Annotated in this window: 94 protein-coding genes and 1 pseudogene (1 of these 95 running past the window's edge); 49 read left to right on the top strand and 46 right to left on the bottom strand. The window is 37.7% G+C overall.

What is annotated here, in order from left to right:
• A protein-coding gene (locus ESZ48_RS11510; protein ID WP_129017638.1) for a mechanosensitive ion channel family protein crosses the window boundary here: on the bottom strand, positions 1-79 show its 5' end (the start). Its footprint begins 1,028 nt before the window's first position; 79 of the gene's 1,107 nt are visible here — the first part of the coding sequence; the start codon lies at positions 77-79; its stop codon lies beyond the left edge, outside the window.
• Positions 80-404: 325 nt separating this feature from the next.
• On the opposite strand from ESZ48_RS11510, the gene atpD reads away from it, so the two are divergent.
• From atpD to ESZ48_RS11465, 9 genes are all read left to right on the top strand, one after another.
• Positions 405-1,814 carry a F0F1 ATP synthase subunit beta gene (atpD, locus tag ESZ48_RS11505; protein WP_129017637.1) on the top strand — a complete coding sequence of 470 codons (1,410 nt, stop codon included), beginning with the start codon at positions 405-407 and terminating at the stop codon, positions 1,812-1,814.
• A gap of 3 nt (positions 1,815-1,817) precedes the next feature.
• Entirely contained in the window at positions 1,818-2,219 is a 402-nt protein-coding gene (locus ESZ48_RS11500) for a F0F1 ATP synthase subunit epsilon (RefSeq protein ID WP_129017636.1), read from the top strand.
• A gap of 2 nt (positions 2,220-2,221) precedes the next feature.
• Positions 2,222-2,545 (top strand): AtpZ/AtpI family protein, encoded by a 324-nt coding sequence (locus ESZ48_RS11495; protein WP_223266431.1) that lies wholly within the window; start codon positions 2,222-2,224, stop codon positions 2,543-2,545.
• The gene (locus tag ESZ48_RS11490; RefSeq protein ID WP_129017634.1) at positions 2,538-2,852 is read left to right on the top strand and encodes an ATP synthase subunit I; all 315 of its coding nucleotides are present in this window, start codon (positions 2,538-2,540) and stop codon (positions 2,850-2,852) included. Before ESZ48_RS11495 ends, ESZ48_RS11490 begins: the two co-directional genes overlap by 8 nt.
• On the top strand, positions 2,842-3,531 hold the full coding sequence (locus ESZ48_RS11485; RefSeq protein ID WP_129017633.1) for a F0F1 ATP synthase subunit A: 690 nt from the start codon (positions 2,842-2,844) through the stop codon (positions 3,529-3,531). The genes ESZ48_RS11490 and ESZ48_RS11485 overlap by 11 nt, the downstream gene beginning before the upstream one ends.
• Positions 3,532-3,719: 188 nt before the next feature.
• Entirely contained in the window at positions 3,720-3,986 is a 267-nt protein-coding gene (locus tag ESZ48_RS11480; RefSeq protein WP_129017632.1) for a F0F1 ATP synthase subunit C, read from the top strand.
• A gap of 7 nt (positions 3,987-3,993) precedes the next feature.
• On the top strand, positions 3,994-4,764 hold the full coding sequence (locus ESZ48_RS11475; protein ID WP_129017631.1) for a F0F1 ATP synthase subunit delta: 771 nt from the start codon (positions 3,994-3,996) through the stop codon (positions 4,762-4,764).
• The gene (locus tag ESZ48_RS11470) at positions 4,751-6,289 is read left to right on the top strand and encodes an alternate F1F0 ATPase, F1 subunit alpha (RefSeq protein ID WP_129017630.1); all 1,539 of its coding nucleotides are present in this window, start codon (positions 4,751-4,753) and stop codon (positions 6,287-6,289) included. Before ESZ48_RS11475 ends, ESZ48_RS11470 begins: the two co-directional genes overlap by 14 nt.
• On the top strand, positions 6,282-7,163 hold the full coding sequence (locus ESZ48_RS11465) for a F0F1 ATP synthase subunit gamma (protein WP_129017629.1): 882 nt from the start codon (positions 6,282-6,284) through the stop codon (positions 7,161-7,163). The genes ESZ48_RS11470 and ESZ48_RS11465 overlap by 8 nt, the downstream gene beginning before the upstream one ends.
• Positions 7,164-7,642: 479 nt before the next feature.
• On the opposite strand, the gene ESZ48_RS11460 is transcribed toward ESZ48_RS11465, so the two are convergent.
• On the bottom strand, positions 7,643-7,945 hold the full coding sequence (locus ESZ48_RS11460; protein WP_129017628.1) for a hypothetical protein: 303 nt from the start codon (positions 7,943-7,945) through the stop codon (positions 7,643-7,645).
• A gap of 395 nt (positions 7,946-8,340) precedes the next feature.
• Positions 8,341-9,201 (bottom strand): universal stress protein, encoded by an 861-nt coding sequence (locus tag ESZ48_RS11455; RefSeq protein WP_129017627.1) that lies wholly within the window; start codon positions 9,199-9,201, stop codon positions 8,341-8,343.
• Positions 9,202-9,791: 590 nt separating this feature from the next.
• Between ESZ48_RS11455 and ESZ48_RS11450 the strand changes: the two genes are divergently transcribed.
• The 3 genes from ESZ48_RS11450 (at position 9,792) to ESZ48_RS11440 (ending at position 13,161) form a co-directional block, all read left to right on the top strand.
• Complete coding sequence (locus tag ESZ48_RS11450; RefSeq protein WP_223266430.1) at positions 9,792-10,865, top strand: saccharopine dehydrogenase family protein; 1,074 nt, start codon at positions 9,792-9,794, stop codon at positions 10,863-10,865.
• A gap of 52 nt (positions 10,866-10,917) precedes the next feature.
• On the top strand, positions 10,918-11,682 hold the full coding sequence (locus tag ESZ48_RS11445) for an exodeoxyribonuclease III (protein ID WP_129017626.1): 765 nt from the start codon (positions 10,918-10,920) through the stop codon (positions 11,680-11,682).
• Positions 11,683-12,000: 318 nt separating this feature from the next.
• Complete coding sequence (locus tag ESZ48_RS11440; protein ID WP_129017625.1) at positions 12,001-13,161, top strand: RtcB family protein; 1,161 nt, start codon at positions 12,001-12,003, stop codon at positions 13,159-13,161.
• A gap of 90 nt (positions 13,162-13,251) precedes the next feature.
• Here ESZ48_RS11440 and ESZ48_RS11435 read toward each other — a convergent pair whose 3' ends face one another.
• Together ESZ48_RS11435 and ESZ48_RS11430 are read right to left on the bottom strand one after the other, a co-directional pair.
• Positions 13,252-13,638, bottom strand: a complete 387-nt coding sequence (locus tag ESZ48_RS11435; protein ID WP_223266429.1) for a DUF2784 domain-containing protein — start codon at positions 13,636-13,638, stop codon at positions 13,252-13,254.
• 462 nt (positions 13,639-14,100) lie between these two features.
• Positions 14,101-14,307, bottom strand: coding sequence for a dodecin family protein (locus tag ESZ48_RS11430; protein WP_129017624.1), 207 nt, complete (start codon positions 14,305-14,307; stop codon positions 14,101-14,103).
• 349 nt (positions 14,308-14,656) lie between these two features.
• On the opposite strand from ESZ48_RS11430, the gene ESZ48_RS11425 reads away from it, so the two are divergent.
• Positions 14,657-23,347, top strand: coding sequence for a GH36-type glycosyl hydrolase domain-containing protein (locus tag ESZ48_RS11425; RefSeq protein ID WP_129017623.1), 8,691 nt, complete (start codon positions 14,657-14,659; stop codon positions 23,345-23,347).
• 257 nt (positions 23,348-23,604) lie between these two features.
• The gene (locus tag ESZ48_RS11420; protein WP_223266428.1) at positions 23,605-23,826 is read left to right on the top strand and encodes a YtxH domain-containing protein; all 222 of its coding nucleotides are present in this window, start codon (positions 23,605-23,607) and stop codon (positions 23,824-23,826) included.
• A gap of 54 nt (positions 23,827-23,880) precedes the next feature.
• Here the strand turns inward: ESZ48_RS11420 and ESZ48_RS11415 are convergent, their stop codons facing one another.
• The 5 genes from ESZ48_RS11415 to ESZ48_RS11395 form a co-directional block, all read right to left on the bottom strand.
• Positions 23,881-24,951 (bottom strand): response regulator, encoded by a 1,071-nt coding sequence (locus tag ESZ48_RS11415; RefSeq protein WP_129017621.1) that lies wholly within the window; start codon positions 24,949-24,951, stop codon positions 23,881-23,883.
• 2 nt (positions 24,952-24,953) lie between these two features.
• Positions 24,954-26,531 (bottom strand): sensor histidine kinase, encoded by a 1,578-nt coding sequence (locus tag ESZ48_RS11410; protein ID WP_129017620.1) that lies wholly within the window; start codon positions 26,529-26,531, stop codon positions 24,954-24,956.
• Positions 26,532-26,918: 387 nt separating this feature from the next.
• Positions 26,919-27,968, bottom strand: a complete 1,050-nt coding sequence (locus tag ESZ48_RS11405; RefSeq protein WP_129017619.1) for a DNA cytosine methyltransferase — start codon at positions 27,966-27,968, stop codon at positions 26,919-26,921.
• 3 nt (positions 27,969-27,971) lie between these two features.
• Positions 27,972-28,292 carry a helix-turn-helix domain-containing protein gene (locus ESZ48_RS11400; RefSeq protein WP_190246248.1) on the bottom strand — a complete coding sequence of 107 codons (321 nt, stop codon included), beginning with the start codon at positions 28,290-28,292 and terminating at the stop codon, positions 27,972-27,974.
• A gap of 129 nt (positions 28,293-28,421) precedes the next feature.
• Positions 28,422-29,756 carry a phospholipase D-like domain-containing protein gene (locus tag ESZ48_RS11395; protein WP_129017617.1) on the bottom strand — a complete coding sequence of 445 codons (1,335 nt, stop codon included), beginning with the start codon at positions 29,754-29,756 and terminating at the stop codon, positions 28,422-28,424.
• Positions 29,757-30,202: 446 nt separating this feature from the next.
• Here ESZ48_RS11395 and ESZ48_RS19320 point away from each other — a divergent pair, with 446 nt between their 5' ends.
• From ESZ48_RS19320 to ESZ48_RS19315, 7 genes are all read left to right on the top strand, one after another.
• Positions 30,203-30,340 carry a hypothetical protein gene (locus tag ESZ48_RS19320; RefSeq protein WP_190246247.1) on the top strand — a complete coding sequence of 46 codons (138 nt, stop codon included), beginning with the start codon at positions 30,203-30,205 and terminating at the stop codon, positions 30,338-30,340.
• A gap of 6 nt (positions 30,341-30,346) precedes the next feature.
• Positions 30,347-30,598 (top strand): hypothetical protein, encoded by a 252-nt coding sequence (locus tag ESZ48_RS11390; RefSeq protein ID WP_129017616.1) that lies wholly within the window; start codon positions 30,347-30,349, stop codon positions 30,596-30,598.
• Between the two features lie 348 nt (positions 30,599-30,946).
• Complete coding sequence (gene ku, locus ESZ48_RS11385; RefSeq protein ID WP_129017615.1) at positions 30,947-31,720, top strand: non-homologous end joining protein Ku; 774 nt, start codon at positions 30,947-30,949, stop codon at positions 31,718-31,720.
• A gap of 1 nt (position 31,721) precedes the next feature.
• Positions 31,722-34,145, top strand: coding sequence for a DNA ligase D (gene ligD / locus ESZ48_RS11380; RefSeq protein WP_129017614.1), 2,424 nt, complete (start codon positions 31,722-31,724; stop codon positions 34,143-34,145).
• A 423-nt stretch (positions 34,146-34,568) separates the two neighbouring features.
• Positions 34,569-35,513: a helix-turn-helix transcriptional regulator gene (locus ESZ48_RS11375; RefSeq protein WP_129017613.1), complete on the top strand. Its 945-nt coding sequence runs from the start codon at positions 34,569-34,571 to the stop codon at positions 35,511-35,513.
• A 195-nt stretch (positions 35,514-35,708) separates the two neighbouring features.
• Positions 35,709-35,978 carry a hypothetical protein gene (locus tag ESZ48_RS11370; protein WP_129017612.1) on the top strand — a complete coding sequence of 90 codons (270 nt, stop codon included), beginning with the start codon at positions 35,709-35,711 and terminating at the stop codon, positions 35,976-35,978.
• 45 nt (positions 35,979-36,023) lie between these two features.
• Positions 36,024-36,194, top strand: a complete 171-nt coding sequence (locus ESZ48_RS19315; RefSeq protein WP_190246246.1) for a hypothetical protein — start codon at positions 36,024-36,026, stop codon at positions 36,192-36,194.
• 86 nt (positions 36,195-36,280) lie between these two features.
• Here the strand turns inward: ESZ48_RS19315 and ESZ48_RS11365 are convergent, their stop codons facing one another.
• Positions 36,281-36,769 (bottom strand): YciE/YciF ferroxidase family protein, encoded by a 489-nt coding sequence (locus ESZ48_RS11365; RefSeq protein WP_129017611.1) that lies wholly within the window; start codon positions 36,767-36,769, stop codon positions 36,281-36,283.
• 317 nt (positions 36,770-37,086) lie between these two features.
• Between ESZ48_RS11365 and ESZ48_RS11360 the strand changes: the two genes are divergently transcribed.
• Positions 37,087-38,556 (top strand): glycoside hydrolase family 130 protein, encoded by a 1,470-nt coding sequence (locus ESZ48_RS11360; protein WP_129017610.1) that lies wholly within the window; start codon positions 37,087-37,089, stop codon positions 38,554-38,556.
• 11 nt (positions 38,557-38,567) lie between these two features.
• Here ESZ48_RS11360 and ESZ48_RS11355 read toward each other — a convergent pair whose 3' ends face one another.
• Positions 38,568-40,871 carry a glycosyltransferase gene (locus tag ESZ48_RS11355; RefSeq protein WP_129017609.1) on the bottom strand — a complete coding sequence of 768 codons (2,304 nt, stop codon included), beginning with the start codon at positions 40,869-40,871 and terminating at the stop codon, positions 38,568-38,570.
• Positions 40,872-41,253: 382 nt separating this feature from the next.
• On the opposite strand from ESZ48_RS11355, the gene ESZ48_RS11350 reads away from it, so the two are divergent.
• Positions 41,254-41,817, top strand: coding sequence for a DUF6642 family protein (locus tag ESZ48_RS11350; protein WP_129017608.1), 564 nt, complete (start codon positions 41,254-41,256; stop codon positions 41,815-41,817).
• A gap of 235 nt (positions 41,818-42,052) precedes the next feature.
• Positions 42,053-44,191, top strand: coding sequence for a catalase (locus ESZ48_RS11345; RefSeq protein WP_129017607.1), 2,139 nt, complete (start codon positions 42,053-42,055; stop codon positions 44,189-44,191).
• Positions 44,192-44,354: 163 nt separating this feature from the next.
• Here the strand turns inward: ESZ48_RS11345 and ESZ48_RS11340 are convergent, their stop codons facing one another.
• Entirely contained in the window at positions 44,355-44,957 is a 603-nt protein-coding gene (locus tag ESZ48_RS11340) for an alpha-ketoglutarate-dependent dioxygenase AlkB family protein (RefSeq protein ID WP_129017606.1), read from the bottom strand.
• A gap of 206 nt (positions 44,958-45,163) precedes the next feature.
• Positions 45,164-45,325, bottom strand: coding sequence for a DUF1328 family protein (locus tag ESZ48_RS11335; protein WP_129017605.1), 162 nt, complete (start codon positions 45,323-45,325; stop codon positions 45,164-45,166).
• Between the two features lie 234 nt (positions 45,326-45,559).
• Here ESZ48_RS11335 and ESZ48_RS11330 point away from each other — a divergent pair, with 234 nt between their 5' ends.
• On the top strand, positions 45,560-46,006 hold the full coding sequence (locus ESZ48_RS11330) for a hypothetical protein (protein ID WP_129017604.1): 447 nt from the start codon (positions 45,560-45,562) through the stop codon (positions 46,004-46,006).
• 216 nt (positions 46,007-46,222) lie between these two features.
• On the opposite strand, the gene ESZ48_RS11325 is transcribed toward ESZ48_RS11330, so the two are convergent.
• Entirely contained in the window at positions 46,223-47,788 is a 1,566-nt protein-coding gene (locus ESZ48_RS11325) for a M20/M25/M40 family metallo-hydrolase (RefSeq protein ID WP_129017603.1), read from the bottom strand.
• A 580-nt stretch (positions 47,789-48,368) separates the two neighbouring features.
• Between ESZ48_RS11325 and ESZ48_RS11320 the strand changes: the two genes are divergently transcribed.
• Positions 48,369-49,589: a M24 family metallopeptidase gene (locus tag ESZ48_RS11320; RefSeq protein WP_129017602.1), complete on the top strand. Its 1,221-nt coding sequence runs from the start codon at positions 48,369-48,371 to the stop codon at positions 49,587-49,589.
• Positions 49,590-49,760: 171 nt separating this feature from the next.
• On the opposite strand, the gene ESZ48_RS11315 is transcribed toward ESZ48_RS11320, so the two are convergent.
• Entirely contained in the window at positions 49,761-50,675 is a 915-nt protein-coding gene (locus ESZ48_RS11315; protein WP_317127990.1) for an AraC family transcriptional regulator, read from the bottom strand.
• Between the two features lie 276 nt (positions 50,676-50,951).
• On the opposite strand from ESZ48_RS11315, the gene ESZ48_RS11310 reads away from it, so the two are divergent.
• On the top strand, positions 50,952-53,960 hold the full coding sequence (locus ESZ48_RS11310) for a hypothetical protein (RefSeq protein ID WP_129017601.1): 3,009 nt from the start codon (positions 50,952-50,954) through the stop codon (positions 53,958-53,960).
• A gap of 183 nt (positions 53,961-54,143) precedes the next feature.
• Here the strand turns inward: ESZ48_RS11310 and ESZ48_RS11305 are convergent, their stop codons facing one another.
• The 3 genes from ESZ48_RS11305 to ESZ48_RS11295 all read right to left on the bottom strand — a co-directional run bounded on the left by ESZ48_RS11305 (position 54,144) and on the right by ESZ48_RS11295 (position 55,774).
• Positions 54,144-54,581 carry a hypothetical protein gene (locus tag ESZ48_RS11305; RefSeq protein WP_129017600.1) on the bottom strand — a complete coding sequence of 146 codons (438 nt, stop codon included), beginning with the start codon at positions 54,579-54,581 and terminating at the stop codon, positions 54,144-54,146.
• Between the two features lie 25 nt (positions 54,582-54,606).
• Positions 54,607-55,038: an FAD/NAD(P)-binding protein gene (locus ESZ48_RS11300; protein ID WP_129017599.1), complete on the bottom strand. Its 432-nt coding sequence runs from the start codon at positions 55,036-55,038 to the stop codon at positions 54,607-54,609.
• A 286-nt stretch (positions 55,039-55,324) separates the two neighbouring features.
• A complete protein-coding gene (locus ESZ48_RS11295; protein WP_129017598.1) occupies positions 55,325-55,774 on the bottom strand; it encodes a ferritin-like domain-containing protein in 450 nt (149 codons plus the stop codon).
• 398 nt (positions 55,775-56,172) lie between these two features.
• On the opposite strand from ESZ48_RS11295, the gene ESZ48_RS11290 reads away from it, so the two are divergent.
• The 3 genes and pseudogenes from ESZ48_RS11290 to ESZ48_RS11280 all read left to right on the top strand — a co-directional run bounded on the left by ESZ48_RS11290 (position 56,173) and on the right by ESZ48_RS11280 (position 57,446).
• Positions 56,173-56,898 (top strand): sterol desaturase family protein, encoded by a 726-nt coding sequence (locus tag ESZ48_RS11290; protein ID WP_129017597.1) that lies wholly within the window; start codon positions 56,173-56,175, stop codon positions 56,896-56,898.
• A 40-nt stretch (positions 56,899-56,938) separates the two neighbouring features.
• Positions 56,939-57,339 (top strand): annotated as a pseudogene (locus ESZ48_RS11285) (SDR family NAD(P)-dependent oxidoreductase); the annotation flags it as partial.
• Complete coding sequence (locus ESZ48_RS11280) at positions 57,336-57,446, top strand: hypothetical protein (RefSeq protein ID WP_129017596.1); 111 nt, start codon at positions 57,336-57,338, stop codon at positions 57,444-57,446. The pseudogene ESZ48_RS11285 and the gene ESZ48_RS11280, both read left to right, overlap by 4 nt.
• 69 nt (positions 57,447-57,515) lie before the next feature.
• Here the strand turns inward: ESZ48_RS11280 and ESZ48_RS11270 are convergent, their stop codons facing one another.
• Positions 57,516-57,680 (bottom strand): Lacal_2735 family protein, encoded by a 165-nt coding sequence (locus ESZ48_RS11270; protein ID WP_129017595.1) that lies wholly within the window; start codon positions 57,678-57,680, stop codon positions 57,516-57,518.
• A 100-nt stretch (positions 57,681-57,780) separates the two neighbouring features.
• On the opposite strand from ESZ48_RS11270, the gene ESZ48_RS19310 reads away from it, so the two are divergent.
• Positions 57,781-57,954, top strand: a complete 174-nt coding sequence (locus ESZ48_RS19310; RefSeq protein ID WP_190246245.1) for a hypothetical protein — start codon at positions 57,781-57,783, stop codon at positions 57,952-57,954.
• A gap of 32 nt (positions 57,955-57,986) precedes the next feature.
• Here the strand turns inward: ESZ48_RS19310 and ESZ48_RS11265 are convergent, their stop codons facing one another.
• Positions 57,987-59,003: a PTS transporter subunit IIC gene (locus ESZ48_RS11265; protein ID WP_129017594.1), complete on the bottom strand. Its 1,017-nt coding sequence runs from the start codon at positions 59,001-59,003 to the stop codon at positions 57,987-57,989.
• Between the two features lie 483 nt (positions 59,004-59,486).
• On the opposite strand from ESZ48_RS11265, the gene ESZ48_RS11260 reads away from it, so the two are divergent.
• The 3 genes from ESZ48_RS11260 to ESZ48_RS19305 are packed head-to-tail and all read left to right on the top strand — an operon-like array spanning position 59,487 to position 63,507.
• Entirely contained in the window at positions 59,487-62,750 is a 3,264-nt protein-coding gene (locus ESZ48_RS11260) for an Eco57I restriction-modification methylase domain-containing protein (RefSeq protein ID WP_129017593.1), read from the top strand.
• A gap of 2 nt (positions 62,751-62,752) precedes the next feature.
• A complete protein-coding gene (locus ESZ48_RS11255; protein WP_129017592.1) occupies positions 62,753-63,337 on the top strand; it encodes a hypothetical protein in 585 nt (194 codons plus the stop codon).
• A 20-nt stretch (positions 63,338-63,357) separates the two neighbouring features.
• Complete coding sequence (locus tag ESZ48_RS19305; protein ID WP_190246244.1) at positions 63,358-63,507, top strand: hypothetical protein; 150 nt, start codon at positions 63,358-63,360, stop codon at positions 63,505-63,507.
• Positions 63,508-64,496: 989 nt separating this feature from the next.
• On the opposite strand, the gene ESZ48_RS11250 is transcribed toward ESZ48_RS19305, so the two are convergent.
• The 7 genes from ESZ48_RS11250 to ESZ48_RS11220 form a co-directional block, all read right to left on the bottom strand.
• Complete coding sequence (locus tag ESZ48_RS11250) at positions 64,497-64,751, bottom strand: hypothetical protein (protein ID WP_129017591.1); 255 nt, start codon at positions 64,749-64,751, stop codon at positions 64,497-64,499.
• The gene (locus tag ESZ48_RS19590; protein ID WP_129017590.1) at positions 64,726-65,151 is read right to left on the bottom strand and encodes a DUF5675 family protein; all 426 of its coding nucleotides are present in this window, start codon (positions 65,149-65,151) and stop codon (positions 64,726-64,728) included. The genes ESZ48_RS11250 and ESZ48_RS19590 overlap by 26 nt, the downstream gene beginning before the upstream one ends.
• Positions 65,152-65,154: 3 nt before the next feature.
• A complete protein-coding gene (locus tag ESZ48_RS11240) occupies positions 65,155-65,910 on the bottom strand; it encodes a hypothetical protein (protein ID WP_129017589.1) in 756 nt (251 codons plus the stop codon).
• A gap of 163 nt (positions 65,911-66,073) precedes the next feature.
• Complete coding sequence (locus ESZ48_RS19800; RefSeq protein WP_394345727.1) at positions 66,074-66,280, bottom strand: hypothetical protein; 207 nt, start codon at positions 66,278-66,280, stop codon at positions 66,074-66,076.
• Between the two features lie 491 nt (positions 66,281-66,771).
• Complete coding sequence (locus ESZ48_RS11230; RefSeq protein WP_129017588.1) at positions 66,772-67,035, bottom strand: hypothetical protein; 264 nt, start codon at positions 67,033-67,035, stop codon at positions 66,772-66,774.
• Between the two features lie 1,135 nt (positions 67,036-68,170).
• On the bottom strand, positions 68,171-69,265 hold the full coding sequence (locus tag ESZ48_RS11225) for a HigA family addiction module antitoxin (protein WP_129017587.1): 1,095 nt from the start codon (positions 69,263-69,265) through the stop codon (positions 68,171-68,173).
• Positions 69,266-69,290: 25 nt separating this feature from the next.
• A complete protein-coding gene (locus ESZ48_RS11220) occupies positions 69,291-69,611 on the bottom strand; it encodes a type II toxin-antitoxin system RelE/ParE family toxin (protein ID WP_129017586.1) in 321 nt (106 codons plus the stop codon).
• Between the two features lie 619 nt (positions 69,612-70,230).
• Between ESZ48_RS11220 and ESZ48_RS19855 the strand changes: the two genes are divergently transcribed.
• On the top strand, positions 70,231-70,437 hold the full coding sequence (locus ESZ48_RS19855) for a hypothetical protein (protein ID WP_449404160.1): 207 nt from the start codon (positions 70,231-70,233) through the stop codon (positions 70,435-70,437).
• A gap of 55 nt (positions 70,438-70,492) precedes the next feature.
• Here ESZ48_RS19855 and ESZ48_RS11210 read toward each other — a convergent pair whose 3' ends face one another.
• Positions 70,493-70,960, bottom strand: a complete 468-nt coding sequence (locus tag ESZ48_RS11210; protein ID WP_129017585.1) for a hypothetical protein — start codon at positions 70,958-70,960, stop codon at positions 70,493-70,495.
• A 770-nt stretch (positions 70,961-71,730) separates the two neighbouring features.
• Between ESZ48_RS11210 and ltrA the strand changes: the two genes are divergently transcribed.
• Positions 71,731-73,047, top strand: a complete 1,317-nt coding sequence (gene ltrA, locus ESZ48_RS11205) for a group II intron reverse transcriptase/maturase (RefSeq protein WP_129017584.1) — start codon at positions 71,731-71,733, stop codon at positions 73,045-73,047.
• Between the two features lie 55 nt (positions 73,048-73,102).
• On the opposite strand, the gene ESZ48_RS11200 is transcribed toward ltrA, so the two are convergent.
• From ESZ48_RS11200 to ESZ48_RS11175, 6 genes are all read right to left on the bottom strand, one after another.
• Entirely contained in the window at positions 73,103-74,524 is a 1,422-nt protein-coding gene (locus ESZ48_RS11200) for a hypothetical protein (RefSeq protein WP_129017583.1), read from the bottom strand.
• 256 nt (positions 74,525-74,780) lie between these two features.
• Complete coding sequence (locus ESZ48_RS11195; RefSeq protein ID WP_190246243.1) at positions 74,781-76,067, bottom strand: Eco57I restriction-modification methylase domain-containing protein; 1,287 nt, start codon at positions 76,065-76,067, stop codon at positions 74,781-74,783.
• Positions 76,068-76,213: 146 nt separating this feature from the next.
• The gene (locus ESZ48_RS11190; protein WP_129017581.1) at positions 76,214-78,409 is read right to left on the bottom strand and encodes a type IIG restriction enzyme/methyltransferase; all 2,196 of its coding nucleotides are present in this window, start codon (positions 78,407-78,409) and stop codon (positions 76,214-76,216) included.
• A 274-nt stretch (positions 78,410-78,683) separates the two neighbouring features.
• The gene (locus ESZ48_RS11185) at positions 78,684-81,050 is read right to left on the bottom strand and encodes a TonB-dependent receptor (protein ID WP_129017580.1); all 2,367 of its coding nucleotides are present in this window, start codon (positions 81,048-81,050) and stop codon (positions 78,684-78,686) included.
• A 32-nt stretch (positions 81,051-81,082) separates the two neighbouring features.
• Positions 81,083-81,484, bottom strand: coding sequence for a transmembrane 220 family protein (locus tag ESZ48_RS11180; protein ID WP_129017579.1), 402 nt, complete (start codon positions 81,482-81,484; stop codon positions 81,083-81,085).
• 151 nt (positions 81,485-81,635) lie between these two features.
• Positions 81,636-83,138 (bottom strand): PQQ-dependent sugar dehydrogenase, encoded by a 1,503-nt coding sequence (locus tag ESZ48_RS11175; protein ID WP_223266427.1) that lies wholly within the window; start codon positions 83,136-83,138, stop codon positions 81,636-81,638.
• A 1,397-nt stretch (positions 83,139-84,535) separates the two neighbouring features.
• Between ESZ48_RS11175 and ESZ48_RS11170 the strand changes: the two genes are divergently transcribed.
• The 9 genes from ESZ48_RS11170 to ESZ48_RS11130 all read left to right on the top strand — a co-directional run bounded on the left by ESZ48_RS11170 (position 84,536) and on the right by ESZ48_RS11130 (position 94,359).
• Complete coding sequence (locus ESZ48_RS11170; RefSeq protein WP_129017577.1) at positions 84,536-87,100, top strand: PAS domain-containing protein; 2,565 nt, start codon at positions 84,536-84,538, stop codon at positions 87,098-87,100.
• A 12-nt stretch (positions 87,101-87,112) separates the two neighbouring features.
• Positions 87,113-87,520, top strand: coding sequence for a response regulator (locus ESZ48_RS11165; protein WP_129017576.1), 408 nt, complete (start codon positions 87,113-87,115; stop codon positions 87,518-87,520).
• A gap of 507 nt (positions 87,521-88,027) precedes the next feature.
• On the top strand, positions 88,028-88,552 hold the full coding sequence (locus ESZ48_RS11160) for a GAF domain-containing protein (protein ID WP_129017575.1): 525 nt from the start codon (positions 88,028-88,030) through the stop codon (positions 88,550-88,552).
• Between the two features lie 294 nt (positions 88,553-88,846).
• Positions 88,847-90,016 (top strand): transposase, encoded by a 1,170-nt coding sequence (locus ESZ48_RS11155; RefSeq protein ID WP_129017574.1) that lies wholly within the window; start codon positions 88,847-88,849, stop codon positions 90,014-90,016.
• The gene (locus ESZ48_RS19585; protein WP_317127989.1) at positions 89,898-90,407 is read left to right on the top strand and encodes a transposase; all 510 of its coding nucleotides are present in this window, start codon (positions 89,898-89,900) and stop codon (positions 90,405-90,407) included. The genes ESZ48_RS11155 and ESZ48_RS19585 overlap by 119 nt, the downstream gene beginning before the upstream one ends.
• 222 nt (positions 90,408-90,629) lie before the next feature.
• Positions 90,630-92,183 (top strand): IS21 family transposase, encoded by a 1,554-nt coding sequence (gene istA, locus ESZ48_RS11145; RefSeq protein ID WP_129017572.1) that lies wholly within the window; start codon positions 90,630-90,632, stop codon positions 92,181-92,183.
• A 26-nt stretch (positions 92,184-92,209) separates the two neighbouring features.
• Complete coding sequence (gene istB, locus ESZ48_RS11140; protein WP_129017571.1) at positions 92,210-92,947, top strand: IS21-like element helper ATPase IstB; 738 nt, start codon at positions 92,210-92,212, stop codon at positions 92,945-92,947.
• A 541-nt stretch (positions 92,948-93,488) separates the two neighbouring features.
• Positions 93,489-93,776 carry a helix-turn-helix domain-containing protein gene (locus ESZ48_RS19580; RefSeq protein ID WP_223266425.1) on the top strand — a complete coding sequence of 96 codons (288 nt, stop codon included), beginning with the start codon at positions 93,489-93,491 and terminating at the stop codon, positions 93,774-93,776.
• Positions 93,777-93,840: 64 nt separating this feature from the next.
• A complete protein-coding gene (locus ESZ48_RS11130) occupies positions 93,841-94,359 on the top strand; it encodes a PIN domain-containing protein (protein WP_129017570.1) in 519 nt (172 codons plus the stop codon).
• A 232-nt stretch (positions 94,360-94,591) separates the two neighbouring features.
• On the opposite strand, the gene ESZ48_RS11125 is transcribed toward ESZ48_RS11130, so the two are convergent.
• The 5 genes from ESZ48_RS11125 to ESZ48_RS19795 all read right to left on the bottom strand — a co-directional run bounded on the left by ESZ48_RS11125 (position 94,592) and on the right by ESZ48_RS19795 (position 101,422).
• Positions 94,592-96,376, bottom strand: coding sequence for a hypothetical protein (locus ESZ48_RS11125; RefSeq protein ID WP_129017569.1), 1,785 nt, complete (start codon positions 96,374-96,376; stop codon positions 94,592-94,594).
• A gap of 486 nt (positions 96,377-96,862) precedes the next feature.
• On the bottom strand, positions 96,863-98,164 hold the full coding sequence (locus ESZ48_RS11120; RefSeq protein ID WP_129017568.1) for a protein kinase domain-containing protein: 1,302 nt from the start codon (positions 98,162-98,164) through the stop codon (positions 96,863-96,865).
• Positions 98,154-98,816, bottom strand: coding sequence for a metallophosphoesterase (locus tag ESZ48_RS11115; protein WP_129017567.1), 663 nt, complete (start codon positions 98,814-98,816; stop codon positions 98,154-98,156). The genes ESZ48_RS11120 and ESZ48_RS11115 overlap by 11 nt, the downstream gene beginning before the upstream one ends.
• A 338-nt stretch (positions 98,817-99,154) precedes the next feature.
• Complete coding sequence (locus ESZ48_RS11105) at positions 99,155-100,927, bottom strand: DUF6119 family protein (protein ID WP_129017566.1); 1,773 nt, start codon at positions 100,925-100,927, stop codon at positions 99,155-99,157.
• Positions 100,928-101,197: 270 nt separating this feature from the next.
• Positions 101,198-101,422 (bottom strand): helix-turn-helix domain-containing protein, encoded by a 225-nt coding sequence (locus ESZ48_RS19795; RefSeq protein WP_190246242.1) that lies wholly within the window; start codon positions 101,420-101,422, stop codon positions 101,198-101,200.
• A 781-nt stretch (positions 101,423-102,203) separates the two neighbouring features.
• On the opposite strand from ESZ48_RS19795, the gene ESZ48_RS11095 reads away from it, so the two are divergent.
• The 3 genes from ESZ48_RS11095 (at position 102,204) to ESZ48_RS11085 (ending at position 108,941) form a co-directional block, all read left to right on the top strand.
• On the top strand, positions 102,204-105,206 hold the full coding sequence (locus ESZ48_RS11095) for a SusC/RagA family TonB-linked outer membrane protein (RefSeq protein ID WP_129017565.1): 3,003 nt from the start codon (positions 102,204-102,206) through the stop codon (positions 105,204-105,206).
• 12 nt (positions 105,207-105,218) lie between these two features.
• Positions 105,219-106,652 carry a RagB/SusD family nutrient uptake outer membrane protein gene (locus ESZ48_RS11090; RefSeq protein ID WP_129017564.1) on the top strand — a complete coding sequence of 478 codons (1,434 nt, stop codon included), beginning with the start codon at positions 105,219-105,221 and terminating at the stop codon, positions 106,650-106,652.
• A gap of 108 nt (positions 106,653-106,760) precedes the next feature.
• Positions 106,761-108,941, top strand: coding sequence for a zinc-dependent metalloprotease (locus ESZ48_RS11085; RefSeq protein ID WP_190246241.1), 2,181 nt, complete (start codon positions 106,761-106,763; stop codon positions 108,939-108,941).
• 109 nt (positions 108,942-109,050) lie between these two features.
• On the opposite strand, the gene ESZ48_RS11080 is transcribed toward ESZ48_RS11085, so the two are convergent.
• The 6 genes from ESZ48_RS11080 to ESZ48_RS11060 all read right to left on the bottom strand — a co-directional run bounded on the left by ESZ48_RS11080 (position 109,051) and on the right by ESZ48_RS11060 (position 114,064).
• Positions 109,051-109,299, bottom strand: a complete 249-nt coding sequence (locus ESZ48_RS11080; protein ID WP_129017562.1) for a DUF6520 family protein — start codon at positions 109,297-109,299, stop codon at positions 109,051-109,053.
• Between the two features lie 71 nt (positions 109,300-109,370).
• Entirely contained in the window at positions 109,371-109,820 is a 450-nt protein-coding gene (locus ESZ48_RS11075; protein ID WP_129017561.1) for a MauE/DoxX family redox-associated membrane protein, read from the bottom strand.
• A gap of 98 nt (positions 109,821-109,918) precedes the next feature.
• Positions 109,919-110,596 carry a response regulator gene (locus ESZ48_RS11070; RefSeq protein WP_129017560.1) on the bottom strand — a complete coding sequence of 226 codons (678 nt, stop codon included), beginning with the start codon at positions 110,594-110,596 and terminating at the stop codon, positions 109,919-109,921.
• The gene (locus ESZ48_RS11065; protein ID WP_129017559.1) at positions 110,577-112,583 is read right to left on the bottom strand and encodes a tetratricopeptide repeat-containing sensor histidine kinase; all 2,007 of its coding nucleotides are present in this window, start codon (positions 112,581-112,583) and stop codon (positions 110,577-110,579) included. Before ESZ48_RS11065 ends, ESZ48_RS11070 begins: the two co-directional genes overlap by 20 nt.
• Positions 112,584-112,824: 241 nt before the next feature.
• The gene (locus ESZ48_RS19295) at positions 112,825-112,977 is read right to left on the bottom strand and encodes a hypothetical protein (RefSeq protein WP_190246240.1); all 153 of its coding nucleotides are present in this window, start codon (positions 112,975-112,977) and stop codon (positions 112,825-112,827) included.
• A 403-nt stretch (positions 112,978-113,380) separates the two neighbouring features.
• Positions 113,381-114,064 (bottom strand): LytTR family DNA-binding domain-containing protein, encoded by a 684-nt coding sequence (locus ESZ48_RS11060; RefSeq protein ID WP_129017558.1) that lies wholly within the window; start codon positions 114,062-114,064, stop codon positions 113,381-113,383.
• A gap of 158 nt (positions 114,065-114,222) precedes the next feature.
• Between ESZ48_RS11060 and ESZ48_RS11055 the strand changes: the two genes are divergently transcribed.
• On the top strand, positions 114,223-115,047 hold the full coding sequence (locus ESZ48_RS11055) for an RteC domain-containing protein (RefSeq protein ID WP_129017557.1): 825 nt from the start codon (positions 114,223-114,225) through the stop codon (positions 115,045-115,047).
• Positions 115,048-115,343 lie beyond the last annotated feature (296 nt).

The following is a 115,343-nucleotide window of genomic DNA, read 5'->3' as shown; positions in this document are numbered from 1 at the left end:
AATAAAGCAACACCACGGATGCTATAACAATTGTGGCGTAAATTATATCTGATTGATAGGTTTCTAAAAATTTGTTCATAATAACAATTTGGTTTTTTGAAATCGTAAAGAGTTACGTTATTTCCAACAGTAAGTTTTAATACTAGAGGTTCTTGATTTCCTTCACTTCAGTTATCGATTCATCCGAAGTTTCGGTTCTTATCTTGGATCCATCAAAATTAAACCTTGACGAAATGGTATGACATGATATAGGTCATTTCATGCGGATTTAAAGTTCGATATATTTACATTCTGTAAAATTTGAATGGAAAATAAAGATAAGATCTTTTTGGACAGCTTATCACACTGTTATAGAAAGCTGATCACTTATAATTTTGATCATTTTATTAAATTTTAGAAACCTAATGCAAGATAAAATCACTTCTCAAAACAAAAGTATAGGCCACGTTGTTGCTGTGCGCGGTAGCGTGGTGGATATAAAATTTGAGAAAAACCTGCCTTCCATTAACATGGTTGTAAAAACCGGAAAGGATCTGGAGATTATTCTTGAGGTGCATATGCAACTCGATGATCAACATATTCGATGCATCGCGTTGAACCCAACCCAGGGCTTGGAAAGAGGTATGAATGCCGTTTCTACCTATGCACCATTGAAAGTGCCGGTTGGTCCAGAAACCTTGGGGCATATGTTTGATGTTTTCGGGAATACGCTTGACGATTTCGAATTGCCACCAAACATGGAACGGCGCAGCATTCACAATCAGCCGCCACCATTGACCGAACGCTCCACTACGTCAGAAGTTTTTGAAACCGGTATAAAGGCGATTGACGTTTTATTGCCTTTGGAGCGAGGAGGAAAAGCAGGTTTGTTTGGCGGTGCTGGGGTTGGGAAAACTGTTCTGTTGACCGAGCTGATCCACAATATGGTGAAAAACCATCAGGGCGTTAGTATGTTTTGTGGCATTGGTGAGCGGAGTCGGGAAGGTCTGGAACTTTACCAAGAAATGAAAGAAGCGGGTGTATTAGAGGATATGGTCATGATTTTCGGACAAATGAACGAACTGCCTGGAGCCCGTTTTCGCGTGGGACATGCGGCACTGACCATGGCGGAATATTTTAGGGACGACGAACATAAAGATGTGTTATTGTTGATAGACAATGTGTTCAGGTTCATCCAGGCCGGGATGGAAGTCTCCGGATTGTTGGGGCAGATGCCCAGCCGATTGGGATATCAACCAACAATGAGTACCGAACTTTCGCAATTGGAAGAACGGATTGCAAATACAAAAACTGGCGCTATTACGTCCATTCAGGCCGTATATGTACCGGCAGATGATTTGACAGATCCAGCTGCCGTGCATACCTTTTCCCATTTATCTGCCACGATAACCTTGTCCCGAAAAAGAGCGAGTGAGGGGATGTACCCGGCCATCGATTTGTTGCAGTCGGGTTCAAAAATGGCGACGCCGCACATTATTGGGGAACGGCATTACAACATCGCACAAAAAATAAGGCAGACCTTGGCGGAGTATGAAGAACTTAAAGATATTATCGCGATGTTAGGTTTGGAGCAGCTCTCATTAAACGATCAAAAAACAGTGAACCGTTCCCGTCGACTAGAGCGATTTTTGACGCAACCTTTTTTTACAACAGAACAATTTACCCAATACAAAGGAAAAAACGTGAGTTTGAAAGATGCCTTGGATGGATGTGAACGCATCTTAAATGATGAATTTAATGACTATCCTGAAAGTGATTTTTATATGATTGGGACTATAGATGAAGTAAAAAAGAAAGAACCAACTAACGTTTAGATAATGGAAACTAATTTAATGCAACTTAAGATTCTACTGCCCTATGGCGTTTTTGCGGATATAAAAAACGTGAAACGGATTGTGGCGGAAACTACCGATGGCTCTTATGGCATTTTACCTCGCAGACTTGATTGCACAGCCGCGTTGGTGACGGGGATTTTAGTTTATGAAACAGAAGATGAAGGAGAAAAATATATTGCCGTGAATGATGGTATTTTGATAAAAGCAGGAGCACAGGTGTCCATATCCGTGAGGCATGCCATTGGAAATGCGCCTCTCGGAAAGTTGAGGGCTATGGTTGAAAAAGAAATGGTAGAACTGGATGAACTGGAAATAAATGCCCGTAATGTGATGGCAAAATTAGAAACTGGCTTTTTACGTAATTTTCAAAACTTGAGAAGATAATTGTGAAAGAGGAAAAATCAAATAAGAACAGCTCTTTTGAGAAAGTAGTCGGCGACAAGGAAGAACGAAAACTTCAGGCACAACGCGAAACTAAAAGCGTATGGTCCGGATTGGGTTTGTTTGGAATGATCGGTTGGTCTATTGCAGTGCCCACAATTTTGGGTGCAGCCTTGGGAATTTGGCTCGATAAAACCTCCAAAGAAGATTTCTCTTGGACCCTCAGTCTCTTGGTTGCGGGATTGATGTTGGGATGTTTGATTGCGTGGAATTGGATTCAAAAAGAAAATAAGGAAATTCATAAAAAAAACGAAGATGGAAATGAATGACATATTAAGCCTACTTCCAGCGGTATTGGCTGGGATGTTATTGGGGGTTATATTTTTCGGGGGACTTTGGCTCACCGTGAATAAAGGATTGGGCTCAAAAAGGGCGACCCTGATATTTTTCGGTAGTTTGATATTAAGAATGGCGATTATCTTGACCGGATTTTATTTTGTGGGCGGGGATAGTTGGCAAAAACTGCTGGCCTGTCTCGTGGGCTTTTTAATAGCTAGAATTGTGATTACAAACATCACAAAAAAACTCAAGCAGGCAAATCCAGTATTCATAAAAGAAGTAAGCGATGAGAATTAGTCCGGATCAAATGATTTTTTGGGAGTACGGGTTTATTAATATCAACCTCACTATCGTTACCACATGGGCATTGATGCTTCTGCTAGGTCTAGGTGCGTGGCTGATCACCCGAAATTTAAAATCGGAAATTAAGACCTCCCGCTGGCAGAATGTTTTGGAGATGTTGGTCATTATGATCCGCGATCAAATAAAAGAAGTGGGATTGAAAAAACCTGAAAAATACATCGGCTTTATCGGCACTTTATTTCTTTTTATTGCCGTTTCAAATCTGTTGACCATAGTGCCGTGGTATGAGGCGCCAACGGGTTCACTTTCTACCACAGCGGCACTGGCGATATCCGTATTTATTGCGGTTCCCGTTTTTGGAATTGCCGGTGGCGGACTCAAAGGGTACTTACGTTCTTATTTACAGCCGAATTTTATTATGCTCCCGTTCAATATCATCAGTGAGATTTCGCGAACGCTGGCATTGGCGGTCAGATTGTTTGGAAACATCATGAGTGGCGGTTTGATCGCTACAGTTTTAATTTCTATAGTGCCTTTTTTCTTTCCGATGATCATGAGCGCATTAGGCTTGTTGACGGGAATGATACAGGCTTATATCTTTGCGATTTTGGCAACGGTGTATATTGCGGCGGCTACGCAGGAGGAGAAGGAGATAGAGGGGAGTGGGGATTAGTGTGAGTGGTGAGAAGTGGGAGAGGGTAGAGAAAGTGTTTTTCTAACTATGAGTCACAAAAACTTTGAACTTTAACCAGAACAAAATTGAAATTGAATTTGAAGATGAAAGCGAAGTTGGGCCACGGATAAACAACAAACAAGAAACGTTAAACGAGAAACTTTAAACAAGAAACAAAATTTTTAAACATGGACAACGTAACAATTATCGCAGTGGCATCAATTATCACTGCAGGAATTACAACAGGAATTGGCAGTATGATGCCTGCATTAGGAGAGGGAAGAGCGGTTGCAAAAGCATTGGAATCTATCGCGCAACAACCCGATGCCGCACCAACAATTACCAGAACATTATTTGTGGGTTTGGCAATGATTGAATCGACAGCTATTTATTGTTTTGTGCTTTCGATGATCCTCATTTTTGCGAATCCGTTTTGGAATCATTTTATAGCATAATCATTTTATGGAAATCAACTGGTTTACAGTAATAGCACAAATAGTCAATTTTCTCATTTTAGTCTGGCTCTTAAAACGGTTTTTATACAAACCGGTATTGGATGCTATTGATGCGAGGGAAAATAAGATTGCTGCTCAACTTGAGGACGCTGCCACAAAAAAAGCAGAAGCCAAGAAAGATCAAGATCTGTTCCGTCAAAAGAATGAAGCTTTTGATAAAGAACGTGTCGCAAAAATGAATAAAGTCCACGAACAGATTGATTCTGAAAAGCAACGTCTATTGGAAGAGGTGAGAAAGGAATCTACGGTGCTGCGTTCAAAATTCGAGGAGTCGCTCAAGCAGCAAGAACAAGAAATAGTTGATCGGCTTAAGAGAAAAACCAAGGATGCCGTTTTTGAAATTGCAAGAAAAACGCTTTCTGATCTTGCGGATGTCAGTCTGGAGCAACAAGTGGTGACTGTATTTATTGAGAAAATAAGGAATTTGGATGGGGCGGCTAAAACAAAATTTATGGACGCACTCAAAGATAACGAAGGTTCCATTACCATAAAAAGTGTGTTCTATTTATCGGATAGTTCGAAACAGGAACTCGAAAAAGCAATGGAAAAAATCACCGAAAAACAGAATGATTTTCGATATGAATTGGAACCGGAATTGGTGAGTGGCATTAAGATAGAGACGGCAAGTTACCAATTGTCATGGACTATTGATTCCTATCTCGAAGCCTTAAAAAAGGAGAGTATCATCACAAAGGAGAAAGAAAATGCGATCGACTGATTTAGACCAAATATTAGAGGATACCTTTCTGGAGATAAGCGACAGTAAGCAAAACTATGATCCCACGATTCAATTTCGTGAAATGGGGATTGTAAAAAATATTTCTGCGGGAATTGCCACTGTAACTGGTTTACCGGGAACAGGTTTTGAGGAACTATTGGAGTTTCCCAACAATTTATACGGCATGGCTTTTAATCTCGATGAAGATGAAATAGGCGTGGTGCTTTTGGGCAGAAACGATCAGCTCCAAGCAGGTGATCCTGTTTTAAGAACCCATCGGGTTGCCGATATTCCTGTGGGCGAAGGTCTTATCGGGAGGGTCGTCGATTCACTCGGAAATCCGATGGACGATAAAGGTCCCATTTCATTTCAACACCGCTATCCTATTGAACGGCCTGCGCCACCTATTATGAGTCGCGAAGCCGTCAATGCGCCTTTACAAACCGGAATTAAAGTCATTGATGCGATCATTCCTATTGGACGTGGACAACGTGAATTGATCCTTGGAGATCGACAAACGGGCAAAACCTCTATTGCCATTGATACCATTCTCAATCAGCACGATAAAAATGTGTTGTGTATCTACTGTGCTATTGGGCAACGTACTGCAGCGGTTGCCACAGTGATTTCTGAACTTCAGGAGAAAGGCGCCATGGATTATACCGTGGTCGTATTTTCTGAAGGAAACAGTTCGCCTGGACTTCAATATTTAACACCTTATGCGGCTACAAGTATTGCAGAATATTTTATGGAGCAGGGACGTGATGTTTTAATTGTTTATGACGATCTGACCAAGCATGCGCGTGCGTATCGCGAATTGTCACTTTTACTGCGTCGACCACCTGGAAGGGAAGCATTTCCCGGCGATATTTTTTATATCCATTCCAGACTTCTGGAACGATCAACCCATCTTAATGCATCCAATGGTGGCGGATCTTTGACGGCTTTGCCCATTATTGAAACGCAAGCTCAGGATATCTCGGCCTATATCCCCACAAACATTATTTCAATTACTGATGGTCAGATTTATCTCTCGCCAAAATTGTTCGAATTGGGTTTGCTTCCAGCAGTAGATATCGGAAAATCGGTGTCTCGGGTAGGCGGTAAGGCACAGTTGGGAGCCTATCGGAAAATTGCTGGGAATTTGAAACTTGCCTATGCCCAATCTGAAGAATTGGAAACGTTTTCGCGTTTTGGAACCCGTTTGGATGCCGATACCCAAAAAATGATTGAGCGAGGAAAAAGAATTCGGATGATTTTTAAACAACCTGAAATGGAACCTGTTTCGGTACCAGAGCAACTCTTGGTGTTGATGGCGCTGATCCATGGTATTTTTGACAGTGTACCTCTTGATAAAATCACGACCGCTGAAAACCTGATTAAAAAGAAATCGTCCCAAATACCTGATGCCCTGTTGCGACGCATCTTTGCTTCAGAGTCTTTGAACGAGGCCGATGAAGCTACTATCGTATCATTGGCAAAGGATGCAATTGCCAACCTTCCTGAACTCCAGAATCATGAGTGATACTCTAATCAATCTCCAAAGAAGACAGCAGAGTGCTGGTGATATGGCATCGGTGGTTAGAACGATGAAGGCTATGGCCACGTCCAATATCACCCAATACGAGATGTCAGTACAATCTTTACAGGATTATTACCGCACCATTTCCCTTGGGATCCACGCCTGTTTTAAAAAGGAAAGGATTTCGTTGATAGCGGATCATCACGACAAGAAAAACTCAAAATCGGTGGCCATCATCTTTGGATCAGACCAAGGATTGGTGGGACGGTTCAACGATACTATAAGTTCCTATGCACAAGATATCATCAAAGAACTTCCCGGCCAGACAGAAATTTGGGTCGTTGGCGAAAGAGTGTATGCCTTGCTTTTGGATGGAAAATTCTCACCTACAAAACGTTTTACTGTCCCAAATTCTGTGACTGCGATCACTCCTTTGGTCAACCAGATTTTAATTAAAAGTGAAGCCTACCGACAGAAAGATCAGTTTTACAGCTTTTATATTTTTCACAATACGCCAACGGAAGGCGCCAATTACCGACCAGAAAGCCAACAGTTGTTTCCGCCAGATAAGAAATGGGAAGAGGACATAACAGCCATGGAATGGCCGTCCCACAATGTTCCACAAGTTATTGGAGGCACTGAAAACACCTTACGTACGCTGATTAGGGAATATCTCTTTGTGTCCTTGTACAAGGCCAGTGCAGAATCTTTGGCCGCCGAAAACGCCAGCAGACTCGAAGCCATGGAGCGTGCAGAAAAAAACATTGATGAGATGCTGGAGGATCTGAAACGCGGCTACAACCGTTTGAGACAAAGCACTATCGATGAAGAGCTTTTTGATGTGATTGCAGGATTTGAAGCACTGAAAGAAAAATGATGTAAGGTAAGCTGTTTTTGATCTTTGCTATATTATGATTGTTGTTTCATTAGTAACAAGGAGTGTTCAATTAAAACTTCAATTATTTGACCATATCTTTGATAGTATTAAATGATAGTATCAAAGTTGAAGCCTGATTATAACAGAGCAGACTATATGACGAGTCAATTTATCGCCTAAAATAACTGAGCACAGCAAAATATTAACCATTGCTTGGTCGCTACTTATTTTAAAAGTCATTGCGGGTTTTTCAACGTAATGTGGTTCTTTTAATGCTTCGTGCCAAGACGCGAAGTCGTTTACACTTAAAGCTATGCTCATCCATTCATACCGAATTATAAACAAAATAGAAAGGCCTTTGAAATTTCAAAGGCCTTTCCCATTTATAAGAATTACTAAAGATTATACTAATCCTTAAACGTAATCAAGCTTCGTATCTCGCTTTTATTAGGTTAGAGAATACGAAATGATCACTAATTCTATTTGTTTAATTCTGTACTACGTTCAACCGTTCCAGCTGGTCGTTCTTTTAGCCATGCTGCTAAAGCTTCGCGTTCGTTTTGAACTTCTATTTTTTGAGCTTCCAATCTTCTGTTTGCATCCCAAATATAATAATTGATTTGCTCGCGGATAATGGCATCCAATTTTTGCTCTTGCTGGTCTTGGTAAATTCTGAGGTTCTTTTGATTTTCTGCTGAGTCTAACCTTTTAAAATCTTCTTGAGCAGATACGCCCATAAATGAAAAAGTTGCAATTGATAGACTAATAAAAATATGTTTCACAATAAATAATTTTTGAGGTTAATAATTTTTAGAACACCGCGATCACATAAATATCTCGGTTTCTATTTTGATTTTTCAAGTATGTAAAATCTTGAAAATCAATTTAAAGAATTAGAACACTTTAATGTTCCAATCTGTTTTCAATATACTTGATATTTAGGACGTTAACAATGATCTGGGTCAGTTGGAGTGTTTCGTCAACAATATAATGTCATGATAAACCTTTGGAAAGTGACTGTAGAAGTCAGGTTTTGAATGGCCCGCTTGTGCAGCTAAGTAGGAAGAATGAAAAGTAAAATAAACACTGAATAGAACAGCTTTGAGTGAGCGCAATACTCTTTTTCACTTAGCTTTAAATGAATGCCATTTTATTCAGTGTTTAAGTTGTTATAGTTTTATAGATGGAATTTGCCATAATTTTTGGCGTTAAAACTCATTAAAGGAATTTTACCGTACGACTTCATTTTTTTCAATAGATTTCTGTAAAAGAGATCTGAGGTATAACTTGTGCTTTCACGCTCAAGCATCCCAATCATGTCGGCATCGGTTTTCTCGGAATATGTTATGAGTTCCGTGAAAATATCTTCGGAATGTAATACATCTAATTCTACGTTGGCATATTTCATATGTTTACCAATGGTTTCCATTCTTTGTGTCTTTTCTATATCACATATGGTTTTTTCCATCGTGCAAATATGCACTATTTTGATTTTTGCTTCAAGAGGCTTGGCAATGGATGCTAATTTACTAAGCGCGTCGAGATCCTCTTGTTGAAAATCTGTGGCATAAACAATGGTTTTGATCGGATGATATTCTTTATCTTCTGGAATGGTTAAAACTGGATATGGGGCTTTTTCAATCAGAGTTCTAGCCGTACTGCCCATTATCAATCGTTGTAATTTACTTTTGCTATTCATGCCAGTTACGATGAATAAAGACTGGATTTGCTCGGCTTTGGATACAATTCCTTCTACCGCCGATTTATCCTGAATGGCTTCAACTGCAACATTCAAGGTGTCTGTATCACCTCCTAAATGTTTTTTGCAAAAACCTTCAAGTTTGTCATTATGCATCTCAAAAGTTTCTTTTTCACGATTTGGGAATGGTATTCTTGCTCTAGTTTGCATCATTGATGGGCTTTCAAATACGTGAACTACCCATAATTTGGCATTTAGGCTCAAACTCATGTGATGCGCATATTTTAGGGCAGCGACGGAGCTTTCAGAATAATCGGTGGCGTATAAAATTGACTTCATTTTAGCTATAGTTTTTATTAAAGAACAAATTTAAGAAACGAATTATCAAAATAAAATGACATAGATCATCTTGAGTATTAATTCTTTAAATAACCGTAATCATTTGAAAGATATGATTTTCATAGGACCTTTTGATTTGAGAGTAATGGTAAAAATTGGACAGGTTTTGAAGATTTTAAAATTTGTGTTTAAATGAAATTGCACATGCACTACTTTATGCCTCAAGACTTATAAAGAAGTCTTTGATTCCATGCTTAGCTAGGATCATAATGAGTTTTACGAGTGTTATTTTCTAAAAATTCAATGTATAAAATTTTCATATTCTCATTTTTTACTAGTAATTTCCATGTTTCTTATCAGTAATGTTCGGTAAAAAACGAAATGTTAACAAAACCATTTCAAGCGAGGGTTGCTGAGGGATTTTTTAAATGGCAGCTTTGGAGAGTGATTGGTCAATTTTAATTTAAACAATAGGTGTTTGTCATTTAGTTAGGATCAAGTCTTTATTCCAAAAGTGAAGCGAACTGATTCTCTATTTAAGAATACATTGAAAAAATAGACTTTGGTCTCTCAAATTATAAAAGATAAATATGATTGATAAAATTGGTGTTCTCGGCTTGGGAAAAGTCGGTAGTCTTGTGGCTACCTTATTAAGTTCAAAGTATGAAGTAGAAGGTATGGATCAGTCCGAACCTGATGATGCGTTCCCTTTTAAAATAATAAAGGGAGATGTTTCCAAAGACGAAACCATTCGCAACTTTCTTAAAAACAAGCAAGCTGTAGTGTCCTGTTTGCCTTTTTTTCTCAATATAAAAATAGCTCAGACGGCAGCTGATATGGGCGTGCATTACTTCGATTTGACCGAAGATGTACCCACACTCCATGCGATTCAAAAAATGTCTAAAGACAGCAAAGCCGTTTTGGCGCCCCAATGTGGATTGGCACCTGGATTTATCGGAATCCTCGGAGCGGGATTATATTCGCAGTTTTCTGAAATCCGATCGGTGAAGTTGAGGGTAGGCGCACTGCCTCTGCATCCTATGGGTCAATTGGGTTATAGTTTTACCTGGAGTGCGGAAGGTGTCATCAATGAATACCTCAATGATGCTGAAGTGTTTCACAATAGCCAGCGTAAAATGGTAAGTTCCCTCGATGATGTAGAATCGATCAATATTAACGGACGTCAATACGAGGCTTTTTCAACTTCAGGCGGATTGGGAACCATGTGTGAGACTTTAGAAGGAAAAGTGGATATGCTCAACTATAAAACCATGAGGTATCCGGGACATCGGGACGCTATGAAATTGATTCTTTACGATTTACAGTTGAAAAATGATCGGAAACTGGCAAAAGAAATTTTGAACAACGCCTTGCCGCTGGTTGATGAAGATATCGTCTTGGTTTATGCCGCAGTGGAAGGAAAGATAGATGGCAATTTGAGAAGAAAGGAATTTAGCGAATCCTACCGCAGAATTACTTTAGATGGTAAAGATTGGCGTGCCATAAGTTGGACTACTGCCTGTAGTATTTCGACTGTGGTTGACTTGGTTTCCGAAGGCAAATTAAAAAACAAAGGGTTTATTAAGCAGGAAGAAATTCCGTTGGATATGTTCTTGGAATCGGATTTTGGATCGATGTATAAAACCTATAAAGACCCTAAATAAATCAGAAAAACGCTATAAATGCGCTTTCAGATCTTTACAAAAATAAAAAACAATGAAAATAATCTCTTGGAACATTAATGGCATCCGAGCCATAACACAAAAGGATTTTTTTGAGGACTTCTCGAAAATGAATCCAGATATCATTTGTCTTCAAGAAACAAAAGCGCAAGATGGCGAAGTGGAAAAAGCCTTGTCCCAATTGAGCGCGTATCATCATTACTATAATTCTGCCATTAGAAAGGGCTATTCGGGAGTGGCCATGCTTTCCAAAATAAAACCAATAGCAGTGACCTATGATATGGGGATCGAAGAACATGATCAAGAAGGGCGCGTCATAAGCGCGGAATTTGAGACGTTCTATTTGGTCAACGTCTATGTGCCCAATTCTGGACAAGAGTTGGTCAGGTTGGATTACCGACAGCAATGGGATATCGATTTTCGGAATTATCTATCGAACTTAAAAGAATCAAAACCGGTGATTCTCTGTGGCGATTTAAACGTTGCCCATCAAGCTATCGACCTTAAAAACGATAAAGCCAATTACAATAAAACTGCGGGATACACCCAAATTGAAATCGATGGCATGGACCATCTTCTTGACGCTGGATTTGTAGATTCGTGGAGACATTTTCATCCAGATACAGTAGCTTATACCTATTGGAGTTACCGATTTAAAGCTCGGGAACGCAATACGGGATGGCGACTGGATTATTTTTTGGTCAGTAACTCCTTATTGGATAAAGTCAAAAATATTGAAATATTATCCGAATACTACGGTTCAGACCATTGTCCAGTTCAATTGGAACTTAATATCTAAGTGTTCAACTATGATATGATTAGAAAGAGCATCTAGTTAAAAGTTACCAAACTTCAATTTTCACAAAAAAAATCCCGATAAGCAACAGGAATTGGACTGCAACTAATAAGCTAATTTATTTCCCCTAGAAATAATCGAATATCAATGGACCGCTAATGTTCATTCTTTTTTTTATTAATATGAATTTAACCGATGCCGTGATGAAATTTCAGGATTTGGAATAATCTTCTGGCTGATCTTAGTCATTGGAAAATTTGAATTAAAGTTTTAAATTGATAGGACATTCTTATTATACAAACCTTAGAACACAAAAAAGATATGAAAGCGGTTATTACAACAGAAAAAATACCTATTAAATTATGGTTGGAAGAAGATCAGATTGAAGCGGGTGCTTTGGACCAAGCCCGCGATCTTGCAAATCTGCCCTTTGCCTTTAAGCATATTGCCATCATGCCCGATACCCATTTAGGTTACGGGATGCCCATAGGTGCCATCTTGGCCACCAAAGGTGCTGTGGTTCCAAATGCTGTTGGGGTGGATATTGGGTGTGGGATGTGTTCGTTACGAACAAATTTAACCGACCTCGAAACACCTGAATTGAAGGAGATCATGACTATTGTAAGAAAAACCGTGCCAGTGGGTTTCAATCGACATGAGGGCCGCCAAGATGAATCTTGGATGCCTGAGAAAAAAGGGAATTTGCCCATTGTCGAACAAGAATATGATAGTGCCCTTCATCAGATTGGTACTTTGGGTGGCGGGAATCACTTTATCGAAATTCAAAAAGGGTCTGATGGCTACATTTGGATCATGATCCATTCCGGGTCTAGAAACATCGGTTTTACCGTGGCCAACCATTATAACAAGATCGCTATGGAGAAAAACAAAGCTCTTGACCAACAGGTTCCAAAAGACTTGTCATTTATTCCAGAAGATTCTGAATATTTCGATCTGTATTGGAATGAAATGAACTATTGCATCGATTTTGCATTGGCCAATCGAAAACTGATGATGGAACGCACAAAACTAGCGTTTGAGGAAATAATCCCTGAGGTTGAGTTTTCGCATTTCATTAATAAACCCCACAATTTTGCTGCTTTGGAAGAACATTTCGGAGAGCAGGTTATCGTCCATCGTAAAGGAGCAACTCGCGCTCGAAAAGACGAATGGGGGATGATTCCAGGTTCACAAGGCACCCATTCCTTTCTGGTAAAGGGGAAAGGAAATGCCAATTCGTTCGAATCCTGTTCTCATGGCGCTGGTAGATTAATGAGTAGGGCAGCGGCGCGTCGGAACCTTGACCTAAAAGAAGAAAGAAAATTTCTTACGGATCAGGGCATCCTACATGCCATCCGCCATAAAGGCGATTTGGACGAGGCACCAAGTTCCTATAAGGATATTAATGAGGTCATGGCAAACCAAGAGGCTTTGGTGGAGGTGCAAATCAAATTGCAACCCTTGGCGGTTATTAAAGGGTAATTTGACATCTCACAATTGTTTTTTAATCACTGGTTAATTATCGATATCTCCCAATTTATTAAGCGATGAAGTTAAAACTAAACATTTTATTTATTTCGAACGTTTAAAATTCACCCAAAGAGAACACAAGAGTGCTAAAACCGCTAACCCGATGGTCAATGCATCCACCAATTTAGCTTCGGGCAACCAACCTGTTAGTTTTTCCACCAGAAATGCGATATAGCTCGATGGCATATCCCGTTCGCCCAAGGATCTTAGCACCTGATAATGCCAATCCGTCAAAAAGCAGTATCCCCAGCCTTTCCAAAGTCCCAATAGAAACCATGAGCCAAAGGTCACCAACAAGGAAAATAGGTTGAGCTTTCGCAGTTTGGGATGGAGCCATCCCAACAGGTTGAAAAGAATCAAGCCCGTATGGAATACATAGAAAATGAAATTAGCGATATTTAGTCCAAAATCCATCATGTTGTTTTGCATAGTTTATCAGTCATTTTCTTTTGAACGAGGATAAAATAATCGATTTCTTATACACTGAGCTTGTACTTAAATTCAATTTTCATTTTAAATTTTTTTACCTGTTTTGTTAGTTGTCATAATCGAATCCGCCGGGCGTTTATCACTGATGCCATCCTAGAAAGATCGTGATAAAAAATGTCGCTTTCTAATTCACAATTACATCAGACTTTCACTCTTGATTAAAAAACTTCAACAGATTGTCGGTCGGGCTATTCCATCTTATAGAGTTGGGTAAAAATCACTACTTATTCTAGTATGGCTTTCGCTACGAGGCTTATTTATCAATTATTTAATCGTGTCTAAACTGCCAAATTAAAACTGAAATGTTTATAAACAAAAAGATTCCTAAAAGATAGGATTTTTCAACCTCCTTTTAGGAATCTTCATCGTCTCAGATTTAAACCAAGAACGGAAAATGTATAATTACTCTTTTATAATAGTAAAACTCACTTTAGTGGTGACGCGATATTCACTCACTTGATTGTTATCCACTGTTACTTGCATATGTTTTACAGTCACAGATTTAATGTTCTTTACTGTCTTTGAAGCTTCCTTAACGACATTTTTAATAGCATCTTCGAAACTCGTTTTAGAGTTCCCCATAATTTCAATCACTTTTAAAATTTCCATAATATCTAATTTAAATTATTAATACAAAGCAAAAGTACTGAGAAAAGGGCTCTTACGAAATGACCCAGGTCAGGCGGTAGATTATTGTCCAACTGACCGGCATCATTTGGAAGCGGTTATTGTAGCAGTACTTTTGGATGTCGTATCTCCTAAATGATCAGCAAAACCATACCGAATTGTTCAGCGGTCCATTGGTGTTTTTTAGAATTATGAAATCCAATAACCATAATAGATGTTCGAAAGGATCATAATTCACACACGCTTACATTCCGTTAAAAGGTTAACACATTATTGTAAAAATTATGACTATCTTATATTTTCCACTTCTTCAAATTATAATCACTTGAATATGAAAGTTAAAAGCACAACAGTTTTCGAAATGCTATCTCGTATGCGCGACTATTTTCAAAAAGGTGATTCTTTTTTGAATTCCACTGCCGCAGATCCCATACGATCAGAATTATACAATTTAGATCAAATGAAAGCCCATGCCTGTGCAGTGGCACGGTCTCATAAATTTTTAGAAGGCAAAAGGAGTGACAGGCTTTTGAAAAGACTGGATGCCAATGAAAAAATCCTGATAGAGGTGCGCAACCTTTTGGTGGAAAGCATTCAATCTGGAAAGGCGATAACTCCTGCAGCAGAATGGCTTTTAGACAATTTCTATTTAATTGAAGAACAAATTGTTACTGCCAAAAAACACTTACCAAAAAAATATAGCGAAGGCTTGCCCTATCTATCAAATGGCCACTCCAACGGAATGCCTCGGGTTTATGATATTGCTCTTGAAATAATTTCGCATAGTGACGGTCTGATTGACTCAAAAGGTCTAAAGGCTTGTATGTTGTCTTACCAGTCAGAGAAAATTCTGACCCTTGGTGAGTTATGGGCCATTCCCATTATGATGAAACTCGCTATTATCGAGAATCTTAGAAGGATTGCTGAAAAAACAGCACTCGATATGATTGACAATAATATCGCAGATTATTGGAGCGATCGGATGATTGAAACTATAAAGGATGAACCTGCTGATCTGATTTTAACCATTGCAAAGATGGCGATATCCAAGCCAATTTTAAATAGTCCATTTGTGGCGAGATTTACACAAAAACTTCAAGGAAAAGGCCCAGTTCTTGCGTTACCTCTAAACTGGTTGGAACAACAATTGACCAAGCAAGGATTAACTGCACCTGACCTGATTTGGCATGAAAATCAAAAACAGGCAGCAGATCAGGTATCCGTTAAAAATAGTATTGGGACCTTGCGATTCATTGGTTCCACCGACTGGCGAAAATTTGTAGAAGCCTCAAGTATTGTTGAGCAAATATTACGAAAAGACCCCACGGGCATTTATTCGCAATTGGATTTTGCCACTCGGGACAGATACCGTCACGTTATTGAATCTATAGCGTCTAAGAGTTCTTTTTCTGAAAGTGAGATCGCTGAAAAAACTATTGAATTAACAAAAAGGACAGAATTGTCAGATGGATCCATTCGGGAGAAACATGTGGGTTATTACCTCATTGATAAAGGTTTTGATCAATTAAAAACAGCGTCTAAGATGCGTTTTAATCTAAAACAAAGTCTGACCAGTTTTATGGAGAAAAGACCTGTTTTTATTTACCTTTCCTTAATCACGCTTCTTACTTTCGCGAGTGCTTTTTGGATGTTCTCCATAGCCTGGAAATACGGGGATTTTAATTGGCCGTTCCTGGTTCTTATAGGGTTATTGACCATGACAGGGACTGCGCATTTGGCAATTACGTTCACCAATTGGTTGGCAACCCTATGGATAAAACCCAAAATCTTACCCAGATTGGATTTTTCAAAAGGGATTCCCGTTAAATACCGCACCCTTGTTACCATTCCCACAATGCTGTCAAGCAAAAATGATATTGAAGACGACGTTGAAGGACTTGAGATTCACTTTTTGGCAAACCGCGATAAAAACTTACACTTTAGTCTGTTAACGGATTTTACCGATGCAGACTCAGAAACCAAACCGAATGACCGTGCATTTCTTAATTTGGTGAGTGAAAGAATTCAACAATTAAATGAGAAATACAACAAATCAGGACAACCGGATATTTTTTACCTTTTCCATAGACCACGACTTTGGAACCAGACCGAAGGAAAATGGATGGGATACGAGCGAAAAAGAGGTAAACTTTCTGCTTTAAATGAGCTGTTGAGAGGAGAAGATAAAAAGGATTTTAGTCGAATTGTTGGCGATTACGGCGTTTTAAAAAATATAAAATATATCATCACTCTCGATTCTGATACGCAACTTCCAAGAGAGGCGGCTTGGAAAATGATAGCCACTATGGCACATCCATTAAACCATGCCGTATATGATGAGACAAAAAATCGGGTGGTTGAGGGTTATGGAATTTTACAGCCCCGCGTAGCTTCCGATTTTCCAAAAGGGAAAACGTCTCTATATTTACGTTTACAGGGCGATATGAAAGGGATAGATCCTTATACCCGAGCTTCTTCTGACGTTTATCAGGATATTTTTCATGAAGGATCTTTCATTGGAAAGGGTATCTACGATCTGGATGTTTTTGAAAAAGTTTTGGGCGATCGTTTTCCTAAAAATCGCATCCTCAGCCATGATTTATTGGAAGGGTGCTACGTCCGCTCCGGTTTATTGAGCGATGTACTATTGTATGAAACAAATCCCTCAAATTATGAAGCGGATATCAAACGCCAACACCGTTGGATCAGAGGAGACTGGCAAATAGCAGCGTGGATATTACCATTTGCACGGGATAAATATGGAAAATGGGTACGGAACAGATTATCACTTTTATCCCGTTGGAAAATTGTAGACAATTTGCGCAGAAGCCTGTTGCCCTTTTCGCTTCTATTAATTTTTGTTTTGGGTTGGTCAGTCCTTCCTAAACCCTGGTTTTGGACTCTTGCGGTGACCATAATTATATTGCTTCCGGTCATGGCGGCAGCGTTCTTGGAGCTATTTCGCCGTCCGGAAGATTTAGACTTTAAAGCGCATGTTTCTGAAGTAGGAGGTTCTGTTAGGGAAGTGTTATTGCGTTTTATATTTGGGATTGCCGTATTGCCATACGAAGCTTACCGTTTTACGCATGCCATTCTCCTAACCAACTGGAGAATGATTGGCACCGGTAGAAAGCTATTGGAATGGACCCCATCTGCCACCGCTTCCCGTCAATCAAAAGATAGTATTTTGTTCATTTATAGAAAGATGTGGATAGGCCCTATATTGGCATCTCTATGTCTTATCCTATTTCTGAGCTCAAACTCACCCGCCTTTTTTGTTTCCATTCCTATTCTTATCCTATGGTTTGTTTCCCCTTCCATTGCATGGCGATTAAGTCAAACGGAAAAAGAAGAAGTTCCCAATCTTAGCAAGAGCCAAAAGGTGTTTCTTCATAAATCGGCAAGAAAGACCTGGAGTTTTTTTGAACAGTTTGTGACTGAAGGAGATAATTGGCTTCCACCTGATAATTTCCAACAACATCCAAATCCGATAATTGCCCACCGAACCTCACCTACCAATATAGGGCTTTCGTTACTGTCGAACCTTACCGCCTACGATTTTGGATATATTACCATGACGGAAATGGTTTTGAGATGCAGCAATACCATCGAAACTTTATATAAAATGGAACGCTATAAAGGCCATTTTTACAATTGGTATGAAACACGTTCCTTAGCGATCATGAGACCGGCCTATGTATCTACAGTAGATAGTGGGAATTTGGTAAGCCATCTACTTATTTTGCGACAAGGCATTTTGGCCTGTAAATCCGATCTGATTTTCAATATGGAAAGTTATACTGGTCTTAACGCTACGGTAGGGATCATAAAAGATTTGTTGAAAGAGGAAAAGGACGAAACTATAGATAAAATCGAAAATTTTCTGGTTCCTGTCATTCGTGATAAAAACAATTCGTTGTTAGATATTAAAAGGAATTTAGATGATCTTTTAGAGTTTAGCACGGAAATTAGCTCATCTGATGAAACGTCAGAGACCGGGAAATGGATACAGAAGTTAAAAAATCAAATTACAAACAATCGAGAAGATCTTTACCTTCAGGTTCCATGGTTGAAGTTATTGCCCATTCCAGAATCATTTAATGGTTTGTCCCAATTAGATGTGAATCAGTCGCTTTTTTCCCTTTATGACATGAATGGAGAACTGAGTCAGCAGATTGACCTCTACAAAAAGGAAACAAATGATGAATCGGATAGGAAATGGCTGATGAATTTAGAAACCGCTTTAAAATCCGCAAATGCTGCGATTCCTGAAAAACTTAGCTATTTTGAAGAACTAGCGGAAAAGCTTGAACAATTGAGTATTGTTGATTATGAGTTTTTGTTGGATAAGGACAGGAGCCATCTTTCGATTGGCTATAATGTGGATGAACTCAGAAGGGATGATAGCTTTTATGATATGCTCGCTTCAGAAGCAAGGATGGGCATTTTTGTGGGGATTGCACAAGGCATGTTGCCTCAGGAAAGTTGGTTTTCCTTGGGGCGGTTGCTTACCGATTCAAAAAACGGACCGGTCCTATTATCCTGGAGTGGTTCAATGTTTGAATATTTGATGCCGCAATTGGTCATGCCCACTTATGAAAACACCTTATTGCATGCCACCAATATTGCCATGGTAAAACGGCAGATAGAATATGCTAAAAAGCGTGATGTACCTTGGGGCATTTCCGAATCGGGCTACAACAACGTCGATACCAGTCTTAATTATCAATACCAAGCTTTTGGTGTGCCCGGATTGGGATTAAAACGAGGGTTGGAGGATGATCTTGTCATCGCGCCTTACGCGAGCATGTTGGCTTTAATGGTTGCTCCCAAAAAAGCAGCCTCTAATTTAAAAGTTTTATACGAGAAAGGTTTTGAAGGAGAATATGGATTTTTTGAGGCTATTGATTATACCAAATCACGACTGCCACGTGGTGAAGATCATGTGGTCATCAATTCGTTTATGGCCCATCACCAAGGGATGGGATTCTTATCGTTTGCCTATGTGTTGCTAAACAAACCTATGCAAGATCGTTTTGCTGCAGAGTTACGTTTTCAAGCGGCCTTATTGCTTTTGCAGGAGCGCATTCCAAAGAAATCTATTTTTTACGCACATACCGCTAAAGTTGCGGATATACACACTACAGGGGCAGAAGCACAATTAAGAATTATAACCACGCCAAATACGACCATCCCAGAATTGCAATTACTCAGTAATGGGAATTATCAGGTCATGGTCACCAATTCAGGAGGCGGATACAGCCGTTGGAAAGATGTAGCCGTCACCAGATGGCGAGAGGATGCCATAAAAGATAATTATGGAATCTTTTGTTATATAAAAGATGTCGATAGTGGAAACTTCTGGTCCAATACTTACCATCCAACCCTTCAGCCTTCTAAAAATTATGAGGCGATATTCTCTCAGGGCTCCATTGAGTTTTACAGAAGAGATTTTGGATTTGAGACCAAAACCCAAATTGTGGTATCTCCTGAAGATAACGTAGAAATAAGAAAAATTAGGATTACAAATAGATCGCAGGCGCCTAAAGTTCTGGAGATCACCAGTTATACTGAGCTTGTCCTAGCCACCCAAGCCTCTGATGAGGCACATCCCGCATTCAGCAACCTGTTTGTCCAAACCGAGATACAGCCAGAATACAATGCGATTTTTGGTACAAGAAGACCCCGGTCCAAAAATGAAATGCCACCCCATTTCTTTCATTTAATGGATGCCTACGGTGGAAAAGTGGAAGAGGTTTCCTTTGAAACTGACCGCATGCAATTTATTGGCAGAGGAAGAACCTTAGCTGATCCGCAGGCCATTGATGTTGGTAAATTAGCGGGTAACCAAGGTGCCGTTCTGGATCCTGTAATGTCTACAAAGTGTCGTATAACCATTGAGCCTTACAGCACGGCTACTATTGACCTTATCTATGGCATTTGTGAAAGTCGTCAAGAAAGTGAAGCGCTCATGCATAAATATCGCGATAAGAATCTTAAAAAACGTGCGTTGGATCTTTCCTGGACCCATAGCCAGGTTTTGTTAAGGCAGATTGATGCCACGGAAGCCGATGCCCAAATATTCGGAAAACTGGCATCATCAATAATTTATTCAAATCCTGCCTTACGAGGTTCTGAGGCAGTAATCAAGAGTAATTTCAGAGGTCAGTCGGGACTTTGGAGCCATTCGGTTTCGGGAGATTTGCCGATTGTATTGTTGCAGATATTTGATATGAAAAACCTTGATTTGGTTACGCAAATAGTCAAGGCTCACGGGTATTGGCAATTAAAGGGACTGACCGTAGATCTTGTCATCTGGAATGAGGATCATGGCACTTACCGCCATGAATTACAGGATCAGATCTTAAACATGATTTCCGCAGTGAACACCTTAACTGGCCATGTTCCCGGAAAGATATATGTAAAATCAACCGATCAAATTTCTGTGGAGGATCGCATCTTATTTGAAAGTGTTGCCAAAATAATTATCACCGATAATAATGGCACCTTATCAGAGCAGATAGCTGGACTTTACACAGAAATAGGATCATCTCCATTATTGGAAATTACCGCGAAAGCTCCCAAAGACACAAGCCTTGAAAATTTAGTGCTGCCGTCAGATCTTAAATACTTTAATGGAACAGGCGGTTTTACGCCTGACGGGAAAGAATATAAAATCATAACTGATAATGAAGTCATCACCCCAGCGCCTTGGGTGAATGTCATTGCAAATACGACTATGGGAACTGTGGTTTCTGAAAGTGGGTCAGCCTACACCTGGGCAGTAAATGCACATGAATATCGCATGACGCCCTGGCAAAATGATCCCGTGATGGATGGCAGTGGGGAAGCCTTTTATTTACGGGATGAAGAAAGTGGAGTGTTTTGGTCACCAGCACCGTTTCCGATAAAAAGTGAAGCAAATTATATCACGACGCATGGTTTTGGTTATAGCAATTTTGAGCATATAGAAAACGGCATAGTTTCCAAAATGACAGTGTTTGTGGACAAGGAGGCACCGGTTAAGTTTGTCGTACTGCGCTTAAAAAATAATTCAGAGCGCTCTCGAAAACTATCGGTTACTGGATATTTAGAAATTATTTTAGGCAATGTCCGCTCTAAAACCAATATGCATATCCTTTCAGAACACGATACGAGTAACAGGGCCTTATTCTTTAGAAACAGGTACAATGATGCATTTGCCAATCGTGTGGCATTTTTCAAAATTATTGGTCTAAATACTTATAGTTATACCACGGATCGATCGAAATTTATTGGACGGAACAGAAGTCTTTCCAATCCTAAGGCGATGCACCACCAAGATTTAAGAGGAAGAATTGGTGCCGGACATGACACTTGCGCAGGGTTGCAAGGTAAATTTGAATTGCTGTCAGGAGAAGAAAGAGAACTTGTTTTTGTAATTGGCAATGGTGAAAATACGGAAGCGGCCATTAAGCTCACCCAAGATTTTTCAGACTTGACTACCGTTAACCAGTCTTTTAATGAGGTTAAGGCTTATTGGAATGAAATCGTCACGACGGTGCAGGTTCAGACGCCGGATGAGGCTTTAAATCTGCTGGCCAATGGATGGCTTACTTATCAAACCATTGCTTCTAGATTATTTGCCCGCAGTGGATTTTATCAATCTGGAGGTGCGTTTGGTTTTAGGGATCAGATTCAGGATGTGCTGTCCTTATTGCACAACAAACCTGAATTGGCCAGAGAGCAAATACTTCTAAATGCTTCCCGTCAGTTTAAGGAAGGCGATGTACAGCATTGGTGGCATCCACCAGAAGGTAGGGGGGTGCGTACCAATTGTTCTGATGACTTATTATGGTTGCCATTTGTGCTTTATAGGTATTTAAATGCTACTGGCGATATGGAGATATTGAAAGCGCAATCCAGATTTATAAACACCAGGACGTTGCAGGCAGGTGAAGATACCCTCTATGATTTGCCAACGCGTGGCAGTTCAAGTGTTGATCTGTACCACCATTGTCGTCTCGCCATAGAACACAGTCTCCGTTTTGGAGCACATGGATTGCCGTTGATGGGATCTGGCGACTGGAATGATGGGATGGACCAGGTAGGAAATGAAGGTAAGGGAGAAAGTGTCTGGCTCGCATTTTTCCTATATGATATTCTTTTAAATTTTGAAAAAGTAGCCCTTCAATATGGCGATCACGAATTTGCGGCAACCTGTAAAGAAGAGGCCATTGAATTGCAAGCGAATATTGAAAAATCGGCTTGGGACGGCAACTGGTATAAACGGGCCTGGTTTGATGATGGAACGCCTCTGGGATCGAAGATAAACGATGAATGTAGCATTGATGCCATTTCCCAAAGTTGGTCTGTTCTGACCAATGCGGCACCTGAGGAAAGAAGAAATCAAGCCATGGCGTCTTTAAATAAACATTTGGTCAGAAGGGATATAAAAATCATTCAGCTGCTTGATCCGCCTTTTGATAAATCGGATTTGAATCCCGGTTATATCAAAGGCTATGTGCCTGGAGTAAGAGAAAATGGAGGCCAATATTCCCATGCCGCCATCTGGACCTTAATGGCCTTTGCTGCGCTTGGCGATCGGAAGACTGCCTACGAACTATTTAGTATGGTCCAACCCATTAATCATGCTTTGAATGCTGAGGAGGTGCAGACCTATAAAGTAGAGCCATATGTCATGGCGGCCGATGTTTACGCTAACGAAACCCATCGTGGGCGTGGCGGATGGACGTGGTACACTGGCTCTTCAGGCTGGATGAATCAATTTATTATAAGTTCGTTGTTGGGCATGGAACTTCTTGTGGACAAACTGAAATTCACCCCTTGTTTTCCTGAGGAGTGGCCTTCTGTTACCATTAATTACCGTTTTAAAACCAGTACTTATAATATCACAATCTATCAGGAAAAGGATATTGAAGAATCGTGGTGGAAGATGGACAATGAGAAGGGTAAGGGCGCTGTCTTTCCTTTAGAGAATAACGGAAGACAACATGAGGTTGAGGTGCATGTTTTAATTTAGGAGGTGTAGATGCTTTGCTGATTTTATGGGACAATTCTGGAATTGGTTTTGTTGTTCAAATTTCCATCAATTGGTGTTTTCGAAAGTTTCGGATTAAAAAAGAGGTGGATAAATTCAATCCCCTCATATGTAAAATACAAATTAAGGTTAGTGAGTTTAATATGGTTTAAACGAATTGATTACTTCTGATTTTTTTCTAAATTATTCAGTAAGTATGACCTAGGTCATTTTATATCAAGGGCATTTATCTTATCTTTATGATTAGAAAAAATAACTTAAAAACAGATAAAATTATGGAAAGATGTAATGGAAAATTAATGCTCGCTCTTTTAACAGGTGCCACAATTGGTGCTGGACTTGGAATTCTTTTTGCGCCATATAAGGGCAGTAAAACAAGAAGGAAAATTAAAAGATCAGTTACAGATACGTCCCAGAACGTGTCAGAATTTGTAAAAGACGCCAAGGATGCCATTCGCTAAAATGCATTGAATTAATGAAAAAGAAAAATGGGATAATATCCCAAGGAAAAGACCTTAACCGAACATCACAATATGTTCTAAGGTCTTTTTCTCTTTTATAATGATCTCTCTTCTCACACCAAAGGATATCAGGCCTTCCTCACTAAATCGGGTCAGCATGCGAATGGCCGTTTCCGTTGCCGTGCCAATAAGGCCTGCAAAATCTTCCCTTCCTATACTGATGCCATTATCGTCATCATTGATTAAAATACGTTGGTCATGTATGTCAAGTAATGCTTTTGCCGCGCGTTGTCTCACGGTGGCATAGGCGACGTTGACCATGAGTTCTTGAACATCTACCAAATTATTGGAAAGTAAGCTCATGAATTTATTGGCAACAACGTTGTTTTCTTTTATAAGTGAGGTAAAGTCTAATTTAGGAATTTCATAAAGTACAGCATTTTCCAATACCGCAGCCGATTCAATATAAGTGCCGTTGTCTGAAAGTAGGGATAATTGCCCTATAAAGTGGCCAGGACCGCACAAACCGGTTACGAATTCCTTGCCCTTTTCGGTGGTTTTAAACGTCTTTATTACCCCACTTTCTATGAAGTATAAAGTGTTTGCCGCATCACCTTCCATATAGATAAGATCTTTGGTAGTGTAATTTACCGGATTATAATCTCTAGACAAATGATCTAATTCCAAATAGGATGAAGCTGCTTCAATAAATTGTGAAACGCCTTCTATTGACCTTGAAAATTCTCTTCTTAAGAAATCATGTCTTTTTAACCTGCCTTCAATAGCTTCCAATAATTCCGTTTCAGTAAAGGGTTTGGTCAAATAATCATCGGCACCCAGATTCATGCCTTTTCGCATATCTATTTTCTCGGTTTTTGCCGTCAGGAAAATAAAGGGAATGCTCGATGTTTGGGCGTTTTTGTTCAATTCTTCAAGTACACCGTAGCCATCCAGTTCTGGCATCATAATATCACAGACAATGACATCTGGCAAGAGTTCTTTTGCACGTTCAACCCCTATTATTCCATTTTCTGCGGAAGCGACCTCATAACCTTCGAGTTCTAAAATATCTGCTGTATTTTCACGAACATCTTGATTGTCTTCAATAATGAGTATTTTTTTCATTTTTATTTCTGTATTGGAAGCTCAACCGAAAAGGTTGTGCCGTTATTTGGTTCACTATTAAATGTTATGGTGCCGCCCATTAATTCTGTATAATGTTTTGCAATATTTAATCCCAGTCCGGTGCCTTCAATATTGAAGGCATTTTTTGCCCTAAAAAAACGCCCGAACAAGTATTTTTGTTCATCCTGCGGAATACCTATCCCTTGATCGGAAATTTCCAACAAAACGGTTTTATTTTTTTCTGATATATTAAAATCGATTTGGGAACCTTCGGATGAATATTTGGACGCATTCGATAATATGTTATTAAGGATGTGGTTTAATAATTTCACGTCAAGATGCACAAACAGTTCTTTATTTTCGCTTGATACGTTTATGGTCTGGTTCTTCTTTAAAGTGATATTGGTCTCCTTGACCAATTTTTTAGAATAGGAAATCAAATCAAACTTTTTATTAATGGGCATTACCGCGCCTTCATCCATTTTGCTTAAGGAGAGGAAGTCGTTGAGGATAATCGTCAAATTTTTGACATTTCTTTCTATTCGAGCCAAGTATTTTTCTCTTTTCTCGGTTTTGCCATCGCCGTTTTGTTTGCCAATTAAAATTGCCGAAGTGAGGATCGCACTCAAAGGTGTTCTAAACTCGTGGGATGCGAGAGACACAAAACGGGATTTCATATCATTTAATTCCTGTTCTGATTTTAACGCGTTTTGAATGGTAAACTCAATTTCCTTTTGTTTGGAAATATCATTATAAACGTGCAGGGAACTACTTATTTTATTGTTTTTGTCCGTCAGTGGTGCGGTGTTTACAGCGAAATATCTGTCTTTATAGGTGACTTCAAAAGAAAGATGTGTTCCTGAAAGCGTTTTTCTAATGCTTTCTTTGATTTGTGATTTTCGTTCATCGGAAAAAACAGAAATATCGTCAATGGATCTGCCTTCTTGATAAAAAGGTTTTAATCCCAATTGCTCTAAAGCGTCTCCATCAGCAAATATTATTTTTGCCTGTTCATCCATGACTGCCACAAAACCATTCGGGAAATTTTTTGCAATTTCCGAGGCTATGTTTTTACTCGTTACCGCTTCGCCTTCAGCCAAATTGGTAATTCGTATTTGATCTTCAAGGCGTATGTTGGATTCTGAAAGTTTCTGGACTGTTTCCATGACTTCCTGAGTGCGCTCTTGTACCTTCTGTTCCAATTCTTGCGCGTATTCTTTTTCTTGTGTGGCATCCCAAAAAAAGGCGATCGTGATATCTTCTCCATCGATTATTGCAGGACTAATGCGGAGGTTTAAATAAAATGTACTGCCATCTTTTTTAATGCCCCAGAGGTGTCTTTCTCTTTTAAGGCCTGGACCTCTTTTTTTAATATAATTTTTATAAAGATGCTTATATTTTTCTGGAATGAGAATATCAATATTTTGATCATTCAATTCGCCAGGATTATAACCAAAAAGTTGTTCGCATGCCGGATTTGAGGTTAAAATATCGCCATCTTCATCAACAGCAATAATCCCTTCACCTGATGCTTCAAAAATATTCTGAAACAAAACTTTATTCTGGATTTTGTTTTTCATCTACAAATAGTTAAGAAATAGGAAGTTGGTTTTATCATTTCTTCAGATTTTATAAGTGCTTGAGTATACTATGTCCTATAATTTAATAGGTTTCTCGCCTAAACGATGACTATTGGCCTATTGCATAAAGATAATCTGATTTTATATCATTCATGATGACAAACATCACTATAATTTCTATAAGTTGTGTGATATTTGAGCCGATATGCTAATTTTCTCAAATTTATGGAAAGTCGGATTAAGATGAAAATCCATCAATATCGCTCGTATATTTTTTAGACAAATTCAGGCAAAGTCGAGTTCAAAACGTCGATTTTAAGCATGTTGCAAAAGTAAGCTCTTGAGAATTATTTATTAAACTGGCTTTAGATAGGAAAACCCATTTCACTACGAAAGTGTATTCTCTATTTTCAATTTTTTATTAATCACCAGCTTTTGTTTCTTTTCGGCTTCCCCAATCTGAGTTTTGATACTAAAGGCAATATGTTTGGCAAGGTTTACGGGCACTGCATTTCCGATCATTTTATATCCTGCAGCAACCTTGTTATAATGGAAAATGAAGTCATTTGGAAAGGTTTGAATTCGCGCGCATTCCCTAACACTTAACCGTCTATATAAATCTTCCTTTCCGGGAACGAAAACACGAACATCCTGTTCTATAAACTTCATTTTTGGAGCTTGTGGATGGATAGGCGCATGGCGTCCACCGGCCTGGATGGTAAACGATTGTTCATCCCAACTTCTCACGCGGTTTCTAGACATATAAATGGTTGAAAAACCGCCAATCATATATTCGTGATTTGGAATGGTACAGTCATCGCCATTCGTATTGTTGAATTCTAAGGCAGGTAGAGCACTTTCGGTTAAATCTGAAATTGCAGATTCCAACGTTATTTTTGGGAATGTTTCCGTTGGAAATAGATACTTGAAATCCAAATCTTTTCTAATACCGATAAAAAACACTCTTTTACGATCTTGTGGTACCTCATAATCCGCTGCATTTAGCATTTGAAATGAAAGTTCATAACCCATTCCTGCATTCTTGAAAAGCTCTTTAATCCCATCTAAAGCTTCTGAGTGTTTTGAAATCAGCATGCCGCTCACATTTTCGGCTAAAAAGAATTTTGGTTGTTTGGCTTCCAATATTCTGATAAAATCATAAAACAATTGGCCTCTTTGGTCTTTGATACCTCTTGCTGCCCCTGCTGCGCTCCAGCTTTGGCAAGGAGGACCACCAATGATGCCATCACATTCAGGAACATCGTCTGCGGGAATATCCATAATGCTTCTCTTGTCAAGTGTCGTTTGGGGATGGTTCTTTTCATACGTTTCCCAAATCTCCTTATCGTATTCATTGGCCCAAACCACATTGAAACCCGCTTGTTGGAACCCTAAATCCAGTCCGCCAGCGCCGGCAAAAAAAGATACTATTTTCATATGCTATGGTGTTTGGATGGATTTGTTGAGAGTTCTTCGGTATTCGGCTTTTTCCTCTGCAACTTGTAACAGTTGTTTGGTGCAATTTGTTTCATAAATATGTTTTCCAATCTGGTCCGTAATATATTCATTTCGCAACTCTATAGTATTGAGATTAAATATTTTCGCCAATTTTGATAAGCGTTTTTCATCAAAGTCTCGTTTTCCGTTTTCAATTTTGCTCAAGTTCGCAGTGTCCAAATTTAATTTGGCCGCAAGTTGGGTCAAAGTTAATGCGTTTTCGTTTCGTAAAAGTCGGATGTACTCTCCAAAGGTGGTTTTCATGAGACTTGTCATTTTTTGACAAAAATAAATGTTTTAAAGGAATTATCGGGTAGGGTGCGGCGAATTTAAAGTTCTCGTTCAAACATGAACAGACAAACAGACTGAATCTCATGGAGGATACTAAAATCATTATTTAACTTGAATCGTATCCGATTCATTTTTTATCATGGCGATATGTTCTTCAAACAACTTTAAAATGCGCTCGTTTTCAATAATAACATGCATTCCGACTTCGCAATGAATGCCTTCATAACTCAAGTCTGGCATATTTTTAAAACGCGAAATCTTAACCTTATCGAGATAGATAAATTGGGTTGGGGTGAAATTGTAGGTGCAATAGATCAGTTTATTATCAATTATGATGAATTTTGAATGCAGGTGTTCGTTCACAAAATATTCGACGTTTTCTGTAAGCGCGAGCTGGGCGTAGAACTGTTGAAAATTATTGGTATTTAATGGTTTTCTGAATGCTATGCCTTCAAAATTCTTTGCTTCATCGGCTGAAGGGGCGAATGTTTGTGACAAACAAGTGACGTGCACGCCTTTATTTGCCATAGCTATAACGGCACCTAAAATACCCTGGCGGGTTTCACTTTCCGTAATTGTTGAATGGTATTTGGCATTGAATTCATAATTGAATGCGGCTAAATGTTGTGCACAAATGATGATTCTTTCTTTCGCTGAACGTATATAATCGGTCAATGTTTTGTCTAAGAGATTTGCGGAATTTTTATAAAATGGTGCGGTGATAAATGAGGAATCTGCATTCTTAAAATCAATGGCTTCAAAAGTATTACATATTGTATTGTAACTTTTTTTATAGTCTTTAATGGTGATGGAATTACGGATTAAATCGCTGTAAAAGGATTGAAACGCATCTTCATAAGCAGTTTCGTCTTGAATACAAATCATGGATTCATATTTCACTAAATCCCTGACGGCTAAATTTGAAGAACTCAATACAATTATAGAACCCGTTTTTTTCTTTATATAAGCCGATTTAACATGCAGCGAATACGGTAAAGCGCCTCTTGAAAACTTATTCACAAGCGGACTTCTGACGTATAAATGGGGGAAAAAGTAAATATTGAAATTCGGATAGGCTTTGGAATGGTACATTTCTGCAAATATGTCCTTTGCCAGATCATATTTTGTCACGCTTTTTTTTCGTCTTTCTCCTGTAATCAGGTCTTCTAAAACTTGCGGTTTTGAATGGTCATAACCTTCTAAAGGAATGGTAATAACGTTCACTTTAATTCCGTTTTTGGAAAGCGCTTTAAGGTAATCATGTAGGAATCTATTGTTGTACAAATACCAAGACATGTTGATTTCTTCAATATCCTCCTTTTGAGCTTCAAGAATGGCAATGAATTTCTCAAGTAAAAATGGAGATCCACCTTGCTCATAAAAACAAAACCTTTTTTTATAGTTGTTGGGGCCATCAAAAAAAGCTTTAAAAGGCATATCAAGGGTGTTTATTGAACTGGTACCTTAGGTTATTTAACGGATTTAGGTTTTGACATCTATAGAGCTGAGGGGCTGTACTTAATCGCGTCGACTTAGTTGAAAGATAGGTAAATATTCAAAACGGCGCAAGACGCGCATGAGATTGATGCATATCTCATTTTTTCCGGTGTCAGAATAATACTTTTAGATAAAAAAAGAGTTTTCAACTTTTGATTTTTGCCCAATGCAATTTGTTTTATGAGCAACTTTTCTTGTGAATTGAACTAATCATTCAATTCGATAATTGATAATTTTGAGATCTAGCGTCAAGAGTGAAGTCTGGATTTACTCATTTAGTTGTTGCACTCAAAATTGCTCGTGCGTCAAAATTATTTCGAATTAAGCTAAAGTGGGACATCCTTATTTGATACATTATACATGTTAAACTAAAAAATGAAAATATTATGAGCGACAAACAAAAGGATCAGGAAACTGACAGAGAAGAATCAAGTACAAAACATGCTAGGGGAAGTACAAAAGTCCATAGTGAAAAAGACGACTCTAGCGAAGATGGCTTTAAACCAAATAAACCTAAAAAATAATTAATTATGAGTTTAGATAAAGAAAACAACAAGCACCGCGGCTATACTGAAGACAGTAAATTAAATACTGGAGATGATAGTTTAGAAGGAAGATGGAGTAATATTCAAGCGGATTATCGCAAAAAAAATCCGACCATTACTGATGATGATGTCGATTCTAAAAAGAGGAATTTTGACCAAATGATCGCAAGTATTGCCCGACGTACGAATCGCAGTACAACAGAGATAGAAAAAGAGATTAGGGATTGGGATTCTTAATTCATCATTTTACACTTTGCAATAGGTTTTTCTATTACAATGTATGATTGCCTAAAAACCACGGATTTCATTTTTAATTCATGGTTTTTTTTATGTTATAGGGCTCATGAAAACTTATATAAACACTATGGCTTCTTAAAAATGGATTGACCAATAATTTTGACCAACGGAATTTCATTTCTACTAAATGCAGTGATGTTAGGTGTTATGGTCACTCAAAAGGGGGAAGATACCTAATGATTTTCTTGTTTTTAGGTTGCGTAATTTTCGATTACGTTAAAATTTTCTCTTTTTGAACGCTTTGGTCTCCAATACATTGTTTAAATTTTGCTTATAAAAAAATAAATTATGAAATCAGTTTGGAATGGCACCATCAGCTTTGGACTCGTATCGATTCCTATAAAAATGTATTCGGCTTCAGAAAGTCGTACGTTGGATTTGGACATGTTGGATAAACATGATCATGCCAGAATTAGATATAAACGGGTCAATGAGGATAGTGGAGAAGAAGTGGAATGGAAGAATATCGTGAAAGGTTTTAAAAAGGACGACGCCTATATTGTGCTTGAAAAAGAAGATTTTGAAAATGCTAATGTCAAGAAAAGTAAGACCATAGATATTGAGGAGTTTGTTGAAGCTTCTGAAGTGTCGGACCTACTTTTTAAAAATCCCTATTATCTCGAACCTCAAAAAGAGGGAGGAAAAGCCTATAATCTTTTGCGGGATGTCTTGAAGAAAACAGGGAAACTTGGGGTGGCCACTTTTGTCATGCGGCAGAAGGAAAATCTATCGCTCATTGGCGTATATAAAGATGTTATTGTCTTACATGTTATCCGATTTGCCGAAGAGATTAGAGATACTAAAGAGGTTAAAGTCCCTAAAACCAAAACTTCTAAAAAAGAGATCAAAATGGCGGAAACCCTGATCGAGAATTATACTGAGAAATTTGATTTCAATAAATACAAAGATGTGTATAACAAACAGCTGCTCAAAATTATCGAATCAAAGGCTTCGGGTAAAACAATCAAAGTTGAAAAATCAGAAAGTGAGCCGACTGCTGCTAAGGATTTGATGGCAAAACTTAAAGCCAGTTTAGAGCAAGGCAAAAAGAAAGCCTCATAGCATGAGCCTCGAAGATTATAGAAAAAAACGAAGTTTTAAGGACACGCCAGAGCCCAAAGACCTTATTGATCATGCCAATAAATTCCGTTTTGTGATCCAACGCCATCGCGCGAGCCATTTGCATTATGATTTACGTTTGGAAATGCAAGGCGTCCTAAAGAGTTGGGCCGTTCCTAAAGGACCGTCCATGAATCCTAAAGACAAGCGCTTGGCCGTCCATACCGAGGATCATCCGGTGGCTTATCTAACTTTTGAAGGGGTCATTCCTAAAGGAAATTACGGTGCAGGGAAGATGACCATTTGGGACGAAGGCCATTATGAAAATCTATATCCTGAACAAGAGCTGTCTTCTGATTATGCAGATGGCAAATTAAAAATTGTTTTCTACGGACAAAAACTTAAGGGCATTTTCACTTTGGTGCGTTCGTCGTCCATGAACAAAAAAGACCAATGGCTGCTTATTAAACATGCTGATGAATTTGCCACCGAATTGAATTACAACGCTGAAGATTTTGTTTTAGAGTCATTTTCTACTTCGTCAAATCACAAGAGCTCAGCGCTTAATTTGAAATCGTTTGTTAAACCCATGTTAGCGTCTCCAGGAACAAAGATATTTAATGATATAAACTGGATTTATGAACTGAAATATGATGGCTATCGCGCTTTGGCAAATATAGAATCTGGTCACGTAGAGCTATACTCCAGAAATGGTATTTCGTTAAACGAGAAGTTTAAAATAATTCACGATGAGCTGGGTGCCATTGATCATACCGCTATTTTGGATGGCGAAATAGTGGTGTTGGATAAGAAGGGAATTCCACAGTTTAGTGCTTTGCAGAATTATCAGTCCGATTCAAAAAAGGGAACTTTGGTATATTATGTCTTTGACCTTTTACATCTCAATGACCATGACACAATAGAACTGTCGTTATTGGATAGAAAGGAGTTATTGAAGTCCTTAATATTAGAGTTTTCTCATATTCAGTATTGTGATCATGTGGATGCGATGGGAATTACGGTTTACGAACAAGCGATTGCCATGGGAATGGAGGGCGTTATTGCCAAAAAAAGCAGTTCCACTTACGATCCTAATCTAAGAACTACCAATTGGTTAAAATTTAAAAAAATTGAAGACACTGAAACCATCATTTGTGGGTACACTTTATCAAAAACAAAATCACGAAAATTTGCTTCTTTGATTTTGGGAATGGTAGAAGATGGCGTTTTGGTATATGTGGGCACCTGTGGCACTGGCTTTTCAGAGATACAAATTAATGATCTCTATAATAAATTTGAAGTCCTAAAAACTGAGACACCTGCATTTCAAATCGGTCAACATCTCAAAGGGCGCGAAGCCGTCTGGATGCTTCCAAAATTGGTTTGTGAGGTACGGTTTTCGGAATGGACGCCTTCAAATATCATGCGCCATCCTGTTTTTTTACGCCTGAGGGAAGATAAATCCATTGCTTTTGATTATTTAGAAACCACAGAATCAGTCAAAAAGACCAAGACGATAAAATCCGAATTTTCATTGGAAGTTGATGGCATTCAAGTACAAATTACCAATCCCGATAAACTCTATTGGCCTGACGCCAAGCTAACCAAGTATGACCTTTTGGACTATTATATTAAAATGTCCGACTTTATCCTTCCGTATTTAAAGGACCGTCCTGAAAGTTTGCATCGCCATCCTAACGGGATCCAAGGGGATTCCTTTTACCAAAAGGATCATGAAAATCTTCCGGCTTGGATTGAAACAGTGGCTATTGCTTCAAAATCCTCAGAAAAAGAAATCAATTATCTATTATGTCAAAACCAAGCCACCTTACTTTATATGAATAATTTAGGGTGTATTGAATTGCATCCGTGGCATTCTACTATTTATCAACTGGACCGCCCCGATTACGCCATTATAGATTTAGATCCCTCAAAAGAAAACACTTTTGAACAGGTGGTAGAAACCGCATTGGCAACAAAAGCAATCTTGGATATAGCGAAAGTAGAAGGTTATTGTAAAACTTCAGGAGCCTCGGGGATGCATATTTATATCCCCATGGGTGGCTTGTATTCTTATGAAGAAGCCAGAGATTTCACAAAATTATTATGTGTGTTTATCCATGAGCAATTGCCTGATTTGACTACTTTGGAACGTTCACTTAAAAAACGAGGCCCAAAAATTTACTTGGATTATTTACAAAACCGCAAAGGACAGACAATTGCATCTGCCTACAGTGTAAGACCAGAAAAGAACGCCACAGTTTCCACGCCCTTGGATTGGTCAGAAGTGAAATCTAGTCTCAAAATTACTGAATTTACGATAAATTCGGTTCCGGAACGGGTCAGGGACAGGGATGAGCCATTTATAAAAATTTTAGGAAAAGGCATCGACATGGAGAAAGCCATTGACAACCTTATGGATTCCTGAAATATTTTTTTTAGAGCTATTTATTGGATTTTTAGAACTCTTTTCATGAATCGTTTAAGCTTATCTTTAATATATAGTTCAAATCAATTTAAAAAAAATAAAAATGGCTACACAAGACAAAAATCAGAAAAAGGAAGCACCTAAGAAGGACGACAAAAAAAACGATCCTAAAAAATCACCTTCTACGAGTAAATCCTCCTCAACATCAAAGAAAAAATAAATATATTTTTTCTTCACCAAAACTCCTGCCAACATCATGTTGAGCAGGAGTTTTGCATTTAACCAGTCACCAAACAATAGATTAGTGGTTTTAGTGCTATGTGGTTTACGCTATTATAAATAGGAATCGGGATAATACTAATTTATAATAAATTGCAAATTTGTACTCCTGACTAGAATTACCAAACATTAAAAACTTTTACTATGAATGGTTTATATAGTTTTGAAATTCGGGAAGGTCAAACCAGCAATGGTCGCTATTTTAAAGGGTCAATAGAACGATATGCCCTTAATGACCACATTGAATTCTACGGTTTTGAATTAAAAGCGCTCCATGATTTTACTATCTACCTGAAATCAGAAAAGGATTCCGCACTCTATATGTGTTTTAATTTGGCGCCAAAATCGCCATTGACTTTAAATTGCGACACGAATAATATTGTGATTCCTTCATTTTCGAGCGTATTGATTCCTAATAATGAATCGGAAACGATGTCTTTTAATTGTGATCCCCATACCAGTTATGATTTTCTGATTTTGAGAATTCAGCGTTCACATCTTACTGCCGAGCAGCTCTCTTTATTTCAATCCTTACAACAGGATACTATATTTATGGATGTTTCGACTCCTGAAAGAGTACTTCTGCCCAATTTGGAACTCTGTGAGATGGCAAGAAGAATCAAAAACATCGATAAGACCACGTGTGAAAATAAATTTATAGCGCAAGGGTATAGCCACATTTTGATGGGTTTAAAGATTAAGGAATTTCTCAGTTGTTCCAATAAAATGGGCGTCCTTCAACCTTTCGAAATTCAGCAGTTAAAGAATATCTCCGAGGAAATCAAGGAAAATCCCCAACATGAATACAGTATTAAGGAACTGTGCAAAAAAACCGGTTTGTCGGTTTCAAAACTTCAATTGGGCTTTAAGGAAATGCATCAGTGTACGGTTGCTATTTTTATCAGAAATCAACGGTTGGAGAAAGCCCTGGTATTGTTGAGAAACACCAATTTGAACGTTTCTGAAATTGTATATTCCGTGGGACTGACCAGTAGAAGTTATTTTTGTCGAATATTTAAAAAGCGTTTTAAGTGTACGCCTAAGTGCCATCAACAAAAATTAAAAGAGAGCCTCCGATTGGTGTCCTGAAAGGTCATTAATTGAACAAGAACTCATTCTTAATCTTGGCGTTTGAGTTGTCAAGAACATAATTCCAGCCCGATAGTGCTTTGATTAAAATAATTGTGAATTGAAAACCTAGAAATGGATCAATTTTTATGTTGTTTAGGTCAATATAATTCGTAATGTATTTGTAATTTGATAGTTCTTAAATTAAAATACATCATGAAAGATCAAGATAATCGGCTAGAAACTCCAGAGGATAATAGTAATAAAAGGCATTCTGAAGATCCAGTCAGCCTAGACATGGAAGAAAAATGGCTTGAGGTAAAAGCTGAATATCAACAAGTGTATCCCATGTTAACAGATAAGGATCTGGAACTTTTACCAGGGAAATTTGGCGAACTGACGGACAGAATTGCGAGTAAGACCCAGAGATGTCGCTCAGAAGTCAATAATGAAATTAGATATTGGAATACCGATCTTTTACCATGAGCTTGAATTTCTATAATTGGAATATTAATTTTAAAAACACATACAATGACTGATAAAAAGAAAAACACAGACTTTGATCCTGAGAAAGACAAAAGTGTCGATAAAGGCGTCTTTAAAAAGAAACATCACGATCAATATGGCGGAAATCCTGGTGGTAAAGACCGAGATTTAGCGGGACGTGCGACGAAGGAAAGGGACGAGAAACTAAAGAAATAAACGTCTCATAGAATGAGAAACGACTTTAAACTAAAGTAAAAATCCCGAATAAATCGGGATTTTTTTTTGCTAATTGATAAACTTCATTATTTTTCTATCGCTTTTCTGTTAAGACGTTGTTCTGCCATATCATTCAGTTTGGTGTCCGCACCGTGTTCTTCATCCAAGGTTTCTTGAAGTATGGAAGCAATTTTTTTATGTCCCAATTCTTTGGCATATCTCACTGCGGTCCCGTAACCTGATATTTCATAATGTTCCACACGTTGCGCCTCAGCAATGAGCCCAGCGTTGTTGACATCTTCATCTTTCTTTTCATTGATAAAACTTTCCGCTTCCTTGATCAAGCCTTGCATGGCCTTGCAGGTTTCGCCTTTTAAATCGATATCTAATTGCTTACCGACGTCCTCCAAACGTTTTTTCTGATTTTTAGTTTCTTCCAAATGGTCTTCAAATGCTTTTTTAAGTTTCGGATCAGTGGCGCTTTTGACCATTTTAGGTAAAGCGGCGATCAATTGGGTTTCGGCACTGTATAAATCCTTAAGTTGATGTTCAAATAAATCTTCTAATGTTTTCATGATTGTGTTTTTTATTGTTTCTATAAAATTAAGGCTTGAAGCTGAGATTGATGTGCCTAAAACGTTGGATTTGTGATCGAAAAAGAATAGTGATCGTTTTTCCGTGTTAAAATTTTTTCAAGCTTCACGAAAATAGAGATCACGATAACAATTCATAGATAGGTGAAGATGTTTCCAGGTCTTAAATAATGGCAAGGTGTTCAAAAATATCATAAAAACCTTGAACCTTTGTCCCGATAATATGGTCGGTTAATAAATTATTGAAAAAATAGTCCCAATCGAATTCATTCAATTCCAATTTTTAGTAACTTGTCTTCATGGGAATAAAAGTGCAACGTAAACCTTTAAAATTTACACCAGATGCATCGCGAGTGGTCACGCGTTTTTTTAATAACGGAGATATACGGACCAAGCAACTTATCTTGAATATATTGGAGTATTCTGAAACTAAAGTTGCTGACGAACTAGCAAAAACTCTTCAGGAATTTAAAGGAAGACATCGAAATCTTAAAAAAATATTTAAACAACATTGTGAGAATTTTAAAGATTTGATCTCTCAAATGGGAATCAAATATGAGCATTTGACCGAAAACCAGAAAATGTTGATCGGTGCCTATAGTACCATGGAATATTCGCTGGAATCTGCCGCGCTTTTTAATCCGTCAATGATTGAAGATCTCGATCAATCTTTTCTTAAAGAGGGAGAGAAACGGGTGATTATATCTTTTAGGGCGACAGGCGAAGGCCATTTGTCCTCCATCGTTTTTAGAAGAGGCATTTTAGACGAGGAGAACAATCTTCACATCCTAAAAGTTAAAAATCACATTGATCTTCCAGAAGTAGGATACAAGATGTCGTATGACAAACAGCGCTTTGTTGAGAAAATGCAGGAAATTAAAATTCCTGATCAGTTTATTTCAGAAATTATGGATCCTTTACCTAGTCATTTTGAATATTATGCACTTAAAGACTCGGTAAAAAAAATATTGGACGACAATAAAATTGACTCCGCCAAACAATTGGCGCTTTCAGAGATGACTTGGTTGGTTGATTCTTATTATGATTTGACCTTTAGCGAGTTGAATGATATTTCAGAACGTGTGATATTCCCGAATTCTCCCGCAGAAAGCAGAGGCATTGAGGATGCCCGGTTTGTTCGATTTACCGATGATGATGGAAGCGAAACAATTTACGCGACCTACACGGCATATAATGGCCATACCATCATTCCGAAATTACTGAGCACCTGCGATTTTTTAGATTTTAGGATCATGCCACTTCACGGGAACGCCGCACAGAACAAAAACTTCGCATTGTTTCCCAGAAAAATAAAAGGGAAATATGCCATGCTGGCCAGAGTTGACGGGTATAACAATTATGTGGTGTTTTCAGACCGTATCACCTTATGGAACAATCCCATAAAAATTCAAGAACCGAAATTTGCTTGGGATCTGACCCAAATAGGAAATTGTGGCTCTCCTATCTATACCGACGAAGGATGGCTGATCTTGACCCATGGCGTGGGACCAATGCGCCGTTATTGTATTGGGGCTTCGTTACTCGATTTGGAAGATCCTACACGCGTCATCGGTCGGTTAAAGGAACCTTTGATTTCACCGAATAAGGAAGAACGCGAAGGCTATGTGCCAAACGTGGTCTATTCCTGTGGCGGCATGATTCATAATAATGATCTTATTATACCTTATGCCGTATCCGATTATTCATCGTCGTACGCCACCGTTAATCTGTCGTCGTTATTAGAAGAACTCAAGAAATCCATGGATTAAAAAACAGCGTTCTAATTTTCAAATGCCATGCGCGCCAATAAATAACTGACGGTCGATTCCGCACCTTGATTCAAATTGACATTTTTTAGCTCCAACCCATCAAAACATCCCGTGGTACAAGGGTTATAGATAATTTGTTTTAAGTGGTTATTTCCCATAAACCAACTAAAAGCCAATTCCATCTTCTTTTCGTATCCTTCATTGGAGAACACCTTGTGAAAATTTTTCAAAGCCAAAATGGTATAAGCCACATCAATAGGTTGTTGTCCGCCTAGGGAACACTCCTTAAGCGAATCGCCTCTCAAAAACCAAGTCTGATTGGAGATGACCTTAAATTCCTCATTTCTAAAGAGATGTTTGAGCAAGAAATTGAACGATTCAAAAGCGATAACTTTATATTCTTCCATCTTCGTCAACTTGTAAACCTCAAGCATAGCTTCTGGCAAAACACTATTGCCATAGGTGAGATACGGTTCAAACCATTTCCAATCATATGCTGATTCAGCGTGGTACATTTTGGTGAGCTTGGATCCCAATTTGCGAAGGGTGAAATTATAAACTGAATCTGATTGTGCCAATCTCGATACCGCAATGCCCTTAATCATAAATGCTATAGCTCGAGGTGAATTGCAGTGGATGGCATTGGGAATGTATTCTTCAAAACATTCTCTGGCGCGATTAAAAAGATAAGCATAACTGGCAGGGATAAGATTTTCAATTTCCAAGAGCTGCCCGAGAGCCCAAATAGCCCGACCGTTGGAATCTTCAAGATTGACCTTATCATTCTGTTTGGTAAATGTGCTGTTTTCGTCAACATAATTAAAAAACCGACCATCATGCCGTTGGCAATTTAAAATAAAGCTAAAATATTTCTTTAGGGCCGGTATAAGGCTGTTGTTTTTGGTAAGTTTATAATATTCACAAATTACAATGAGCGCTCTTGCGTTATCGTCTAGCGTATATCCCGAAGTAATATCCGGCTGATTTAATTTCGCAAATTGAACCAGTCCAATTTCGGTGGTCATTTTATGGAGATGGTCCAATTTTAATTCCGGTTTTTGATATTTCAGTTCTGTAGAGTCCGCCAATTTTTGAAATAATTGCCCATGCGCCAAAGCTGAGTTTTCCCAAGAGTTCGCTGAAGAGGCATGAAGTCCATTCAATCCCAGATTTTTTCGATAGTGTTTGTCTTTTAAAAGCGTTCGTAAGTGCAACGTTAATTTTTGACTATCTCCAAAATCAAATAACAGGCCTTTATTTTCAGACAAAAATTCCTTGGCATGGGGTATAGGTGTTGAAATAATAGGACAGCCGCAACTCATGGCATAAGCAAAGGTGCCACTTACAGCTTGGTTCGGATCCTTGGAGGTGAACAGATAAATGTCTGTAAGTTGAAGATATTCCAACAAGGTGTCTAACGGTAGAAATTCATTGACAAATTTAACGTGTGATTCAATTTTTAAATCTTTTGTTTTTTGGACCAAAAACTCCCGATAGGTTTCCCCTTCGTGCTTAGCTAAAGTGGGATGTGTTTTTCCCAAAACCAAAAAAACTATTTTCGGAAATTCCTTAACCAATTCTGGAAGCGCATCCAAAGTGGTTTCGATACTTTTCCCCGGGCCCAAAAGTCCGAAGGTGGACAACACGGTTTTTTGATCAAGGTCATATTTCGTTTTTAATTTGTCTTTGTTTTTATGTCTGATCAAATGGGTTCCGTGCGTAATCACCTTAATTTTCGATGGCGCTATGCCATAGGCTTCCGTTAATATGGATTGGGACGTTTTGGTCATTACGGTCACACTTTTTACGCAAGAAGCAATGGCCCTCACATGCTTTTTTAAGAGAGGATCCGGATGAGGTATGACGGTATGGAATGCGACTACCGATGGTTTTCCCAGCGATTTTAAAAACTCTATAAAATTCTCGGAATAGCCATTGTACAATCCAAATTCATGTTGGATCATGACCAGTTTAATGGTATCATCCAAGTTGATTTTTGATGAAAGTTTTTTATAGCTCTCAACAGAATCTGTATTTAAACTGTAGGGGAAGCGTTGCGATTGCTCGAGCGGATGTTTATCATCGTAAAGTGGACATATTTGTATTGAACAAGAATCTCCAAAAGCTCTATTGACACTGTCCATCAAATCTTTTGAGTAGGTTGCAATGCCACATTCACGCGGTGGAAATGTGCTGAGCATTAAAACTGATGCCTTAAGTTTTGGACTGGTCGGTGTTGTGATTGTATCTTGTTTTTTCTTTGGAAAAAACAATCTTTTTGAGGTGACGGATTCTTTTAGGTTTAAAGGTTCCATGATATAGGTTTTGGATTAAATGGTACGTGAGATTGAAATTACTTCAATTGTAGAATTGTAAAGTGCTCTATCAATCGAAAAATGAGCCTTAAAAACCAATGGGTTCGCGTTGAAGCTTTCAAGTTAAATATTTTGGGGATTAGGTCAATGGAAAGCAGTGGCTATTGAGGAAATCGTTAAAAAATAATTGATATTTACATTCGGGGATTATAACTTTTAAGGTGTTTTTATGAACTAGTTTTGGATAGCTGATGCAACGCGGGAAACAATTGTTCAATAGATGAATCAGAATGAAATATCAGATGATTCTTAAAATCCTTGCTAAACACATTCAAAAGCAGCAGTTTTGTGACTTATAAAAAAAAAGAGAAAGCAATAATTTATGGAAGACGAACAATTTATTTTCTGTTTGGAATCGGTTCCAGATGTGGAGACCGACCATGACACAGAAGTCGTTAAAGCCCTTGAAAAAATTGCGTTGCAGCATGATATCGCAAGTATTTATAAAACCTGCGATACCATTGAAGGATTAGAGGAAAGCTTGAACACGCTGCTTTATGACGATCATAACTTCAAGGATTATGAAATTATCTATTTGGTCATGCCAGGAGGTCCAAACAACATTCAGATAAATAATTATTTTTATAGTATCGAGGAAATCGCCGAACTTTTTGAAGGGAAAATGAAAGGTAAAGTGATCCATTTCGCTAATAAAAAAATATTGGAGTTATCCGATGAGGAGTCCCAATACTTTTTGGACATTACGGGTGCACGCGCCATTTCAGGATACGGGAGGCATGTTAAAGAAATTCCAAGCTATAGAACTTTGGACATTGCTTTCTTTAGTATATTCCAGGATCATCATGATCTCAAAGAAGCGGTAGAAGAACTATTCCAAAAGCATTATGACCTTGCCAAAACGTTGGATTTTAGGTTGTATTATTAAATCCTTCAAATTCTCTCCATAGTTCGTAATCTATTAGTTTTCAGAGCAGTTTAGTCATTAAAAATTTTCTTCCGTAGCGTGTAAGTCGTTTTAACAAATTTCCTCATAATAATTGTCATTCTTATGTAATGCGTCATAATATTAATTTTTTGGGCTAATTTTCTGTTTGATTTAATTCGAACTTTAAGGTTCATTACTTCACTGGTGACTAAGAATATTAATAAAACATGATTCTATGGACAATAAGAAAACAGAAAATTCTGGTTCAAAAAAAACAGAAGATTTAAAAGGTTTCGTCACGGAAACAAAGGATACAACCATGACCACTAACCAAGGTCTAAAGGTTAATGACACTAATAACTCCTTAAAATCGGGAGAAAGGGGTTCTACCTTACTCGAAGATTTTTTATTGAGGGAGAAAATCACCCATTTTGACCACGAAAGAATTCCAGAGCGTATTGTACACGCCAGAGGAAGTGGAGCACATGGTTATTTTGAATTGTATGAAAGTATAGCAGAATTTAGTAAAGCTGGAATTTTTACAGATACCTCACGCAAAACTCCAGTTTTTGTGCGTTTTTCAACGGTAGCAGGTTCTAAGGGCTCGACGGATTTGGCAAGAGACGTGCGAGGTTTTGCCGTAAAATTTTATACCGATGAAGGCACTTGGGATTTAGTAGGCAATAATATGCCCATCTTCTTTATACAGGATGCCATGAAGTTTCCGGACCTGGTCCATGCCGTAAAACCTGAACCTAATAAAGAAATTCCTCAGGCAGCATCGGCACACGATACATTTTACGATTTTGTAACCCATGCGACGGAAACTTTGCACAACCAGATTTGGGCCATGAGCGATCGTGCCATTCCACGTAGTTTAAGAATGATGGAAGGATTTGGAATCCACACGTACCGGTTGATCAATGATAAAGGGGAATCGCATTTTGTGAAATTCCATTGGAAACCTAAATTAGGCGTGCATTCTGTAACATGGGATGAAGCGGTAAAAATAAGTGGTGCGGATTCAGATTTCCACAGAAGAGATCTGTGGGACGCGATTGAGGCTGGACATTTTCCTGAATGGGAATTTGGAATTCAGATTGTGGCCGAAGAGGATGAGCACAAATTTGAGTTCGATCTTTTGGATCCTACCAAACTGATTCCAGAAGAAATGGTGCCGGTAAAAATCATTGGAAAAATGACCCTCAATAAAAATCCTGAAAACTTTTTTGCCGAAACAGAACAGGTTGCATTTCTACCTGGGCACATTATCCCGGGAATTGATTTCACCAACGATCCCTTGTTGCAAGGGCGATTGTTTTCGTATCGGGATACCCAGTTATCACGATTGGGATCACCTAATTTTCATCAAATCCCGATCAACAGACCAATTATGCCAACGCATAATAATCAGAGGGACGGCCATATGCAAATGGACATTCCAAAAGGGCAAACGGCGTATTTCCCCAATAGTCTCAGTGGCGGATGTCCGCACCTTTCAAAAATGTCTGAAGGTGCTTTTACGTCTTATGAGGAACGGATTGATGCAAGAAAAATCAGAACCAGAAGTGAAAGTTTTTCAGATCATTTTTCGCAACCCGCATTGTTTTATAGAAGTCTCTCCGATTGGGAGCAAAAACATGTCACCGATGCCTATATTTTTGAATTGGGCAAATGCTTGAACCAAAACATTCAGGAACGTATGTTATATATGATTGCACAAATTGATGAAGACCTTTCTCAAAAAGTAGCCAAAGGTTTGGGTCTCAAGGTTCCAAAATCCGTTGATGGTCCCGTAAATCAAGCTATTGGTGCCGATGCGGATGTCTCTAAACATCAACCACCTAAAAAGAAAATTTATTTGGATAAATCCCCCGCTCTGAGTCAGGCAAAAACTAAGTTTGACAGTATTGAGACGCGACAGATTGCTGTTTTGATAGCTGATGGATTTTCTATGAAGGATTTTAAGAAAATGACTGAGGCACTGAAAAAAGAAGGAGCCATGATTAAAACCGTAGCGCCGCATGGAGGCACGGTTAAGAGCGATGATGGTCAAGAACAAAAAGTGGATGCGGCTATAATTACTACTGAAAGTGTCCTGTATGATGCACTTTACGTTCCAGGTGGAAAAGCATCCGTCAATGCTTTGAAGAAGGAATCAAAATTCATCAAGTTCATCAACGAAGCTTTGAAACACTGCAAAGCTATTGCTGCCGATCATGAAGGTGTTGATTTTTTAGAGGCAACCTATGTTTCCGATTTTAAGGATGACGTGGCAGTCTGTTTGAATACAGAGCCTTCAAAATTTATTAAGGCCATTGCACAACATAGAAATTGGGACCGGATGAAAAAGGCTGAAAAAATTCCGGCTTAGAAATTTTTGTAAGGGATGAAAAGAGCGTAAATCCACCCTCTTCTTCATCTGAATTTTGAAAGCGCATTTCAATTAAGACCAAGTCACTGAATAAGTGGCTTGGTTTTTTAGTTTGTTGAAATTTGATTTTAGAGAGTGTAAGCTTTAATACCTGCCTCAGAAATTAGGAGACAATCGTGCGAAAGGTTAAATTAATTCTAGGTGTTGATACTTTCTTGGTAGGAGGTAAGCGGTGCTTCCAATGCGCTTGGGTCTGGTCTTTCATAATCAGTAGACTTCCATTTTCCAACACGAGGGAAATTGTATGATTTGTAACCTTATGCCTAAATGAAAATTTCCGAGCCGCACCAAGACTTAAAGAACCTATGGCCGCATTCTTTTTTAAATCTTTTTCATCATCACTGTGCCAAGACATGCCTTCTTCTCCCGTATGGTATAAATTGAGTAAACAGGAGTTAAAGGTTTCTCCCGATTTGTTTTCGACGATTTCTTTTAATTCTAAAAGTTCTTTGGTCCATGGCAACGCCAATTTGGTGGTTTTGGAATAGGTATATTGAAATGGTTCATCGCCATACCAGGCGACCTTACGTTTTGTCACGATCAATTTTCCGAAAATAAGGACTTGGTCATTTTCCCAACGACTATTTGTTAATAAGTGGTCGAAATAATGATCGGCACTTTTAGGATCCAGAATGCTTCCATAATAACGGACTTCTCCATCAATGGGTAACATATTCGCTATGGGCGAGGGGTCAAATAAGTCCATTCTTTAAAATCATATAATTTTCTTCAGTAAGTCGGAAGCAAAACTTTCAAAGAATATAAACAACACGTCGTTCATTTTAAAACTTCAGGCGATAAATGTCTGAAATTATAAATCGGCGTTTATGTCGTGCCGACGTCTTCTGACTTCTGATAGTTATTTCGACGATAACGTACGAGTTCTAAACCCAATAAGCTTTTTAATGCCGATCAAAAAATCTTTTTGAACAGTAAAAAAGCGATAATGGCGCCAATAATAAATATAAAAAAGATCACTTTGGCAATACCAGCAGCTGCATCAGAAATTCCTCCAAATCCGAAAATTCCAGCCACAATTGCAATAACGATACAAACAATAAACCATCTTAACATAATAAAAGTGTTTTAGGATTAATAAATAAATGACTAAAGATTGTCATTAAATGTGAAGTAGATTGTCGCAATAAATACTTTGAGTTGCTGTATTAATTTAAGAGCTGAAATTTGTGGTTTCTGATAGTATTAATAATTTACTTAAATCAATAGTGTCAAAAATTTGCTTTATAAGGTTCAACCTATTGATTGGTGATCACTAACTTTCATAAGGAATTTAAAAACGACAAAATTATGGACACAAATAAAGATAAGCGGAATTACGATAGAGACAAGGAACTACAAAATCAGGGTCTCGACAAAGCACAACAAAGTCAAGATGGCAAACCCACTGAAAAAGGGTCAGATCAAGACAAGAATCAAAAAATCACTGGAAATCCAGAACGTCTTCACGATAATGAACACCGAATGGACAAACGGACCAACGATGTTCAGGGGGAAGTGGATTACGGAGAAAACCGACATCAGCCAAACGAGAAACCTGATCGCCAATTAGAGAGTCGTTGGACAGATATTGAGAGTGACTATAGAAAACGGTATCCAAAACTCACCGATGAAGATGTCAATTACAATTCAGGGGATTTTGAACACATGACCAATCGAATCGCAAAACGGACCAATAGAACCTCACAGGATGTCACCAATGAGATCAGGGATTGGGATAGGAATCATCTAAAATAGATAGTCTCCTTCTAGTAGATATGATTGCATATCAGCCTTTCAACTTTTCAGATGGCTGGTTTTTACTATCATAGAAAAATCCAAATGCTCTCATGTTAAAAGTAAATTACTAAGCTGGAATCTACGAACTTTCAGCCTTTTCTAAAGCACAACAGCCATACAATTTAAAGCATGGCTGTTTTTCTTTAGAAATTTTATCCCATCTGTTATCTGGAACTAAAATTGGCTTTTTTGTGCCTTAGGCAATTCTTTTCGAGGAACTTTTTGATCACTCATTGCAGCCTGATAAATCAAACCGGCCATTACGGTAGCCGCTTGTTTTAAATCATCTTCCACCAAATGATCGTAGCTGTCCATATTGCTGTGATGCGTTCGGGAATTATATTCTACCTCATCCTGAATAAATTGGAATCCTGGCAGACCAACACCGTCAAAGGATAAATGATCTGTTCCTCCAGTATTTCCCGCAGTTATGGTCGTAGCTCCCAAATCTTCAAAAGGGCTGAGCCATTTCTTCATGATATCACGGGCGGCTTCGTTTTCTTGTAAATAAATGCCATTGATACGTCCCGTACCGTTATCGAGGTTGAAATAGACATTGAATTTTTCATGAGCGGGCTTTAGTTTCATATCTTCTCTATTGGCAAAAGTTTTGGACACATAACCTCTAGAACCGTGTATGCCTTGTTCTTCTCCTCCCCAAAGTCCAATACGTACCGTGCGTTTTGGTTTGATATTCAAGGTCTTCAAAATCCGCATGGCTTCCATCATCACGGCGGAACCAGCAGCGTTATCTGTCGCGCCAACCGAACCTTGCCACGAATCTAAATGCCCACCAATCATCACCACTTCATCTTTCAGTTTGGGGTCTGTACCCGTAATTTGACCTATCACATTATAGCCTTTCTCTTGATCTGTATAAAATTGAGAATCGACTTCTAAATCCAGCTCCACCGGTTCATTGGCGCGAACCAATCTTAAAATCATATTATAGTCTTCCAAAGCCATTGCGATATCCAGAAAGTTTTCCGGGGCGTCCATGGCATGTGACCCTCCTTGTTGAACAAAGACAGTTCCGTCATGATTTCTCGGCGAAGAACTAATGATGGCCACAGCGCCTTCTTCCCTGGCAAGATTTCCAAGTATTTCGGCTTTTTTTCTGGACTCTCTCCAAGACTGAATCCATTTTTTTCTACGCTCTGCCATTCCTATAGTATCCGCTTCTTTTTTGTTCAATTGAACAGCTCCCAAAGAATCTAATTCGGCTTTGGTATAGCGCACTAAATCGGCTTTATCATTCAATTTGTATTCGATTAATTTATCCATAGCCAAAATCTTGCCTGCAAGTTTTCCTTTGTAGTTATTAACCAGAGCAGTACTATCTGCTTGAGGATCGATAAGGATAACTGTTGCTGTTTTCAGACCGTTGGTGCCGCTTGTCCAAGATTTTGGAAATGCAATTATTGGTTTGTACCAAGGGGATTTCATAGCGATATAGAATTTTTTCAATTCCCATCCTTTTCCAAAATCGCCCCATTCGTCCTTCGCCACATTTTCAAGTCCCCACGCTTTTAATTGATCCATCGAATAATCCATAGCCCTATAATATCCAGGACTATTCATCAATCGAGGGCCGCTTTTTTCAGTGAGATGGAAAGCGATATCCATCACTTGCGAGTTTTCTATTCCTTCTTTTTTGATTTGCTGCATTACGGATGCTTCCTGTGCAAAGAGTACGGCTGGAATAAATAATAGCCATAACGCAAAAGTTAGTTTACGCATAATTTTAAAATTTTAAGAGTGTATCTCCAAGAGTGAAGGGTTTTTAAAGATATCATTTTCAACTTGAATAGTCAAGAGAGATTTTGAATATATTTCTGCTTCATGTGGTCATTGTGATATTATGGATTAGGAAAAATGATTTTTTTTAAATATGACACGCTCAACCTTGTTTTATCCTTCAACTACTTTCATTTATCTATTTCCAGACGGATCTCGTAAATTCCATTGTTGCGAATAATAATATTCCGTTAACTTAAAAATCTTAGAAATTTAGATGATATAGTATTAGTTATGGATAACAGACTATTATTATGCTAAGTGTGTTCGGTCTAAATTTGTAGGTTTGTTTTCAAAGAAAATATGAGATAGAGAAAACAATTGATTGGATTTAGTTATCTTGAAAGTAATCTGTTTAAGGACAATTATATTTTTGTGTTTGAGGTTTACAAGTAAGGGAGCCTTAGGCAAATTACGAATAAATGAAAAGTACAAGTTTCGGTTTCAGAGGTGATTTCAAAAAAAAGCCTCATTATATTGCCACGCATTTCGTCCAGATAGAACATTTTAAAATTAATAATTTATGAAAACAAAAGGAATCGGTGGGAGTACAATTGACGCCGAATTAAGTGCCATCACACCTAATGCACATTTAGTAAAACCGATACAAAAAAGCGAATTTAATTCACGGATTGAGAAAGCTTGTCAATTAATGCAAGATCAAAAAGCACAGGTCATGTATTTGCACGCTGGGAACAACCTCTATTATTTCACTGGGATGAAATGGAATTCCAGCGAGCGTATGGTTGGTGCTTTGTTATTTCCAAATGGAATCGTGCATTATATCGCTCCAAGTTTTGAAAAAGGGACAATTTTAGATTTCATGGAGGTTGAAGGAACCATCCATTGTTGGGAGGAACACGAAAGCCCTTATCAATTGTTAGCTCAGGTATGTTCTGAAAATGGTGTGGATAGCGGGGTTGTTTTTATAGATGAAAGTGCGCCATTTTTTATAACCGATGGGATTGCAAAAGCGAATCCGAAATTTGAACTTGTCAATGCCAAACCGATCACTGCAGGATGCAGAATGGTAAAATCTGAAGCTGAGATCGCTATCATTCAGCATGCCATGACGATTACTTTAGAAGTGCAGAAAGCCGTCGCAAGAATTCTTCATGTTGGCATCAGCGCTAAAGAAGTCACTGACTTTATTCACGAAGCGCATAAGCGTTATGGAATTCCGTCAGGGTCTTATTTTTGCATCGTATTGTTTGGTGTGGATACCTCATTTCCTCATGGCGTCAAGACCCCTAAGGATTTGGAAGACGGCGAAATGGTCCTCATAGATACCGGTTGTGAATTGCATGGGTATCTCTCAGATATTACCCGCACTTATGTGTTTGGTACAATTAGCGAATTGAAAAAACGTATTTGGAATATAGAGAAAGAAACCCAACAAGCCGCTTTTGATGCCGCTCAGTTAGGAAACACTTTTTCCTCTATTGATGATGCATCGCGTGTGGTGATTGAAGCACATGGCCTCGGACCTGATTATGAATTGCCTGGGCTGCCACATCGTACTGGGCATGGAATTGGCCTGGATATTCACGAATGGCCTTATGTTGTTAGAAATGAAGAAACTGTTTTAGAGCCAGGAATGTGTTTTAGTATCGAACCTATGATTTGTGTGCCAGACCAATTTGGTATTCGCCATGAAGATCATATTTATATGACCAAACAAGGCCCTAAATGGTTTACAGAACCGATGTTCTCTATTGAGGATCCATTTGGCGTAACGCTTTAGATACCTGCTTTTTTTTTCCACTTATCGGCAAAATTTGAGCCTTTGTGATCAGGTTGAAAGCGTAATTCTTAAAAATGAACTGTTTTTTGGAGGTGTGAAACAGTTCGTTTCTAATTGAAATTCAGGTTTTTAGAAAGACGGGTGTTCATGTATCCCATTCATTGATAATCACTAAAAAGTTGCTATGTTTTCTTTTCTGAAATCGGAGGGCGTGTCTTTTTTTATCACTTTAAACTGCCTGTTAAAATTGGAGATATTTTTAAATCCCGATTCATAGGCAATTTCGGCAATGGTGAATTGGTTTTCTGATACTAATAATTTTGTAGCATGTTCGACCCGTAATTCGGTTAAAAATTGAAAATATGTTTTGTTCGTCCGTTTCTTAAAGTATTTACAGAACGCGTTCTTCGTCATATTTGCCTTATCAGAAACGTCTTCTAAGGTAATATTCGCGTTAAAGTTGCCCATCGTGAATTCAAAAATATCGCGCATGCGATGGCCTTCAGAATCCGAATAGTGTTTGTCATATATAAAAGAGGATAAGCTTTGATACTCACATGAAGATCCGAGCTTCAATAATTTTAGCAAAATTAAAAACCGATCCAACTTTTCCGCCGATCTTAACGATAAGAAAAGCCGTGCCATGTCTTCACTATCTGAAATGGCTTTAAAACCATGTGTTGCCCTGGTAAAGAAAGGCTGTAAAGCCTTCGTCTCTTCCATGTTAAAAAAATTAGTCCCAAAGGATTTTTTGGTGAAAAACAAGGTTAACATTTCTGATTCCTCAGTAGCGCTGACGTCACTTTTAAGAATATGTGGCAGATAGCTTCCAATAACCAGAATATCATTAGGTTTATAGTAATTTACGGTATCGCCAACAATTAATTTCCCTTCGCCTTTAATGATATAACTTATCTGAATCTCTTCATGTTGGTGTAATTTATCATAGAATAAAATGCCCTTATCTTCCTGATAGACTAGAGCGTCATGTTCGGGTTTTGGAATTTTAAATGGAAGTACTTTCATAACATCTGATTTTGTACGAGCTTGTTTTTGCACCATCGGATTGTTGTCGTTTTTCGACATTCATATTTACGGGTTTGGATGCCTATTCCCGCTTAAACTATTCAAAAATAATGCTATTTAATTTATACGGGACAATATAGTATTAGTACTTGATAAATAGGAGTTATATGGCCATAGCTTTCTTAATCAACTTTGGTAGTTATCATTACTAAAAACTAAACCTTATGAGCGTAAAATGGGAAGGCATTAACTCGAACACATTATTTAGGTGACCCTACTATTCAAATTCTTTTATTATCTTTTCATTTTATATAATCCTATTAAATATATTTCCTTATGAATAAAGACAAGGGTAATTCACCTGAAAAACCTAGGCGTGAGTTTTTAAAGCAAATGGCGCTTATCGGCCTGGTAACCGGCATTGCTCCTGTTTTGTGGAGATGCAATGAAAATAAGGAAACCCCCACAAACTACTTGGGTTCAGGAGAAGGGCCTTATAAGGTTTGGGAAGAGATGTTAATGGCCTTAGAAACCAGCCCTGATCATTTGGAAGGCAGATATAAAAAATTAATTGCTGGTAAAGACCCCAAAGCAATGTTTGATTTTGTAAGGGATGATATCCACCTGATGCCGGCTAAACGCGCAGAAATCCATGGCATGCAAACCGCCATGAAATATGGCACGAAAGGAGCTTTGCGATATGGATTTGCAACACCTCGTGAAAAAGCGGAACTTTTACATGAAATGTACGCGCAAGCCGGGATCAAATCAAAGGTGGTCTATGAAATACTTGATATAAAAGATATCCCGGATGAAGAAGTTCCTTCCTTCTTTTATCGGCCAATAAAACGACCTTTCGCACCTGCTATTGATGATGCCACCAGGGAGCGATGGGCAAAAGAATTGGGAGCGTATAACAACAACTCCAGGAATTATGACCTTATTAACCCCGATTTGTCTGCCAGTAAAAAACTGGCCGATGAGGTTTGGCAGACCTTACCCGATAAAGAAAAAATCAGCCCACTTACCAGCAGTTTCCGCTGGGACCACTATGGAAATGGAACACCAACAGTTGAGTTTGAATGGGACGGAAAAACATGTTATGCACACCTGTTTGACCCTAAAGTTCCTTTTGGAGAATTAAAAAACAAGGCAAAAGCAGATTTAAGACCGGCTCAACCTGCGGTATTGAATGATGAGAAAATAAATTTAAGCTTAAGTTTTCGTGCAGGAATTGATCCAGAAGTAGAAACAGAATTGATTTCAGGGGAATGGTTCGTTCATGAACTGATAGGAAACCGCGTGGGCTTGTCGTTTGAAAATGGTCTGACCTTAGAAGAACAAATGGTGACTTCCTTTGGTGATTTAAGAACGTTTACACCAACTTTATCCCTCCAAGGTTTTGATCTGGAGTTGCCATTTATGGAAGAACGGTCTTTTATAGGAAATCCTTTTACTCTGGAAGGTAAAGTCATGGATCTTTCAGGCGACAATCCAAAAATTGATGGAAATGGCATCATGGAGAAACCGGATAAAGATCTTCAAAAAACAGTGACCAAACTGGAAATAGCCGCTATTCCCGCACTTTTTCCGCTGGTGAAATTAGAAGTAACACCCACAAATGCCGAAGGTGAATTTGTTGAAGGCCTATCCGCTACCGATTTTAGTATTGTAGATAATGGGAGTCCGGTAAAGGCAATCATGGAAAATAACCAACGGACGCCCAAAGTGCTCATCATGTACGATATCTCCAGGAGCATGCCTTTGGAATATCGAGATGAAGGCATGGATTCGTTTATTGATACCCTTGAAAAATCCATCTTGACAAAATACCCTACAGCGCGATTGGAGAAATGGCCAACAGACTCCTCATTGTACACCTGGCTGCTCAGGGCCTCTCAAACCAGAAACGACCTGATTATTTTTGCGACGGATGGCGATAATGATGATACTTTTGATCCGAAGATGGAACCTTTTTTCAAGAGTGGTCCACCTGCTGTAGTATTAAGCGTGAAAGGAACATCCTTTGATTCCTTTGACATCATGGCGGAGACCACCAATGGGGTCGTTTTAAATGCACAAGACCGAGAAGAAACTGCTCAAATGGTGACGTCATTCCTTGAGAAAATCGTCATCCCACCTTATGTATTTACCTACTACGCTTCAGGAAATGATATTCCACATGATGTCAGTTTAACTATTGATGACAATAGATTAAGCGCACAAAGCCAGTATAAATTTGCCATACAAGTACCTAAGGATCATCTTTTAGGTCAAAATATTGCCGGTTTGTACCTAACGATAAAAAGCAAGACAAAAACAGTAAAACGCTTAGTAGCTGGATGGTCAGAATACGATAAAAATTTGCCTACTCGGCAAGATTTCCTAGATGTTCGCAATACCATTTTCGGCGGAATGCTCATCAGTATTGAAGGCGAAGGACCCACACTATCAACTGCTTTATGTGATGAGTTGAAGTATAAATTAAGCACGCGCAATTGGGGGGAACCTTTGATGAATGGCGATGATGAAAAAGCAATCGAGGAATTTAAAAAAGGAGGACTTCATTACAACTCATTATTCATCCCGTTAATGGCACCCTTGGCGGAAGGCGTTACTGAAAACTCCTATACCTATGCCGCCGGACCGAGAATAGGAATCCTTAAACAGCAAATCGGCATCGGTGAAACACACAGCACGCTTAGCTTTGATTATGTACCCACGTCCGATTATCTGTCATTGGATCCAGATGCCCTGAAAGCCTTTAAAACCACCATTGAAAAAACAGCGCAATTAGCCGTTTTAGAAAACAGCTATTTCCCGAAAAATACATTGGCATTATTAAAAGATAAGCAACTGATGGATTTAGAAACCGCCTATGGCTTAAACTGGTTTAGGGATAACGAAGCGGTAGAGAAAGACCCGGTTTTTTGGAATCAACAGCTCCGATCAAATTATTACGGCAATAAGACAACACTGTATACGCCCTTTACACTCTTTGATAAAACGGCATCAGAAAAAGCGTATTGGCAGATTTCTCATGATACGGGCGAACTTTATGGCATACTCTACGATGGCACCGGCGGTGGAGCCAAATCAGTGGAAACGCAACTAAAAGACATCGACAATGTAGTGGAAGCGTATGGCAAAATATTAGATCATATGTCTCAGGGCCTTACTGGCGCCTTACCGATTGTCGCGATGTATAGCAAGACCCTTGTGCAGTTGTATGCCATTGCTTCGGTAGCGATTGTACTCATGGACGGCACTAATATGGACAAGGAAATCAGAAAGGCGCTGATTGAGTTGGCAAATGAGGTTGCAGAGCATATTGCTGATTTATAAGGTTTATTTAAACTCGAATTAATAACTGTCTTGTTTTTGGGGAAGCCTGCATGACTAAGCCACTGGTTCCGGAATAAAATAACCTATCCAATGCTTCCATTTCGTACTGAACTTTTAAGGATTTTTGAAACAACTACATCAACTTACAATACATGTGTTGTTGAAGATCCCATGAATCACTTTCTATAAATTGTCATTGCTATCATAAATTTTGGTGATCTCCTCAAGTGACATTTCTTTTTTAGGATGGTTCAATTTCAAGTCTTTTTTAAACTGCTCCATCAAAATTGTACTTGTAGCGTTGCAGGCTTGCAGACCGTAGGAATATGGCCGACAGCCTGAAGTATGGATAAAAGAAACATCCCGAATCTTAGAAGAAGGTACGCCAGTTGAATCAATTACTCTGTATCCTGCATCGACATCAATACCCCCTGTATATAAATAGGTTTTATTTCTATGAGTAAGAATCCGGTCTTTCTTTTTAGCATCTTTAATAATTGATGGATCAGGAGTAAATTTGAATACGGCTCTTGACTTTCTTACCATATTCTTGCTTATAAGTGTGGGAAAAGGATAGTTTTCAAAATCTAATTTCCCTTGACCTGAACAATTCACAAACATGGCGTATTCCAAAGTTTCTGATCGTTTACCTTATCATATCTATAATCTCTACGCCTGACATGACATTTATCCTTAGGTCTTGTTTTTTAAGTTTTTCGATTAATTTTTCAAATTGGTCTCTAAAATAATTTCCAAGAGCGATACGACTGTATACTTTTGATTTACTGATTGGAAATTCAGTTACATTTAAATTTTTAAGTAGTCCCTTCGGTTGATTCCTTAACCACTCTGCAAAACTTTCTTCCAGGGCTGGAATTTCTTCAGATGAAATATTAGATAAGTTATAAAAATCAGTCATTTCGGGATTATAGGGCATTCCCATACCGGCATTAATTGATTTCTCAAAAATTGTAATCGAATGCAAGTGCGATTTAAATTCTTGAGGCTGATCGGAAAGTTGTTTGAGAAAATAAATGCAGGTTGGTCCTGATCCGATGATGGCTAGTTTGTTTTTCATAACACTACTGTAAATATTGGAGAGCGGTTTTTACCTGATTGTTTTAATTTTGAGTTTACTAATTATGTTATTAAATACTGATCTGCAAGGTAGTTGAGAATTGGCATGAAGATATATTTTTGTGAATACAAAATGTAACGTAGAAAAAGAATTTTTTAATGCGAATACGTTTTTTCAAGATTAAAAAACGTTAAAAATTAAGTGTGAAATGTGTTTCGATGGGTCATCTTTATAACAAAAAAATGCCCCAATTTGAGACATTTCTTAAATCACTTAGAGCTTGAGACTATTTAAAATGCTCCATTCCCTTAACTTTTGCGAGATCTTCTTGGACTTTCATTTTTTGTTGTCTAAGAATGGTTGCAATGCTTGCAGGAAGGTCGGAATTATTCAAAACTTCCGCATATTCCTCAACAGATGCTTTTTCTCCGCGAATCGCTTCCTCCAGCATGGATTCATCATTATCTGCCGAGAAAAGCGCCTTGACATCCATCCAAACTCTATGCATAGTTCCAGTGAAAGATCCCTCATCATCGATTTCTTTATAGTTCACTACCATCTCCCTCTTCAATTCTGCATTAAAGCTTTCGCGGTCTCTCGATTTATCTATAAAGAAGGCTTTCAAACTTGGATTCTCTGCATTTTCTGCTGCTTTTTTATACCCTTTTTCTGCATCTCTGTTTTTCTCTAAAATTTCTTCCAATTGGTCGATTAAGTTGTCGTGTCTTGTGCTCATGTTTTTATTTTTTATGGATTAATATGCCATCTAAAATACTGCGCTTACTCTAAAATGGTTGACTGAAAAAAAATATTTTTTGGCGCTATAGAGAAATTATTATGTTGAATGGAAGTCATTTTCTAGACTATTTGACGATGAGTCATAAGTGTTGTGAGAACAATAACTTTAACTTATTTAATATTTCATTGTCATTATTATTTTTATTAATGTGAATAGAGCTGAGAGTTTATGAGAGTATCGTACATTTTTATTCTAAAAAGTCAATTTCTTTAAAACATCTTTTTGGAACTTAAAAGAAATGAATGAGCTGAGATTTTTAAAAATTAATATGAATCCTATGTAGAAAAAGTTTTCATAACTTTAAAGGTGTATTATTTATTGCATTCAAATTATTTATGGATAATTTTCTTAGCTATATTCTAATTTTCTTTTTGATTCTGTTGGTTCGGTATTTTATGACAGCAGGACTGTTCTATCTGTATTATTTGAATACAAAAAACAGAAATACTTCTGCGGAAATATTGAGCCAGCGACCGGTTAAAAAAGATCAGATAAGGAACGAAATTTATTGGAGCATTATATCTTCAGCAATATTTGCCGTTTTTGGAGCGCTCGTTTATTGGCTTTGGCTAAATGACCTTACTGCTATTTATTTAGATCCTTTAAAATATAGTTTTTGGTATTTGCCATTGAGCTTAATTATTGTATTCTTAGTTCACGAAACTTATTATTATTGGCTACATAGAGCAATGCATTTGCAAAAGTTTTATAAAATTGTGCATAAAGTCCATCATCAGAGCCTCAGTACAACACCCTGGACAGCATTTTCGTTTCATCCCTGGGAAAGTATCCTAGAAGCTTTAATTCTTCCGATTATCCTTTTGATCATACCAATAAACATTTATGTACTCTTTTTTTATTTAATTTTTATGACTTTTAGCAGTGTAATTAATCATCTAGATATTGAGGTTTACCCTACTGTTTTTAGAAAAAGTACGTTCGGAAAACTATGGATTGGTGCGACACACCATCATTTTCATCATAAAGAATTCAATACCAATTACGGATTATACTTTACTTTTTGGGATAAAATCATGGGAACGGAAAGCAATAAAATGTAATAGATTGATATCCATAAAGAAGTCTATATAGATGGGACCTCCGTCTATTTTACTTTTTAGCACAGTAGCCGCAAAGTTGAGTATGCCATTCCACACCAGTTTAGCTGGATTTAAATCTGCTGTTGAAGGCTTGGTCAAATCACTTGGAGCTGAGTTAGCCCCAACAATACGTGTGAATGCCATTGCGCCAGCAGTTACTGATACGCAACTTGCTTCAAAATTATTGCGAAATGAAAAGATGATTGAAAATATAACCGAGCGCCATCCTTTAAAGAGGTTTTTAAATCCAGAAGAAGTAGCTTCTACCGCAGCTTTTTTAATGTTTGATAAAGCAGCCTCCCAGGTCAAATTTTTGAGATGGATCGTGGCATTGTATCTTTTAAAATACAAATTATAAAAACGATGGTTTTACAAATCAATATAAGGATTTACAAAAATTGAACGCTGCTTATCAGGATACCTTGGTTGTAATAAGGTTTCCCTGCAATCAGTTCGGAAAACAAGAGTCTGGCGATGCTTCGGAAATCCAGACATTTTGCCGGTTTTAAGCCGGCATCATATTTTTGAGTTTCTATATCAAAAACAACATTATCTGGTTTCTTTTTATCGACTATCTCTTACTTTAATTGTTCTAATTTTTTCATGACCTCTTCAGCCTCATAAGTCTTTTGGTCACTTAGTTTTCTATTACTAGTAGAAAGACCATGGGCTTCTTTTGTAAGCTTTTGATAGTGTTCATATAATTTATCTTTCTCCGATTTCTTATTAAATAGTCCAAACATAATAATCATTTTAAGTAAAATTTCCCATTTGGGATAATCGCTTAAAGATACAAAATGTTTAAGTAATATTGATAAAAGTTAAACAAATGTATGTTAAATTATGAGTTACCATATATTGCTTGTATATATCATGGTTCCAAAAGTTAGTGATGAAAAAATGTTTGTAATTCTACTTCTACCTTTAAGTTGTGCAAAAAAAAAGAAATACTTCATAGAAAAAGAAAAGCGTTGGGCGCATCTCTTAGCTATGGATCGAAGAATCCACAACGGCTAAAAGTAAACCTGTTATTGACTAATGTCTTCCCATTATTCATAAATCAACTTCAGATCCCCAGGCTTAATCTTGCCTTTCCTGCGCAGATAGGTGGCAAATAAAACACTGAGTCCTATTGGCAAAAGGATATGGAATACCAATACCAAGGTAAAGGTGGTCCAGGAAAATCCCATGGTGTCAAAAGCCATAAATTGTCCTACCAGTCCGCTGGTACCCATCCCGGCACCGGCCGCATTATTTTTCATTTGAAATACCCCAACGGCCAGAGGTGCAGTTAAGAGTCCGGCCAGGGTAGGCGCTACCAAAATCCAAGGATTTTTAATCACATTCCCAATTTGCAACATGCTGGTGCCTAAGCCTTGGGCGATCCATCCGCCCATGCCGTTTTCCTTAAAACTGATGCTAGCAAAACCAACCATTTGAGCGGCACAGCCTACCACGGCGGCTCCTGCAGCCAAACCATCAATACCTAACATAAAGGCAATGGCGGCACTGGAAATAGGAGCGGTGAGTGCCAGACCCATTACGGTAGCCACAAGCATGGACATTAAATAAGGCTGTTGCTGGGTGCTCCAGTTGACAAAAGTGCCTAAAGATTGCATCAACTGGTTAATGGGTATGCCGATAAAACTGCCGATAGCGTAACCCATCAGCAGGACGGTCATAGGCACAATAATGATGTCCACCTTAGTCAGCTTGTAAGCAATTTTTCCCACTTCTGTAGCAATGAGCACGGTGACATAACTTCCGGCGGGACCGCCCAGTGCGCCTCCAAACGCTCCTGCCACCACGGCTGAAAAAAGAATCAGCGGCGGCGCTTTAAGACTGTAGGCCACGGCCACTCCAATGGCCGCTCCTACCAATTTCGGATCTTTGGCAAACTGTCCCATCTCCACCAAAGGTTCCAAGCCCAAAGCTTTGCCCATAGTCTCGAGGATGAGACCCATTAAGAGGGATGCAAAAAGACCCAGAGCCATAAAACTTAAGGCATTAACAAAATAATCGTGGGGCGAGAGACTGATGCCTTTACTTTTTAGGTAGGAAATCATAAGGTTAAGTTGTTAATAAGCATGCGCAGCAGCGGTTAAATATTCATGGCAATCGCTAAGATAAAAAAATCGCAGATGTGCACGCCCACATCTTTATAAGAAAATGTAAGGATCGATCTCTCCTGTCATTGCTCCTGAGCTGGCTTTTGGTCACAATGCGCTAAAAAAGCCTTTGCGATATTTGATTTTTCGCACATGGTGTGACGCAGGAACTGCAACCCTATAATAATTTAGGATAATTTTGAACCAATTTCGTCATCAAAAAGCAAAGTCCTATTTAATAAAAGAGTCTCTTTAATAGAATTGTTTTCATCTAACACATTGCTTCCATTTAGCGTTTGTATGCCCAAATGAACCAAATATTAAGTTTTCAGCTTGTTCTATTCATTTGAAAACTAAATACTAATAGATTCAAGTAGCTAATTCATCAATCCTTATTAACTTTCCCTATTTTAGAGGCTCAATAATACTCTATAGAATTTAATGGCATTATTTCAAGCATCCGTACTTAAATCCCATCTCGCTTTACTCGATGAAGCAGTAGTTGACAAAGCATATAAAAAATATCAAAAATACTTTTGGAACACGACGATTCAAGAAAACATCAAAAGTGCAAAGGAAGAACAATATCAAGCGACCTTTCTAAACGAGTTGTTTGTTAATATTCTTGGCTACACACTGTTTCCAAATCCCAACTCAAATTTAACTACGGAGTTTAAGAACGAGAAAAACCAACGTAAGGCAGATGGTGCTATTTTAAAAGATGGTGTTGCTATTGGTGTCATCGAATTAAAGGGCACAAATACCAAAGATTTAGAGAGCATTCGTCGTCAAGCTTTTGATTACAAGGCAAATCATAAAGACTGTGTCTATGTGATTACATCCAATTTTGAAAAGCTACGATTTTACATTAACGATGCCACAGAGTTTGAAGAGTTTGATCTATTTACACTCTCGCCAGAGCACTTTAAGCTCCTATTCCTGTGTTTACACATAAATAACATTCTGAATCAAACACCGCTTAAAATTAAGGAAGCATCCGTAAGAGTAGAGGAGGAGATTACCAAAGCATTTTACAAGGACTATTCAATCTTCAAGCGTGAGCTGTTTAGGGATCTCGTTAAAAGGAATGCCAAAACTGTAAAAGCTAAACTAAGTGAAACTAATCTTTTAGAAAATCACGAGTATATCGTTCGGCTTGAAAAGAATGTGAAACTCACATTGTTTCAAAAATCTCAAAAATTAATTGACCGGTTCTTATTTGTTTTCTTCGCAGAAGATAGAATGTTATTGCCTTATAACTCTACCCTTCAAATTCTCAAAAAATGGAAAGATGATTGGGATTTTGGCGATGAACGTCCATTATACGATTTGTTTAAACAGTATTTCCACTTTTTAGATTCGGGAAGAAAAGGAACTCAGAGCCGGGCTGAGATATACGCCTACAACGGTGGTTTATTTAAACCTGATGCTATTTTAGATGCACTAGAAATTGATAATGATCTTTTATATAAATACACGTCGTTATTATCCAATTACGATTTTGAAAGTCAGATAGATGTCAACATACTTGGACACATTTTCGAAAACTCGCTAAATGAGATTGAAAGTGTAAACTCAGAAATTGAAGGCGGAAATTTTGATAAGCAGACGAGTAAACGCAAAAAAGATGGTGTATTCTACACGCCCAAATATATTACTAAATACATAGTCGAAAATACAATTGGAAAACTATGTGAGGAAAAGAAAATCGAGCTGGATTTCCACGAGGAAGAATATTTTAAAGGACGAAAAAATAGAAATAAAGCAACCATTGAGAAACTGGTAAAAATTCTGGATGACTACCGGGATTGGTTATTACAACTCACAATATGCGATCCTGCTTGTGGATCTGGTGCATTCCTAAACCAAGCATTAGATTTTTTAATCAAAGAACACACATATATTGACGAACTTAAAACAAGGATTTTAGGAGGAGGATTACAGTTTCCTGACATCGAAAATACTATTCTTGAAAATAACATTTATGGTGTTGACTTGAATGAAGAAAGTATTGAAATTGCCAAACTCTCGTTATGGCTACGCACAGCGCAACCACGCCGGAAATTAAACGATCTAAGTAGTAATATTAAATGTGGGAATAGTCTGATTGATGATAAAAAAGTGGCTGGAAGTAAAGCTTTTAAATGGGAAAATGAGTTTCCTGACATTTTTGAAAATGGCGGGTTTGATGTTATAATTGGGAATCCACCATATGTAAGGCAAGAGTTGCTTAATCCTAAGGATAAACAATGGCTTTCAGAGAAGTATTCCGTTGGTAATGGGACAGCTGATCTTTACGTTTATTTTTATGAAAAATCAATTGAACTATTATTAAAGAATGGAATTCTTGGATTTATAACACCTAATAAGTTTTACAAAACTAAATATGGTTCTGGGCTACGTTCCTATTTGAAAAAAGCACAAATAATTGAATTTATTGACTTTTTTGAATTAAAGGTGTTTGATGATGTATCTACTGATTCGCAGATAGCAATTGTCAGGAAGACTGAACCGAAAGAATATATTGTTTATAAGCCTATCAATAATATTGATGAATTCAAAACTGATAGTGCTTCTGAATTGAAAGTAAGTATGGATAGATTGAATGAATCTGCATATGTATTTATTGATATGAATATTAATAATGTAATTGAAAAAATCATAAAGAATTCAGTTACCCTTAAACATTATACCCAAAATGGCATTGAGTATGGTATAAAAACCGGATATAATAAGGCATTTATTCTAAGTGAGGATGAAGCTAAAATTCTTCTTGAAAAGGATGAAATTTCGAAGGAAATTTTAAAACCATACATTCAGCCTACTGAAATAAATCGATGGAATGTCAATTTTAATAATGATTTTCTCATTGCTACTACGCCATCTAGGCATATTGATATTGACCAATATCCAGCTGTAAAAGCACACATGGAAGGTTATGGAGTAAAACGACTTGAGCAATCTGGCGAGAGTGGATCTAGAAAAAAAACACGAAATGAATGGTTCGAAACTTCGGACACAGTTTCATATGTGAAAAAATTTGATGAGAATAAGATAATCTATATTAGAACAGCTGTTAATCATAATTTTTATTATGATGAACAAGGTTATTATGTTAATGACTCCTGCTACATTATTTCCCCTGCAGACAAATTTTTATCGGCGTTTCTAAATTCATCAGTTTTTACGTTTTATAAAAAACTATTCTTCGTTGCTTATGGAAATGCTGACAGTAGTGGTCGTGTTAAACTAGATTATAATAAGATGATAAATGTTCCTGTGCCTATTATAAGCGAAGCGCATAAAATTATATTTAATAATTTAGTTGATCAATTGAAATTTAAAGCCAAGGAACTAAATTTAAATGTTTCGAATATCTTAGTTTATATTAAAAAAACTTATTTTATTGAAAAATATTCAAGAAAGCTCCAAAACTGGCAGGATCTCGATTTTGGCGAGTTTATTAAAGAACTAAACAAAGCCATTAAAACAAATAATAAATTAAGAGCTATTGATAATCTTGAGCTTATTCCAGAAATGTCGAAAAAGGATGAATTTGAATGGATGGAGCTCTTTGAGGAGAATAAAAAGAAAGTACAGGAACTTCAAACACAAATAACCCAAACAGAAAATGAAATTGATCAAATGGTTTATGAGTTGTATGGTTTGAATGAAGAGGAGATTGGAATTGTGGAGAATAGTTAACGATGGCTAAAACTAAAAAATATAAGATTAATGAGTTGACAGCCGAACAATTGGCTGGATGGGAAGAGTATCGACAGGCTCTTTACATTCAAAAGTCTAAAAGCGATGACCTTTTCGAGAAAGCAATAACCTTTATTACTTCTGGAGCTTTGGGTCTTACTTTGACTTTTCACGATAAAATCGTGCCAGTTGAAGATGCGGTTTTCGTAATCATTATAGCTTTAGGTTGGTCATTACTAGTAGCGACGCTTTTCATCAATTTGGTTAGTCATTACAGATCAAGTAAGTCAACAGATGATTCAATTGATGAGATAGATAAAATTATGGAATATAAAATCACCTATCCTGTGTTTCATCAGAATTTGAGCAAGAGAAATAAAACTATTGAGAACCTTAATAAAGCCTCAATTGTTCTTTTAGGAGTAGGGCTTTTATTAATTATCATTTATGTATCAATAAACATTCATTATGGCAAAGCAAGACAAGTCGAGACCACAGTCGAAACCACAAGAGCGGCAACATCCTCCAACACTAAATCAAAATCAGAAAGGACAAACGATACCACGACCTACGTCCCAATTAAATAATCATCCAAAAAAGAAATAATATGGCTGATGACAAGAAAATTAAAAAAATAGATAATCTTAATATTGGAAAGAATACAAGATGGGACACGCCTGAGATAAAGCCAAATGCTGGAGCGACGATACCTAGACCATCTACATTTTTAAATCCTGATAAAAAACCTAAAAAATAAAATTGTATTTAATATTTAAACAGAATACAAAATAGTTTCATCATAAATCTGTTTAAAGGATTTTGTGACTCGGCATATCTAATCAGAAAAAAACGTTAAGAACAAAAAAAATACCCAATTCAAACAGAATTGGGTGTAATTTTGGGTGATAAACTCATAGCTAGCTGATTATCAGTTGGCTTTTCGAAGAAAGAGGGATTAACGTCGTTGATCTCAATAAGAAATCCAATACAAGCATAGAAAACCACGCATCGCCAGAAAAAGACGATGCGAATTTTTTTAAACGTGAAAAATCAACCACATAATCGGATATATTCCGATTATGTGGTTAATTCGTTACAATTATTTTATAGGCGATTTTTTTTAAATGCCTTTGTTATTTTTACATTAGAGCATGTTTAAAAAGTTGCTGGGTTTCTCTTTTCCGAAGTTTTGATTGCGTTTCTCGGAGTATTTGATTTTACCGGAGTTGTTAATACTATCTACAATGCGTTATTTTTCCGGACAATAGTGGAGCACTTCCTAAAAAATAGTTAACTTTTAATTGCTTTGGTACCTGCTTACATTTACCATATCCAAAGTCATGAAATAAAACATGTAATTTAAAGACCTCTACTTTAATCCCGATTAAAAATTCGGTTGGTTAAGAGTAGAGGGATATAACCAGAGCTGACTAAGCTTTTAAAGTTAAATCGAAACCTGCTCTTAGGTAGACAATTTGAAATACATGTTTATACAATAAGAAAAGCTGTCATAGTTCCTAGTTTATAATCTTGGTATAAAAATAGCCGTCAGAAACTTTTATGCTCCCAACGGCTACTGATCAAGATTTGAAAAATTTGCTCGCCCATCTAAAAATTTGGCGTAACAAGAGCGTTGTCAGAAAACTGATTATTGCTCCAAGTATGGCCAAAATACAGGTGGCCAATAATTCTTGGCGGCCAATATGCGGAAATGTGCAGGCCACTATACCGCCTAACGTACCTACTTTAGTCGATAGGGTCTTCATCTTGTTCGGTGTTGTTGGCGCTTAGGCTCTCACCGTCCTGCACAACGGCCTGACTTACTGCCGTGGCTACGGTGCCTGCCACCACAAAATAGGTGGCCACACTCACAATCCACATTGGCATGGCAATTGGCGCCGCCAAAAGTGTGCCTCCTGCGGTAGCAAGACCCAGACCTACGTTGCGCAGGATACGAAAAAATTTAGGGGTGGGTTTATTGTATCTGTTTAAGATATTCATAACGATTGGAATTAATGTTTAACAAAATTGGTTCTTTCCTGTCCCTCGCCTGATGGCATAGAGATAGTAATTTCTGTAAAGCCCTTTGGGACTGAATACCAGTTCCAATACCCGTCAATTGCATAACCGGAGCAATGCAACCCTGTAGCTCCATTAAAGCATCATTTGCGGCATGAATCAGAATCTGACTCCGATTATAAACATCCAATACCTGCAAGTGTGTCTTATGCTTATCAGAAAATCGGGGTTGAAGTTCATATGTTCCCTCCGTGATGCACGAAATGTTTTTCGCGTTCTCTCTCCAGGGGAGTTCGATAGTGAAACAGACAAAATGCCCGTTTAAAGTGAGGGTACCGTTCGTACCCCCACTTTTGTAAACTCTGGTAAGATTGAATTCCATCGCTTAGATATTATCCACTCCCACAATAGCTAAAGCGTTGTTAGCCCCGTTTTTCAGCGGGTAATATTCACCATTGACGAACTGAAAGAATTCAATTCCAACAACTTGTACCACAGGTAATGTAGAAGCCGGGGTGAGCGTAACCGTCAAAGTGGAGGCAGGTACTTCCACAGGATCATAAGTTTGAATTCCTGAATCGCTTGTGGAGAAACCAAACTGCATGTTCGGGAAATCCAATTCGACAGCTCCCAAAGCAATCCGATAATGAGTGGTTCCAGCGGGAGCAGCAATACGGACCATCGGACTATAAGCCTCCAAGTCAATGGTGGCTTCACCGGTCACACGGTCAAATAACGCATCAAAAGCGGCATAAAGAGTGGTTCCCAAAGGAGCCGCACTATTAAAATTGAAACCCATTAAAAGGTCCATAGTGCCATTTTCAATGGTGCGAAGACCGCGCTCATTAGTAGCATCAGTCTTGATGATACTCAAAAGTACTTTGGTTAGTCTCCCCACAACCAATCGGTCTTTGGCGTGTTGCATCAGACTTCGGAGAGCGTTTCGAATAAGCTTACCGCCCTTACCAGCGGTTCCAAATTCTGATCCGTTCTCCCTAGTCCTTTGAAAAGCAGGGTCGTTAAGAATCCTCTGGCGACTTATGCCTCCTTTTGCCCTGGCCATATGACCATCGGCAGTTCTGTAAAAGGAAATGTCATCAATAGTTCCTTTCAATTTGATAATTCCAGCTTGTTTTGCCATAATAAAAAAGATTTAAAGTGAACGGCAAATATGGGACAGACAAAAAGCCTTTGTTCACAAGTTGGGAACACCTTGGGGAAGATTTATGTCTCTAAAACTACTGGAATGGAATCGAGGTAAGTTAATTAGGAAGATAAAAGGGACATTGATTGGTTTCTGATTTTTAACCCCTGTAGTAGGGTCGCTTTTTTACAGTTCTCCTTCTGTTTTTTAAGATAATTAATGTGAGAATATAAATCAAAACAATGGCAAATGGAATGACTGTAAACCGATATTCGGGTAAGAGATACCAATGCGTTAGAATTGTGGTTGTTCTCGTCAATGTATGAAAAATACCGACCCAATGTTTTATGATCCAAGAAAACGGCAACCATATCAATCCGGTCAGAATCCCCGCGGTCAGGAAGAAGAATAATCAATGAGGAAAAATGGGTACGGCGATCCAATCCTTTGAGTGCTCACGAAATAACAAAACACCAGAATGAACTTATATTCTATACCCGATAACGTAGTAAAGACGATAAACGCCGTTGGGGCAAAATATCAACAGCGGTGAAAATCCCTTGGTCAGCCATATTATGATAATTGAAAACTGAAACCAAAACTGATAACTAAAACCCCTCTCAGGGTTCCCAACCCTGAGAGGGGTGGATAAATTTCATATGATTTATAGCTATTTCTTTAAATGTGGCATTGTTGGTGAAAAACACAAACAGGGGCATAAATTATCTATTTTTCGAATAATCTGCATTTTCTTCAAAAAGAATGAGATTGGAACCTGATTTAAGATTATAAGACATGCTTAGTACGAAGAAGATTATATGGAATGACTTATCGATCAAAGCCAATCTATAAGAAAGATTAGTTTAGTGTTTGGCCCGATGACTCCTCCTCGTTTAAAATTTGCATCATTCGATATTTAACTTCTTTAGCCATCATTTTTAAAGGAAGCTTTTCATCTTTTTCAATTATCCTTGCCATAGTTCGTAAGAGAATAGGGGTCTTGAGAATATCCATAAAGACATTGGTGTAATCTTTGACATCTGAATTGTCTCCTAATTTTTTAAGGTCTTCAATCTTTTCAACATTAAAAAACCAGGAAGGATCAAATTTTTTCTTAGCCATAATCATAAGTTTTTGGTTTGGTACAAGTTACAAAAAAAATCTATTGTCAAGACAGATGGTGCAGAACCCCTTTTATAGTATTTTTTAAATTAGGAGCTTAGCTTTAGTGATATGATTCTCTCTATTCCAGAAACCAATAATTCCAATTTAATTTTGTAATGTCGCACAGAAAGCGATGTTGCTTTTTTGTTCTATGACGCTGTGATTGATTTGCATAGCCTTAGCTATGGAAATTATGAACAAGGAAATAGAACGGACAATGAACAAGCTTGAATGCGGCATTACATTGTTAAATTGGTATATAATATGAATATCTTAAAATGACTTTAAAATAATGCTAAACTAATAGCTTTATGAAGTGTCTTGGTTCTTTGACCGGACAAGAGTGCTTTTTAAAGTTTTATTTATGTCTGATTATAAATTTCCTCGGCCTTAAAAGTTACGGTATATCCGAAAAGTGTAATAACAGATAAAAGGACAATCAAAATGTCACATTGAGCGCAGTCGAAATGCTTATTTGCCTAGCCTTCGACTGAGCTGAGTTTGACAAAAAATTAGCTTTACTCCTAAAAACGTTCATTCGTAAAAGTTAAAACTGATAAAGGATTTTAAACGTTTTGTTCGTTAATGTTCTCGTTTTTCATTTTATGGGAAATGCTACCCATATACTAATTTCTTGTTAGATATAATTTTATAATATATAGGTTTAAGAATTTTGCAGTTTGTGTCCTGATTCTTGGTTCTTTCAACGCAGTGGCGGTTACTGAGCTTGTCGCAGTGTCTTGGTTCTTTTACCGGACAATAACCTTATCTTAAGGCTTACTCCCAGAAGAGTTAATTACCTAATGATTTTTATGTCAATCCCGACTACTGTATTGCAGTAGACCTTTTTCAGGGGCAGGAAGTAAATTATTCTAATATAAAAAATGGGGAAACCCGATTTTAATTGATTCAACAATTGATGATCTTAAAAGAATATAAATGCATGAACTTAAGGTTCAGGTACAATTGAAAACTGGTGCTTTTAGATGTGGAATTGTTACTGAGAAACACAAGTGGTATATACTTTATTAAACCAAAAAACGGTTCAGATTTACACCTGAACCGCTATTTTTGATATCCTTATGGGCAACAGTTATATCATTTTTTTGTCAATCGTGGTTTTCATTGCGTAGTAGTCCATTTCGTAACAAACACGACCTAATAATATAGCAGGATTAATTTTATGTTTATCTCCTAAAGCCTTTATTTTCTCATCGTTTAAAGGAAGATGATTGTCTAAAATGTCTTGCCATATGTCTTTAGAAATCAGTTTTTGTTGAGCGTAGTTATCTGCTTCTGTCTCGCATTTGTCTAAATTCTGTTTTGTAGTTAAGTCCATAAATTTCCTTTCCTTGTCATTTCTCATATGCAAGTCTATATGTCCAATTTCGTGCATAATTGTAAATGCAAAATTGTCAATCCGATTATATCTCAAAGTCAATGCGATAGCTGGGTTTTTCTCTGACCAAAAAGAAAACCCATCAATAGGTGTTTTCTCAAGTTTATCAATCAGCAAAAATTTAATTCCAAATTGATTAAGTACTGCTTTAACTCTTTCTGGTGTCCCAGAATTTTCGTAAAAGATATTATTCAGATTTTTACAGAGTTGATTTAAATTGTCAAAATTAAAAGTATTCGTTTTTTGTTTTTTAGCTTCATATTGAGCTAATGAACTCCAAGCGAACATATTTTTCTCATCAATTTTCAACTTATCAGATTTACGATAATAAGCAAATTTATCTTTAGAAAAAGAAGACACCAGAGAATCAATAGTTTCTACTTCATATATATTTTTTATTGTATTTATGTCACTTTCAATGTCATCATTCAAATAGTTGTGTTTTTTGAAATATCGAACAGGAACATATTCTTTGATAATGCTCCATAGTTCAATATTTCTAACTTTTTTAATGTTTTTCTGCTTAACTCTTGCCTTATCAATCTCATATTGAGATTGGAATTTCATCCAGTAGTCCGCTGAAATACCTAATATTTTTTCTAATAAAATTGCAATATCTGCGGTTACTGGTCTTTTTCCTTTTATAATTTCATTTAAAAATGATGGTTTTACATCTAATTCTTTTGCCAAAATTCTTTGGTTTAAATCAGGTGTTGCATCTAATTCATCTTTAATTAAAACTCCCGGATGTGTCGCTTGTACTGGTGTTAAAACTTTGTTTGTTGCCATCTTTCCCTGTTTTTGCTTGTAGTTATTACTTGTAATGATTACTCAATTCAATAATTGAGCATATTGTAATACTATCTGGTTCTTCTCCTTTTAGTTTAGTTGTAAATTCTATTCGATACTTGCCATCCACTCGAACAGATTCTAATCCTTTTTTATCGCCAATAAGTTTTTCGTAATTCAAACTCCTAATGGGATATAACTCTTCTGTACTATTCGCAACTCTTAATTTATCTATTGTTTGTATATACTTTTTGATAACATTTGGTTGAAACCTATGTTTTTTGCTTCGAGCCTTACCATTTTCGTACAATTCTTTCAGATAATCTTTCTCGAAATTTATTTCCATAGTTTTCTTTTATCATAGTGCAAAGATACAAATAAAAAAACAAAAGTTCACTTAATTAGTGAACTTTCTGTTGTGCTCGAATTGTTGCCAAGGTCCCGAATAAACACAGTAGAGGGATTTACGCACTGACTTTTCAGTTTATACTGCAAAGTAAAATTTTAAATTAGAGGGTGTAACACTTGTGCCAAAATACAAAGGCATCTCTTATGCGCCGGATTAGCGACAGGAAGAATTAGCAAGTCGCAAGGATGTTGGCCATATTGCCTTCTTTTAAGCGATAAAGTATTTAATACTTGACCTTTCAAAGCGGTGCGGTGAGAGTGGTCGAACTGTGGCATAAATCGAACCGTTATGGGTTATTAACACACAGTCAAAAGTGGCACCGTTTGAACCGAAATGCCTGGCACTATGAAACCGAAATCTCTGGCACAAATCGAATATTTTCGAGGAACGAGCATAGCAGGCAAATTGCGCGATATTGATGGTTGGCTCAGAACTTAGCGAAGCGCATCACGAATTCCTATGAAAAAACAATAAGAAAACATGAGTAAACCGAATTCGCTACTGTATTTGGCACGACTGGAAGAAACCTGAACGGAAGAGGAAAAACCTCATTCGATTGGGTATTGACCAAGACCACGCCTATGCATGGAGCAGAACTCGAAAAGGTGGTTGGGCAACGGCACATAGTCCCATTTTAGGCACGACCATTACTTTAAAACGCTTAAAAATGCGAGGATACCAATCATTGACCGACGTTTACTTAGAACTCAACCCATCTTTTTGCGAACCGCCGTATACGAGACCCGTACGTACGGTGGTGTGAGAGGCGCAGTGGCGACTTTTAAGTCGTCACCCGTCTACTCGATTGGCAGTAGTTTTTATTGGTCGATGTCAAATGAGTGAGACCAATTCTGAATTATCACATCTTTATTCGCGTTTTTCACAAGGTCTTTAAATTCCTTAAAATGCTTATTAAAAAATCTTGGTAATATTCTGACAGTTTTCTTTATTCCGTCATTATTAAGATAGCCAATTTTCCATATATTCAAATAATTTAGCTCAATCATTGTCAGCTTTACTTTATAAACATTTTTTAATGGTATTTTTTCTTTTTCAGATTTTCCTATTACATAAATAAAATCATTGTCAAATTCAATAGTTTTCGCTTTGTCAAATAAGTAGTAAAGTCCGAAACAAATTATCAGAAAAATCAATAGCGGAATTATGCTTTTTAAATCAATGTTATTTTTTCTAAAATAATTCGCAGTTGGTAAAATCAGTAGGATTCCAATTGTAAGAAATAGGTATTTATATATTCTGATATTTCTTGATATTCTTCGTTTCATTTTAAATTCTGACTAACTTTTTGTAATGTACTGAAAATTAATAATTAGTATTTTGTGTTTTTAGTATTTTCATTTTGTATTCTCATTAAAACGTTAGCTTAAAGAGATTAATTTTTTTTTCCGTAAAGAGGGGAATTACACACAACGTTTAGTGTATGAGCAGTGGCGTGGTTATGCACGGACAATTGCAAACAGGTACTTGCCATTGGAAAATCCGCAGGATTTTCCAAGTAGGCGAGGACAAGCCATTGCTTATACATATTGTGTGTGCCCAGCATGGGCATCTTTAATTTACCGAAAGGTAAATAATTAATCTAGAGGGTGCAAGTCCCTTATGGGCAGGGGTAACGCCTTGAACCATTAGTAAGCTGCAAGCTCGTTTACCTTGAGGTATGGAGTGAAGGAAGCAGGACTACAAAACTCGGTACTGACGAACAGAAACCGTATAAGAGGCATTTATGCACGGGTAAGCAAGCACATCATTGTAAAGCCCAAAGATTACAAAAGTGCATATATGTAGATACGGCAGGAATCGAGGGAAAGAAGATGCCATTACCTGGGGAGGTCTCTTAGATTACGAGTTGATTACTAAGAGAAGTCAGCAGACGTCATAGTACTTGTGGCAACGAGCTATCATCAGAAAGTTAGAGGACTCACAAGCAAGGAAGGACAGAACGTAAAGAGGTTCTTAATCTTTGAAGGAATGGCGCGAGCTATAGCCCCAGAGAACAAGAACAGGTTATTAAGTTTAAAAAAGTACAACAAACAAAATGATTGGACGAGTATTACATCCCTACAATCTTCAAAAAGCGTTGGAACACGTCATTGCCAATAAGGGCAGTGCGGGAGTTGATGGCATAAAAACCATACAGCTCAAGGAGAACTTTCCTTTCCTAAAGAACCAGCTGCTTCAGGATATTACAACGGACAAATACTTTCCCCATCCGATTTTGGGAATTGAAATCCCCAAGGACAACGGGCGAACCCGATTGCTGGGCGTTCCCACCACCACTGACAGAGTGATGCAACAAGCCGTATCGCAAGTGTTGGCACCGCTATTTGAACCTGAATTTAGCGCAAGCAGTTTTGGGTTCCGTCCCAATAAAAACGCCCGACAAGCGGTCGGACAATCACGGGACTACATCCATCAGGGATTGAACCATATCGTGGATATCGACCTGAAAAGCTTCTTTGACGAAGTTGACCATTGCCTGCTCCTGAATCTGGTGTTCAAAAAAGTGAAGTGCAAAACCACGATGCGACTCATTCGCAAATGGCTACGGGCACCGATACAGGTCAACGGTAAACTGCAAAAACGGAGAAAGGGAGTTCCGCAAGGTTCTCCTTTAAGTCCTTTATTGTCAAACATACTGCTCCATGAACTGGATAAGGAAATGACAAGCAGGAAACTCAAATTTGTGAGATATGCCGACGATTTCAGTATCTATTGCAAGTCACAGAGTCAGGCGAAATCTACCTCACAGGCTCTTGTCGAATTCTTGAATACCAAGCTCAAACTCAACATTAATACGGAGAAAAGCGGTATTAGAAAACCTGTAAACTTTACTATTCTGGGTTTTGGGTTTGTGCCTGTTTACAAGAAGGGAAGCAAGAACCAATATCAGTTGGTAGTGGCAGAAAAGGCATGGAAGAAACTAAAAGAAAAACTCAAAAGCATAACCCAAAAAACCACGGGAATCAACCTAGAAGGTCGCATCGCCAAGCTAAAGGAAACTCAACGGGGATGGTTAAACTATTTTCGAGGAACGAGTATAGCAGGCAAATTGCGCGATATTGATGGTTGGCTCAGAAACCAAATTCGCTACTGTATTTGGCACGACTGGAAGAAGCCTGAACGGAAGAGGAAAAACCTCATTCGATTGGGTATTGACCAAGACCACGCCTATGCGTGGAGCAGAACTCGAAAAGGTGGTTGGGCAACGGCACAGAGTCCTATTTTAGGTACGACCATTACTTTAAAACGCTTAAAAATGCGAGGCTATCAATCATTGACCGATGTTTACTTAGAACTCAACCCATCTTTTTGCGAACCGCCGTATACGAGACCCGTACGTACGGTGGTGTGAGAGGCGCAGTGGCGACCTTTAGGTCGTCACCCGTCTACTCGATTACCTGCAGGCTTTATCTCCTAAACTTTCTAAATGAAACCAAAATTTCATAAATTCCAATCGCAATGAAGATTTTCCCTAATATAAATGGAATCCATTCCCAAATTTCTGTCAAATATTCTCTATTATCTGCTAAAGGATTATGAAAATCAGTCAGCAAGAAGTATCTAAACAATCCAATAAGATATTCACTATAACCGGAAGTATTAAATAAATCAAATTCTCTTTCTGAATTATGAATTCCATAAAATATTGAATAGAATAGAAAAGCAACAAATAAAGTTCTTTTAAGTGCTTTGACCCAATCAGTTCCGTTATTTGAATAGAATGAGTTGAGTCTTAAAATCATTAAATCTCTACGTAATTTTTTCCGATTCGCTTTTGGTTTTAATTTTATGTTAGTTTTTAATTCTTCTTTATATGAATTGAGTTCGTGAGCACGAAAATTATCGTAATCTATTCTGTTGTCAGTTCTTAATAATTGTTGTTTAATATTCCTTAATGTTCTTTTATTGCATTTACTAAATCTGAAAATTTCAATATCGTCAAAAAATGCTGGTTTTTCAAATATTGTTCTGTCTAAAAATATTGAGTTTAATTCTAATTCTTGGAATGAAGTAAACTCCTGAAATTTCGAGGTTTCTATATGTAAGTGATAAAGAGTTGATTTATTGAAATAGGTATATTTCATAAAATTACAACTCATAAATTTTACTTTGGTTTTATTTTCATTTTTTAGTTTCTCAAACAATGCAGTTCCAGAGAAATCATTAAAAGAGAATTCTGCATCAATTCCAAAATCTGTAAGTGAAAAATTTGTTTTATTAAATGCGTTATGTTTAAAATAACTATCCTCAACAGAATTAAGAGTAAACTGAAAATCGCTTGCAAAATCACAATGGTCAATATCTATTCTTTTAAATTTTGAATCGTGGATTTTAACTCGATTAATTTTACAACCAGAAATGAGTAAATTACCAGTAGATTTAAGATGTAAAAAATCTAAATAATTTACTATTTCACAATTATGTATTGTAATATTAATTTCGTTTTCTAATTCTTTCTCTAAATTTTCGGCACATTGAAAAGTAAAGTAACCAATTCTATTTGGTGTTAAATGTAAATTCTTAATTGGTTTTGAAATATTCTTAAATCTAATTTCTTGAACAGCACAATCTTTAAAATAAACATCGTTTTCAAATTCGCAATTATCAAAGCTAAAGGAATGTGTTAATTCGGTTGCCTCTCCGATGCTTAAGTCCATAAAATCAACTCTACTACCTTTAAACTTACAGTTTTTGAACTTGTTAGAAAGTGTAATCTTGTTCAGGTTAACATTCGTAACATTTTCAAAATTTATTAGAAGGTCGTTGTGTTCAGAAACCTCTGTTGAAGCAAGTCGGTTTTTAAATTGTTGTTCGTTAATTTCTTCCATTCACGGATTTTTTTTTCAGCTTGCAGGTAACGTGTTTATATAAGCACCTAATATAAGCATATCCTCCTAAAACGAAACAATATCAATACCTTTTATGCCAATTTACACCACTCCCTCACCCCTTCTCCACAACCTCAATCTCCTCCTCCGTCAACCCATTAAGCCCATAAACCATCTGGTCTATCTCCGCCTCTAATACACTTGGGTAGGCTTCTGGGTTTAAGTAGAAGAAAAAGGAAGAATTTAGTAATTTGTTTTATGCGTTAACTTCCTCTATTATTTTTATTTCTTCTTCTGTTAAATCGTAGAGTTGGTAAACTAACTGGTCAATTTGATTTTCATATTTGGATATATCAAAATCCTTGTCGCTTAATTTGAAATTAAGAATTTTTGACACTATATCTGAAATATCATTGTTTGAAAATTCAACATTCGGCAAAGGCAACGCGTTAAATTCTTTAACTTTTATTTTTGGAAACAATTGGTCAAATTCATTATGAATATTTTGAAAATACCAAAACAATAAAGTTGAGTTTAAAACACCTAAATAGAATAAAATGTTTATTTTTGTCTTCGGTTTGGCTATGTATGCTGTTTGATCAACTACAAATGTTTCTTTAACGTATGAAGCAATAAGTGAATTCTTTGCAGGAATTTGACGTATTAAAATTTTATCACCATTAAAGAAATCTGGAACTCTCGGTTCTGCTAACCAAACACCATAACTTATGTGTTCGTTTTTCCAAGTAAAAGAATATTTGGATAAATTTTTTCCTCTCAATTCTGGTAAGTAGGTATTGTTGATTTTGCTGTTTGCATTAAAAACTTTTGCTTTTACTTGTTCGATATTTTGTGAAGGTTTCCCTTTACCAACTTGGTATTCTTTAATTCCTGAAATAGTTTTAAATAAATCTGATACTTTAACAGACTTGTTCAGAATCTTTGAAATTATAGACTGCCGTTCCATATCAATCGTAACAGTAAAATTATTATTTGGCGTACTATTAAATGCGGATGAATCAAAATCATTTTTGAAACAGAAATTCTCTTTTTCTGCTACATAATAATGACTAACTGATTGAACTCGTGGTCTACGAAAAATAAATATTAACACGTCAACTGAAGCTTCTTCGAATACATTATCCTTAATTTCAATAATGTTATCAATAGAGAAGTTTTCAAGAATAAACTGCCTTAATTTAGCAGTATTTTGATTAGCTAGAAAAGTGTTTGGGGTTATAAAAGCATGTAAGCTCTGTTTATTTGAAATCTCAAAAGATTTCTCAATAAATAAATGATATAAATCTAATTGATTTTCTGCTACCATATAATTATTGAAATAGTATGTTCTAACTTGTTGAGATTCATTTCGAATTCTTATATAAGGCGGATTCCCAATCACCACATCAAACCCAATATAACTCCCATCATCCGCAAGCACCTCCGGAAACTCAAAACGCCACTCAAATGCATTGTAATAAATAGCGTTGTTAACGATTTCCTCTTTTTCGAGGTAGCGTTTTTCGGCCTTTTTATGCAACACAATTAAACCTTCTTTGTCGGCCTTGGTAATGGTTTCGCCAAAAGCCTTTAAGTTTTTCTGCCGTTCTTGCTCATTGACCAATTTTCCCTGCGCTTTTTGAAACTTGCCGATAAACTCATCATCTAGCGTGCTCTTAAAGTTATGCTTCACGGCATTGATAATCTGCAAGACCTCACGCTTTCGCTCTTTGCTGTTGGTGTCTTTATATTCGGAAACGGCATTTTTATAATCTGTAAAACTGTACTGAACTTCTTTCCTTTAAAAGCATCCTTTAAATCATCATCGAGATTAAAGCGGCTGATGAGCGAGTTGCCACACTTAATGTTGATATCAATGTTGGGAAGCGTTTGTAGTTTGTTTTCGGTGGTGTAGTAGGCGTTTTTAAGCAACTCAATCCACAATCTCAAACGGCAAATCTTGACAGAGTTTGGGTTGATGTCCACCCCAAAAAGACAGTTCTCAATCAGCGATTGTTTCTGATGAAACAGCGTGTGCTGTATGCGGGTACTTTCTTTATGCCCAGGAATGTATTCAAAGAGCAAGCCATTATTGTCCAGCACATAGAGTTCATCATTCACAATCTCAATATCACAGCTCAATGGCAGGCCTTTGGCATCCACTAAAATGCCGAGTTCGTTTTTAATGACAATCAATTCATTTAAAGCACTGACCAAAAAGTGACCAGAGCCAACCGCTGGGTCGCAAATGCGAAGACTGTCTATAATGGCATTGTGGCGCTGTAAATCTTCCAATTTAAACAGACGGCGACAATAGGATTGTAGGTCTTCAAAAGTATCGATGCTATCATTCTCCTGCTCTTTAAATTTCTGAACCACTGCACGGCGCAAGGTTTCGCGACACATATACATCGTTATATAGGCTGGCGTGTAAAAAGAACCTTCCTTATAGCCATTGATTTTCTCAAAGATAAGCCCAAGCACAGAGGCGTTGATAAGCGATTTGGTTTCCAACGCATCTTCAATGCCCTCGTTGCCATCGGTCGCAAAATCGTAGGCATCGAGGAAACGGAATAGATAAGCAAGCGTCGGCAGTTTGCCTTTAAAGCGTTTGCCATTGGCATCTTTTAAAACGGTATTGCGGTACACTTCGCAAGACTCATTGCTCAAAGTCGAAATTTCAAAGGCTTCAGATTCCAGCGTACTGCGTTCAAACAGTGAACTGTTTAAATACGGAATGTCCTGATATTTGTCTTTATATTTTGGGTGGCGTTCATCTTCCTGTTTTGCCAAAGCTGAAAAGAACAGGTCGTTCAAATCATCATAGCCATTGATGAAACTGGCGTTAAGGAATTTATATTTTGGGTCGCTTTTATGATAGGTTAGCAATTGCGATTCCAGAAGTTTTAAGAATAGAATACGGTTGACCCAGGTGAGGCACAACTCCAAGCCAACATTAAACGCCTTATCTTCAGAATTTTCTACGCTTTTTACGTCTCGCAGATAGTCTCGATTTTCAAGATGAAAGATGGTGTTCTCTAGTATCGAAGCATAATCACGCTCTTTCACACCCTTACGACTGATTATTTTTTTGCCCTTATCACTCACTTCTTCCAGACCGATGATGTGTAACAGTTCGTTATAGAAAGCCTTGTTGAGTTGGTTGCTGTCATTACCAAAGGAATGTCCCAATAGATGCACATTTGAGAATAATTTGAACAAGGTGTTCAAATTCATATCGCTCAAGGCTTCAAAATTGGTCTTTGAGAAATCGAGGTGTACAAAAGGAAGGTCCTGTTCTACCTCTGCGATGTATTTTTTGGCTATTTCATTATAGAAAAGTTCGTTTTTGGACGAATCTTTCAAGCCATCATTAAAGGCGTTGTATTCTTTAACCAGTGCTTTGTTTTTATAGAAATATGAATAAAAATCGTCACCTTTAAATAAGAACCATTCATAACCATTGGTGGCAATGAGATGCTTGATGTTGTTATTATTGTTATCGATGCGCTCCCTCAAATAATACAACAACAACTCCTGTAAGGCCTTCCGATTGAGATTTTGCTCGGTGAGAAATTCTGCTTTGTTACTTGGCTTTTTAGCTTCGATAATAACGCCAACATCTGATGATGCTGTGTTATCTAAATAGATTGCCAAATCAATGCGTCCTTTGGTATTGATGTAATTGTTTTGATAAAAGGTAGAAGTAAAAAAATCTTTGAAATGGGATTTTATGTGTTCTTCACTTTCATTATTATCATCACTCAATTTGACAGCGTGGATGCAGTTTTGTAATTGGCTGATGAAGTTTGTAACGTCTTTACGTAATGGTTTGTGCTTACGATATGCGGGATTGAGGGCTTTGCGGGTGTTGGTTTTATTCATTCTTTATAGCGTACTTTAAAAATGACCTCGGGGAGAAGGTTTAAATATAACTAAAATTAATGATTTCGATGGAGAGGCGCGTTGATTGTGGTGTATTTCCAAAAATTGCCGCTCAATTTCGGTGGCATCGGGAGGAACGCAGGTTGGGGTATGATGCTATTTGCCATTATCCGTTGTTTAATGTGGCGCGGGCGGAGACGCGGGGAATTGACTATTTCGAGAATCTTGCCTCTTTTTTTCACGAATGCACATGCCATAATCAATAAAATAGCACCTATATCTTTATAGATAAGGTGGTTCCACACGTAAGTGGACTGCCTAAATGAACCGCTCCAAAATCATAGGCATAAAGAATATACTTTTTATCGCTTAAGTTCCTGATCCAAAAGGATAGGGTACTTTGTTTTAGATTAAAACCGAGAGATGCATTGATTATACTGTAAGGATTTTGTTTTATCGTGTTTTCAATATCAAAATATTGGTTGCCTAGATATCTCCATTCACTTCGTAAAAAAAGATTGTTACTTCCTTTACCAATCTTCAGGTTGTATTGGATGGCGAGCATGGAGGTGATATCAGGCGTAAAAACCTGTCGATTACCAGCTAGATTGATTTCAGTATTGTCTGATGATAATTTGAAAGCATCAAAGGTTGCGTGGGTATATCCAAAATTATAATCCACTTGAAGTCCTGATACTACTAATGCTGTCATTTCTACCTCCATTCCTTTGCTTTGCAACTTGCCAGTGTTTTTTGTGATGGTAACGGCTTCGGGCAAAATCAAGGTTGGTACCTGCACATCATTGACGCTCGTTAGAAATAGGGAGAGGTTTAAAGTCATCCGTTTGGTAAAAAAAGAATTTTTAAAACCTGCTTCCATGGAAGAACTGCGTTCAGGCTTAAATTTATAAAGTGGGGGTTGCGATGGGTCGGAGGAGAGCGGTGTTAGCCCACCAGCACGAAAACCCTGTGAATAGGTCACGTAAGCATGGTTATTTTCTGTAATATGGTAATCGATGCCAAGCTTGGGGCTTAAAGCTGTAAAATCCGCAGTTGCAGTGGTATCACTTTGAAAGGCGAAAAGAGGCACAGGATCTGGATCTCTCTGATATTCGCCATAAACATTTAGTTTTTTATGTTCATAATCATACCTCAAACCTGCGATAATATCAAGCTTTGAGGCAACCCGAAAGGTTGACTGCCCATACACGGCCATGCCATTAGTTTTTGATGTCGAGGTAGATATTAAAGAGAAATTGTTTTCTGACATGCCTGCCAACATTGCATCTTCACCAAAATGGGTTGCTTGTTTTACAGGATTATCCTGATGGAAGAAATACACGCCTGCCACCCAGTTAAATCTCTCATTGGATTTCGCAGCGGATGAAAATTTAAATTCCTGTGTATAAACTTTTCCATTGTTCCATTTATTCCCAAAATCATTAATAATAGTAATGATATCAAGAGGCGAAAAATCGGCGTCTATGGGATCATTATAGAAACGATAGTTTGATTGAAAGGCTGACTGGGAATTAAAATTGAAATTGTTCCCCGAATACGTCAGTGATGCGGAAGCGTTCTTTGTGTTATCAAACATTTTTGTAATCGCATTTTGAGATAAGATGTATGGATTTATAATCGCTTCTTCGGCATCGGTCACTAAAGGAAAGGGCCCGGAATTGCGGTTTTGAACATGTTTATAATTAAGGGTGAGATTCCATTTATCGGAAACTAGATATTTCAGATAATAATTTCCCGAAAGACTGTGCTGTTTATCGTAGTGGCTATCATTAAATTCATTGAGATAGAAACCGTCAGTACTCTCGAACATGCCAGAAATGCCCAAATAAAGTTTATCTTTTATCAAAGCTGTTTTTATACCAGGGGAGAATCGTAATGAGTTATAATTTCCTATACTTCCCAGTGCAGAAACTGTTGTTTTGTTTTGCGGTTTTTTTGTAATTATATTAATCACCCCACCCATTGCGTTGCGCCCATAAAGTGTGCCTTGCGGACCTCTTAAAATTTCTATTCTTTCTACATCATACAATTGAGATATGTAACTATCAAGTCCGAATTGATTAACCCCATCAATGTAGGTAGCAACGGCTGGATCGTAGGAGGTGGTAACGATACCTCTTATGGAAGTAACGCTTCTCTTATCTCCGGGATCACCAGCAAATAGATTTGGAGAAATTGCAGTAAGGTCATTTATAGTCCATAAGCGCCAATTTTCAATTTGTTTAGTAGAAAGGGCAGTTATGCTAACGGGTAATTGTTGTACGGGCTCTTCTCTTTTTTGGGCAGTTACGGTCACTTCGCCCAACTGTTCATATAGCAGCTGCATACCAATGGTGAGGTATTGCGGTTCACTTTTTATTGTTATCTCTGTGTTAATTTCGGCATAGTCACTCTTACTTATATTTAAAACATAGGTTCCTGGAAGCAAATTTTTGAAAACTACCATCCCGTCCTTATTGGTTGTGCCGTTATATTGACTGTTCAAAATATTGAGGGATGCGCCTTGAATGGCAATCGAATCTTTATCGATTACTTTAACTTGAAAAATAATGTCATTTTGTGCCATAACCAAGCAGGGTGTGGCAAACATGAATAAACAAATAATTACATAACTTTTCATAATCTTCCCATTTTAAGTTTTCTTATACTAAATCATTTCTGAAGCAGACGCTCTTTAGGCTCATTCGGTTTTTTGGAAAACCAAGCCCTATTTATTATCAAAACAAAAATTAAAATTACCAATCCAAAAAACTCTCTTGTTTCTTCAATCCACGGTTTTCGGGAATCCATAGATTGAACAATGCTTTCAGAATCAGGTTGTTTTATCCAACTTAACACGCCGTCACTGGCAAAAAATAAGTATAACCCATAGGATGAATAGACAACGAGCCCCAGCATGTAGAGATTGGAATTATAGTTCCCTTTTAAGGCACTATAACACAAAACTGCCCCGTATAAATATATAGGCATCCACAAATAAGGATCTGTGTCGTTATATTGAAGCGCTGCCGAAATAATGAAGAGTATGATACAAATGATATTGAACAATTTCATTAAAACGGTTATCTGTTATCAGTTATGAGTTGTGAGTTATGAGTAGATTTGGGGATTTACCTTTAAAAATGAATATGAGAGAGACCATAGAACAAAAAAGAACACCTATGTTATATGGCTCTCGAAAATTGCATAATTATACAGATGACATTTAATTTGAATTAGCTTTTGGAGGCATAGGAGAAAGATTGCCTGGAGGTGCAGCTGCATTATTGCCTGTTTTAGTAATACGCCAGATGACGCCAGTCCCCGGTGCAGGGCTTGGAAAAGGCCCAGCACCTGCAAGATCGAAACCAATCACTCCAATATCTACAATATATAAAGCCTCTCCATTTCTGGAAAATTTTGCTTCAACCGGCCGTCTCGGTCCAGCGACTGCACCCGACTCCAGTTCTTGCTCTGTGGCTCTAGTGCTCAAAAAAGCTTGCGCTTGTTTTGTGGCGGGATCAATTCTTACCACAGAATAACCACTAAAGTTTGCTTCTCCAGTTGCCGGGGTGCCTGATCCGAATTCAGCCAGGAATATGTGTCCTTGAAACCCGAAGCTATCGTTTGTACTGAAATCAAATTTGGCGGTTGCAGAGTTTGCAGGCCGCGTCATCCAGGGCATATCCAGCTCGGGATGAGCTTTCATTAAAAATTCGATTTTTGATCCGCGTTGGGAACGGAATTGTGGATCTGTAACAGGGATGCCGCTGGAGAAATCAGGAAAACCATACCATGCGTCCTGTTTGATTTGAAATATATTGTCTTTTGCATTCGCAATTGGTCTACTGCCTCTTGCATCATAACCATTATCTGTTACATACAGCTGACCATCCGCTCCCCAAACCACTCCAAATGGATTACGCAATCCCCAGGCATAGACTTCAAGGCCGGAGCCATCAAGGTTTGCTCTTAATATTGTGCCACTGGACTTAACTTGACCCTTAATGGTTTTGGACTTTTCGCCAAACGCGTTAAAGCCTCTAGTTCTTACAAGCAAGGATGTATTTTTATTTCGGTTAAAAAGACTTGTTACAGCATAGGTAAGATTGCTACCAAACGATAACAGATTACCCTGTCTGGCAAGTACATTATTCGCTTGAGGCGTCAAGAAACTTTCATTGGTTAATTTTATATCTTTAGCGGGAATGTCATGTTCTTCCGGATATAACATAAGCCATACGTAAGGATACACATTATCTAAACCGACAATGCCAGAGTTTGTAACAGTGCCTTGACCAAAATATAATTTTCCATCAGGACCGATACTCATTCCATTGTTTTGATGATCTCCGTAACTCGGTAAATCGGTAATAATATCTGTAATGTTGCCTGCTTGAGACACCGTTGAGATTTTTCCTTTGTGAGAAACATATAGCAAATCGTTGTGCCAGAGCAGGTCTGTAACAGGTCCAATAAACCCTTCCGCAAACCGAACGATAGTTCCATCCAGGCTAATTTTAAAAATGGGTGTAGGAGCCACGAGATCTCCATACACATATCCGGCTTCAGCAACATATACGTTTCCACTTTCATCAAATTCAATACTTGTGGGCCATATTAAATCTTTCATAAATATCTCCACTTTATAACCCTCTGGTACGATGGCTGCGGAGGCGTCAGGCGCGGGGATTTTTTGTGGAATTTTTGGATAAATGCCCGTAGGCACAGAGGTGTGTGGAATAGCGCATGCAAAGCAACAGGTTGCGAAACATACGAGAACGAAAAGATTAGATGGGGTTCTGAGGAGTTGTTTAATTTGAATCATTAGGAGATATGATTAATTAATTACATTTTCACTCGTAAAATTAGTGAAAACTTTCTAGAATATTGTTAATAAAAAAATTATTTCTTAAAGTTGAGATTTTAATAAAATGGGTTTTGGGGTGTGCACATCTTCAATCAAAAAAAAAGCAAAACAATTTGATAAATGAAGTGAATCCTATTAAACATTAGTTCTGTAAGCATCGTATTATTGAAAGAGAGACCCAATAGTGGTTTTAGAACATCAATTTACGGTTTACTTTAAAAATATTACTTTCACTATTGAAGAAATGATACATTAAATTAAAATTTCAAAAAACTCTTCTAACTAGAATATTATTAGTTGATTGAGATGGAGTCCATGCATTAATTAGTGAAAGAATTACACGATATTTTTTATGATTATGTTTTAATTGACAACCACCTTCATCAAATTGAGAAACCGACTTCCTAGTGTCTTAAAACACACACAATTAAGTTTTATAAAGATTAGCATTCAACGCATCAAACGCGATGTGGAAACCAAACATTCTGAGGTATTGCGGTATTTTTAGTGATAAAAAATATCATTTTGGAAACGTAATGCGCTGGGTGTAGATTTATATTCTGATGTTAATATCGATGAGAAACTCAACAACATTCATCGAAATCCGGTCAAGGAAAGAGTAGTGGTGAAAAATATCAACAATGGCGTGAAAAAGATTTGACAAGTTAGGTCTTAAAAGGGTGAAATCTACAGAGAAAAACGAGTAAAGTACACCTATTTTAGCAACCATGTTGCATAATCGGATTGTATTTAAGAGATGAACTTATTACCACGCGAGTTCGATTTAATTAATGTCTCTTATCCAAAACGGCGGAAGAGGAATATTGTATTCGAGTATTATTTCTTAAATTCGTGGTATGTCCAATCAATTAATGCTGGAATCCTGAAAGGAAATATTTTATTTACGACCATTTAAGTAATGATTTAAAAGAACATTCTGCCATTGTTGGTGTTTTCCACCAACAATCTTTATTTAGTCAAATGAATTGTAATTAAACATTTAATAGTATCTTAATTTAATTGTAATTTTAAAAATCAAAATCATGGCAAATAAATCAACACCACCGAATTTGCCTTCTAAAAAAGAATGAAAAAAGTCAGGCAAAGACAGAGACAATAATCCGCCAAGGCCTGAAAAAACACTACCACCTTCCCGTAAAAAGAAATAATTTATATATTCGCTAAATGTAATCGATGTTCGCGACGTAAAATGCCAGAAGAATGCTTGAGGCAATATCTATAAATTCTAATTAGTTATGGCTACTTTCAATTCGTTTAAATCGTTCAAGAATGTTTCCATTGCACACAAATTATACTCTGTGGTGGGCATTATGGCCGTTCTTATCATCATCGAACTTGTAACTCTTTTTTTTGCTGTTAACACATTTTCATCAGTTAGGGCATTTGTTGGCGCTGAAGGCTTATGGTCTAAATCGCAGAAAGATGCGGTTTATAATCTGCAGCAATATTACCAAAGTCATAAGGTGGAAGATATAGAAGCATTTTATGATTTCATGAAAGTCCCCATGGGCTACCACAAAACATTAGTGGAGCTATCGAAGACCAATCCTGATTTAGACCTTGCACGACAAGGGCTTCTCGAAGGACGCAGCCACCCTGACGATGTGAATGGAATGATACACTTGTTTCGAAGATTCAAGGACATCTCTTATATCCGTCAGGCATTTAACATCTGGTCAGAAGCAGATGCTACAATTTTCAAGTTGATACCCATTGCCCAAAAATTACAGAAAGAAATAGATTCAGTAACTCCCTCAAAAGCTAGATTGGATACAATAATTGAAGAACTAGAGCCAATCAATGAAAAACTCACCAAACTGGAAGATGATTTTTCCTATACGCTGGGAGAAGGGGCACGCTGGCTTGAAAATGTCATTTTAACCATATTGCTCGTCATAGCTTTCACAGTCGGGTTCAGTGGACTGCTGCTCACTTATTTTGTTGTAAGAGGAATTACAAGGGGATTAAAGGAAATCAAGATGGCTTCTGAAAGGGTTGCTCAAAGAGATTTTGGCGTAAGGGCACAGGTATTTTCAAGGGATGAGATAGGTGATTTGGCGAACTCGTTCAATACTATGACTGCCGAATTGTCCAACAGCATTCAAAAACAAATTAAAGCGGATCAGGATTTAGAATCTAAAATAATTTTCATTCAAGAAAATGAAAGAAGAATTGTGAGCATCATGGATGCCCTGATAAAAATCACTCAATTGGATTTTTCTGAAAAGCTTGCCATCAGCGATAGAGGTGATGAACTCGATTCCATTGCGGTGGGAATAAATACGATGAGCGAAGAAATTGAATCCTTTATAAAAGAAACAGAAACAAATAAAAAACAAATTCAAAAAGTAAATTTTAACCTTGCCGAAGCACAAAAAAATGCGCATATTGGCAGTTGGGAATATTATATTGAGGATAAATTCTTTCAATGGTCTGACGAACTGTATAGGATTTACGGAACGAATGCGGCTTCCACAGAACCAACCTACGAAAATTTTTTCAAACTAATTCATCCGGATGATCACCAGCTTGTGAAGCACGCGTTTGAAAAAGCAATTAATAACCAGCAGATTTTCGATATCTATCATCGCATCATTCGTGAAGATGGTGTTGAGCGAATTGTTCATAAAAGAATAAATACCGTTTTTGATGAAGATGGTGTCCGCATTTTGTTAGGTACTGCACAGGATGTAACAGAAGAGAAACAAGCAGAGCGCCAATTAAAACAAAGCGAAGAAAAACTGAAGGATGCACAGCATTTGGCTCATATCGGCAGTTGGGACTGGGATATTAGTAAAAATAAGATTGAATGGTCTGACGAACTTTTTAGAATATTCGGTCTGAAACCTGACAATTTTGAAGCAAATTTCGAAAATTATTTGAAATATATTCACCCTGAAGATAGAGAGAATGTTAACGAAATTGTTCAAAAAGCTTATCAAGACCATCAACCTTTTGATTTTTTGCACCGCATAACTCTGCCTAGTGGACAGGAGCGAACCCTTCACGGAAGAGGAAAGGTTTACCTAAATAAAAAAGGGCATATCTTTAAGATGATAGGTACAGCGCAGGATGTTACGGAGCGTATAAAAGTCGAAAATAAGCTAAATGAATATACTAATGAATTAGAAATGAAAAACAAAGAGTTAGCAGAGTTCGCTTATGCTGCTTCGCACGACTTGCAAGAACCTTTAAGAACCATTGCTAACTTTTCAAAGTTGTTAGCCACCAAACTGGAGACCTATCCTGACAAAGATTTGAAACATTACATGAGCCTGATTTCCGGAGGCGCAAACCGTATGTCAATTCGTATTTATGATCTGCTCAACTATTCCAGAATTGGAAACGACATGAGCAAGTCAGAAATAGATTGTAACATTGCAGTGAGCCAAGTATTAATGGATTTGTCTGCGATTATCGGAGAAAGTGGTGCAGAGATCATTATCGAAAAACTACCGGTGATCGTGAGCGGGAATTTAACGATGGTTTTTCAAAACCTTATCCTCAATGCTGTCAAATTTAGAAGAGAAGGTGTTCAGCCCGTTGTACATATCTCCGCAGTGGACAGAGCAAAAGACTTTCTTTTCAAGATAAAAGACAACGGTATTGGGATTGAGAAAGATTATTACGACAGAATATTTATAATTTTTCAGCGCCTGCATACACGCACGGCATATGAAGGTACAGGAATAGGACTATCTTTGTGCAAAAAAATTATCGAATTGCATGGCGGCACTATATGGGTGGAATCTGAATTCGGTAAAGGAAGCACATTTTATTTTACCATACCAAAAGTTTAAAACAGACTTACTATGAAAAAGAAACTAAACTGCATATTATTAGTTGATGATGACGATGATGATAATTTTTTCCACCAAATCATTATCAATGAAATGAATATTGTCAATAAGATCGAAGTTGCAATGAACGGCATTGAAGCGTTAGCGTATCTGAAGAAGGAGCATCAAACGCCACCCGACATCATATTTTTAGACATCAACATGCCTAAAATGAATGGATGGGAATTTTTAGAACAATATAAAGACTTAAGTAATGTACAGAAGGCAAAAGTCGTTATTATGATTTTGACAACCTCGGCGGATCCAGATTATGTAAAAAAGGCGATGGAAATACAAGAAGTAACTGGCTTTACAACAAAACCGTTGACGAAAGAATTGTTGAGTGAAATGTTACAGCAACATTTTCAGGATTACTTATAACATAGGACGTGACTGGTATCAGAGAAAGATTCCACAAAGCGAGACAGTGCAGGGTTTTCCTGCCAACACATGGTTGTTTCTTGCCAACACATGCTTATCTGACACCTACACATGGTTAATGGACACCTAAGCGGTCGGGTAACTGAACCCATTGATAATATATAGTCAAGTGCCAGAAATTATCAGGATGATAGCACCGTTCTTGAAATTGATGATCCCGGATTTATGTGATAAGACTGACCTAATAAAATATGAACTATATTGCAAGAATAGATTGGTAGTTAGGACATTTGTCTATTAATAGCCGGGAGAGTTTGATTTAAATAAAATCTCTTATTCAAAACGGTCGGAGCGGAATTTTGTATTAGAATATTATTTCTTAAATTCGTGATATCCCCAATCAATTAATGATAGGATCCTGAAATGAAATAAATTATTGACGACCAATTAAGCAATGATTTAAAAGAACTTTCTAAAACTGCTAATTAATTATTTCTCTATACAACAATGGAAGACACAACGGAAATAAGAAGAATTGAGAATTTACATAAGTATGGTATTCTTGATACCCCCGCAGATGGCTGTTATGATGAAATGACTTCATTAGCCACCAAAATTTTTGATGTGCCTATATCGATTATCACTCTTGTAGATACGGATCGTATTTGGTTTAAATCCTCTTATGGCCTTGATGTTGAAGAGATACCACGATCTCCAGGATTGTGCAGTTCGGCGATTCTTTCTGATGATCTCTATATCGTTGAAAACGCCAGACTTGACCCGAGAACCATGGCCAACCAATTAGTATCTGGTCTTATGGGCTTGCAGTTTTACGCTGCTGCACCACTTAAAACTTTAGATGGATATTTTCTGGGGACTTTTTGCATCATTGATCAACAACCCAGAACCATGACGGTAAAGGAATCGTCAATGCTCAGACAACTTTCAAGAATTGTGATGGATCATTTTGACCTGAAACTACAATCTCGATTAATGGTTCAGGAAATACAACATAATCTTTCAAATGGATAGTGGTTTGTCTCTATTTTTTTAAGAAGTTGATTTCCATGGCAGAAACTGTTGCGTTAAGTTATTGAATGCAGATGTTCATTTTCGCATTACTGGCAACCGTTTGGTGTAAGAATAGTTGCGTGGGTTAAGCACCTAAAATAACAAAAATTGACCGAGCCTGTGGAAATTCCGCAGGAATTTCCAAGTAGGCGAGAACCAGCAATTATTTTTACACAGTGTGCCTGTTGCACAACTCTGTTGATAAAGTTAATTTAATAATGCATTATCAGGCAATTAAAATCATAATTTGTTGATATGCAAGGCAAGAAGACATATCAAGAAAAGTTGTTCACGCAGTTTTTGCTGAGTGAACGCGTTCCACAGCACAACTTTTACCGACAGCTCAAAAGTGTACTGGATTTAGATTATTTGTACAAATTGACCGAACCGTTTTACGGTGCCTCTGGTCAAAAAAGTATTGATCCCATCGTGTTTTTCAAACTGTGTCTGGTAGGTTATCTAGAGAACATCATCAGCGACAGAAAACTCATCCAACATTGCAGCATGCGTTTGGATATCCTGTTTTTTATAGGTTACGACTTGGAAGATGAACTGCCCTGGCACTCCACGGTAAGCCGCACGCGCCAACTTTTTCCCGAATTTATATTTGAGGAGGTCTTTACCAATGTGCTTCAGATGTGCATCCAAAAGGGCATGGTAAGTGGGCACACCCAGGCCATAGATTCTGCGCCAATAAAAGCCAATGCCTCAATGGACAGTCTGGAACTGAAAGTGCCCGAGGAAGATCTGGCCGCACATTTGTTGAAAATCCGTCACATAAGCGCCATGGATAAAGAAGTTCCGATCCGAAAGAGCAAAGAGAACAAGGCCAGTAAAGAACAGCAAACAATCAGTGCCAACAGGCAAGAACTGGGAGCGATAAAGAGCCGTAACAAGAAGTGGGCGAAAGATCAGGACCAGCGCCAGGGCGCAGGCAACAAGGGCAGTAAGTATACCAGCAACAAAACGCATTACAGTCCCACGGATCCAGATGCGCGCATCAGTGTGAAACCCGGAAAAGCGAGAAAGCTCAATTATATGAGCCAGTTGAGCGTTGACACAGGACACCATGTCATCACGGATATCCATGCCTGCCATGCCGATAAAAAGGACAATCAATATTTACAGGATATTGTTGGACGTTTAAAGCCAAGATTGAACCAAGCGGGATTAATCTGGCGGAACTGTGTGGCCGATACAGGTTACAGTAGTGGAGAGAATTACGCATTTTTGGAACAGGTCAGTTTAAAAAGTTTTATTCCACCCCACGGCACCTATAAAGGTGGGCCGGACGGTTTTGAGTATAATGAAGAACATGATCATTATATCTGTCCCCAGGGAGAGATCATCCCCTTTAAAAAAAGTCAGCGACTCCCGAACGGAAACCTTGAAAAAAGAGTACCGCGGTTCTACATATCAATGTAGGGACTGTCCGATAAAGGCAAGTTGTTTGGGCAAGACGGCCAAAGAGAAGAAGTTCTCGGTCACCTACTTTAGGGAAGAATATGAGCGCAACATTGAAAGGGTCAACAGCCCTCAAGGCAGGTATATGAAAGGAAAGCGGCAAAGTACGGTCGAACCTGTTTTTGGTACGCTCACTCAATTTATGGGACTGAGAAAGATAAACACTATAGGTATAGCGCAGGCAAACAAGGTCATGCACTTGTCCGCGATGGCCTACAATCTTAAAAAGTATCTGAAGTTCACTCAAAAACTGACAAAAAGTAGTGCCAAGGCACTTGCCTTTTTGTTTAACAAAATAAAGGGGTTCCAGAACTTGATAAACTTGTATTTAAGCCATCCAGAATACTGCTAAACTACATCACTAAAAAACAAAAAGCCCTTAGTGGATACTTCGGTTCGATTTGTGCCAGTGATTTCGGTTTCATAGTGCCAGGCATTTCGGTTCAAACTGTGCCACTTTTGCCTGTGTGGTAAAAGTCTATATCGGTTCGATTTGTGCCACAGTTCGACCTCGCTCACCGCACCGCTTTGAAAGATCAAGTATTAATTACCTTATCGCTTAAAAGTATGCGATATGGCCAACACACTTGATCCAATGGACTTAAAACAAATCATTTCCCTGCACCTATATGGGTTCAGCAACCGTAAAATAGGCGCTACCCTGGGGATATCCCGCAACACGGTAAACAATTATATGCAGCTGTTCAAGGCCAGTTACCGTTCCCTTGAGGAACTGTTGGCCCGGGACAATGCTGCCCTGGAAGCACTCTTTCCTTCCAGTACCACGATAGCCAATCCCCGCTACGGTGAGCTAATGCTGTATTTTGACGGGATCAACAAAGCCCGGAACCATCCCGGTTTTACCTTTCTGTTCCACTACCAGGAATATGTGCAACATGCTGAAGAACCCTATAGTTATACCCAGTTCATGGAGCATTACAACCGTAAATACTCAAAGGTCAGGGGATCAATGAAACTGGAGCACGATCCGGGCAATGAGATGTATGTCGACTACGCAGGCAAGAAACTGCATATTGTGGACCGGTCCACTGGGGAGATCATCGCGGTGGAGGTCTTTGTGGCCATCCTGCCCAACAGCCAGTACACCTATGTGGAAGCCTGCCATAGCCAAAAGAGAGCGGATTTTATTACCTGCTGTGGACATGCCCTGGAATTTTATGGCGGGGTGCCCAGGGCCATCGTATCCGATAACCTAAAGTCGGCCGTAACCCGCGCCAGTCGTTATGAGGCAGATATCAACCGCAGTTTTAAGGACTTTGCCAGGCACTACAACTGTGTGATCAACCCGACCCGTGGATACTCCCCGCAGGACAAGGCCCTTGTAGAAAATGCTGTCCATCTTGCCTATCAGCGCATCTATTATCCCTTGCGCAATATGACCTTCTTCTCCCTAAGCGAGCTCAACAAAGAGATCCGCAAGCTGTTGACGGCCTATAACAATCTACTGTTCAAAAGAAAGCAGGCCAGCCGTCTGGAGCTCTTCCAGTCCATAGAAAAAGGCCACTTGAAATCACTTCCAACAAGTTCCTACCAGCTTAAGGACTATTGCCGCGCAAAGGTGCAGAAGATGGGATACGTGTACTTCTCACCAGATAAAAGTTATTATAGCGTACCCTACCGCTACATCGGCAAGCAGACCCAGATCCATTATACCACCACAACTGTGGAAATATATTATAACCATCAGCGGATAGCCCTGCACCAGCGTAATCCCAGTAAGGGAAACTACAACACAAATCGTGACCACCTGAGCAGTACCCACAAATATTATGTGGACTGGAGCCCTGAATTTTTTAAAAAGAAAGCTGCCCTGCACGGGGAAAATGTAGTGGCCTGTATTGATACCATCATTGCCTCGGGAGATTACCCCGAGATCGGTTACAAGCGTGCCATGGGACTTATCCAGTTGCACAGGGCCTTTGGTTCACAACGCTTGGACAGCGCATGCAAAAGAGCCATACAGGCAGATGCGGTCGCATACCAGCGCATCAAGAATATCCTGAAAAACAACCTGGACCAGTCTTCCCTGTTCTACCAAGATCTAGAACAGGACAAACCCCATATCCCTGTACATGAGAATCTCCGGGGAGCTTCGGCCTATCAATAAATATGTAACCAATAAACTCTATAATTATGAACAACAATCAAACTGTTGAAAAACTAAAACAAATGCGACTGGGTGCCATGGCAGACCTGCACCTGTTGCATATCAGGGAAAACCGCACAACAGATATTACGGCCGATGAATACTTGGCACTGCTAACGGATCACCAATGGGAAGACCATAAGAACCGAAAGATCCAAAGGCTTCTTAAGCAGGCTACCTTCCGAGGACAGGCAGCGCTGGCGGAAGTGGACTACGCCCAACAGCGCAATCTGGACAAAAATATGTTCCTGCGTCTGGGGTGCCTTGATTTTATAAAACGAAAAGAGAACATCATTATAACTGGAGCCTCTGGCGTTGGAAAAAGTTATCTGGCCCAGGCCTTGGGGCATCAAGCGTGCATGATGGAATATCGTACTATCTATGCCAACACAGCCCGTTTATTAAAAAGGCTAAAGCTCAGCAAGGCCGATGGAACCTATTTAAAAGAACTGGCAAAGCTCCTAAAGGCAGATCTGCTTATCTTGGATGACTTTGGCCTGCAGGCTTTTGACAGCCATGCAAGAGAATCGCTTATGGATATAATCGATGACCGTTACAACCGGTCTTCCACCATCATCTTGTCCCAAATACCAGTCTCCGCCTGGTATGATATCATTGGAGAAGGAACCATTGCTGATGCTATTCTGGACAGGATCGTAAACTCTTCCCACAGGATAGACCTCAAAGGAGAATCCTTAAGAAAAGGAGCTTTAAAGAACGAATAACAATAAAATTTTATATAATTGCAGTATCTTTCAAAGTGGCACGGTTTGACCGAAACACGTGGCACCATCACTCCGAAATAGCCATTAGCCCAAGGGTACTCAAGTTTTTGCAACCATTATCGCTTACTATTTGTAAATCTCTTTATTTTTGAATTAGTCTTCAAACTTTAAAAGGTTATCCATAATTGGATAGCCTTTTACTTTTAAAGTCCCTGCGAAGCCAGGACATCGAAGATTCAGCGGAGCTAATCTGCATTTTCAACTGCTAACCCGAATTTATAATCCCGAAGGACGGCAGGTAATAAGGAGTTCGTCAGTCGTTCCATTTTGTTTCATAAAACATCTGTGCAAGGCAATCCTTTATTTTTAATTGTCACCCTGAGCGCAGTCGAAGGGCGTCATCATCAATAATAACTTTTAAATTATAGCCTTGCGCACACCATAAATAGCGCCACTGCGGCGACACGTCCTCGTTTGCCACTATTTATTTGTTTTATTTCACACATTCTCTCCTTCCTCACCCGCAGCTACTTTAGAAGGTTTGCATTCGGAGAATCCTGAAATTGAAATTGAAGAAACTTCTGAAAAAATAAAGATTCCTTTAAAAGCTTTGAAACTTTTAGCGAAAATATTGAAAGCTACCAGTCAAGGTCAACCAATTTCTTTAGTTCCGATTGCTACTGAAATGACTACCCAAGCAGCAGCAGAATTATTAGGCTGTTCAAGACCTCATGTTGTAAAATTGCTTGAAGAAGGCAATATACCATTTACCTTAGTTGGTAGACATCGTAGAGTTAAATTTGAGGACGTAATGAATTATAAAAAGTAAATGAAATTGAATCAGGAAAAATTTCTGATTGAAATGATGAGGTCGGACGAAGATTTAGGCTTGTATGATTCATAGTGTTCGTTTTACCTGTGTTCTTGACACTAATGTTATTTATCCAATTGAAATCAGAGATTTGCTATTTTGGTTTGCGTACTATGAATTATTTACTCCAAAATGGAGTAGTCATATTTTTTGTGAGTGGGAAGAGGTTATGAGCAGGAAAGGAATAACCAAAGAAGAAATTAAAAAAAGGTCAGATATCGCAAATTTAGCGTTTCCTGATGCGCTGGTTGTGAATTATGAAGCATTAATCCCTGGATTGACTTTGCCTGATGAGAAGGATTGTCATGTACTAGCAGCGGCAATTAAAACCAATGCCAATTTTATAGTTACCAATAATTTAAAAGATTTTCCAGAGGATTACTTGGCTACCTTTGGATTGGTCGCAAAATCAGCAGATGATTTTATTGCCGATATTATAGATTTAAACCATGAAAGAGCTCTAGATGCTTTCCGAAAATTAGTTTTAAATAGAAGAAATCCTGATTTAGATGAGTTCCAAAATCACTCTACCAAAACTTAAAAATGGATTATAGTATTATTGTTGCACCTTTAGGTCCAAAACCCTTTGCATTATTCTCTATGGTGATGGCTGCAAAATATCCAGAAATAAACATTGGGAGGGTCGGGTCATGATATTAACGAGTATGATAGGGAGCAATTAAAAAATGAAAACTTTATCATTAATGATGTCTATTTTTCAATATAAACTTATTGAGTTACAAATTTAGTTAGTAGGACATAGGACATTTTAATTAATAGAAAACTTGATTTGGATTATCTATTTTCATAAATTCTTCTAATTTTTCACCTTTTAATGAGCCAAATATTATTTCTTGCGTAATGAAATAATCTTCAATTGTTACTTTACCATCATTATTTATATCTGCTGGTTCATCCGCCATAAAATCTAATATGGAGTTTAAAATGAAGGACAAATAGTATTTCATATGTGAAATATGAATATAAATACCATTTTTTATTGCAGCATTATGGACAATTTCATTTCTTATACGATATAATCTCGTAAGATTCCAGTATAAGTTGTCAGAATGTCGTTTTAACGCAAAATCAATTTTATTTGGTTCTTCAAACCATTTTTGAAAATATCTTGTTCGGAATTTTAAAAGTTGATTTGTAGAATTATCATATGCCGTTGTATATGTTGAATGCTCTTTAAAATAGTCTAAGGAGCTATCATAGTTAGCAATACTACTAGAGATATTTAATCTTTCTAATGACTTATGGAAATCATATAAATTTCTTTTTACATAAACTACAGAATGGCAAATTGGAAAATAATTACGAATTCTATCTATTGTTTTCTGGTCAGTATTGTACGAAGTGAATATGTACTCCAAACCAATCCAATAATTTAATAGTTTGGTCTCTAGTTCTGGAGACTCACTTCCAGTCCTATAGTATCTAATAGCTGATATTATTTTATCATAACTATCTTTATCAACGTTGTTTTGACTAATTTTTTTTATTTTCTCTAGAAGTATTTCGAATATTTGTGTATTACTTCTAGTGAAGCCATCGATATAGAAATTACTTGGAAATGTTGATGCTTTTAATGGTTGATTTTCTCCAATCACACAGCATTGAGAACCAATTTTAACAAAATGATCATTAAATCCTAAATGATAAATGTCCAGATCTTTAGATATTTTTTCTAGGGATAATTCTATAGCTCTGAAATAATCTTTTGAAACTAGTTTAACATATAAAAGATTATTTTCTTTATGTTGCTCTAAAAAAGTATAAGCTTTTGTAGAAATGACATCTTTTAATGCACCTCTAAAACGCTTATTTACTTTTCCATAATTATTATCAATTTTCTTAAACTCTGAAAATCTAAATGAATTACCTTGAATTAAATATATAATGGTAAACTCCTCATCTTCTTTGTCTAAAAGAGTTTTGAAGATATCAACCCGGTCCTCAAAATGAGCCGTATGTGAAACATTTCTTACAAATGTAGTCTGAAAAAAATTATATAAATACTTCTTTGAGTATCCTTTATTGATCATCTCAACAAGAAGATGACTAAGTAAAACAATAATTTTTTTCTTGACATTATTTAAGTTTTCTTGATATTGAGAAGTACCATCATCACTAATAGTGTTGAAAGATGATGTTAATTCAATTATTGAATTAAATAAATTATGTGAATAGTCCGAATTCTCTTTTAGGATTAATGAACTTGATTGTATAGCTAGATTATAGTCTTTTCTTTGAAGCTTGGTAATTATTTTTAAATAATGTTTTTTACTTACTTTATTAAAAATTAAACCATCATCATCATCATCGATTGTTTTTTTCAATTCTTTTGACGTCGAGTCAGCATAATCATTATTAGTCAGCACTCCTGAGATTGAAGATTGACAGACTGCAATTAGTTCTTGGAGCAGTGTTTTTGGATTATGTAGTCTTAATCTAAATGAGTCTATAGTATTTTTAAACAATAACTCTAATCCTTTCTCAATGAATATCTGTTCAAAGGCATTTACTGAATATCTAATCGTTACATTTTGCATTGTAAATAAAAAGTTATAATTTTGCGATTACAATTTAGACTAAAAAAATCAAGATACAGAAAGGGGCTCGGGAATATCCACTGAATTTTTTCAAGCTATTTCCGTTCCCCTAAGAAATTAAGCTAACTCATATTGGGTTAGCTTTTTTACTTTAGCGATATTAAGATTATCTTTCAATTCTGACTTCCCTTATAAAAACAAAGGTTTTAATTTGTCTCCTATGCCAGCCTAGTTCTTAATTTGTCAGGCAGAATTTATCGATTTGTTTTTTGATTCGTTTGACCAATCCTAATTTTCTTTCCTGATCTAAATACAGACAACCTTCCAGCTTCACCCGAGGCATTCGTTTGATAGGCATATTCCTGATTATTATTCTGCTTTTCTAGCTGTCTTTCTTATTCCCAACTTATCTATCAACCAGCTCAGTCAACACGGAATTCATGTTGGGTCGTACCGACCACACGAATGCTTAGCTATTATGCGTTGTTATTTTAGTGCTTTCTGAATTTCAGTATGATATGAATCAATTGTTAATTTGATTTGATGAGCACACTTAATAAAGTTTTGTTTGTTATTACTTTCAAGTTCGATGTCCATAGCGATTCTAAATGCAAGATTATCTTCTATATCAGAATCACACATTTTAATAACGTACTTCATAACATACCATCGATTGTGATATCTTCCTAGTTCAGATGATGACAATGCACATCTTGATTTTACTTCAACATCATCAGATAGTTTGTAAATTAAATTAATGTTATCTGCTACAACATCACAGTAACTAAAATCAAATGAACGCTTATAAACCCAATCTAAATATTGTAAAGAAACATCATAAAAAGAGTCTTGATTTAGATTATGCAAATATTTTAAAATATCTTGATTGAAACTGAAAAAAACGTTTTGTTGTATAGTATCACTTTGCTTTAGATAAAAAGTAAAACTCTCAAAAGTATCTTCATTCCATTCAAGTACATTATTAAATTTTTCAATCCATTCTTCGTCTAACTGACTAGAATCTGTTGTTTTAGGTTTTGAAATATAACTTAGAAGCTTTGCTCTAAGTAATTTTATGTCTTTAAACCTTTTGTTTTTATCTTTTTTAGTACATCTTTCAATTATATATCCAATTTCACCATCAGCTGTTAATTGAGAATAAGGAATTCTACTACCATCTGTGAATATATCATGTAGAATTGCCCCAAATGAATAAATGTCTGCTTGAGGTGTTATACGTTTAAACTCAACAGTTTGTTCTGGTGCAGAATACATTACTGTCCCATAAGCATTATTGCTCGTTGTAATAGTTTGAGATAGAATATCTTTATCTTGTGAGATTAACCCAAAATCAGCTAATTTCCATGCACCATTATGTTTAAGCACATTTTGAGGCTTTAAATCTCTATGTACCAAACCACTATTATGTAGAAACTCTAGGGCATTTAAAATGTCTCCCAATCCTTCTGGATAACGGCTTTCAGCTTTAGCAGTCTGTATTTCGTTTATAAAAACATCTTCTGCCAATGGCATCAAAAAATACGGTTGTGGTGAGTTTAAATCCGAAAAAACTATTGGCATGAAATATTCTGAAGGTAATAAACTTTGGGTTTTTACTTCCCTAATAAATCGTGATTTCAACTTGTTACATATGTCAACATCATCTTTAAATTGGTCAGAAGGAGCAAATGTTTTTCGTGCATATCTTTGACCATTATCACATTCTACTTCATCGATAATTCCGAATCCACCTCTGTTTATACTTTGTATTATCTGTTCAATTTTCATTTACAAAAATTATTTCTTTTGTTTCAAGTTGTAAAATGCCTAATGAGCCATATCCTTTTTCAGTACTCAAATAAGTTCCATTGTCTATTCCAATAATGTTTTCTTCTAATTGTTTGGTTATTTCTGTTTTTGTTTGTGGCGTGTGACCATGGATTAATACTCTATTTCCCAACCAATCTTGGTTTAATAAATTTTTAGGATTTCTCTCCCATAAGATGGTTTCAATATCCTCAAACGGATTCTCGATGTTCATGTTTAAACCTGCATGAACTAGTATGAAACCCTCTTTTTCTAAATAAACTTTAGAACTTTTGATTAAATTAATATACTTTTTAGGAATCTTATCTATTGAGCTTGTTAGAAAACTCATTAATGTTTTATCACCTCCATTAATCATCCATTTTGTATGTTCGTCTTCATTTTCATATGAATCTAGAAACATTTTTTCATGGTTACCCAATACAAGCTCAATTTTAAATCCATGCTCTTTTAGAAGAAAAATTGTATCTAAAACACCTTTACTATCGTTACCTCTATCAATTAAGTCGCCAAGAAGTATTAATGTGTCGTTTTTTTTTAATTTCACCATCTTCAATGCCTTCTTAAAAAGCTCATTTTTCCCATGTATATCTGAAATGATAAATGTTCTCATTATAGTTTTTTGATAATTCCGACTAAAGCTATAAAAAGAAGGCCTTAATTTGGTTTTAAATTTAGACCTATTTCTTCATTTGTCAGGCCGAATTTATCAATTTGTTTTTTGATTCTCTTGACCAATCCCAGTTTTCTTTTCTGATCTAAATAAAAATATCCTTCAGAATTCAGATAAGGCATGCTTTTGACAGTCATGTTCCAGATAAGTACTGCCAGTTTTATTGCTACCTCTCTTACTCCCCACCTCTATTTATGTCATCTATATTCGTCAACATAATAATCATCTCCGACCTATAGGCGGGCCGAATACTTCTTAGTTATTACCTGAAGTTATTTCTATGTTCTCATAATTTGAAACGTTTGCATATCGTAATAATATGCTCTCATTTCTCCTGAACATTGTATTAAAGAATACCTTGCAATATTAGAATCAAACATATCTATATTTTCTATAACACTTAAATCTTCTTTTAAATGAGAAGTAAATGCCAAAACATATGTGATTTTCTTTTTAAATAATTCTTTAAATTCAGATAAAGACAGGTTATCGATATTGTTGCCTTTATTTGTTAAACTATTATAAATCTTCGTTAATATAGTTTTTTCTTCAGATCCTAATGTTTCTCTCAATCTCCTTGCTGAAATTGTAATTTGGTTAGTAAGCTCGCGCATTTCAGATTTGAATCCATATTTAACGTGAATTAAATATAGGTTCTCATTATCATAATTTAATATATCACATAATTCTAATCCATCCTTAATAATAGTATCTATCACGATATAATTTTTTAAGCTATTGTAAGATGAGTTGTAATCACTTTCTCTTCTAAGAATTTTTTTATCCCATTTTAAAGGTAAAATTGTATTTGATGCGTTATATGTCTTTAGAATATGTTCTGTATTTGTTTTAAGGTCTTTTACAAAAGTATCTCTTAAGTGATACCATTTTGTATCTACTAAAAAAATTGGTTTATTATTAATTGGGAATTCTGTTGAAATATTAAATAGAAAGCTTGATGCACTAGTTTGTATTTTATTATGATGGCTCGTAATTCTTGCACCTTGCAAGAATACCATAAATTTAAATCTATCATTTACTCCACACCTTTCGATTCCTCTTTTTATTACAGTATCATAAATTTCAGTTCTATCAGTTACTTCAGCAAATGTACTGTAACCACCATTTTCCGTTCTTTCTTTTAGTTTATAATAATCAGCCTCATAAAACTTTTCAATATTGTTCGGGTCACAAAAATCATATTCAAAAGTGGTGTTGGAATATTGCCCTCTTTTGTAAACATTTTCTGTGTCATTGAAAATTCGAGTTATTAATTCGGGATGTAGATAATCAGATATATATTTTTGATCTGTGATTTCCTCATAGGAACTAAGGTAATCAGACGCTATCTGTTCAAGGATATAACAAATCTCTATTATTATTTTAATTAAATCATTAAAGTCTACAGATTTTTTTATCTGAAATGATTTACCCACAAAAATCTGAACTCTATCTGTTTTGTTCTTTTTAAGAAATTGAAAGTGCAAGTCTGATACTTCTTGACTTAATTTTAAATGAATCTCCTTAGGAACTTTGCCGAATTTTATAAAATCAATTATTCTATAATTATCTCTAAATTGCTCACTTATACCTGCTCTTGATCCAGTTATTCCTCTTGATTTAATTGATAATAATTCATCAAATTCTGGTTTGATTATTCTTGAGTAGAGATTTAACCCAAAAGAATGGTCTATAAATGGTAAAATTATTTGATAAGCATTTCCCCCTACAATACAGAATATGTTAAACTCAGTTTCAATAAAGAGTAACAAGGAAAGTTTTTGTTCTGTAAAATCTTTTTTTGAAGTAAACCCGTTTGGTAAAAACTCTTTCCAATCTGAAACAATATCGTCTGACTTATATAAATACAGAAAATAAGTATTTTCTCCTTTTACGATTTTCTGCAAATTTTCTTTATTAAAAGGGTATTTGTATTTGAGTTTTTTAAAAGATGTGTTTATTATTTTCTGAATGATAGTATCTGTTTGCTTGAGAGATTTCAGCAAACGGTTAGTTTCATCTATCCTGTATATTTTAGGGTTCTTTGTCATTCAGGATTTATCTTTTTTTAATTACAGGTAATACACGTATAGGCACAACGAGCTGCGCTTATATTGATTATGTCCATATCAAACATACCTTTTTTTTCTAATAGTGATAATATAAGTTATCCCACATTATCAACATCTTAAAAAAGAAGTGGAAATTTATTTTAATAAAGTATTTGCTGTTGTTTTCTTTTAGGAATATGAGCGGAAGTGCTTCCCTCAGTAAATGAATGGAAAAGATCACTTATAGTAATGATAGTTTTTGACCCTATTTTACTTACTAATCAACTCTAAAACGGTAGTATTTAAAGATTCTGCTAATTTGGTAAGGAAAAGCAAAGAAGGATTAACTTCACAATTTTCTATTCTACTAACTTGGTTACGTGAACAATCTGACAATAATGCCAAATCGAGCTGTGAAAGATTTTTTTCCTTTCGCAATCTTTTTACATTTTTTGCAATTTGTCTTTGAAGTTGTATGTATTCTGTGCTATTCACAATTGCAACTTCGTGATTTTATAAAAAAATAATTGACACATATATGTTGCATATTAAATATATTACTATATTTGTTTAGTATTCATCAACAATGAATACCGATATTATATATTTGCGATAGCATTCTTTTAAATATTAAGAAGCATTCGCTTAGAATTTCGTCTTAGAAAACTGGTAATTTATTAAGGAACGAAATGATAAGTAAGATGCTCACGTCATCCGGCGTGGGCTCACTTATTGTTCCACGGTATACCAGTACCACTAAGACAGTAAGCTGAGTTCCACGCCTTTTCGTTTCCACTCCGTCAAGGCAATCTTACTGACATCAGTCATCAAGTCGGACACTCCACTTACAAAACCTCTTATATCCGAAATAAGCCGATATAAATGTGATATGCTATTTCAATTGTAAAACTTAAAGCGCCTTGGTTAGTCTTAAAAAAAAAGTATAATATATCCTCCAGCCCAAAGTATTAATAGCACCATTTATAAAAGTGAAAAATGATTAATTAGAATTAGTCTTGGGAACGGGCCGTTGTTGGTTGGAATTTTGCTAGTAAAAAAGCAGCGGCCTACTTCCCTAAAAACTCTATCTTTTATAACAACAAAGAGCTCCTAAATGTTCAATTTAAACAAAATGCCAATGAAATAAAATCATCTCCCAACTTCATGCTCCTAGCTTCGTGCTTCTAGCAAAAAAAAGCCCACTCCCAAGTTTTCAACGACCATCGGAGCAGGCCAAAAGTTAAAACAATTGTATCACTTTAACCAACACAAAACTATGATAAATAATCATAAATCAGTAAGGTGGCGGCGTATTTTTGGCTGCAATCTTCTCTTCATAATTTTTACCCTGCCACTCACTGCCCAGGATCTCTTGGTAACTGGCAAGGTCACTGACGGAAACCTGCCCATCTCTGGTTCAAATATTCTTATTAAAAACACTAAAAAAGGAGTGGTAACGGACTTTGATGGGCGTTACAGCATCACTGCCAAATCAACAGACACGCTTCAAATATCTTATTTGGGCTACACAACGCTTACCATTCCTATTCAAAACCGCAACATTATAAACATCTCCTTACACGAGGATGCCACCGCCCTAGGCGAGGTACAGATCAATGCTGGTTACTACACCACTACGGACCGTGAGAAAACGGGGAGTATTGCGCGAATTACGGCTAAGGATATAGAATTTCAGCCCGTAAATAATCCCATCGCAGCCATGCAAGGCCACCTATCGGGAGTTAACATCGTGCAGTCCACAGGAGTGCCCGGTGGTGGTTTCAACATTGATGTGCGCGGTAGAAACTTCATCAACAGCTCGTCAAATCCCTTGTTCATTGTAGACGGCGTTCCTTTTGGATCTCAGTCCCTTAGTGTCGGGGAGGTGTCTGGTCGGGTTTTGTTTGGAAATATTAGTCCCTTGAATGCGATGAATTCCAATGATATAGAAAGCATCGAAGTGCTTAAGGATGCTGATGCCACAGCGATCTATGGATCTCGTGGAGCTAACGGGGTGGTGCTTATTACTACCAAAAAAGGGGTAGCGGGAAAAACTCAGATAAAAGTAAATCTGAGCAATACTTTGGGTGAGGTGTCCCACTTTTTGGACTTAATGAATACTGAACAGTACTTGGAGGTCCGAAGGGAAGGCGTAATAAATGACGGCTTTGGAGCATTATTGGAGGATTCTACATTCGATTTTATATGGCCTGATATTAAATCTTGGGACAATACTCGCTATACAAATTGGCAAAAAGCGCTCATTGGAGGAACGGCCCATCGCAACTACGCACAAGTTTCAGTGTCGGGGGGCAATCCTAATACACGCTTTTTGATAAGTGGCGCTCATCAGAAGGAGGGTACCGTGTTCCCTGGAAATTCTAAGTATCTTAAAACCTCTTTACTAAGCAATATTAATCACCGGTCGGATGCAGATAGGTTTGCCATCAATCTTAGCACCATATACACTCGTGAAGCCAATTCCTTGCCAAGAACAGACTTTTCTTATTTAGCCTATAACCTTGAACCAAATGCACCTCGACTATATAATGAGGCAGGTGAGTTGAACTGGGAAAATAATAGTTGGAACAATCCTATTGCATCGTTGAAAGAACAATACGAAGTGATGATACATACCTTAATCGCAAATGCCTCCGTATCCTATGAGCTAATGCCTAATTTACAAATAAAATCTAATTTAGGTTTTAATAAGTATCAATTGAACGATTTCAGAACGATACCTAGTTCGGCCCTCAATCCAGTTTTTGGATTTACTCCGCAAAATTTTTCCAACATCTCAACAAATGCCTCTGACCGACAGTCATGGATTGTCGAACCGCAACTCAATTGGTATAACCAATATAAATGGGCACAGTTGGATGTGCTGCTGGGCACCACCTTTCAACAAGAAACAACTCAGCAGCTGGTTCAAAAAGGCACAGGCTTCCCAAATAATCAATTGATACAAAATCTGGCGGCGGGTGATATCATAGAAGTGCTCAGAGATGCCGATAGTAAGTATAGCTATAATGCGGTCTTTGGACGTTTAAATCTTAAACTCTTTGACACCTACATTATAAATCTTACAGGACGTAGGGATGGCTCTTCACGCTTCGGTCCTGGCAAAAAGTTTGGGAATTTTGGTTCTGTTGGTGCAGCATGGATTTTTTCTGAGGAAGTAATTTTTAAAAACTCATCTTGGCTAAGTTTTGGCAAATTACGAACAAGTTATGGGACTACAGGGAGCGACAACATAGGTGATTATAAATTTTTATCTACTTATAATGTGACGGGGTTTGATTATGATGGCACCACAATATTACAGCCTGCAGGTCTACTTAACCCTGAATTTGGATGGGAATCAAATCAAAAGTTGGAAGCGGCGCTGGAACTGGGATTTTTTAAGGACCGACTGCGTCTCAATTCATCCTGGTACCGAAATCGTTCCTCCAATCAACTCATAGGCATACCTTTGGCAGCCACCACGGGCTTTTCAGAATTGACAGGGAATTTTAATGCCACGGTAGAGAATACAGGGCTAGAAGTTGATATCAATGCCGTGAACTACCAGAACACTAAGTTCAAATGGACCTCAACCTTCAATATAACCATTCCCAATAACAGATTGGTAACATTTGATGGGTTGGAATCCTCAACATTTTCCGAACGTTTTATCATTGGAAAACCAATTAGTATCTTAAAACTGTACCATGCCTTAGGAGTGAATCCAGAAACGGGCTTGTACCAGTTTGAGGATTATAATGGCGATGGTAATATAGGCATAGAGGATCGTCAGTGGGTGGAAGATCTGACTCCTAAATTTTATGGAGGGTTGGGTAATACCTTGGTTTATGGCAATTTCACTTTGGATGTGTTCTTTCAATTTAAAAAACAAAAAGCAAAGAACGAGCTGGCTTATGGTGCAACGCCTGGATATCAAGGTAATGCCTCAGTGAAGCTGTTGGATAGATGGCAACAACCAGGGGATGTCGGTCCCATACAGATGGCTTCAAGCGGTCTGAATATAGGAGAAGACACGAATGGCCTTCAAGGAATGAGTAGCGCCGCTATATCCGACGCATCTTTTGTGCGATTGAGAAATGTCTCCTTAAATTATAAGGTGCCAATATCCAGTAAAACAATGGAGGTGGGGGTGTACCTGCAAGGACAAAACCTATTGACATTTACTAGGTATTCCGGTCCAGACCCTGAACAGGCCACGAACACTATCTTGCCTCCTTTGCGCCAGTTTACTCTTGGATTACAATTAACCTTTTAACCATTAACAATCATGAAATTTATAAAATCTTGTTTCCAGAATGGAAAAAACTTTAAGGGATTTGCATTTTTAATTTTCACAAATGTAAACAGAATTGTCCCTTGTTTAGCAGTGGTTGTGTTAGTCAATTGTTCAGACTTTGTGGAAGTTGATGCCCCCAAGAATATTTTGATTTCTGAAACCGTCTTCGATGATTCTGCAACAGTCGAATCTGCATTGGCCAATATTTATCACCAAATTCGTGAGCAGGGATTAGTTTCTGGCACTTTTGGAATGACAACTGCCTTGGGTATATATAGTGATGAATTGGATTATTTCGGGTTTGACACGAATCAAATACCACTATTCAACCATAATGTAATTGCCCGAAATCAAAGGATAACCGCGTGGTGGAATCATGCGTTTTACCTCATTTATTGCGCCAACGATATCCTTACAGGCGTTGATGGTTCCGATGCACTAACAATCCTAGAGAAAAAGAGGTTCAGGGGCCAAGCTCTTTTTTTAAGGGGTTATGTCCATAGCCTCCTAGCAGATCTCTTTGGTGACATCCCATATTTGACAACAACCGATTATTTGGAGAACAATAAGGTACCACGTATGCCGTTAAAAATGGTCAATGAAAGGATTATTTATGACCTCACCACCGCCATTGAACTGATGGAAGGTCTGTCTATCGATTCAGGGGGAAGGGTGTTGCCAGACGAGTATGTGGCCAAGGCACTCTTGGCGAGGAGGTATCTCTATACTGAACAATGGGACTTAGCAACTGTAACAGCAACTGAGCTCATTGACAATTACGGTTTGGAGCGTAATTTGGAAGATACATTTCTCAAAGAGTCCCAAGAAACCATCTGGCAATTAAAATCAGGAGTCATTCCCAGAAATACACAGGAGGCGAACCAATTGGTCATCCAGATCATTCCAGGTCAAAAATATGCACTCACGGATAATCTGTTGGCTGCATTCGAGGTAGGCGATAATCGTTTTGTGCATTGGACAGGTAGTATATCCAGTTCGGACAACACGTTGACCCTGTTCTTTGCCAACAAATACAAAGCTCTTTTAACCGAAACCCAGAGTTTGGAATATTCCATCGTGTTCCGTTGTGCGGAGCAGTATCTCATCCGAGCAGAAGCTAGGGCACGATTAGGGGATATTCACGGTGCAAAGGAGGATATCGATTTCATCCGAAATCGGGCGGGACTTGCTGGAACCACCGCAAATTCATTAACGGAAGTTCTGGATGCGATACTCCAGGAACGTCGTATTGAACTATTTGCGGAACATGGCCAGCGATGGTTTGATCTAAAACGTACGGGCAATGCAGGTATTGTATTGGGGCCAATAAAACCAAATTGGCATACAACCGATGTTTTGTTTCCAATTCCAGAAACCGAATTGGAACTAAATCCTAATCTTTTGCCCCAGAATAAAGGGTATTAATACTTAAAAAACTTTAATATAATGAAATTATTTTTTCTGATTTGCCTATGGATAATAGGTGCACCACATACAATGTCAGCTTTGGAGAAGTCCCCAAAACAGGCTTTTATGACCACATCTATTAAAAATAACCAACTGTATCTGAACATTCCAGATCATTTGTTGGATAAGCCCATGCTGTTTGTGAGATACGAACAGAATACCAATCGACAATATATGCAGGTAGTGTGGTCATTGTACATGAATCAATTGATCTTGAAAGCGCCTGCCATACAGTCAACAGCAGGAATTACCTTGCCAATAGGAGAAAAACTTACACTAAAAGAAAATATTCTTGCTGTCTTTCCTTTAAATAACACGCATCCTCAATGGCGCGGTCTTACCATCAATATTACAGATTTTTTATTGACACAAAATATAGAATGGAGTCCAGGCTATTCCGAATCAATGGTTCCATCGATAACCATGCTAATGGAAAGCAAAGATCTAATCGACGAAGTCATTGTAAAGATAAATAAGGGGCTAATTCAAAATAATATAAAAATTTCAGTTCCCATGCACTACGCGTTTTGTATGTTGCCTGATCCTATGCCAGCGAGACATTATGACTACCGGATGGGTTTCTTCAATGAAAAATTGAACGATATTTCCTATCTCCCCCATAACAGTATTGCCAATATCAGCAGGTGGCGTCTTGAAAAGCTTCATAAATATAAAGAGATCAGTGTGCCCAAAAAGCCCATCACCTTTATAATGTCTCCCGATATACCTCATAAGTGGAGGCCTTTCGTAAGGGCTGGTATTGAAGAATGGCTACCGGCCTTTGAAGCTGCGGGCTTCAAGGACGCCTTAGTCATACAGGAAAATGACTCCTTAAGTGAATGGCAAACAAAAAGTATCCACACCTCTATGATTTATTGGCAAAGTGGCTATAACTTCAGGGGTGAGGAAAGAGGTGGTTATGGAGGTACGATTGCTAATATTATTGATGAACGGACGGGAGAAATATTGAAAAGCGATGTATTTATTGGCAATTCGCGCGAGGCCTATTCGGAAAGATATTTCATAAGGGCGGCTCCCTTGGATAAACGAGCACAAAAATTCCCATTTCCTGATGAACTTTTAGGGGAACTGTACCAAAGTTTGGTCGCTCATGAAGTAGGGCATTCGTTTGGTCTAATGGATAGTCATTATGGTCAGAATGCTTATCCTATCGAAAAAATGAATGATATATCATGGTTGGCATCCATGGGGCATACCCCAAGTGTCATGAACTATACACGACAAAACAATGTCGCACAGCCTAAAGATAGCATCCCGCCCAATCTACTGAATCAAAAAGTGGGCCCCACAGATAGATACATGATCAAATGGGGTTATATGGAATTTTCTCCTGAAATATCGGAAATGGAAGAAGAGGCCGTTCTAGAAAGCCTCATCCGACTACAGGATTCCATACCTTGGTACCGCCACAGCCGTAGTTCTAATGGAATGGGCCCAGGCACGACCTATGAAGTGGTGGACTGCCGAAATGTGGTGCAGAGCACTATTATGGTTCTCAAAAATCTGGAGAGGGTGATGGAGCTAATTCCAGAAGCATGCAGTAATCAAAAGGACAATGCGCGTATGGAACGCTTGTATGAAAGTACCTTGGACTTGTGGAATAATAAAATGCTGCAGGTTGTCTATCTTGTTGGAGGCTATGACATCCACATGAAGCCTACCAATCTTTCTGGAAGTCGATATGAGCCCATTTCAATGGACTACCAAATGAAAAGTCTTGAATTCCTAATGCAACATGTTCTATATCCACCCAAGTGGCTTACCAACCCTCCATTTGAAACACGTATAAACTATACGGTCAATCGGGATATGATATTACAATATCAGACACTCCTTGTGTTCGAGTTGTTGAATCCATTAAGGATGAAGCGTCTGGAATATATGAATGATATGAATGGTTTTGATGGTATTTATAAACGCTTTTTCACTTCACTTCAATTGGGAGTGTTTAGAGAGCTATACGATGGGTCGAGAAATGTGCCTCGAAGAAAACAAGAGATCCAATTGACCTATCTTGACTTTTTAGTTCGGAATGTTAATAAGGAAAGAATAAATATTTCCATAGAAGAAAAAAATTATGATTACACGGACTATTCCAAAGGATTGATGCTTGAACAACTGATGGATATTAAAAATGACATAAAAAGAAAATTAAAACAGTACAAGGGCAATGTTTCAGTTGGTCATTGGAACAATTGCCTTTTAAGCTTACAAGAGATTCCTTGATTTTTTTTGATAAAATTTACACTTAGTTTCACTTACTGTTATATAATAAAGAGAAAAAAGGGCACCCTAAAATAGAGTGCCTTCTCAAAATTAATTTTATTCCTAATTATTATGGTGCAGTTCTGTGCAAAGGATTTGATGTGGACATGTCTCCATATAATTGGAATGTACCGACCTTACATGCTTCTCCAGCTGGCTTGTTACAGTCATCACCAATGGCTACTGACTGCCATCCTAAAACAGGATGAAGATAATAAGCAGTCTTGGCTTCACTTGTGGACTCTGCTGCAAATGCAAAACTAACGGCCAGCAAAAGAGCAAAGACAGGTAAAACGAATTTTAAAACTTTAGTTTTCATAATATGTATATTTAAATTAATGATCTACTCTATTTTACAGGTTTTCGATCTTCCCCTGTCACTACGTAGTATTATTGTGGTTTTTCTGATGATTTAGAAGGCTCAAGTAAGATAGCGAGCACCGCCAAACCAATAAAAAACAAGTTAAATAAGATGTGGTTCCTCCAACCCATGCCCGAAATAATGCCCCCACAGGAACAAGGTGTATAGGGGCTAAAATAAAGCGTGTAAACGAGATAGCCGGTAAACATTAGCATCAACCCAAGAAACGAAAGAATTCCGCAACGTCTTAAGGAAGGCCATAACAGCAAAACCACTACCGAAAGCTCAACTCCGGGGACGGCCCATACCAAAAATGGGGCTGCAAAAGCCAAAAATGGCACTTGGGTCAGTTGATCTTTAAAAACGGAATAACTGATAAGTTTACTTAGAGCGGCATAACTAAAAAGAAAGATGAACAACAAGGTCAAAAAGTGGACTATTAACTTCCTATGGTCTTTATGTTTCTGTTGATGGCACATCACTTCTTTGAATCAGTTTCACAGTAGCTAAGTTACTAGCAACAAGGCAGACTATATGAGGGAATATGCGTCAAAAATGAGGGATTGGCCGTCAATCATTAGATGTATCCAAGTTCTCTGGCACGCTCCAATAATCTTTGATCATCCTGGCCCTCCACATCAAAAATCTCCTTAAGATGACGTTTTCTGCGCTCAATAGTAGCCTTACTCATCGGAAGAATACTGGATAACGATGCCGTCGTGGCTCCCAATGAGAGTTGATATAGAATCTGTCGATCCCATTGGTCAAGGACAAAATCGTTAGCCAAGTTTTTACGCAACACTTGAAGAACACTCCCACCGTAAAAAGTTTCACCATCTATAAGCCTGGAAATGGCATCAATAATGACCTTGGCGTTACTTTCAACTTTTATCAGATAGCCTTCGGGGTTTAATGTTTTAAAGATGCTGTTGATGCGATAAACACTGTCAAAGCTTGTGTTGATCAGCAGCTTCGTTTCGGGATGGCGCTGTCGTACTTCTCGCCCAATATCCTCTCCAGAGAGCCAGCGTCCACAGCTTGATGGGGGTATGACTAAGTCCAGCATAATCAGATCGAAACCTGGTGGGGCCTTCTGCTGCAATAGGTGGATGGCTGCATCACACGACGCGGCTTCTGAGATCTTGAAATCCAATTCTAGCCGTTGCTTTTTTAAAAGCTTTAAAGCTCTGACATACCCCTCCGAAATAAGTGGATGGTCTTCTACAAACAGAATTTTAATGAGTTTGCGTTCCATAAATGTGATGTTTTAGAGTAATGGTAATCGTTGTCCCAGTAGTTCCCGTTGATAAGTGAAAGCTGCCATTAATTTTTTGCGTTCGTGCCCGCATATTACGCAGTCCTAACCCTTTTTTGATCAAGCCTTCCCTAAAGCCCGAGCCATTGTCCGAAATGACAATCTTTAACTGATCTTTTGAATATAACGCTAAAGTAACCTTACTAGCCCGGGCATGTTTCACGATATTGTGCAGCCCTTCTTCCACAATTCGAAATAGATGCATCTTGGCTTGTTCGTTCAGGGCTTCAAAAGGTTCTGGATCCTCACAGCTAAGAGAATACACAAATCCGCCTTGATGACTTTTTTCCTTTAATAACACCTCTAAATTCTTAATGAGTAGGGCGTGGTTGTATAGGGGGTCTTCCACTAAGTTATGGGAGATGGCCCGAAGGCGTTCTTCAATTTTAAGAATGCCCTGCGTCTGGGATTGGAATCGTGTGTTCTCGTTTTCTAAATCCAATACTTCCCAGTTGAGGCGCATCCCAAACAATTGGGTAAGGACACTGTCATGCAACTCTTCCGCTAGTCGTTCCCGTTCTTCTTGCCGGGCCTGCTCTCCTTTGCGCCATTGGTCAATGCGCAGGGCATAAAGGGCTTCATCAGCTTCTTGCTGTAGGGCCACAAAATGAAGTTGCTTGTTTTGGATACGCAGATTCATGGACCAGTAAATAAATACCAGGAGAATGAGAAAGATAATGGCGATTACAATCCACAATAGCTTTTGGTGAAATAACCGTTGGTTCGCTTTTATATAATCATCAGTTTTGTACTGAATGCGCGCAAATTTTTCGCGTTGCTTGTTTTCGTTTTTGCGCAGCGCATCGGCCAACCTAATGTAGTTGGTGAGGTGTTCTGAAGCCATTTGGGGCTCCAGTACCGCAAGCCGTTTTAAAGCGCCCATCTGATCGCGTTGCAATCCTTTTCGACCGCTCAAAATCAAAGCTTTTTCAGCATGGGTCCGTGCCAATAATAGGTGTTCATGGGCTTTATAATAATCGGATAAATGGAGATGGCTGATGATGATACTGGGCAGGTGCTGTAAACTATCACGAATCCGCAAGGCGGTTAAAAAATCTTTTTCAACCATTACGGCAGGTGTAAAAGTGAACTGGGCATAAGCAAGGTTATCCAACAAACGGGCATAAAGTTCAGGGTTCAGTTGTATGAGCCCGGGACTGCCTATGGCTTTTCGGAAGCTTTCTATGGCAAAGGTTCCTGATCCCATCTTTTGGTAGGTCACGCCTAAATTGTTAAGAAGATCCGGATAGAGACGGTGCGGACCGCGACCGGCCAAATCCAAGGCGGATTGATAATAATAGACGGCTTGGGCATAATCTTCCATCCCATCATAAACGCTACCTAATAAATTATAGGTGCCAATAATTTGAGACTCCTTATTTAAATCCTTAAAAAACACTAAAGCCTTGAATAAACTCATTTCCGCTCGCGAATAATCAGCCACCAACGATTCAATGTAGCCCATATTATAAAGCATTTTTGCTCGGTAATAGGCATGATTGGATTGTTCAAACAGGACTTCGGCATCGCGGTAGTTTTTAAACGCTTCTAAATAATTAAACTTGGTGAGATAATACTCACCCCAGTTCCAATAGATGTCGGCCATCAGATAAGGATGATTCAATTTTTTGGCCAGTCCCATAGCCTGGGAGTTGAAAGTGTAAAACAGCGAAGTGTCTTGTAATTGGATGACCTCTCTCGCCAATTGGGCAATTCGTACTACTTTTAAAGAGTCTAAAGGTAAGCCTTGAAGGGTTTCATAAGAATGCTGAAAGCTGGAAGAGGACATTGTAGGAGGGTCTGCAATTCTCGTCCCATCCTTTAAGGGAACAATCAAATCATCCGCCTTCGGCGGTGGTAAATCTTGAGTATAGCCATATAGGACTAAAAATAAGGCACTCACGTGCTTTATGACAGACGTTATCATAACTGGTAATTTGAAGATTAAGATAGCAAAAAGACTTTTGTTAGTGAAACTCAATTTTGAAAAAATAGCGAAGCAATGAATTCAAAATTGTAAGTTGAACTAATCCCGCTTTTTAGCGGGATAATAGTTTCTTTTTCTATACGCTTCGTCTATCAGCCATTTACAATCATCCCGAAAGCTTTCGGGATTGTTCCCTGCCTGCCGGCAGGCAGGGTCTTGCTTCTTTACAGATAAAACAAACCTAATCTCTCACGTTGTCCGGATGGACACTGTGTTCCCCTCCAGTGGCATAGGTGTCCGAAAAGCTCCCGGTTTCATTGATAATCGCATCGGGCGAACAGGACATCCCAAGCATAGCAAGGATAACCAACACTAAAAAATAACGAGTTTTCATGGTGTGTAACATTTAATGAATCATTAGTGTCCGATTAAAAATTGTAAAAGATGATGAGGCTTATTTTATAGAGCAAGAGAAGATAGATCTGTTTTGTAAACACACTGATTATTAGTGATTTAATGTTAAGTCTTTGTTCTTGATTCTATTAGCGAAGCGCCTGCCTGCCGGCAGGCAGGGTCTTGATTCTTTATAGGACAACAATGATAATGAATAGTATAATGTCTGCCACTCTGGCAAAAACATAGCTTCAATTGTGCACACTGTACCAGCAGATTTACTGGAGGAACGCTAAGTCCTGAACCGAAGATATAAATTCATAGAGATAGGTATGTAATGGTTTTAGCTGTTTCCAGTGAAATAAGAGCAGTGGCCAGTGAAATAGGTTTTAAAAACAGTCAAATCAATTTTCGGGCTGTCGGACCAGGAGAGTCGGGTTTTTAATATAAATTGGAGAGTAAATAAAAACGCCAGCATACCCTATCAGCCAACACTTCCGTTTAGTGGACTCTACAGCATATAGAAATTGGGTGTTGATCACTAACGATTTTTGGATGCGTACAAAAGTCGAGGGTAAGTATTGCGCATAACTTTTAAGTGTATTAAATAAGGGAATGGTCTGACCTGAAGTCAGAAAGAGATCGGTGGTGTAATTATCGGCTTTTAAAAATAGAATCTCATTCGATTTTAAATAAAGCTTCTTTTTGCCACTCTCAAAATATAGGTACCCATTAAAGGAACGTATGGCTTGCTGATAGCGTTTGACCACGTGTATCGCACAATCTCCTGGGCCATAAACGTCATGTAATCCGTATTTAAATGCAGTAAAGCCACGGGATATGTCATTAGTCATGCCAATAATATAGGGAAGAAGTAATGGTTGTGCCCATGCGGGTCCCAAGGCTTCCAGATCTGCGAAGTTAAGGTCTAAGTTTATAATGACGCAAAGAGCGTGGTAGGTCCTTGCCTGTTCTGCCAAAGTTACCCAACTCTGCACATCAGACATATAGAGAGGGGGTCTCGAAGGTGCAAAAGCGGCTATCAGACGATTTAAAATGGCAGTAGGTCTTCCAATAATAATCACCATATTTTTTGAATCATATTAAAACTTATCTCATCAGTGTGATGAGGGGAACACCATCAATTTAAGAGGCACTTTGTCTTACAGCTCATAAGTTTAATCAGTAATTTTCCCATTGCCTTTAGCTTAATCTATTCATTTACAAACCCTAAACCTACTTAATCATGAACGTATTTAAAACACAAGTGGAGGCTTTGGAACAAATATTGCAAAGTCTTGAGATCGAACAGGAAAATATATTTGAACGTGCCGAACTCGGAATCCAACACTGCAAAAAAACACTCGAGGTCGTACGCCAACGGGTAATTCAATTAGGGTTTAAGGATCTTCAAGAGGAAGCCATATTTTTTAAAGAGATTAAATCTACAATCGTAGGCTATTTATTTTACTTTATTGGCTTGGTGCAAGTTGAAAGGTCGCGTCCTTATGGCTGCCCTAAAAAGGAACGAAAATTCTTAATTTCTGAAATCAGAGACTTGCAAGCTTATTTAATGAAACATCAGGAGCTTTATGAATATTTTTTACGCCGACACGATTATAGAGATCATGATTTTTTTATCCGGAATAATTCGACCCATCAACTTTTGGACGAGGCCATAGCCTCAATGGTCGATTTTGAATTTGCCACCACCCACGACATGATTTTTTCCAAAATAAAAGGCCATGTCCTGACCATTAATTATCTCGAAAAGAAATTATCACTCCCCATGATGCCCCAAATACAAAACTCAAAAGTAACACTTCAATGGACAGGATCAAAAGTCGATCTCGTCGAACTTACTTATGCGTTACATGCCTCCGGATTGGTCAACAACGGAAATGCAGCCATTAAGGATTTAGCTAATAGTATGGAACAAATGTTTACCATCAAATTGGGAGATTACTACCGTGTCTTTTTGGAAATCAGAGCACGCAAAAATAATCAAGCCAAGTTATTGGAAATGCTCCGCCACAGCTTAATCTCTAAAATTGAGAACCTCGATGGTTAGATGGCACCTTTATGGTATTATATTTCGATTGAGCTTGCTTAATTGAGACCGGAGAGAACCAGTCCTCCAGCTCCCCTCTTTAGTTAAAGAGGGGAATGAATTCACCGTAGTGCAACGAAGGTGAAGAAAGGGGAGTTTGGTCTTTTCTTGCGTCAATTTTGGTGTTTTCCACCAACAATTTCACACTGTCTTGTCTTGTCCCAAAACAACTAACCAACAACAATTCCAACATAAACTTATACGTACAATCCAGCTCCCCTCTTTAGTTAAAGAGGGGAATGAATTCACCGTAGTGC

Origin of the sequence: Gelidibacter gilvus, from assembly GCF_004115975.1 — a bacterium.
GTDB classification, from domain to species: domain Bacteria; phylum Bacteroidota; class Bacteroidia; order Flavobacteriales; family Flavobacteriaceae; genus Gelidibacter; species Gelidibacter gilvus.
The sequence above is the reverse complement of the archived record's forward strand: the minus strand, read 5'-3'. Positions and strand labels throughout refer to the sequence as shown.

Bases quoted from the DNA above. Each gene is read 5' to 3' on its own strand.
- atpD (WP_129017637.1), top strand. From the start codon at position 405: ATGCAAGATAAAATCACTTCTCAAAACAAAAGTATAGGCCACGTTGTT.
- ESZ48_RS11500 (WP_129017636.1), top strand. From the start codon at position 1,818: ATGGAAACTAATTTAATGCAACTTAAGATTCTACTGCCCTATGGCGTT.
- ESZ48_RS11490 (WP_129017634.1), top strand. From the start codon at position 2,538: ATGAATGACATATTAAGCCTACTTCCAGCGGTATTGGCTGGGATGTTA.
- ESZ48_RS11485 (WP_129017633.1), top strand. From the start codon at position 2,842: ATGAGAATTAGTCCGGATCAAATGATTTTTTGGGAGTACGGGTTTATT.
- ESZ48_RS11480 (WP_129017632.1), top strand. From the start codon at position 3,720: ATGGACAACGTAACAATTATCGCAGTGGCATCAATTATCACTGCAGGA.
- ESZ48_RS11475 (WP_129017631.1), top strand. From the start codon at position 3,994: ATGGAAATCAACTGGTTTACAGTAATAGCACAAATAGTCAATTTTCTC.
- ESZ48_RS11470 (WP_129017630.1), top strand. From the start codon at position 4,751: ATGCGATCGACTGATTTAGACCAAATATTAGAGGATACCTTTCTGGAG.
- ESZ48_RS11465 (WP_129017629.1), top strand. From the start codon at position 6,282: ATGAGTGATACTCTAATCAATCTCCAAAGAAGACAGCAGAGTGCTGGT.
- ESZ48_RS11455 (WP_129017627.1), bottom strand. From the start codon at position 9,201: ATGAAGTCAATTTTATACGCCACCGATTATTCTGAAAGCTCCGTCGCT.
- ESZ48_RS11450 (WP_223266430.1), top strand. From the start codon at position 9,792: ATGATTGATAAAATTGGTGTTCTCGGCTTGGGAAAAGTCGGTAGTCTT.
- ESZ48_RS11445 (WP_129017626.1), top strand. From the start codon at position 10,918: ATGAAAATAATCTCTTGGAACATTAATGGCATCCGAGCCATAACACAA.
- ESZ48_RS11440 (WP_129017625.1), top strand. From the start codon at position 12,001: ATGAAAGCGGTTATTACAACAGAAAAAATACCTATTAAATTATGGTTG.
- ESZ48_RS11435 (WP_223266429.1), bottom strand. From the start codon at position 13,638: ATGCAAAACAACATGATGGATTTTGGACTAAATATCGCTAATTTCATT.
- ESZ48_RS11430 (WP_129017624.1), bottom strand. From the start codon at position 14,307: ATGGAAATTTTAAAAGTGATTGAAATTATGGGGAACTCTAAAACGAGT.
- ESZ48_RS11425 (WP_129017623.1), top strand. From the start codon at position 14,657: ATGAAAGTTAAAAGCACAACAGTTTTCGAAATGCTATCTCGTATGCGC.
- ESZ48_RS11420 (WP_223266428.1), top strand. From the start codon at position 23,605: ATGATTAGAAAAAATAACTTAAAAACAGATAAAATTATGGAAAGATGT.
- ESZ48_RS11415 (WP_129017621.1), bottom strand. From the start codon at position 24,951: ATGAAAAAAATACTCATTATTGAAGACAATCAAGATGTTCGTGAAAAT.
- ESZ48_RS11410 (WP_129017620.1), bottom strand. From the start codon at position 26,531: ATGAAAAACAAAATCCAGAATAAAGTTTTGTTTCAGAATATTTTTGAA.
- ESZ48_RS11405 (WP_129017619.1), bottom strand. From the start codon at position 27,968: ATGAAAATAGTATCTTTTTTTGCCGGCGCTGGCGGACTGGATTTAGGG.
- ESZ48_RS11400 (WP_190246248.1), bottom strand. From the start codon at position 28,292: ATGAAAACCACCTTTGGAGAGTACATCCGACTTTTACGAAACGAAAAC.
- ESZ48_RS11395 (WP_129017617.1), bottom strand. From the start codon at position 29,756: ATGCCTTTTAAAGCTTTTTTTGATGGCCCCAACAACTATAAAAAAAGG.
- ESZ48_RS19320 (WP_190246247.1), top strand. From the start codon at position 30,203: ATGAGCGACAAACAAAAGGATCAGGAAACTGACAGAGAAGAATCAAGT.
- ESZ48_RS11390 (WP_129017616.1), top strand. From the start codon at position 30,347: ATGAGTTTAGATAAAGAAAACAACAAGCACCGCGGCTATACTGAAGAC.
- ku (WP_129017615.1), top strand. From the start codon at position 30,947: ATGAAATCAGTTTGGAATGGCACCATCAGCTTTGGACTCGTATCGATT.
- ligD (WP_129017614.1), top strand. From the start codon at position 31,722: ATGAGCCTCGAAGATTATAGAAAAAAACGAAGTTTTAAGGACACGCCA.
- ESZ48_RS11375 (WP_129017613.1), top strand. From the start codon at position 34,569: ATGAATGGTTTATATAGTTTTGAAATTCGGGAAGGTCAAACCAGCAAT.
- ESZ48_RS11370 (WP_129017612.1), top strand. From the start codon at position 35,709: ATGAAAGATCAAGATAATCGGCTAGAAACTCCAGAGGATAATAGTAAT.
- ESZ48_RS19315 (WP_190246246.1), top strand. From the start codon at position 36,024: ATGACTGATAAAAAGAAAAACACAGACTTTGATCCTGAGAAAGACAAA.
- ESZ48_RS11365 (WP_129017611.1), bottom strand. From the start codon at position 36,769: ATGAAAACATTAGAAGATTTATTTGAACATCAACTTAAGGATTTATAC.
- ESZ48_RS11360 (WP_129017610.1), top strand. From the start codon at position 37,087: ATGGGAATAAAAGTGCAACGTAAACCTTTAAAATTTACACCAGATGCA.
- ESZ48_RS11355 (WP_129017609.1), bottom strand. From the start codon at position 40,871: ATGGAACCTTTAAACCTAAAAGAATCCGTCACCTCAAAAAGATTGTTT.
- ESZ48_RS11350 (WP_129017608.1), top strand. From the start codon at position 41,254: ATGGAAGACGAACAATTTATTTTCTGTTTGGAATCGGTTCCAGATGTG.
- ESZ48_RS11345 (WP_129017607.1), top strand. From the start codon at position 42,053: ATGGACAATAAGAAAACAGAAAATTCTGGTTCAAAAAAAACAGAAGAT.
- ESZ48_RS11340 (WP_129017606.1), bottom strand. From the start codon at position 44,957: ATGGACTTATTTGACCCCTCGCCCATAGCGAATATGTTACCCATTGAT.
- ESZ48_RS11335 (WP_129017605.1), bottom strand. From the start codon at position 45,325: ATGTTAAGATGGTTTATTGTTTGTATCGTTATTGCAATTGTGGCTGGA.
- ESZ48_RS11330 (WP_129017604.1), top strand. From the start codon at position 45,560: ATGGACACAAATAAAGATAAGCGGAATTACGATAGAGACAAGGAACTA.
- ESZ48_RS11325 (WP_129017603.1), bottom strand. From the start codon at position 47,788: ATGCGTAAACTAACTTTTGCGTTATGGCTATTATTTATTCCAGCCGTA.
- ESZ48_RS11320 (WP_129017602.1), top strand. From the start codon at position 48,369: ATGAAAACAAAAGGAATCGGTGGGAGTACAATTGACGCCGAATTAAGT.
- ESZ48_RS11315 (WP_317127990.1), bottom strand. From the start codon at position 50,675: ATGTCGAAAAACGACAACAATCCGATGGTGCAAAAACAAGCTCGTACA.
- ESZ48_RS11310 (WP_129017601.1), top strand. From the start codon at position 50,952: ATGAATAAAGACAAGGGTAATTCACCTGAAAAACCTAGGCGTGAGTTT.
- ESZ48_RS11305 (WP_129017600.1), bottom strand. From the start codon at position 54,581: ATGTTTGTGAATTGTTCAGGTCAAGGGAAATTAGATTTTGAAAACTAT.
- ESZ48_RS11300 (WP_129017599.1), bottom strand. From the start codon at position 55,038: ATGAAAAACAAACTAGCCATCATCGGATCAGGACCAACCTGCATTTAT.
- ESZ48_RS11295 (WP_129017598.1), bottom strand. From the start codon at position 55,774: ATGAGCACAAGACACGACAACTTAATCGACCAATTGGAAGAAATTTTA.
- ESZ48_RS11290 (WP_129017597.1), top strand. From the start codon at position 56,173: ATGGATAATTTTCTTAGCTATATTCTAATTTTCTTTTTGATTCTGTTG.
- ESZ48_RS11270 (WP_129017595.1), bottom strand. From the start codon at position 57,680: ATGTTTGGACTATTTAATAAGAAATCGGAGAAAGATAAATTATATGAA.
- ESZ48_RS19310 (WP_190246245.1), top strand. From the start codon at position 57,781: ATGAGTTACCATATATTGCTTGTATATATCATGGTTCCAAAAGTTAGT.
- ESZ48_RS11265 (WP_129017594.1), bottom strand. From the start codon at position 59,003: ATGATTTCCTACCTAAAAAGTAAAGGCATCAGTCTCTCGCCCCACGAT.
- ESZ48_RS11260 (WP_129017593.1), top strand. From the start codon at position 59,487: ATGGCATTATTTCAAGCATCCGTACTTAAATCCCATCTCGCTTTACTC.
- ESZ48_RS11255 (WP_129017592.1), top strand. From the start codon at position 62,753: ATGGCTAAAACTAAAAAATATAAGATTAATGAGTTGACAGCCGAACAA.
- ESZ48_RS19305 (WP_190246244.1), top strand. From the start codon at position 63,358: ATGGCTGATGACAAGAAAATTAAAAAAATAGATAATCTTAATATTGGA.
- ESZ48_RS11250 (WP_129017591.1), bottom strand. From the start codon at position 64,751: ATGAATATCTTAAACAGATACAATAAACCCACCCCTAAATTTTTTCGT.
- ESZ48_RS19590 (WP_129017590.1), bottom strand. From the start codon at position 65,151: ATGGAATTCAATCTTACCAGAGTTTACAAAAGTGGGGGTACGAACGGT.
- ESZ48_RS11240 (WP_129017589.1), bottom strand. From the start codon at position 65,910: ATGGCAAAACAAGCTGGAATTATCAAATTGAAAGGAACTATTGATGAC.
- ESZ48_RS11230 (WP_129017588.1), bottom strand. From the start codon at position 67,035: ATGGCTAAGAAAAAATTTGATCCTTCCTGGTTTTTTAATGTTGAAAAG.
- ESZ48_RS11225 (WP_129017587.1), bottom strand. From the start codon at position 69,265: ATGGCAACAAACAAAGTTTTAACACCAGTACAAGCGACACATCCGGGA.
- ESZ48_RS11220 (WP_129017586.1), bottom strand. From the start codon at position 69,611: ATGGAAATAAATTTCGAGAAAGATTATCTGAAAGAATTGTACGAAAAT.
- ESZ48_RS11210 (WP_129017585.1), bottom strand. From the start codon at position 70,960: ATGAAACGAAGAATATCAAGAAATATCAGAATATATAAATACCTATTT.
- ltrA (WP_129017584.1), top strand. From the start codon at position 71,731: ATGATTGGACGAGTATTACATCCCTACAATCTTCAAAAAGCGTTGGAA.
- ESZ48_RS11200 (WP_129017583.1), bottom strand. From the start codon at position 74,524: ATGGAAGAAATTAACGAACAACAATTTAAAAACCGACTTGCTTCAACA.
- ESZ48_RS11190 (WP_129017581.1), bottom strand. From the start codon at position 78,409: ATGAATAAAACCAACACCCGCAAAGCCCTCAATCCCGCATATCGTAAG.
- ESZ48_RS11185 (WP_129017580.1), bottom strand. From the start codon at position 81,050: ATGAAAAGTTATGTAATTATTTGTTTATTCATGTTTGCCACACCCTGC.
- ESZ48_RS11180 (WP_129017579.1), bottom strand. From the start codon at position 81,484: ATGAAATTGTTCAATATCATTTGTATCATACTCTTCATTATTTCGGCA.
- ESZ48_RS11170 (WP_129017577.1), top strand. From the start codon at position 84,536: ATGGCTACTTTCAATTCGTTTAAATCGTTCAAGAATGTTTCCATTGCA.
- ESZ48_RS11165 (WP_129017576.1), top strand. From the start codon at position 87,113: ATGAAAAAGAAACTAAACTGCATATTATTAGTTGATGATGACGATGAT.
- ESZ48_RS11160 (WP_129017575.1), top strand. From the start codon at position 88,028: ATGGAAGACACAACGGAAATAAGAAGAATTGAGAATTTACATAAGTAT.
- ESZ48_RS11155 (WP_129017574.1), top strand. From the start codon at position 88,847: ATGCAAGGCAAGAAGACATATCAAGAAAAGTTGTTCACGCAGTTTTTG.
- ESZ48_RS19585 (WP_317127989.1), top strand. From the start codon at position 89,898: ATGAAGAACATGATCATTATATCTGTCCCCAGGGAGAGATCATCCCCT.
- istA (WP_129017572.1), top strand. From the start codon at position 90,630: ATGGCCAACACACTTGATCCAATGGACTTAAAACAAATCATTTCCCTG.
- istB (WP_129017571.1), top strand. From the start codon at position 92,210: ATGAACAACAATCAAACTGTTGAAAAACTAAAACAAATGCGACTGGGT.
- ESZ48_RS11130 (WP_129017570.1), top strand. From the start codon at position 93,841: ATGATTCATAGTGTTCGTTTTACCTGTGTTCTTGACACTAATGTTATT.
- ESZ48_RS11125 (WP_129017569.1), bottom strand. From the start codon at position 96,376: ATGCAAAATGTAACGATTAGATATTCAGTAAATGCCTTTGAACAGATA.
- ESZ48_RS11120 (WP_129017568.1), bottom strand. From the start codon at position 98,164: ATGAAAATTGAACAGATAATACAAAGTATAAACAGAGGTGGATTCGGA.
- ESZ48_RS11115 (WP_129017567.1), bottom strand. From the start codon at position 98,816: ATGAGAACATTTATCATTTCAGATATACATGGGAAAAATGAGCTTTTT.
- ESZ48_RS11105 (WP_129017566.1), bottom strand. From the start codon at position 100,927: ATGACAAAGAACCCTAAAATATACAGGATAGATGAAACTAACCGTTTG.
- ESZ48_RS11095 (WP_129017565.1), top strand. From the start codon at position 102,204: ATGATAAATAATCATAAATCAGTAAGGTGGCGGCGTATTTTTGGCTGC.
- ESZ48_RS11090 (WP_129017564.1), top strand. From the start codon at position 105,219: ATGAAATTTATAAAATCTTGTTTCCAGAATGGAAAAAACTTTAAGGGA.
- ESZ48_RS11085 (WP_190246241.1), top strand. From the start codon at position 106,761: ATGACCACATCTATTAAAAATAACCAACTGTATCTGAACATTCCAGAT.
- ESZ48_RS11080 (WP_129017562.1), bottom strand. From the start codon at position 109,299: ATGAAAACTAAAGTTTTAAAATTCGTTTTACCTGTCTTTGCTCTTTTG.
- ESZ48_RS11075 (WP_129017561.1), bottom strand. From the start codon at position 109,820: ATGTGCCATCAACAGAAACATAAAGACCATAGGAAGTTAATAGTCCAC.
- ESZ48_RS11070 (WP_129017560.1), bottom strand. From the start codon at position 110,596: ATGGAACGCAAACTCATTAAAATTCTGTTTGTAGAAGACCATCCACTT.
- ESZ48_RS11065 (WP_129017559.1), bottom strand. From the start codon at position 112,583: ATGATAACGTCTGTCATAAAGCACGTGAGTGCCTTATTTTTAGTCCTA.
- ESZ48_RS19295 (WP_190246240.1), bottom strand. From the start codon at position 112,977: ATGAAAACTCGTTATTTTTTAGTGTTGGTTATCCTTGCTATGCTTGGG.
- ESZ48_RS11060 (WP_129017558.1), bottom strand. From the start codon at position 114,064: ATGGTGATTATTATTGGAAGACCTACTGCCATTTTAAATCGTCTGATA.
- ESZ48_RS11055 (WP_129017557.1), top strand. From the start codon at position 114,223: ATGAACGTATTTAAAACACAAGTGGAGGCTTTGGAACAAATATTGCAA.